The 114,939-nt window shown below is 72.2% G+C and carries 98 protein-coding genes and 2 pseudogenes (2 of these 100 running past the window's edge); 64 read left to right on the plus strand and 36 right to left on the minus strand.

Annotated features, from left to right (window positions below):
• A protein-coding gene (locus ABZ624_RS04065; RefSeq protein WP_360082357.1) for a PucR family transcriptional regulator ligand-binding domain-containing protein crosses the window boundary here: on the minus strand, positions 1-507 show its 5' portion. The gene continues 1,167 nt to the left of window position 1, outside the view; the window shows 507 of its 1,674 coding nt (coding positions 1-507); it begins with the start codon at positions 505-507; its stop codon lies off the left edge, out of view.
• Positions 508-859: 352 nt separating this feature from the next.
• Here ABZ624_RS04065 and ABZ624_RS04070 point away from each other — a divergent pair, with 352 nt between their 5' ends.
• From ABZ624_RS04070 to ABZ624_RS04090, 5 genes are all read left to right on the plus strand, one after another.
• Positions 860-1,753 carry an FAD binding domain-containing protein gene (locus ABZ624_RS04070; protein WP_360082359.1) on the plus strand — a complete coding sequence of 298 codons (894 nt, stop codon included), beginning with the start codon at positions 860-862 and terminating at the stop codon, positions 1,751-1,753.
• On the plus strand, positions 1,753-2,352 hold the full coding sequence (locus ABZ624_RS04075; protein ID WP_360082361.1) for a (2Fe-2S)-binding protein: 600 nt from the start codon (positions 1,753-1,755) through the stop codon (positions 2,350-2,352). The genes ABZ624_RS04070 and ABZ624_RS04075 overlap by 1 nt, the downstream gene beginning before the upstream one ends.
• 1 nt (position 2,353) lies before the next feature.
• Positions 2,354-4,774, plus strand: coding sequence for a xanthine dehydrogenase subunit D (pucD, locus tag ABZ624_RS04080; RefSeq protein ID WP_360082363.1), 2,421 nt, complete (start codon positions 2,354-2,356; stop codon positions 4,772-4,774).
• 211 nt (positions 4,775-4,985) lie between these two features.
• Complete coding sequence (locus ABZ624_RS04085; protein WP_360082365.1) at positions 4,986-6,452, plus strand: NCS2 family permease; 1,467 nt, start codon at positions 4,986-4,988, stop codon at positions 6,450-6,452.
• Between the two features lie 47 nt (positions 6,453-6,499).
• Complete coding sequence (locus ABZ624_RS04090; RefSeq protein ID WP_360082367.1) at positions 6,500-7,651, plus strand: XdhC/CoxI family protein; 1,152 nt, start codon at positions 6,500-6,502, stop codon at positions 7,649-7,651.
• 31 nt (positions 7,652-7,682) lie between these two features.
• Here ABZ624_RS04090 and ABZ624_RS04095 read toward each other — a convergent pair whose 3' ends face one another.
• Positions 7,683-8,123, minus strand: a complete 441-nt coding sequence (locus ABZ624_RS04095; protein ID WP_360082369.1) for an SRPBCC family protein — start codon at positions 8,121-8,123, stop codon at positions 7,683-7,685.
• A gap of 370 nt (positions 8,124-8,493) precedes the next feature.
• On the opposite strand from ABZ624_RS04095, the gene ABZ624_RS04100 reads away from it, so the two are divergent.
• Positions 8,494-9,141: a phosphoribosyltransferase family protein gene (locus ABZ624_RS04100; RefSeq protein WP_360082371.1), complete on the plus strand. Its 648-nt coding sequence runs from the start codon at positions 8,494-8,496 to the stop codon at positions 9,139-9,141.
• Positions 9,142-9,161: 20 nt separating this feature from the next.
• Here the strand turns inward: ABZ624_RS04100 and ABZ624_RS04105 are convergent.
• Positions 9,162-9,433, minus strand: a pseudogene (locus ABZ624_RS04105) (CorA family divalent cation transporter); the annotation flags it as partial.
• A 271-nt stretch (positions 9,434-9,704) separates the two neighbouring features.
• Between ABZ624_RS04105 and ABZ624_RS04110 the strand changes: the two are divergent.
• Positions 9,705-10,571: a LysR family transcriptional regulator gene (locus ABZ624_RS04110; protein ID WP_360082373.1), complete on the plus strand. Its 867-nt coding sequence runs from the start codon at positions 9,705-9,707 to the stop codon at positions 10,569-10,571.
• Between the two features lie 92 nt (positions 10,572-10,663).
• Positions 10,664-10,846 carry a 4-oxalocrotonate tautomerase DmpI gene (dmpI, locus tag ABZ624_RS04115; protein ID WP_351569092.1) on the plus strand — a complete coding sequence of 61 codons (183 nt, stop codon included), beginning with the start codon at positions 10,664-10,666 and terminating at the stop codon, positions 10,844-10,846.
• Between the two features lie 111 nt (positions 10,847-10,957).
• Here dmpI and ABZ624_RS04120 read toward each other — a convergent pair whose 3' ends face one another.
• The 3 genes from ABZ624_RS04120 to ABZ624_RS04130 all read right to left on the minus strand — a co-directional run bounded on the left by ABZ624_RS04120 (position 10,958) and on the right by ABZ624_RS04130 (position 15,904).
• Positions 10,958-11,749, minus strand: a complete 792-nt coding sequence (locus ABZ624_RS04120) for a serine protease (protein WP_360082375.1) — start codon at positions 11,747-11,749, stop codon at positions 10,958-10,960.
• Positions 11,750-11,969: 220 nt separating this feature from the next.
• Entirely contained in the window at positions 11,970-14,921 is a 2,952-nt protein-coding gene (locus tag ABZ624_RS04125; RefSeq protein WP_360082377.1) for an AAA family ATPase, read from the minus strand.
• Positions 14,922-15,073: 152 nt separating this feature from the next.
• Complete coding sequence (locus ABZ624_RS04130; protein ID WP_360082379.1) at positions 15,074-15,904, minus strand: helix-turn-helix transcriptional regulator; 831 nt, start codon at positions 15,902-15,904, stop codon at positions 15,074-15,076.
• A gap of 115 nt (positions 15,905-16,019) precedes the next feature.
• Between ABZ624_RS04130 and ABZ624_RS04135 the strand changes: the two genes are divergently transcribed.
• Together ABZ624_RS04135 and ABZ624_RS04140 are read left to right on the plus strand one after the other, a co-directional pair.
• Positions 16,020-17,693 carry an AMP-binding protein gene (locus ABZ624_RS04135; RefSeq protein WP_360082381.1) on the plus strand — a complete coding sequence of 558 codons (1,674 nt, stop codon included), beginning with the start codon at positions 16,020-16,022 and terminating at the stop codon, positions 17,691-17,693.
• Entirely contained in the window at positions 17,690-19,282 is a 1,593-nt protein-coding gene (locus tag ABZ624_RS04140; protein ID WP_360082383.1) for an AMP-binding protein, read from the plus strand. Before ABZ624_RS04135 ends, ABZ624_RS04140 begins: the two co-directional genes overlap by 4 nt.
• 118 nt (positions 19,283-19,400) lie before the next feature.
• Here ABZ624_RS04140 and ABZ624_RS04145 read toward each other — a convergent pair whose 3' ends face one another.
• Both ABZ624_RS04145 and ABZ624_RS04150 read right to left on the minus strand, forming a co-directional pair.
• Positions 19,401-20,828: an alpha/beta fold hydrolase gene (locus ABZ624_RS04145; protein ID WP_360082385.1), complete on the minus strand. Its 1,428-nt coding sequence runs from the start codon at positions 20,826-20,828 to the stop codon at positions 19,401-19,403.
• 182 nt (positions 20,829-21,010) lie between these two features.
• Positions 21,011-21,955 (minus strand): hypothetical protein, encoded by a 945-nt coding sequence (locus ABZ624_RS04150; RefSeq protein WP_360082387.1) that lies wholly within the window; start codon positions 21,953-21,955, stop codon positions 21,011-21,013.
• 249 nt (positions 21,956-22,204) lie between these two features.
• Here ABZ624_RS04150 and gcl point away from each other — a divergent pair, with 249 nt between their 5' ends.
• Positions 22,205-23,992, plus strand: coding sequence for a glyoxylate carboligase (gene gcl / locus ABZ624_RS04155; protein WP_360082389.1), 1,788 nt, complete (start codon positions 22,205-22,207; stop codon positions 23,990-23,992).
• A 257-nt stretch (positions 23,993-24,249) separates the two neighbouring features.
• Here the strand turns inward: gcl and ABZ624_RS04160 are convergent, their stop codons facing one another.
• The 4 genes from ABZ624_RS04160 to ABZ624_RS04175 all read right to left on the minus strand — a co-directional run bounded on the left by ABZ624_RS04160 (position 24,250) and on the right by ABZ624_RS04175 (position 28,301).
• A complete protein-coding gene (locus tag ABZ624_RS04160) occupies positions 24,250-24,480 on the minus strand; it encodes a hypothetical protein (protein ID WP_360082391.1) in 231 nt (76 codons plus the stop codon).
• 408 nt (positions 24,481-24,888) lie between these two features.
• Positions 24,889-26,367, minus strand: coding sequence for a catalase (locus ABZ624_RS04165; RefSeq protein ID WP_360082393.1), 1,479 nt, complete (start codon positions 26,365-26,367; stop codon positions 24,889-24,891).
• A 160-nt stretch (positions 26,368-26,527) separates the two neighbouring features.
• Positions 26,528-27,418, minus strand: coding sequence for a 2-hydroxy-3-oxopropionate reductase (locus ABZ624_RS04170; protein ID WP_360082395.1), 891 nt, complete (start codon positions 27,416-27,418; stop codon positions 26,528-26,530).
• 43 nt (positions 27,419-27,461) lie between these two features.
• Positions 27,462-28,301 (minus strand): TIM barrel protein, encoded by an 840-nt coding sequence (locus ABZ624_RS04175; RefSeq protein ID WP_360082397.1) that lies wholly within the window; start codon positions 28,299-28,301, stop codon positions 27,462-27,464.
• A 150-nt stretch (positions 28,302-28,451) separates the two neighbouring features.
• Between ABZ624_RS04175 and ABZ624_RS04180 the strand changes: the two genes are divergently transcribed.
• From ABZ624_RS04180 to ABZ624_RS04220, 9 genes and pseudogenes are all read left to right on the plus strand, one after another.
• On the plus strand, positions 28,452-28,715 hold the full coding sequence (locus tag ABZ624_RS04180) for a hypothetical protein (RefSeq protein WP_360082399.1): 264 nt from the start codon (positions 28,452-28,454) through the stop codon (positions 28,713-28,715).
• A gap of 47 nt (positions 28,716-28,762) precedes the next feature.
• Positions 28,763-29,074, plus strand: coding sequence for a helix-turn-helix domain-containing protein (locus ABZ624_RS04185; protein ID WP_360083179.1), 312 nt, complete (start codon positions 28,763-28,765; stop codon positions 29,072-29,074).
• 183 nt (positions 29,075-29,257) lie between these two features.
• Positions 29,258-29,770, plus strand: coding sequence for a 2-oxo-4-hydroxy-4-carboxy-5-ureidoimidazoline decarboxylase (uraD, locus tag ABZ624_RS04190; protein ID WP_360082401.1), 513 nt, complete (start codon positions 29,258-29,260; stop codon positions 29,768-29,770).
• Positions 29,771-29,774: 4 nt separating this feature from the next.
• Positions 29,775-30,179, plus strand: coding sequence for a hydroxyisourate hydrolase (gene uraH / locus ABZ624_RS04195; protein ID WP_360082403.1), 405 nt, complete (start codon positions 29,775-29,777; stop codon positions 30,177-30,179).
• Between the two features lie 3 nt (positions 30,180-30,182).
• The gene (gene pucL, locus ABZ624_RS04200) at positions 30,183-31,106 is read left to right on the plus strand and encodes a factor-independent urate hydroxylase (RefSeq protein WP_360082406.1); all 924 of its coding nucleotides are present in this window, start codon (positions 30,183-30,185) and stop codon (positions 31,104-31,106) included.
• Between the two features lie 134 nt (positions 31,107-31,240).
• Positions 31,241-31,720 (plus strand): annotated as a pseudogene (locus tag ABZ624_RS04205) (solute carrier family 23 protein); the annotation flags it as partial.
• 78 nt (positions 31,721-31,798) lie between these two features.
• Entirely contained in the window at positions 31,799-33,184 is a 1,386-nt protein-coding gene (locus tag ABZ624_RS04210) for an 8-oxoguanine deaminase (RefSeq protein WP_360082408.1), read from the plus strand.
• 480 nt (positions 33,185-33,664) lie between these two features.
• Positions 33,665-35,080, plus strand: coding sequence for a nucleobase:cation symporter-2 family protein (locus ABZ624_RS04215; protein WP_360082410.1), 1,416 nt, complete (start codon positions 33,665-33,667; stop codon positions 35,078-35,080).
• Positions 35,081-35,237: 157 nt separating this feature from the next.
• A complete protein-coding gene (locus ABZ624_RS04220) occupies positions 35,238-35,858 on the plus strand; it encodes a TMEM175 family protein (protein WP_360082412.1) in 621 nt (206 codons plus the stop codon).
• Between the two features lie 125 nt (positions 35,859-35,983).
• Here ABZ624_RS04220 and ABZ624_RS04225 read toward each other — a convergent pair whose 3' ends face one another.
• The 6 genes from ABZ624_RS04225 to ABZ624_RS04250 form a co-directional block, all read right to left on the minus strand.
• On the minus strand, positions 35,984-36,406 hold the full coding sequence (locus ABZ624_RS04225) for an acyl-CoA thioesterase (RefSeq protein ID WP_360082414.1): 423 nt from the start codon (positions 36,404-36,406) through the stop codon (positions 35,984-35,986).
• 52 nt (positions 36,407-36,458) lie between these two features.
• Entirely contained in the window at positions 36,459-37,079 is a 621-nt protein-coding gene (locus tag ABZ624_RS04230; protein WP_360082416.1) for a hypothetical protein, read from the minus strand.
• Between the two features lie 93 nt (positions 37,080-37,172).
• Positions 37,173-37,772 (minus strand): histidine phosphatase family protein, encoded by a 600-nt coding sequence (locus ABZ624_RS04235; protein ID WP_360082418.1) that lies wholly within the window; start codon positions 37,770-37,772, stop codon positions 37,173-37,175.
• A gap of 35 nt (positions 37,773-37,807) precedes the next feature.
• Positions 37,808-38,968 (minus strand): serine hydrolase domain-containing protein, encoded by a 1,161-nt coding sequence (locus ABZ624_RS04240; protein ID WP_360082421.1) that lies wholly within the window; start codon positions 38,966-38,968, stop codon positions 37,808-37,810.
• Between the two features lie 74 nt (positions 38,969-39,042).
• Positions 39,043-40,854, minus strand: a complete 1,812-nt coding sequence (locus ABZ624_RS04245; protein ID WP_360082423.1) for a trypsin-like serine protease — start codon at positions 40,852-40,854, stop codon at positions 39,043-39,045.
• 136 nt (positions 40,855-40,990) lie between these two features.
• Entirely contained in the window at positions 40,991-42,199 is a 1,209-nt protein-coding gene (locus ABZ624_RS04250) for a pyridoxal phosphate-dependent aminotransferase (RefSeq protein ID WP_360082425.1), read from the minus strand.
• 81 nt (positions 42,200-42,280) lie between these two features.
• On the opposite strand from ABZ624_RS04250, the gene ABZ624_RS04255 reads away from it, so the two are divergent.
• Positions 42,281-42,907 (plus strand): winged helix-turn-helix transcriptional regulator, encoded by a 627-nt coding sequence (locus tag ABZ624_RS04255; protein WP_360082427.1) that lies wholly within the window; start codon positions 42,281-42,283, stop codon positions 42,905-42,907.
• 64 nt (positions 42,908-42,971) lie between these two features.
• Here the strand turns inward: ABZ624_RS04255 and ABZ624_RS04260 are convergent, their stop codons facing one another.
• The 3 genes from ABZ624_RS04260 to ABZ624_RS04270 all read right to left on the minus strand — a co-directional run bounded on the left by ABZ624_RS04260 (position 42,972) and on the right by ABZ624_RS04270 (position 46,658).
• A complete protein-coding gene (locus tag ABZ624_RS04260) occupies positions 42,972-43,772 on the minus strand; it encodes a hypothetical protein (RefSeq protein ID WP_360082429.1) in 801 nt (266 codons plus the stop codon).
• Positions 43,772-45,034: a VWA domain-containing protein gene (locus ABZ624_RS04265; protein WP_360082431.1), complete on the minus strand. Its 1,263-nt coding sequence runs from the start codon at positions 45,032-45,034 to the stop codon at positions 43,772-43,774. The genes ABZ624_RS04260 and ABZ624_RS04265 overlap by 1 nt, the downstream gene beginning before the upstream one ends.
• A gap of 106 nt (positions 45,035-45,140) precedes the next feature.
• Positions 45,141-46,658, minus strand: a complete 1,518-nt coding sequence (locus ABZ624_RS04270) for an IucA/IucC family siderophore biosynthesis protein (RefSeq protein ID WP_360082433.1) — start codon at positions 46,656-46,658, stop codon at positions 45,141-45,143.
• Positions 46,659-46,752: 94 nt separating this feature from the next.
• On the opposite strand from ABZ624_RS04270, the gene ABZ624_RS04275 reads away from it, so the two are divergent.
• On the plus strand, positions 46,753-48,237 hold the full coding sequence (locus ABZ624_RS04275; protein WP_360082435.1) for an IucA/IucC family protein: 1,485 nt from the start codon (positions 46,753-46,755) through the stop codon (positions 48,235-48,237).
• A 13-nt stretch (positions 48,238-48,250) separates the two neighbouring features.
• Here ABZ624_RS04275 and ABZ624_RS04280 read toward each other — a convergent pair whose 3' ends face one another.
• Complete coding sequence (locus tag ABZ624_RS04280) at positions 48,251-49,045, minus strand: CAP domain-containing protein (RefSeq protein ID WP_360082437.1); 795 nt, start codon at positions 49,043-49,045, stop codon at positions 48,251-48,253.
• A 375-nt stretch (positions 49,046-49,420) separates the two neighbouring features.
• Here ABZ624_RS04280 and ABZ624_RS04285 point away from each other — a divergent pair, with 375 nt between their 5' ends.
• Positions 49,421-50,335 carry a HipA family kinase gene (locus ABZ624_RS04285; protein WP_360082439.1) on the plus strand — a complete coding sequence of 305 codons (915 nt, stop codon included), beginning with the start codon at positions 49,421-49,423 and terminating at the stop codon, positions 50,333-50,335.
• A 48-nt stretch (positions 50,336-50,383) separates the two neighbouring features.
• Here the strand turns inward: ABZ624_RS04285 and aceB are convergent, their stop codons facing one another.
• Entirely contained in the window at positions 50,384-52,009 is a 1,626-nt protein-coding gene (aceB, locus tag ABZ624_RS04290) for a malate synthase A (protein ID WP_360082441.1), read from the minus strand.
• Positions 52,010-52,193: 184 nt separating this feature from the next.
• Complete coding sequence (locus ABZ624_RS04295; protein ID WP_360082443.1) at positions 52,194-52,796, minus strand: nucleotidyltransferase family protein; 603 nt, start codon at positions 52,794-52,796, stop codon at positions 52,194-52,196.
• Between the two features lie 130 nt (positions 52,797-52,926).
• Between ABZ624_RS04295 and ABZ624_RS04300 the strand changes: the two genes are divergently transcribed.
• Complete coding sequence (locus tag ABZ624_RS04300; RefSeq protein WP_360082446.1) at positions 52,927-53,241, plus strand: DUF5955 family protein; 315 nt, start codon at positions 52,927-52,929, stop codon at positions 53,239-53,241.
• Between the two features lie 96 nt (positions 53,242-53,337).
• Here the strand turns inward: ABZ624_RS04300 and ABZ624_RS04305 are convergent, their stop codons facing one another.
• Positions 53,338-54,132, minus strand: coding sequence for an IclR family transcriptional regulator (locus ABZ624_RS04305; protein ID WP_360082448.1), 795 nt, complete (start codon positions 54,130-54,132; stop codon positions 53,338-53,340).
• A gap of 273 nt (positions 54,133-54,405) precedes the next feature.
• Between ABZ624_RS04305 and allB the strand changes: the two genes are divergently transcribed.
• The 9 genes from allB (at position 54,406) to ABZ624_RS04350 (ending at position 63,511) form a co-directional block, all read left to right on the plus strand.
• On the plus strand, positions 54,406-55,743 hold the full coding sequence (allB, locus tag ABZ624_RS04310) for an allantoinase AllB (RefSeq protein ID WP_360082450.1): 1,338 nt from the start codon (positions 54,406-54,408) through the stop codon (positions 55,741-55,743).
• Positions 55,744-55,795: 52 nt separating this feature from the next.
• Complete coding sequence (gene alc / locus ABZ624_RS04315) at positions 55,796-56,926, plus strand: allantoicase (protein WP_360082452.1); 1,131 nt, start codon at positions 55,796-55,798, stop codon at positions 56,924-56,926.
• 124 nt (positions 56,927-57,050) lie between these two features.
• Entirely contained in the window at positions 57,051-57,866 is an 816-nt protein-coding gene (locus tag ABZ624_RS04320) for an AIM24 family protein (protein ID WP_360082454.1), read from the plus strand.
• Between the two features lie 74 nt (positions 57,867-57,940).
• Positions 57,941-58,567, plus strand: coding sequence for a dihydrofolate reductase family protein (locus ABZ624_RS04325; RefSeq protein WP_360082456.1), 627 nt, complete (start codon positions 57,941-57,943; stop codon positions 58,565-58,567).
• 92 nt (positions 58,568-58,659) lie between these two features.
• Positions 58,660-59,568, plus strand: a complete 909-nt coding sequence (locus tag ABZ624_RS04330) for a DMT family transporter (protein WP_360082458.1) — start codon at positions 58,660-58,662, stop codon at positions 59,566-59,568.
• An 85-nt stretch (positions 59,569-59,653) separates the two neighbouring features.
• Complete coding sequence (locus ABZ624_RS04335) at positions 59,654-60,067, plus strand: ribonuclease domain-containing protein (RefSeq protein WP_360082460.1); 414 nt, start codon at positions 59,654-59,656, stop codon at positions 60,065-60,067.
• A gap of 206 nt (positions 60,068-60,273) precedes the next feature.
• Positions 60,274-61,521 carry a histidine kinase gene (locus ABZ624_RS04340; RefSeq protein ID WP_360083181.1) on the plus strand — a complete coding sequence of 416 codons (1,248 nt, stop codon included), beginning with the start codon at positions 60,274-60,276 and terminating at the stop codon, positions 61,519-61,521.
• A 61-nt stretch (positions 61,522-61,582) separates the two neighbouring features.
• The gene (locus ABZ624_RS04345) at positions 61,583-62,254 is read left to right on the plus strand and encodes a response regulator transcription factor (RefSeq protein WP_360082463.1); all 672 of its coding nucleotides are present in this window, start codon (positions 61,583-61,585) and stop codon (positions 62,252-62,254) included.
• 72 nt (positions 62,255-62,326) lie between these two features.
• On the plus strand, positions 62,327-63,511 hold the full coding sequence (locus ABZ624_RS04350; protein ID WP_360082465.1) for a cytochrome P450: 1,185 nt from the start codon (positions 62,327-62,329) through the stop codon (positions 63,509-63,511).
• Positions 63,512-63,847: 336 nt separating this feature from the next.
• Here ABZ624_RS04350 and ABZ624_RS04355 read toward each other — a convergent pair whose 3' ends face one another.
• Positions 63,848-64,870 (minus strand): Gfo/Idh/MocA family oxidoreductase, encoded by a 1,023-nt coding sequence (locus tag ABZ624_RS04355; protein ID WP_360082468.1) that lies wholly within the window; start codon positions 64,868-64,870, stop codon positions 63,848-63,850.
• 130 nt (positions 64,871-65,000) lie between these two features.
• Between ABZ624_RS04355 and ABZ624_RS04360 the strand changes: the two genes are divergently transcribed.
• From ABZ624_RS04360 to ABZ624_RS04400, 9 genes are all read left to right on the plus strand, one after another.
• Entirely contained in the window at positions 65,001-65,738 is a 738-nt protein-coding gene (locus tag ABZ624_RS04360; protein ID WP_360083183.1) for a GntR family transcriptional regulator, read from the plus strand.
• Between the two features lie 165 nt (positions 65,739-65,903).
• Positions 65,904-66,908, plus strand: coding sequence for a sugar ABC transporter substrate-binding protein (locus ABZ624_RS04365; RefSeq protein ID WP_360082470.1), 1,005 nt, complete (start codon positions 65,904-65,906; stop codon positions 66,906-66,908).
• The gene (locus ABZ624_RS04370; protein ID WP_360082472.1) at positions 66,905-67,933 is read left to right on the plus strand and encodes an ABC transporter permease; all 1,029 of its coding nucleotides are present in this window, start codon (positions 66,905-66,907) and stop codon (positions 67,931-67,933) included. Before ABZ624_RS04365 ends, ABZ624_RS04370 begins: the two co-directional genes overlap by 4 nt.
• Positions 67,930-68,700 carry an ATP-binding cassette domain-containing protein gene (locus tag ABZ624_RS04375; protein WP_360082474.1) on the plus strand — a complete coding sequence of 257 codons (771 nt, stop codon included), beginning with the start codon at positions 67,930-67,932 and terminating at the stop codon, positions 68,698-68,700. Before ABZ624_RS04370 ends, ABZ624_RS04375 begins: the two co-directional genes overlap by 4 nt.
• Before the next feature lie 118 nt (positions 68,701-68,818).
• Positions 68,819-69,964: an ROK family glucokinase gene (locus tag ABZ624_RS04380; RefSeq protein WP_360082476.1), complete on the plus strand. Its 1,146-nt coding sequence runs from the start codon at positions 68,819-68,821 to the stop codon at positions 69,962-69,964.
• Entirely contained in the window at positions 69,961-70,542 is a 582-nt protein-coding gene (locus ABZ624_RS04385) for a sugar kinase (protein ID WP_360082478.1), read from the plus strand. Before ABZ624_RS04380 ends, ABZ624_RS04385 begins: the two co-directional genes overlap by 4 nt.
• Positions 70,543-70,651: 109 nt before the next feature.
• The gene (locus ABZ624_RS04390; protein WP_360083185.1) at positions 70,652-73,513 is read left to right on the plus strand and encodes an SNF2-related protein; all 2,862 of its coding nucleotides are present in this window, start codon (positions 70,652-70,654) and stop codon (positions 73,511-73,513) included.
• A gap of 887 nt (positions 73,514-74,400) precedes the next feature.
• Complete coding sequence (locus tag ABZ624_RS04395) at positions 74,401-76,350, plus strand: SWIM zinc finger family protein (protein ID WP_360083187.1); 1,950 nt, start codon at positions 74,401-74,403, stop codon at positions 76,348-76,350.
• A gap of 346 nt (positions 76,351-76,696) precedes the next feature.
• The gene (locus tag ABZ624_RS04400; protein ID WP_360082480.1) at positions 76,697-77,413 is read left to right on the plus strand and encodes a VC0807 family protein; all 717 of its coding nucleotides are present in this window, start codon (positions 76,697-76,699) and stop codon (positions 77,411-77,413) included.
• Positions 77,414-77,564: 151 nt separating this feature from the next.
• Here ABZ624_RS04400 and ABZ624_RS04405 read toward each other — a convergent pair whose 3' ends face one another.
• Positions 77,565-79,142, minus strand: a complete 1,578-nt coding sequence (locus ABZ624_RS04405) for a Na+/H+ antiporter (RefSeq protein ID WP_360082482.1) — start codon at positions 79,140-79,142, stop codon at positions 77,565-77,567.
• A gap of 406 nt (positions 79,143-79,548) precedes the next feature.
• Between ABZ624_RS04405 and kdpF the strand changes: the two genes are divergently transcribed.
• From kdpF to ABZ624_RS04455, 10 genes are all read left to right on the plus strand, one after another.
• Complete coding sequence (gene kdpF, locus ABZ624_RS04410) at positions 79,549-79,638, plus strand: K(+)-transporting ATPase subunit F (RefSeq protein ID WP_360082484.1); 90 nt, start codon at positions 79,549-79,551, stop codon at positions 79,636-79,638.
• Between the two features lie 32 nt (positions 79,639-79,670).
• The gene (gene kdpA, locus ABZ624_RS04415; protein ID WP_360083189.1) at positions 79,671-81,332 is read left to right on the plus strand and encodes a potassium-transporting ATPase subunit KdpA; all 1,662 of its coding nucleotides are present in this window, start codon (positions 79,671-79,673) and stop codon (positions 81,330-81,332) included.
• Positions 81,332-83,491 carry a potassium-transporting ATPase subunit KdpB gene (kdpB, locus tag ABZ624_RS04420; protein ID WP_360082486.1) on the plus strand — a complete coding sequence of 720 codons (2,160 nt, stop codon included), beginning with the start codon at positions 81,332-81,334 and terminating at the stop codon, positions 83,489-83,491. The genes kdpA and kdpB overlap by 1 nt, the downstream gene beginning before the upstream one ends.
• A gap of 8 nt (positions 83,492-83,499) precedes the next feature.
• On the plus strand, positions 83,500-84,132 hold the full coding sequence (locus tag ABZ624_RS04425) for a potassium-transporting ATPase subunit C (protein WP_360082488.1): 633 nt from the start codon (positions 83,500-83,502) through the stop codon (positions 84,130-84,132).
• Positions 84,133-84,175: 43 nt separating this feature from the next.
• Positions 84,176-84,859: a response regulator gene (locus tag ABZ624_RS04430; RefSeq protein WP_360082490.1), complete on the plus strand. Its 684-nt coding sequence runs from the start codon at positions 84,176-84,178 to the stop codon at positions 84,857-84,859.
• Position 84,860: 1 nt separating this feature from the next.
• Positions 84,861-85,010 carry a hypothetical protein gene (locus ABZ624_RS04435; protein WP_360082492.1) on the plus strand — a complete coding sequence of 50 codons (150 nt, stop codon included), beginning with the start codon at positions 84,861-84,863 and terminating at the stop codon, positions 85,008-85,010.
• 97 nt (positions 85,011-85,107) lie between these two features.
• Positions 85,108-86,415, plus strand: a complete 1,308-nt coding sequence (locus ABZ624_RS04440; protein ID WP_360082494.1) for an alpha/beta fold hydrolase — start codon at positions 85,108-85,110, stop codon at positions 86,413-86,415.
• A gap of 52 nt (positions 86,416-86,467) precedes the next feature.
• Positions 86,468-87,103 (plus strand): MBL fold metallo-hydrolase, encoded by a 636-nt coding sequence (locus ABZ624_RS04445; RefSeq protein WP_360082496.1) that lies wholly within the window; start codon positions 86,468-86,470, stop codon positions 87,101-87,103.
• A 35-nt stretch (positions 87,104-87,138) separates the two neighbouring features.
• Entirely contained in the window at positions 87,139-87,918 is a 780-nt protein-coding gene (locus tag ABZ624_RS04450) for an exodeoxyribonuclease III (RefSeq protein WP_360082498.1), read from the plus strand.
• Between the two features lie 15 nt (positions 87,919-87,933).
• Entirely contained in the window at positions 87,934-88,353 is a 420-nt protein-coding gene (locus tag ABZ624_RS04455; protein ID WP_360082500.1) for a DUF6278 family protein, read from the plus strand.
• Positions 88,354-88,577: 224 nt separating this feature from the next.
• On the opposite strand, the gene ABZ624_RS04460 is transcribed toward ABZ624_RS04455, so the two are convergent.
• Together ABZ624_RS04460 and ABZ624_RS04465 are read right to left on the minus strand one after the other, a co-directional pair.
• Complete coding sequence (locus tag ABZ624_RS04460; protein ID WP_360082502.1) at positions 88,578-90,146, minus strand: CocE/NonD family hydrolase; 1,569 nt, start codon at positions 90,144-90,146, stop codon at positions 88,578-88,580.
• A gap of 109 nt (positions 90,147-90,255) precedes the next feature.
• A complete protein-coding gene (locus tag ABZ624_RS04465) occupies positions 90,256-91,005 on the minus strand; it encodes a hypothetical protein (protein ID WP_360082504.1) in 750 nt (249 codons plus the stop codon).
• A gap of 142 nt (positions 91,006-91,147) precedes the next feature.
• On the opposite strand from ABZ624_RS04465, the gene ggt reads away from it, so the two are divergent.
• Positions 91,148-92,950 (plus strand): gamma-glutamyltransferase, encoded by a 1,803-nt coding sequence (gene ggt / locus ABZ624_RS04470; protein ID WP_360082506.1) that lies wholly within the window; start codon positions 91,148-91,150, stop codon positions 92,948-92,950.
• 30 nt (positions 92,951-92,980) lie between these two features.
• On the opposite strand, the gene ABZ624_RS04475 is transcribed toward ggt, so the two are convergent.
• Positions 92,981-95,515 carry an ATP-dependent Clp protease ATP-binding subunit gene (locus ABZ624_RS04475; protein WP_360082508.1) on the minus strand — a complete coding sequence of 845 codons (2,535 nt, stop codon included), beginning with the start codon at positions 95,513-95,515 and terminating at the stop codon, positions 92,981-92,983.
• 201 nt (positions 95,516-95,716) lie between these two features.
• Positions 95,717-96,493, minus strand: coding sequence for a type I methionyl aminopeptidase (gene map, locus ABZ624_RS04480; RefSeq protein ID WP_360082510.1), 777 nt, complete (start codon positions 96,491-96,493; stop codon positions 95,717-95,719).
• Between the two features lie 63 nt (positions 96,494-96,556).
• Between map and ABZ624_RS04485 the strand changes: the two genes are divergently transcribed.
• The 9 genes from ABZ624_RS04485 (at position 96,557) to ABZ624_RS04525 (ending at position 108,195) form a co-directional block, all read left to right on the plus strand.
• A complete protein-coding gene (locus ABZ624_RS04485) occupies positions 96,557-96,808 on the plus strand; it encodes a helix-turn-helix transcriptional regulator (protein WP_360082512.1) in 252 nt (83 codons plus the stop codon).
• A 138-nt stretch (positions 96,809-96,946) separates the two neighbouring features.
• Positions 96,947-99,181, plus strand: coding sequence for a hypothetical protein (locus tag ABZ624_RS04490; RefSeq protein WP_360082514.1), 2,235 nt, complete (start codon positions 96,947-96,949; stop codon positions 99,179-99,181).
• A 207-nt stretch (positions 99,182-99,388) separates the two neighbouring features.
• Positions 99,389-100,231, plus strand: a complete 843-nt coding sequence (locus ABZ624_RS04495; RefSeq protein WP_360082516.1) for a nitrilase-related carbon-nitrogen hydrolase — start codon at positions 99,389-99,391, stop codon at positions 100,229-100,231.
• On the plus strand, positions 100,228-101,511 hold the full coding sequence (locus tag ABZ624_RS04500; RefSeq protein ID WP_360082518.1) for an aspartate aminotransferase family protein: 1,284 nt from the start codon (positions 100,228-100,230) through the stop codon (positions 101,509-101,511). The genes ABZ624_RS04495 and ABZ624_RS04500 overlap by 4 nt, the downstream gene beginning before the upstream one ends.
• Positions 101,512-101,528: 17 nt before the next feature.
• Complete coding sequence (locus ABZ624_RS04505) at positions 101,529-103,148, plus strand: PucR family transcriptional regulator (protein ID WP_360082520.1); 1,620 nt, start codon at positions 101,529-101,531, stop codon at positions 103,146-103,148.
• A 101-nt stretch (positions 103,149-103,249) separates the two neighbouring features.
• Positions 103,250-104,092 carry a nitrilase-related carbon-nitrogen hydrolase gene (locus tag ABZ624_RS04510; RefSeq protein WP_360082522.1) on the plus strand — a complete coding sequence of 281 codons (843 nt, stop codon included), beginning with the start codon at positions 103,250-103,252 and terminating at the stop codon, positions 104,090-104,092.
• Between the two features lie 27 nt (positions 104,093-104,119).
• Positions 104,120-105,523: a dihydropyrimidinase gene (gene hydA, locus ABZ624_RS04515; RefSeq protein ID WP_360082524.1), complete on the plus strand. Its 1,404-nt coding sequence runs from the start codon at positions 104,120-104,122 to the stop codon at positions 105,521-105,523.
• 11 nt (positions 105,524-105,534) lie between these two features.
• The gene (locus ABZ624_RS04520) at positions 105,535-106,554 is read left to right on the plus strand and encodes a TIGR03842 family LLM class F420-dependent oxidoreductase (RefSeq protein WP_360082526.1); all 1,020 of its coding nucleotides are present in this window, start codon (positions 105,535-105,537) and stop codon (positions 106,552-106,554) included.
• A gap of 114 nt (positions 106,555-106,668) precedes the next feature.
• Entirely contained in the window at positions 106,669-108,195 is a 1,527-nt protein-coding gene (locus ABZ624_RS04525; RefSeq protein WP_360082528.1) for an NCS1 family nucleobase:cation symporter-1, read from the plus strand.
• 21 nt (positions 108,196-108,216) lie between these two features.
• Here the strand turns inward: ABZ624_RS04525 and ABZ624_RS04530 are convergent, their stop codons facing one another.
• The 5 genes from ABZ624_RS04530 to ABZ624_RS04550 all read right to left on the minus strand — a co-directional run bounded on the left by ABZ624_RS04530 (position 108,217) and on the right by ABZ624_RS04550 (position 111,879).
• Positions 108,217-108,936 (minus strand): hypothetical protein, encoded by a 720-nt coding sequence (locus ABZ624_RS04530; protein ID WP_360082530.1) that lies wholly within the window; start codon positions 108,934-108,936, stop codon positions 108,217-108,219.
• A gap of 330 nt (positions 108,937-109,266) precedes the next feature.
• The gene (locus ABZ624_RS04535) at positions 109,267-109,683 is read right to left on the minus strand and encodes a hypothetical protein (protein WP_360082532.1); all 417 of its coding nucleotides are present in this window, start codon (positions 109,681-109,683) and stop codon (positions 109,267-109,269) included.
• 97 nt (positions 109,684-109,780) lie between these two features.
• A complete protein-coding gene (locus ABZ624_RS04540; protein ID WP_360082534.1) occupies positions 109,781-111,079 on the minus strand; it encodes a WXG100 family type VII secretion target in 1,299 nt (432 codons plus the stop codon).
• A 6-nt stretch (positions 111,080-111,085) separates the two neighbouring features.
• Entirely contained in the window at positions 111,086-111,376 is a 291-nt protein-coding gene (locus ABZ624_RS04545) for a DUF6317 family protein (protein WP_360082536.1), read from the minus strand.
• Complete coding sequence (locus tag ABZ624_RS04550) at positions 111,373-111,879, minus strand: SAV_915 family protein (RefSeq protein ID WP_360082538.1); 507 nt, start codon at positions 111,877-111,879, stop codon at positions 111,373-111,375. The genes ABZ624_RS04545 and ABZ624_RS04550 overlap by 4 nt, the downstream gene beginning before the upstream one ends.
• Positions 111,880-112,364: 485 nt before the next feature.
• Between ABZ624_RS04550 and ABZ624_RS04555 the strand changes: the two genes are divergently transcribed.
• Positions 112,365-114,182: a gamma-glutamyltransferase gene (locus ABZ624_RS04555; RefSeq protein WP_360082540.1), complete on the plus strand. Its 1,818-nt coding sequence runs from the start codon at positions 112,365-112,367 to the stop codon at positions 114,180-114,182.
• Positions 114,183-114,273: 91 nt separating this feature from the next.
• Positions 114,274-114,939, plus strand: the 5' portion of a protein-coding gene (locus ABZ624_RS04560; protein WP_360082542.1) for an inositol monophosphatase family protein. The gene runs 180 nt beyond the window's last position; 666 of the gene's 846 nt are visible here — the first part of the coding sequence; its start codon is at positions 114,274-114,276; its stop codon lies off the right edge, out of view.

Consider the following 114,939-nt stretch of genomic DNA (forward strand, 5'->3'; position numbering starts at 1 on the left):
GGGGGAGAGCACCCAGGCGCGCAGGTCCAGGTCGGAGCCGAGCAGGTCCAGGACCACGTCCGGGCCGCCGCCCGCCGGGCCCGAGGTCATCATCCGCCGGTGCCGGTCCACGACGGCCGCCAGGTCTCCGGCGCGCTCGCCGGAGACCTGCCGTACGACGTGCTCGGTGATCGTGGCGAAGGCCACCGACTCGTGCACGGCGAACAGCGGCAGCCGGTGCCTGACGCAGGCCAGCACCAGGTCGTCCGGGATGTCGCCCAGCTCCGCCTCGCCGGCCGCGAGCGCCGCCACCCCGGCCTGCGCCAGGATCCGTACGAACGGCTCGGAGTCGTCCGCGTCCCGGCGCCAGGCCAGGCCGGTCAGCACCAGCTCGCCCCCGGACAGGTAGCGGCTCGGGTCGCGCAGGTCGGTGGTCATGACCCCGCGTACCGACCGGTCCAGTTCCCCCTCGCCGCCGAGCAGCCGCAGGCCCAGCGCATCGGTGTCCAGAAGTGCGCGCAGCCGCATCTCGTCGCCGCCGTTCTTTGTCTCGAAACCTACGATGGATCTTTGGAGGGTGACGGGAGACGAGCCCGGCACCGGCCGCACAGGGCGCTCCCCGGGGTCTCCGCGCTGTTTCCCGCGTTTCCCGCGTTTCCCCAGGAAATCGGAGAGGTTACCGATGACCTCCGTTCATACGAATCTACAAGATGCCCGGCGTGGCCAGCCAACTCCTTCATGGTTTCGGTGACTGACCGCGTTGGAGTACGGGGCGGTGTACTGAGTCCACTGCGCGTTAACAGCACATGAACGAGCCGGGACCGCCGCACACGGATTGGCTCAATCTGTACGACCCATGAGACCAAGAAGAGAGCCGGTCATGGACTTCCTTCGCCCCGCCAGCTGGGAGGAGGCGCTCGCCGCGAAGGCCGAGCACTCCACCGCTGTGCCGATTGCGGGTGGCACCGATGTGATGGTCGAGATCAACTTCGACCACCGCCGGCCCGAGTACCTGCTCGACCTCAACCGCATCGGCGACCTCTACGAGTGGGAGGTCGGCGAGGAGACGGTACGGCTCGGTGCCTCCGTTCCGTACACCAGGATCATGGAGAATCTCCGTGCCGAGCTGCCGGGTCTCGCGCTCGCCTCGCACACGGTCGCCTCCCCGCAGATCCGCAACCGCGGCGGCGTCGGCGGCAACCTCGGCACGGCCTCGCCCGCCGGTGACGCCCACCCCGCCCTGCTCGCGGCCGGCGCCCAGGTCGAGGCGGAGTCGGCGGCCCGCGGCACCCGCCTCATCCCGATCGACGAGTTCTACACCGGCGTCAAGCGCAACGCCCTCCAGCCCGACGAGCTGATCCGCGCCGTACACGTGCAGAAGGCCGACGGCCCGCAGCAGTACTCGAAGGTCGGCACCCGCAACGCCATGGTCATCGCCGTGTGCGCCTTCGGCCTCGCCCTGCACCCCGAGACCCGTACGGTCCGCACCGGCATCGGCTCGGCCGCCCCCACCCCGGTGCGGGCCAAGGCCGCCGAGGAGTTCCTGAACGCGGCCCTGGAGGAGGGCGGCTTCTGGGACAACGGAAAGATCATCACCCCGTCGGTCGCCAAGCAGTTCGCCGGCCTGTGCTCGGCCGCCTGCAACCCGATCGACGACGTCCGGGGCACCGCGAGCTACCGCCGCCACGCGGTCGGCGTCATGGCCCGCCGGACGCTCACCTGGACCTGGGAGTCGTACCGCGGCAACCACCGCACCACCGAGGGAGCTGCGTAATGCGCGTCAACTTCACCGTCAACGGACGCCCGCAGGAGGCCGACGACGTCTGGGAGGGCGAGTCCCTGCTGTACGTCCTGCGCGAGCGCCTCGGCCTGCCCGGTTCGAAGAACGCCTGCGAGCAGGGCGAGTGCGGCTCCTGCACCGTGCGCCTGGACGGCGTGCCGGTCTGCTCCTGCCTGGTCGCGGCCGGCCAGGCCGAGGGCCGCGACGTCGTGACCGTCGAGGGCCTGGCGGACTACGCCAAGCAGCGCGAGGAGCACGGCGGCTGCGCCACCGGCGCCTGCGGCACGTCCCTCCAGGACGCCCGGCAGTGGCAGGCCAAGGGCACCGACTCCCAGACCGGCGAGGGCAGCACCTCCCCGCGTGCGACGCTCTCCCCGGTCCAGCAGGCGTTCATCGACGCCGGCGCCGTCCAGTGCGGCTTCTGCACCCCGGGTCTGCTCGTCGCCTCCGACGAACTCCTGGAGCGCAACCCGAACCCGTCCGACGCGGACATCCGCGAGGCGCTGTCGGGCAACCTGTGCCGCTGCACGGGCTACGAGAAGATCATGGACGCGGTCCGCCTGGCGGCCGCCCGTCAGTCCGAGGAGGTCTGACATGCCGTCCCCCACTCTCGGCTCCGCTCGAGCGGGAGGTGCCCCCACCGGCGCCCCTACGAAGATCACGCAGGGTTCCCAGACCAAGGGCGGCATCGGCGAGTCCACGCTCCGCCCGGACGGCACCCTCAAGGTCACCGGCGAGTTCGCGTACTCGTCCGACATGTGGCACGAGGACATGCTGTGGGGCCAGATCCTGCGCTCCACCGTCGCGCACGCCGAGATCGTCTCGATCGACACCTCCGAGGCCCTGGCCACGCCGGGCGTCTACGCCGTCCTGACCTACGACGACCTGCCCACCGAGGTGAAGACCTACGGCCTGGAGATCCAGGACACCCCGGTCCTGGCGCACGGCAAGGTACGCCACCACGGCGAGCCGGTGGCGCTCGTCGCCGCCGACCACCCGGAGACGGCCCGCCGCGCCGCCGCCAAGATCAGGGTCGAGTACCGCGAACTCCCGGTCGTCACCGACGAGAGGTCGGCCCTCGCTCCCGACGCGATCCTCGTCCACGAGGGCCGCGACGACCACCACATCGGCCACGTCCCGCACCCGAACATCGTGCACCGCCAGCCGATCATCCGCGGCGACGTGGAAGAAGCCCGCAAGCGGGCCGACGTGATCGTCGAGGGCGAGTACACCTTCGGCATGCAGGACCAGGCCTTCCTGGGCCCCGAGTCCGGCCTCGCCGTGCCCGAGGAGGACGGCGGCGTCCACCTCTACATCGCCACCCAGTGGCTCCACTCCGACCTGCGCCAGATCGCGCCCGTCCTCGGCCTGCCCGAGGAGAAGGTGCGCATGACGCTGGCCGGCGTCGGCGGCGCGTTCGGCGGCCGCGAGGACCTGTCGATGCAGATCCACGCCTGCCTGCTGGCGCTGCGCACCGGCAAGCCGGTGAAGATCGTCTACAACCGGTTCGAGTCCTTCTTCGGACACGTCCACCGGCACCCGGCGAAGCTCTACTACGAGCACGGGGCCACGCGCGACGGCAAGCTGACGCACATGAAGTGCCGGATCGTCCTGGACGGCGGCGCCTACGCCTCCGCCTCCCCGGCGGTCGTGGGAAACGCTTCCTCCCTGTCGGCCGGCCCGTACGTCATCGACGACGTCGACATCGAGGCCATCGCCCTCTACACCAACAACCCGCCCTGCGGCGCCATGCGCGGCTTCGGCGCGGTCCAGGCGTGCTTCGCCTACGAGGCACAGATGGACAAGCTGGCGAAGCAGCTGGGCATGGACCCGGTGGAGTTCCGGCAGCTCAACGCGATGGAGCAGGGCACCCTCATGCCGACGGGCCAGCCCGTCGACTCGCCCGCCCCCGTCGCCGAGCTCCTGCGCCGCGTCAAGTCGATGCCGCTGCCGCCCGAGCGCCAGTGGGAGTCCAGCGAGGGCGCCGACGTACGGCAGCTGCCCGGCGGTCTGTCCAACACCACGCACGGCGAGGGCGTCGTACGCGGAATCGGTTACGCGGTCGGCATCAAGAACGTCGGCTTCTCCGAGGGCTTCGACGACTACTCCACCGCCAAGGTGCGCATGGAGGTCATCAACGGCGAGCCGGTCGCGACCGTGCACACCGCCATGGCGGAGGTCGGCCAGGGCGGCGTCACCGTCCACGCGCAGATCGCCCGCACCGAGCTGGGCGTCACCCAGGTGACCATCCACCCGGCCGACACGCAGGTCGGCTCGGCCGGCTCCACCTCCGCCTCCCGGCAGACGTACGTCACCGGCGGCGCCGTGAAGAACGCCTGCGAAATCGTCCGCGAGAAGGTCCTGGAGATCGGGCGCCGCAAGTTCGGCACCTACCACCCGGCCTGGGCGACCGCCGAACTCCTGCTGGAGGGCGGCAAGGTCGTCACCGACGGCGGCGAGGTCCTCGGCGACCTGGGGGACGTCCTGGAGGACGAGGCCGTCGAGATCGAGGCGGAGTGGCGGCACCGGCCGACCGAGGCCTTCGACCTGCGCACCGGCCAGGGCAACGGACACGTCCAGTACTCCTTCGCCGCGCACCGCGCCGTCGTCGAGGTCGACACCGAACTCGGCCTGGTCAAGGTCATCGAGCTGGCCTGCGCCCAGGACGTCGGCAAGGCGCTCAACCCGCTCTCCGTCATCGGCCAGATCCAGGGCGGTACGACCCAGGGCCTGGGCGTGGCGGTGATGGAGGAGATCATCGTCGACCCGAAGACCGCCAAGGTCAGGAACCCCTCCTTCACGGACTACCTGATCCCCACGATCCTCGACACGCCGACCATCCCGGTCGACGTGCTCGAACTCGCCGACGACCACGCCCCCTACGGGCTCCGTGGCATCGGCGAGGCCCCGACCCTGTCGTCCACCCCGGCCGTCCTCGCGGCGATCCGGAACGCGACCGGGCTGGAGCTCAACCGCACGCCGGTGCGGCCCGAGCACCTCACGGGGACCGCGTAGCACCGAAAAGCTCTCCGGGCGGCGCAGGGAACGTCACACACTCCGCCGTGCCGCCCGGAGGAACCCCCTTTGAGTTCCGCACCGCTCGCGGTCCTTGAAGTACCAGGAAATTCGTTCGTCTCGGGCCGTCCCCCGGGTCGTCCATTCCCCAAATCCCGTGACCGTCCAAGCGGTTGCACGGGTGCCCCTGTGAACCTTGGGAGATGGCACCATGACCCAGCAGTCAGTGGAGCCCACGACCACCGCCGAAGACGCGGGCGCGGGTTCGCGTCCGTCGGCCGGCAGGTCGTGGCTCGACCGGTACTTCCACATATCCGAAAGAGGATCCACCATCGCGACCGAGGTCCGCGGTGGCGTCACCACCTTCATGGCGATGGCGTACATCCTTCTGCTCAACCCGGTGATCCTCAGCGGCGCGGACAGGTCCGGCGACTCTCTGAGTCAGAAGGCCCTCATCACGGCCACCGCGCTCGGCGCGGCGTTCACCACTCTCCTCATGGGCTGGGTCGGCAAGGTGCCGCTCGCCATGGCCGCCGGACTCTCCGTGTCCGGCGTGCTGGCCGGTCTGGTCATGGGCACCAAGGACCTGACATGGGCCCAGGGCCTGGCGATGTGCGTCGCCTACGGCGTCGTGATCATGCTACTGGTGGTCACGGGACTCCGTGAGATGATCATGAACGCGATCCCGCTGCCGCTCAAGCACGGCATCACGATCGGCATCGGTCTGTTCATCGCGTTCATCGGTCTGGTCAAGGCCGGCTTCGTGCACGCCGGTACGGCGACCCCGGTGACGCTGGGCAACGGGGGTGAGCTCGTCGGCTGGCCCGTCCTGCTCTTCGCCGTTACGTTGCTGCTCATCTTCGCGCTGCAGGCGCGGAACGTTCCGGGTGCCATCCTCATCGGCATCGCCACCGGTACCGTTCTCGCGCTCGTCGTCAACGCGGCCGGCCTCGTCGACGACAAGTCCTGGGCCAACGGTGAAGGTCCCGCGCTGCACGGCAGTGCCGTGTCGATGCCGGACTTCTCGCTCATCGGCAAGGTGTCCTTCAGCGGCCTGGGCGACGTCGGCTACATGACGGTCACCTTCATCGTCTTCACGCTGGTGCTCGCCGGCTTCTTCGACGCGATGGCGACCATCATCGGCATCGGTACCGAGGCCAACCTCGCCGACTCCCAGGGGCGGATGCCCGGCCTGTCCAAGGCGCTGTTCATCGACGGTGCCGGCGGCGCCATCGGCGGCGCGGTGGGCGGATCCGGCCAGACCGTGTTCGTCGAGTCCGCGACCGGCGTCGGAGAGGGCGCCCGTACCGGACTGGCCTCGGTGGTCACCGGCGGGTTCTTCGCCCTCTGCCTCTTCTTCACGCCGATCACGGCGATCGTGCCGCGCGAGGTGGCCTCGGCCGCCCTCGTCACCATCGGCGCGATGATGATGATGAACGCCCGCCACGTGGACTGGGGCGACCGCTCCGTCGCCATCCCGGTCTTCCTGACCGTCGTGATCATGCCGTTCACGTACTCGATCACCCCCGGTGTCGCTGCCGGTGTGATCTCCTACGTCGTCATCAAGATCGCCCAGGGCAAGTGGCGGGAGATCGGCCCCTTCATGTGGGGTCTGACCGCGCTCTTCCTCGTCTACTTCTCCCTGCATCCGATCCGGGCCCTGCTGGGCGTGCACTAGCCGCCCCGCCGACGCCCTTCCCGCGCAACCCGTTAGGAGACCGACAGATGCTGGACATCGCCGAGGAGCTGAACCGGTGGGTCGAGCAGGGCCGTGACTTCGCCGTCGCCACCGTGGTGGCCGTCGGCGGCAGCGCCCCGCGCCAGCCCGGCGCCGCCCTCGCGGTGGATGCCGAGGGCACGGCCGTCGGTTCGGTCTCCGGCGGTTGCGTGGAAGGGGCCGTGTACGAGCTGTGCCGGCAGGCGCTGGAGGACGGCGAGACCGTCCTGGAGCGCTTCGGGTACAGCGACGAGGATGCCTTCGCCGTCGGCCTGACCTGTGGCGGCATCATCGACATCCTCGTCACGCCGGTCCGGGCGGACGGTCCCGCCCGGCCGGTGGTCGCCGCCGCGCTGGCCGCCGCCGCCCGTGGGGAGGCGGCAGCGGTCGCGCGGATCGTGGAGGGACCGGCACAACTGCGGGGCCGGGCCCTCCTCGTGCGCCCCGACGGTTCGTACGACGGCGGCTTCGGCGCCCATCGCGGACTGGACCGCACCGTCGCCGCCGAGGCCGGCGCCTTCCTGGACGCGGGCCGCACCGGCACCCTGGAGATCGGAGAGCAGGGCTCGCGCTGCGGCGCCCCGCTCACGGTCCTGGTCGAGTCCGCCGTCCCGGCACCCCGGATGATCGTGTTCGGCGCGATCGACTTCGCCTCCGCGCTGGTCCGCGTCGGCAAGTTCCTCGGCTACCACGTCACGGTGTGCGACGCCCGCCCGGTGTTCGCCACGCGCACCCGTTTCCCGGAGGCCGACGAGATCGTCGTCGAGTGGCCCCACCGGTACCTGGAGCGCACCGAGACCGACGGCCGTACGGTCCTGTGCGTCCTCACCCACGACGCCAAGTTCGACGTACCCCTGCTGAAGCTGGCCCTGCGCCTGCCGCTCGCCTACGTCGGTGCGATGGGCTCCCGCCGCACCCACCTGGACCGCAACGAGCGGCTGCGCGAGGTCGGCGTCACCGACCTCGAACTCGCCCGTCTGCGTTCCCCCATCGGCCTCGACCTCGGCGCCCGCACGCCGGAGGAGACGGCCCTGTCCATCGCCTCGGAGATCGTGGCGAGCCGGCGGGGAGGCTCGGGTGTGTCGCTGACCGGCGCGCACACGCCGATTCACCGTGACGTGAACCGGGCAGCTGTCGGTCTCATCGGCTCGGTGGCCTGAGCACGGCCGTGCCTCTCCGGGGCGCTGCCGCTCACGCCCGTCGAAGCAGCTGATTGACCGCCCGGCCGAACATCACACGTGCCGTGCGTTCCAGTACGCCGTCGAAGGCACGCGGCAGGAAACGCACACGGAGCTCCTCGCGCCACACCACCCGGCTGCGGCCCCCGGGCCCCGGCAGGACCTCGATCTCCGCCCAGCCCCGCACCACCCGGCCGCGCTTCTCCAGGCGGCACAGGCCGGCCTCGCCGTCGGCGGGCGGGCGCCAGACCGTCACCTCCATGACGTCGTCGACGGCCAGCGGGCCGAGGCCCGAGCGGGCCACGAAGCGGGTGCCCACGCCGGTGGGCTCCGGCGTGAGCACCCGGACCCGGGTCAGCGGGACCGCGTCGGCGTGGCGGGGCCAGACGGTGAGCCGGCGCCACGCCTCGTCGAGCGGAAGCGGGGCCGTGCGGGCGAAGGAGAAGGTCGGCACGGCACGATCGTAGGCAATGGCCGCCAGGCACCTGCGCGTTCGCCCCCGTCTCACCCGGCCGGCCGAGCGGTCGGGGCCGGTACACCGTGCCCGGTTCCGCCTGCTCCGACTGCGCTCCGCTCGCCTCGCGGCAGCCGACGGTCCCGGACTCCGCCGAGCGCGGCCGACGCGAGCACGCCCTTGCGCGCCTGTTCCTGGTTACGTGCTGCGGCGCCGGGATCGTGCCGGCCGGCTGAGGCATGCGTGGGCTCTGCACTCGGTGCGGAGATCTGGCGTGCGCATGCCGTGTGCCCGGCCCCGCACGGAATCCGACCAGGACGCCCGACCAGGAGCACCATGGAAGGAGAGGCTCCGCGGAGGAGGACGAGCCATGCGCTTCCGGGACCGTGCCGAAGCCGGGCGGGAACTCGCCGGACTGCTGAGCGACCTGCGCGAGCAGGGGGCCCTCACCGACCCCCTCGTCCTCGCCCTGCCGCGCGGCGGCATCGCCGTCGCCGAGCCCATCGCCCGCGCGCTCGACGCCCCGCTCGACGTGCTCATCGTGCGCAAGATCGGCGCCCCGCACCACCAGGAGTTCGCCGTCGGGGCGCTCGTCGGCGACGACCCGCCCCTGTTCAACGCCGGGACACTGGACCGGCTCGGCCTGACCGAGGAGTCCATGGCCCCGGTGGTCGAGCGCGAGCGGAAGGAACTGCGCCGCCGTGAGGAGCGTTACCGCGGCGACCGCCCGGCGCCGGACCCGGCGGGCCGCACGGTGATCGTGGTCGACGACGGGCTCGCCACCGGCGCCACCGCCCGCGCGGCCCTGCGCCACGTCCGGCGCCGCCGGCCCGCGCACCTCGTCCTGGCCGTCCCCGTCGGCGCCCCGGACTCCCTGGACCAGCTCGCCGGCGAGGCCGACACGATCCTGTGCCCGCACCGGCCGGCCGCGTTCACCGCCGTCGGGCAGTGGTACGAGGACTTCGAGCAGCTGACGGACGCCGAGGTGCTGGCCGCACTGAGGCTGCGCCGGGCCTGAAAAGACGCTGCGGTCCCTTGCAGCATGCCGACGAGCGGGTGGGTGGCGCGCCGGAACTCGACTGTCTCGCGGGAGAGTTCGAGATACGGCGGGACACCTCGGGGTCGCCGCGGAACACCTCGGTCTCGATCTCGTCGATGTCGTTCTGGACACCGCAGACCACCGGGGCGTAGCCGTCGACGACGGCATCGAGGATCGCGTACAGCACGGCCTCCGGCCCGAGTCCGAGCAGATCGGGGGAGTCCTCCATACGGCGGCGGACCGCCGACAGGTCCGGGGCCGCGCCGTGCCGCGGGGCGGGGTGAGGGCGCGGTGCCAGACGGGTCTGCGCCTGCCGTTCCTGGCGTGTTCTCGCTCGGACATCGCACGCCTCTCCGGCGAGCCCGCGTACGCCCGATCACTCACCGGGTTCCCTGCGTGCAAGCCGGAACCGGCCGTCCCGCAGAGCAGTCGCAGGCGCAGCCTCATACAGCAGGGGCACAGCGGCCGCCAGTGGACCGTCACACCCTCGCGATCCCCGGTCAGCGTAGAGGCCGGTGTCGCCGTCCCTCTACAGTCGGCCCATGGAACTCCGTCAGCTCAGCTATTTCGTCGCCGTCGCCGAGGAGCTGCACTTCGGGCGGGCCGCCGAGCGGCTGCACATCGTGCAGTCGGCGGTCAGTCAGCAGATACAGCGGCTGGAGCGGGAGCTGGGCGCCGAGCTGTTCGACCGCTCGCCGCGCCGGGTGCGGCTGACCGGGGCGGGCGAGCGGCTGCTGCCCGAGGCACGGGCGGTGCTCGCGGCGGCCCGGAAGGCGCGGGCCGCCGTGGCGGCGCCCGCCGGGCTGCGCCTGGGCACCAGCACCGGGCTCGGCGCGCACCTGGACCGGGTGCTGGCCGCGTTCGCCGAGCGGGCGCCCGAGGTGCCGGTGGAGCTGGTCTCCCTGCCGGCCGGCGAACGGTTCGCCCGGGTCGCGGCGGGCCGCCTGGACGCCGCGTTCGTGCGCTCGGCCGAACCCCCGCCCGGGGTACGGGTGGTGCCGCTGTGGTCCGATCCGCTGGTGGCCGCTCTGCCGGCCACGCATCCGCTCGCGGCGCGGGACGAGATCGACCTCGCGGACCTCGCCGGGCTGCCCCTCGCCCTCACCCCGCGCCGGACCAACCCCGCCCTGGTCGACCTGGTCGTCGGCGCCTGCCACACGGCCGGGTTCGAGCCGGTGCCCGGACCGGCCGGCGGCACGCTGCACGACACCCTCGCCACCATCGGCGCCCGCCCCCTGTGGACGGTCGTCTACGCCTCCCACGCCCGCGTGCTGGCCACGCCCCGGGTGGCGTACGTCCCCTTCCGCGCGCCCGGACTGGCCCTGGCCACCGGTCTCGCAGTGTCCGCCACCGCCCCCTCCCGGCACCTGGAGGAACTGCTGCTGGCCTGCGCCGATCACGAGAGCTGATCGCTGCGGTCGCGGACTGCTTCTTGGTCGCGGACCTGCGCCGCGATGGACTGGACCCACCGAACGGGAGCACCACTCAAAGGAGTTCAGTCATGCCGATCGTCACCATCCAGCAGGGTCCCCGCGACGTCGAGCTGAAGCGGGAGCTGGTCAAGCGGGTCACCGACGCCTTCGTCGACGCGTACCGGATCCCGGCGGAGACCGTGCAGGTGTGGATCCACGAGGTCCCGGCGGACAGCTGGGGCGCGGCCGGCAGGCTCACGGCCGACAAGTAGCCCCCGCGTTCCACGGGGTGAACGTGGAGAGGGGGGCGTTGCGGGCCGCTCGTGGTGGCTCGCAACGCCCCCCTGGCATCTGCCCGAGGGGGTGCTCGGGAGATTTCGGGGCTAGGAGTCGACCTGCGCGGTCACCAGGTCCGAGAAGGTGGTCAGCCGGGTGTACACACCCGGGTAACCGGCCTCCGCGCACCCCTCTCCCCAGGAAGTGATCCCTGCCAGGACGCCCCCGATGAGCAGGGGACCGCCGCTGTCGCCCTGGCAGGTGTCTACGCCGCCGGTGCTGTATCCGGCGCACACCATGTCGGACTTCACGTAGTCCGAACCGTAGGAGGAACCGCAGCTGGAGTCGGACACGACCGGGACGGTCGCGGTCCGCAGCTGGTTGGAGGAGCTGCCGTTCTCCGCGGTGGTGCCCCAGCCGAGGATGCGGGCCTGGGTGCCGGCCGCGTACACGCTCGTCTGGGAGGAGGAGACGTACGACGCCGGGTGGTACGGCATCGACGTCGCCAGGGTCAGTACGGCCACGTCGTCGCCCTTGGTGGCGTCGGTGTAGCCCGGGTCGACCCAGATCTTACTGACCTTGCCGACCGTGCCGTCGGTGCCGTTGAGGAAGGTCCGGCCGCCGACCACGCGGACGTTGGCCGCGGACTCGCCGGCCATGCAGTGCGCGGCCGTCACGACCTTTGTGGCGGCCACGAGCGTGCCGCCGCAGAACTGGTTGCCGGACGCGTCGGTGATCTGCATGACGAACGGGTACGCCGTCGTCGTGGTGGTCGTACCGCCGACGACGGGCTGCGGGGCGGCGCTCGCCGTGGGGGAGGCGAGCAGCGCACTCGCCGCGGCGGCGGCGGTGGCCACCAGCGTCGCGGCGGTCCTTCTGGCACGTCTGAGCCCGAACATGAGTCTCCTCAGTGGGGGTTGCACCGGTGGGGGGTCGCACGGGTGGTCGGACACGAGGCGGGGGCACCCCCTGCTCGGGCGAGGCCGAGAGCTGGGGAGGGACCTACCCCGTGTGCCCGGGCGAGCGGCACGCCCCTTACGCTAGGACCCGGAACCCTCGGCTCCCAATGAGGGAACCCCCTAGGGGGTTGGGTGAGGGAAAACCCTCGGTCCGGTTCAGTTAACTAGGGCCGTGCTCGGCGCGCCCGCGAGCCGCCGCCAATCGGACGATGTCCACGCGCGAGCGGATCCCCAGCTTGCGGTAGACCCGGGTCAGGGTCGCCTCCACCGTCTTGACGCTGATGAACAGCCGGGCGGCGATCTCCCGGTTGGTGGCACCCTCCATCACCAGCGCGGCGACCTGACGCTCCATCGCGGCCAGCACCGCCAGCGCGTCCAGGGCGTCCGGCGCGGGAAGGGCCGGTTCCGGCTCGGGGGCGGTGAGGGACTCGTCCACCTGACGCAGCCAGGGCAGCGCCCGGCAGCGGCGGAACATCCGGGTCGCCTCGTCGTACGCCGTCGGGCCGGTGCTCGTCCGGGCCTTGGCAGCGCCGAAGCCCGGGGCGGGAGCCCGGCCGTGCTCGGCGTTCCCGGCCTCCGCGCCGCCCAGGGGCTCCGGCCACAGCCGCGCTCCCTCGGCCGGGCGCCGTCTGCCCCGCAGCCGGGCCAGCGCGAACGCGGCCCGCGCCTCCTCCAGGCCGTATCCCAGCTTGCCCAGCCGGTGCTGAGCGGACGTCAGCTGGGCCACCGCCGCCTCCAGGTCACCCCGCGCGGCCCGCACCAGGGCCTCGGAGCGGTCCAGGACGGCGAGGACGCTCTCCCGGCCGAGCCTGAGGGCGTGCTCACGGCTCGCGTCGATGACGTCCTGCGCCTCGGCCGCCTCACCGGTCCGGACCAGCGCCTCGGCGAGATCCCCCTGCCAGCGCCCGCGCGCCGGGTCGGTGATGCCGAGCCCCAGCTCCAGCGTCCGCACCCGGCGCAGCGAACGGACCGTGCCCGCCGGGTCCCCGGCCACCAACTGGGCGTACCCGAGCGCGCCCAGCGCCCGGGAGAGGTACATCTGGTCGCCGTCCTCCTCGGCGTGCGCCACCGCCTCCCGGGCGAGGGCCAGAGCCCGGTCGACATCGCCGCCGGAGGCCTCCGCGAGCGAGGTGAGCATCGCCGACGCGGTCTCGCCGATCCCCGAGTCCCGGGCCAGGCGCAGGCTCTCGCGGGCCAGCTCCAGGGCGCGACCGCAGTGCCCGGCGCGCAGTTCGGTCTCGGCGAGGCCGCGCAGGAAGTGCACCTCGGACTCCACCGAGCCGCGTCGGCGCACCTCGCGCAGCAGCGCGGTGACCGTCGTCCGGGCCTCGGCCAGCTGGTCGCCCATGACCAGCCAGCGGAACCGGGCGCTGGCCGCCCCGTTGTGGTGCCACGCCACCCTCGGGTCCTGGGGCTCCCGCAGGGCGCGCTGGATGGTCCGGGGGGCCTCCGGGTGGCCCATCAGGGTCTCGGTCTGCGCCTGGAACGCCAGCGAGAGCAGTTCGGTGCGCCGGTCCCCGCCGAGGGCGGCCAGCTCGGCGGCGTGCGCGGCGGCCTCGCGGGCCTCGGTGAAGTCGCCCTCCACGATCAGCGTCCGCCAGGCCAGCTGGTAGTGCACCAGGGCCAGCAGCCGGGGGTCGTCGCCGGCGTCGGCGAGGGCCTGCGGGAAGACCGCGTCGACCTCGGCCATGGTGTGGCCGGCGCTGTCGATGACGATGATCCAGGCGCGGACCCGGTCGGCGGGCACGGTCGCGCGGGCCAGCACCTCACGGGCGATGTCCCGGGCCAGGTCGATCTCGCCCGCGGTGATCGCGTCCTCGGCGGCCTGCAGCCGGCGCTCCTCCTGGCCGGGCGCCCCGTCGGCCGGGGTGTGCCGGGCGGCCAGCAGTCCCAGATGGGCGGCGACCGAGGGGGCGCCGCGGTCCCGGGCGAGGGCGGCGGCCCCGGCGAGCCGGGCGGCGACCTCCGGGTCGGTGCCGGTGGTGGCGAGGGCCAGGTGCCGGGCCCGTTCGATCGGGTCGGATGCGGCCGTGGACAGCGCCGCGTGCGCGGCGCGCCGCTCGTGCGCGGGCGCCTCCGCGTACAGCGCGGCGGATATGAGGGGGTGCGCGAAGCGTACGGCCGGGGCGTCGGGCTCGGTGGCGAGCAGCCCGAGTTCGGCGGCCTGGGCGCACTCGGCCTCGGCGTTCTCCCGGCCGGCCGCGTGCAGCAGCGCCGGGGTGGGCCGGGCGCCGGCGCTGGCCACCAGCAGGGTGCGGCGGGCCTCCACGGAGAGCATGTCCAGGCGGCTGAGCACCAGGGCGCGCAGGCTGGTCGGCACCGGCAGCGGCTCGCCCGGCCGGGGCGGGGTGGGGCTGTCCGCGAGGGCACGGCCGAGTTCCAGGGCGAACAGCGGGTTGCCCCCGCTGGTCCGGTGGATCTCGCGGACGGTGGAACGGGGCAGGCCGCCGTGGCCGCGGTGGTCCAGCAGCTCGGCGATCCGGGTGCGGGAGAGCGGACCGAGCCGGACCGCGAGGGTGCCCGGCGGGCAGGACCTCAGATGCCCGTCGTACTCCCGGCTCTCCTGGCCCTCGGTGCGCACCGCGCACAGCAGCTGCACCGGAGTGCCCTCCAGGCGGCGGGCGGCGAAACCGAGCAGCTCGGCGCTGGCCGGGTCCAGCCACTGCAGGTCGTCGGCGACGACGAGGACACCGCCCCGCGCGGCCAGCGCGCGCAGCGCGGAGAGCACCGCGAGGCGCAGGGCGAGACCGTCGCGCTGCAGGCTGGACTCGCCGCGGCCGGTGAGCGCCGACTCCAGAGCGGTGCGCTGGGCCGCCGGCAGCCGGGGGGAGACGTCGTCGAGGACCAGGCCGAACAGGTCGGCGAGGGCGAGGAAGGGGAGATGGGATTCGGACTCGGTGGCCGAGCAGCGCAACACGGTCCGCGCGGTGGCGCCGTATTCCTCGGCCAATGCCCGCAGGACAGTGGATTTCCCTATTCCGGCGGGACCGTGGAGCAGCACACTGCCGCCCGAGGCGAGTTGGTCGCGGGCGCCGGCGAACAGTTCCTCGCGGCCGATGACCAGGTCGGAGCGGCACCTGGCAGGCTCCTGGAAGTCCCGTCGCACGGTCACCGCTCCCCTCGTGTGTCGTGTCCGGGCCAAATTCTAGGCAACGATCGTCGAAATTCGGACGGAAGCCGTGGTGAGGGAAATAACAAACCGTCAAGCACAAGGAAATTCAAGGCGTCCGCGCTTGAATGGAAAGGTTTCCTCACCGCCTCGCTTCACGGCAGCAGCCCCGCCCTGCGTGCCGCGGTCACCGCCTCCCCTCGGGTGTGCGCGCCCAGCTTCCGCATCGCCGAGCGCAGATAGCCCTTGACCGTCTCCGGGCCGAGGCCCAGCCGCTCGGCCACGGCCGCGTTGGTCGCCCCCGCCGCCACCCAGGACAACACGTCCAGTTCGCGCGGCGCCAGAGTCGTGCCCCCGGCCGGGCGCGGCGCGGTCAGCAGCCCGCACGCGGCCAGCAGTTCCGCCCGCAGCTCCGGGTCGGCGATCCTGGGCGCGAGCGCGCGCAGCGCCGCGTGCGCCTCGCGCACCTGCTCCCAGCCGGCGCCCCGCCCGCCGCCGGCGGGCTCCGGCCGGGCCGCCGCCAGCAGCCCCCGCGCCTCGTCCCGCACCACCAGCGCCTGCTCCACGTCCCGCGCCACCGCCATCGCCGCGCCCAGCGTGCGGTCGCCGAGCGGCCGGGCCGAGCGCAGCGCGCCGTAGAGCACCCCCCGCACCCGGCGCCGTACCACCACCGGCACGGCGACGACCGAGCGGATGCCCTCCGCGGCCACCGGGATGTCGTACTCATGGCTGATCTGCCGGGAACTGGAGTAGTCCGTCACCGCGCACGGCCGAGCCAGCGCCACCGCCTTGCCGCCGAGCCCGTTGCCGGAAGTCACCGCCAGCGAGCGCAGCGCCGTCGTCGTCGTGCCGCTCAGCTCACTGATCCGGATCCGCGACAGGCCGGACTCGACCAGACCGCCGAAGGCAACAGGAAGCCCGGTCGCCCGCCGCAGCCGGGCCAGCGCGCCGCCGATCTCCACCGTCCCCGCCGCGTCTGCCGTCACCTGTCCGCTCCTTCTGGCACCCCCACCCCCGTTCAGGGGTAGTGAGACCTGCATCACGGATTAGACGATGCCAGAGAGCCGCCCGGCAATGGTCCGGCACCGCAAGGAGGACACGATGACGACGGCGACGGAGCTGTTCCGCAGCGCCCGGGACTTTCTGCTGGAGCACCGCGAGGACTACGCCACCGCCTGCGAGGGCTTCGCCTGGCCCCGGCCCCAGCACTTCAACTGGGCACTGGACTGGTTCGACGTGATCGCCGCCGGCAACGAGAAGACCGCACTGCACATCGTCGAGGAGGACGGCGGCGAGACCCGGCTGTCCTTCGCCGAGATGTCCGAGCGGTCGAGCCGGGTCGCCCGGTGGCTGCACGAGCGGGGCGTCGCCGCCGAGGACCGGATCCTCGTCATGCTCGGCAACCAGGCCGAGCTGTGGGAGACCGCGCTGGCCGCGATGAAGCTGCGCGCGGTGGTCATCCCGGCCACCCCGCTGCTCGGCCCGGCCGACCTGCGCGACCGCGTGGACCGGGGCCGGGTGAAACACGTGATCGTGCGGGCCGGGGACACCGCCAAGTTCGCCGACGTGCCCGGCGCCTACACCCGGATCTCGGTCGGCGGCCTGCCCGAGGAGGGCTGGGAACCGTACGAGGACGCCTACGCCGCCCCCGCCGAGTTCCTCCCCGACGGCCCCACCCTGGCCGACGACCCGCTGATGCTCTACTTCACCTCCGGTACGACCGCCCGCCCCAAACTGGTCGAGCACACCCACACCTCGTACCCGATCGGGCACCTGGCGACCATGTACTGGATCGGCCTGAAACCCGGCGACGTCCACCTGAACATCTCCTCGCCGGGCTGGGCCAAGCACGCCTGGTCCAACCTGTTCGCGCCGTGGAACGCCGAGGCGACCGTCTTCCTCTTCAACTACACCCGCTTCGACGCGGCCCGGCTGATGGCCGAGATGGACCGGGCCGGGGTCACCACGTTCTGCGCCCCGCCCACCGTGTGGCGCATGCTCATCCAGGCCGACCTGAGCGGGCTGCGCACCCCGCCCCGCGAGGTCGTCGCCGCCGGCGAGCCGCTCAATCCCGAGGTCATCGAGCGGGTCCGGCGCGCCTGGGGCGTCACCATCCGGGACGGCTTCGGGCAGACCGAGACCGCCGTGCAAGTCTCCAACAGCCCCGGCCAGGTACTGAAGACCGGCTCCATGGGCCGCCCGAGCCCCGGCTACCGCGTGGAACTCCTCGACCCCGTCTCCGGCGCGCCCGGCGCCGCCGAGGGCGAGATCGCCCTCGACCTGTCCGAGCGGCCCGTCGGCCTGATGACCGGCTACCACGGCGACCCCGACCGCACGGCCGAGGCCATGGCGGGCGGCTACTACCGCACCGGGGACATCGGACGCCGAGACGAAGACGGATATGTCTTTTATGTCGGTCGCGCGGACGATGTGTTCAAGGCCAGCGACTACAAGATCAGCCCGTTCGAGCTGGAGAGCGCGCTGCTGGAGCACGAGGCGGTGGCCGAGGCCGCCGTCGTCCCCGCGCCGGACGAACTGCGGCTCGCCGTACCGAAGGCGTACGTCGTCCTCGCCGAGGGCTTCGAGCCCGGTCCCGACACCGCGAAGGCCATCTTCGAGCACTCCCGTCAGGTGCTCGCCCCCTACAAGCGCATCCGCCGGCTGGAGTTCGGCGCACTGCCCAAGACCGTCTCCGGCAAGATCCGCCGGATCGAACTGCGCGAGGCGACGGCCCAGGGCTCGGACGACGAGTACCGCGAGGAGGACTTCCGGTGAGCGCTGAACTGTCGTACACCCACGGAACCGGTCCCACCGCCCTGCTCGGGGACACCATCGGCGCCAACCTGGACCGGGCCGTGGCCGCCTGGCCGGACCGCGAGGCGCTGGTGGACATGGTGTCGGGGCGTCGCTGGACGTACGCCGCGTTCGGCGCCGCGGTCGAGGAGCTGGCCCAGGCGCTGGTCGCGAGCGGCGTCGCCAAGGGCGACCGGGTGGGCATCTGGGCGGTCAACTGCCCGGAGTGGGTCCTGGTCCAGTACGCCACCGCCCGCATCGGCGCGATCATGGTGAACATCAACCCGGCCTACCGCACCCACGAGGTCGAGTACGTCCTGGGCCAGGCCGGAATCTCCCTGCTGTTCGCCTCCCTCAGCCACAAGAGCAGCGACTACCGGGCGATGGTCGAGCAGGTGCGCGGCAGGTGCCCCGAGCTGCGCGAGGTCGTGTACATCGGCGACCCGGGCTGGGAGGCGCTGCTGGCCCGGGGAACCGCTGATGCCCCGTACGAGGAACTGTCCTGCGACGACCCGATCAACATCCAGTACACCTCGGGGACCACCGGTTTCCCGAAGGGTGCCACCCTCTCCCACCACAACATCCTCAACAACGGTTACTTCGTGGGGGAGTTGATCGCCTACAGCGAGCAGGACAGAATCTGCATCCCCGTCCCCTTCTACCACTGTTTCGGCATGGTCATGGGCAACCTCGCCGCCACCTCGCACGGCGCCTGCATGGTGATCCCGGCCCCGTCCTTCGAGCCGAAGGCCACCCTGGAGGCCGTGCAGCAGGAGCGCTGCACGTCCCTGTACGGCGTGCCGACCATGTTCATCGCGGAGCTGAACCTCCCCGACTTCGCGGCATACGACCTCTCCTCGCTGCGCACCGGCATCATGGCGGGCTCGCCGTGCCCGGTGGAGGTGATGAAACGGGTCGTCGCCGAGATGCACATGGCGGAGGTCTCGATCTGCTACGGCATGACCGAGACGTCACCGGTGTCGCTGCAGACGCGCAGGGACGACGACCTGGAGCACCGCACCGGCACCGTCGGCCGCGTCCTGCCGCACCTGGAGGTCAAGGTCGTCGACCCGGCCACCGGAGCCACCCGGCCACGCGGCACGGCAGGCGAGCTGTGCACCCGCGGCTACAGCGTGATGCTCGGCTACTGGAACGAGCCCGAGAAGACCGCCGAGGCCGTCGACGCGGGCCGCTGGATGCACACCGGGGACCTGGCGGTGATGCGCGAAAACGGTTACGTCGAGATCGTCGGCCGGATCAAGGACATGATCATCCGGGGCGGCGAGAACATCTACCCGCGCGAGATCGAGGAGTTCCTCTACGCCCACCCCAGGATCAGGGACGTCCAGGTCGTCGGGGTGCCCCACGAGACATACGGCGAGGAGGTGCTCGCCTGTGTCATCCCGCACGACCCGGCGGACCCGCTCACCCTGGAGGAACTGCGCGCCTTCTGCCAGGGCAGGCTCGCGCACTACAAGATCCCCAGCAGGCTCCAGATCCTCGACTCCTTCCCGATGACGGTGTCCGGGAAGGTGCGCAAGGTCGAACTGCGGGAGAAGTACCAGGTGTGAAACGGCCGCGAGCGAGCATCCGGTAGATGCTCGGGGACGGGTCCCGGAGGAGCGCGCTGTCGGCGGCACACTCGACCGGGACCCGTCGACGGGCCGTGCCCGCCCGTCCGGGCGTGGTTCAGCGCGCCCCGCCGGGCATGCGCAGGGTGGTGAGGTAGCCGACCGCCGCGTCCACCGTGGCGGGGCTGTTGAGCCACGCCGTGTGGCCGTCACCGTCCCAGCGCAGCAGCCTGCCCGTCGGCAGCGCGCGCCGCACCCCGTCGGCGAACGCCGGGGGTGTCGCCACATCGTGCGTGCCGGAGAGCAGGAGCACGGCGGGGAAGTGCGCCGGCACCCGCCACGCGTGCGGCGTCCAGGCGGAACCCACCGGCCAGCCCGCGCAGCCGCTCGCGATGTCCCAGAACTCCGAATAGCCGCGCAGAACGGGGCCGCCGGCGCGCATCGAGGGCACCGCGGCCGGCAGCGCGGCGCCGGGGTCCTCGGGGCCGGGCACGTCCTGGCAGACGATCGAGCGGTACAGACCGTACTCGCCGGTGTGGCCAGGGGTGAGGAAGACCAGCGGCGCCATGTCCCCGTCGGCGTCCGTCCTGCCGAGCGCGGTGGCCAGCGGTGCATACAGAGACGGCGACTGGAGACCGGCGTTCACCGCCTGCGCGATCTCCTCCGCGCGCACCGGCCGGCTGCCGTCCTTGATCCGGCCCTGGTCGGCGCGGCGCAGCAGCGAGGCCAGGAAGCCGGTGACGTCCCGGCCGTGCAGCGCGCTGCGGCCGTCCCGGTCCGACCAGCGGGCGAATCTGTGGACACCGTCCTGCACGGCGGCCGCGTCGGCACGGGCCAGCCCCCGCCAGGACAGCGACCGGTCGACCACACCGTCCAGCACCATCGCGCGCACGCGGGAGGGGAACCGCTCGGCGTAGCTCTGCGCCACCATGGTGCCGTAGGACACCCCGAGGAAGCTGATCTTCGCCTCGCCCAGCGCCGCGCGCACCGTGTCCATGTCCCGGGCGACGCTTGCGGTGTCCAGGTGGGGGAACACGGGGCCGCCCCGCCGGGCGCAGACGGTTCCCATACGCCGGTTGCTGGTGACCAGTGCGGCGGCGGCCGGCCGGTCGGCGGGGAACCTGCTCACCGTATGGTCGACCGGCAGCGGGCAGTTCAGCGGCGGATTGACGCCGGTGCCGCGCGGCTCGACGGCGACGATGTCGAAGCGGTCGCGCAGGGCCTCGGGGAAGTACTGCCGGCGGGCCTGCCTGGAGAGCAGATAGCCGACCTCTCCCTCGCCCGGACCACCGGGATTGAAGAAGAGCGTGCCGAGACGGTGCTCCGGGTCGGCCGCCGGCAGCCGTGCGACGGCGATGCTGGTCCGGGCGGACGCGGCGGGCCGGGACCAGTCGAGCGGTACGGAGACCTGCCCGCAACGCACCGTGTCGGTCCGGGCGGCCCCCTGGCAGCGCTTCCAGTCGATGTGTGGCGCGGTCGGCGCCGACGCGTGCGCGGGGACGCCCAGCACCATCGTGGCCAGTACGGACGCCGCGACCGCGGTCACCCTCCTGCGGGGTAAACGCATACCCTTCCTCTCTTCGGCCGGTGTTCGCCCTGCACGTTAGGCAGCCGGGGGAGACCGGCACATCGACCCGCCGGTGGAGAGAACCCGCTGCCCTCGTCCGACCTGAGGCCGATCCCTTCGCGGTGGCAGGGCGGCCTGGGCAGCGGTCAGCTGGGCAGCGGTCAGCTCTGTCGGCCCCGGGACCGGGGTTCCGCTTCCGGCGCACCCGTGGCGTTCAAGGCGTCGGCGTGGTCGTTCACCGGCTGTGGGACGCCCGCGAGGTCCAGGACGAAGAGGGGGATGCCGAGGGTGTTCGCTCGGACCCGGGCGTCGTCGGTGTAGCCCGCGAGGGAGAAGTACACACAGTCCGCGGACTCCGTCATCGCCGTCAGCCACAGGCACTCCACGTCCCGCGGCGCCGCCGGGCGCACGGTCGGGTCCACCTGGGCGAGGAGTCCGTGGGCGGCGAGCCCGATGCCGTTCGGGGGCCGCTGGTCGGCGCGGCGGATGTCCCGGTATCCGAGCCAGCGCAGATAGAGCGCGGCGACCGTGACGGCGTCGCGCGCGGTACGGATGGCGCGCGGCTGGAAGGCGGGGCGGCTTGGGGAGGCATCAGGACGGCCCACCGGCGACGGCATGCTGCCGTCTGTCGACGGGATGCTGCCGTCCGTTGACGTCATACCGCCGTCTGTCGACGTCATACCGCCGTCTGTCGACGTCATACCGCCATCCGTCGACGGCATACCGTTGTCCGTCGCCAACATACTGCCGTTCGTCGACCGCATGGGGGTGCCCGGCGCCGGTATACGGCTGTCGGTCGACCGCATACCGCCTTTTGTCGACGGCATAGCGCTGTCCGGCGGAGGTGTCTCGGCCACCGGGACGCGCAGGACCGTTCCGCATGAGCAGCCCAGTTCCGGGTGCGGCCACTGACCCGGGCGCCCGCAGGCGGCACACGGCACCGCGATCCACTCGTCGTCCCAGGCGCGGTGTGCCGCGACGACCGGTTCGGCGGCCGGATCCAGCCGTGGGGCGGTGGGGGCGCCGCACGCGCACGGATACACCGGCGCGGTGTAGACGTGCTCGCGCCGGCAGGCCGGGCAGCGCACCGGCACGCTCTCGGGCATGGCCCCCTCCCAGGCGTCGCGTAGGAACCGTCGCGTCGGAACAGCGCACCCATCGTCCCCCTCCTCCGCCCCGCTTGTCCGGCGCTTGCATCTCTCTTGGCTCTCTTGACGACATGGGCGCGCGCTTCTACATTGTTTCCAGATAGTAGAAGTTAAGTTCCGCAATGCGGAATTTCGAAAATCTGGAGACTGTGCTCACCGCGGGGCGCGACGGGAGTACGCATCCGACAGCCGAAGCAGGAGTACTCGATGGCCCGTATGACCGCTGCCCGCGCGGCAGTTGAGATCCTCAAGCGCGAGGGCGTCACCGACGCCTTCGGTGTGCCGGGCGCGGCGATCAACCCGTTCTACAAGGCGCTCAAGGAGGGTGGCGGCATCGCCCACACCCTCGCTCGCCACGTCGAGGGCGCCTCGCACATGGCCGAGGGGTACACCCGCACCAAGCCGGGCAACATCGGTGTCTGCATCGGCACCTCCGGCCCGGCCGGCACCGACATGATCACCGGCCTGTACTCGGCCATCGGTGACTCCATCCCGATCCTGTGCATCACGGGCCAGGCGCCCACGAACGTGATCCACAAGGAGGACTTCCAGGCGGTCGACATCGCCTCGATCGCCAAGCCGGTCACGAAAATGGCGGTCACCGTCCTGGAGGCCGCGCAGGTCCCCGGAGTCTTCCAGCAGGCCTTCCACCTGATGCGCTCCGGCCGTCCCGGCCCGGTCCTGATCGACCTGCCCATCGACGTCCAGCTCACCGAGATCGAGTTCGACGTGGAGACGTACGAACCGCTGCCCGTCTACAAGCCGGCGGCGACCCGCGCCCAGATCGAGAAGGCGATCACCTTTCTTCTGGAGTCGGAGCGCCCGGTCATCGTGGCCGGCGGTGGCATCCTCGGCGCCGACGCCGCCGACCTGCTGGTGGAGTTCGCCGAGCTGACCCAGACCCCGGTCGTCCCGACCCTGATGGGCTGGGGCGCGCTGCCGGACGACCACGAGCTGAACGCCGGCATGGTCGGTGTCCAGACCTCGCACCGGTACGGCAACGCCAACTTCCTGGAGTCGGACTTCGTCCTCGGCATCGGCAACCGCTGGGCCAACCGCCACACCGGCTACAAGCTCGACGTGTACCGCGGCGAGCGGAAGTTCGTCCACGTCGACATCGAGCCCACCCAGATCGGCAAGATCTTCCCGCCGGACTACGGTGTCGTCTCCGACGCCAAGGCCGCGCTGGAGCTGTTCGTGCAGGTGGCGAAGGAGCTGAAGGCGGCGGGCAGGCTGCCCGACCGCGCCGACTGGGTCGCCTCCACCCAGGAGCGCAAGGCCTCCCTCCTGCGCCGTACGCACTTCGACAACGTGCCGATGAAGCCGCAGCGCGTGTACGAGGAGATGAACAAGGCCTTCGGCCCGGACACGCGGTACGTCACGACCATCGGCCTCTCCCAGATCGCCGGCGCGCAGATGCTGCACGTCTACAAGCCGCGCCACTGGATCAACTGCGGCCAGGCGGGCCCGCTCGGCTGGACCATCCCGGCCGCGATCGGCGTCGCCAAGGCCGACCCGGAGTCCCCGGTCGTCGCCCTGTCCGGTGACTACGACTTCCAGTTCCTGATCGAGGAGCTGGCGGTCGCCGCCCAGCACCGGATCCCCTACGTCCACGTGCTGGTGAACAACGCCTACCTGGGCCTGATCCGCCAGGCGCAGATCGGCCTGGACATCAACTTCCAGGTCAACCTGGAGTTTGAGAACATCAACGCGCCCGAGCTGGGCGTCTACGGCGTGGACCACGTGAAGGTCGCCGAGGGCCTGGGCTGCAAGGCGATCCGGGTCACCGAGCCGGACCAGCTGGGGGCGGCCTTCGAGCAGGCGAAGAAGCTGGCCGCCGAGTACCGGGTGCCGGTCGTGGTCGAGGCGATCCTGGAGCGGATCACCAACATCTCGATGAGCCGCACCATGGACATCAGCGACATCTCCGAGTTCGAGGAGCTGGCCACCGAGCCGGGCCACGCCCCGACGTCGATCAAGCCGCTGAAGGTCTGACACCCCCAGGTACGCCAAGGGCGGCCCGTCCTCTCGGACGGGCCGCCCTTTCGCGTCCCCCGTTGTTTCCCCCGTTGTGTCCCCTGTTCTGTCCCCCGTGTGTCCCCCGTCGAGGGGCCCGCCGCCCCCGTGCCGGCGAGCCCCGTGTGCACGTAATCTGCCCTGCCGCGGGGGCGGTTGAAGCCTCCAGCCCTGTCTTCAGAGGTTTATTTGAGGATGGCGTAGCCCGTCTACGACCGCTGCGGTACGCCCGGCCGTTACAGCTCGTGCTCCGACAGCCCGGGCCAGTCGTCGGGTCCGCCGCCCTGCCACTCGATGAGATCGTTCTCCTCGACCTCGATCCGGTCCAGATCGGCCAGCCGCAGGATCTCCACGACATCGTCCAGATGCGAGGCGATCCCCAGGGTCACGTCTCCCTCGGTGACCCGCCGGGACCCGTCCAGGGCCGGGGAGTGGACCACGATGTGCGGGTACTGCGTATTGCCCATGTGTTCAGCGTGCGGCGGACGGGGCGGACCCGCACGCCGGGCCCGGACAGCACGAAGCGCTCCCCCTGGCCGGGGGAGCGCTTCGTGACCGTATGGTGACCGTCCGACGACGCGAGGCTGGGCGCGACAGGACGTTCGCGCCGCCGGACGGAGCATGCGGCCCCTGAAAAGGGGCTGGGTGGGACCGCGGCGGTGTGCGACGGAGCCGGGGCCCCTTCCCTCAGGTCGAGAAGGGGACCCGGTCCTTCACCACCGCACTGGCTCGCACGCCGCCACGGTCCACGCCCTGCCCGCGCCCACCGCCGTACGACCACCCCTCATCCGGGTCGTGCGGCGTGCCGCGCGGGCCGCGTCCGGAGTGCCTGACCTCCCGTCAGACTCCGTACGCTGCTTGCGGGTTACTGGCGATCAGTCCTCGCGCAGGGCGCGGACCGCCTCCTCCACGCGCTTGCCGTACTCGGGGTCGGCGGCGTGGAAGTGGGCCAGGTTCTTCTCGATCACGTCGTCGCGCGAGACCTGCGAGAGGCCGCCGGCGATGTTCGCGATCAGGCGGGACTTCTCCTCCGGGGACATCAGGCGGTACAGCTCGCCGGCCTGGAAGAAGTCGTCGTCCTTGGTGTGCAGGGGGGCCTCGTGAGTACCCGTGTGGCCCGAGACCGCCAGGGGGGCCGACAGGGGGCGGCCGGTCTCCACCGGGCCGTCGTAGGAGTTCGGCTCGTAGTTCTTGGCGCCGCGGCCCTGGCCGTTGACCGCCATGAAGCCGTCGCGGCCGTAGTTCTGGGCACCGCCCGGGACCGCCTTCGGGGCGTTCACGGCGAGCAGGGTGTGGTTGACGCCCAGACGGTAGCGGTGCGCGTCCGCGTAGGCGAACAGGCGGCCCTGGAGCATCTTGTCGGGGGAGGGGCCGATGCCCGGAACGAAGTTGTTCGGGGAGAACGCGGCCTGCTCGACCTCGGCGAAGACGTTGTCCGGGTTGCGGTCCAGCACCAGGCGGCCCACCCGCTGCAGCGGGTAGTCCTTGTGCGGCCACACCTTGGTCAGGTCGAACGGGTTGAAGCGGTAGTCCGCCGCCTCGGCCGCCGGCATGAGCTGGACGTACAGGGTCCAGGACGGGTGCACACCCCGCTCGATGGCCTGCAGCAGGTCCGTCTGGTGGGAGTTCGGGTCCTTGCCCGCGAGCTCGGCGGCCTGCTCGCTGCTCAGCGAGCGGATGCCCTGGTTCGTCTTGAAGTGGTACTTGACGAAGAAGGCCTCGCCCTGGGCGTTGGTCCACTGGTAGGTGTGCGAGCCGTAGCCGTTCATGTGGCGGTACGACGCCGGGATGCCGCGGTCGCCCATCAGCCAGGTCACCTGGTGCGTGGCCTCGGGGGCGTGCGCCCAGAAGTCCCAGACGTTGTCCGGCTCCTGCTTGCCGGTGAACGGGTCGCGCTTCTGCGAGTGGATGAAGTCGGGAAACTTGATCGGGTCCTTGATGAAGAACACCGGGGTGTTGTTGCCGACGAGGTCGTAGTTGCCCTCTTCGGTGTAGAACTTCACCGCGAAGCCGCGCGGGTCGCGGACCGCGTCCGCACCGCCGAGGGAGTCCGCGACCGTGGAGAAGCGCAGGAACACCTCGGTGCGCTTGCCGATCTCGCTCAGGAAGTCGGCGTGGGTGTAGCCGGTGACGTCGTCGGTCACCTCGAAGTGGCCGTACGCGCCGGAGCCACGGGCGTGCACCACGCGCTCCGGGATCCGCTCGCGGTTGAAGCGCGCGAGCTTCTCCAGGAGCTGCTGGTCCTGGAGCAGGAGCGGGCCGCCTACGCCGGCCGAGGCGGAATTCTGGTTGTCTGCGACCGGGGCGCCGGACTCCGTGGTGAGAGTTCGCGCCGTGAGCACGCGCTTCGACATCGTGGACCTTCCGTGCGGGTGTCAGCGGAAACCTGTTTCCGCTTTGTGGAGCCTAAAAGTGGGTGGTCTGAGCGTCAACAGTTTGTTGAAGTCGATTCCGGGCCGCGGCGCCGCCTGGGCGCGACAGGACAGGTGTCAGCGGCGCCGCGGCCCGGAAGTCTCAGAGCTGAGCGCCCGAGAGGCGCTCGACCGCGCGCAGCAGGGCCGAGTGGTCCAGGCCGCCGTCGCCCTGGGCGCGCAGGGAGGCGACCAGCTGGGCGACCACGGCACCGACCGGCAGGGCGGCGCCGACGTTGCGGGCGGCGTCGGTGACGATGCCCATGTCCTTGTGGTGCAGGTCGATGCGGAAGCCCGGCTTGAAGTCGCGGTTCAGGAAGTTGTCCTTCTTGCGCGTCAGCACGGTGGAGCCCGCGAGGCCGCCGTTGAGGACGTCCAGCGCGGCCGTCAGGTCCACGCCCGACTTCTCCAGGAAGACCACGGCCTCGGCGCAGGCCTGGATGTTCACGGCGACGATCAGCTGGTTGGCGGCCTTCACGGTCTGGCCGGAGCCGTGCGGGCCGCACAGCACGATGGTCTTGCCGAGCGCATCGAGGATCGGCTTGGCCTGGTCGAAGTCGGCCTGCTCACCGCCCACCATGATCGACAGTACGGCCTCGATGGCGCCGGCCTCACCGCCGGACACCGGGGCGTCCAGGACGCGGATGCCCTTGTCCTTGGCGGCGGCGGCCAGGTCGACGGAGGTCTGCGGGGTGATCGAGGACATGTCGATCAGCAGGGCGCCCTGCTTCGCGTTCTCCAGGATGCCGTCCGGGCCGTAGGCGATGGCCTCGACCTGCGGGGACGCGGGCACCATGGTGATGACCACGTCGGCGTCGCGCACGGCCTCGGCGATCGAGGAGGCCGCGGTACCGCCGGCGGCGGCCAGGCGGTCCAGCTTGTCCTGCTCCAGGGTGAAGCCGGTGACCTGGTAACCCGCCTTGATCAGGTTCTCGGACATGGGGGAGCCCATGATGCCGAGGCCGATCCAGGCGATCTTGGGGAGGTTGCTCATGATTCGGGGTGCCTCTCTCAACTGCCTTGCAGAGTCAGGGGGTTCAGCGCGCGGCGCGCGCCTCGCGCGGGAGCCAGCCGAAGGCCTCGGCGCTCGGGCGGTCGCCGGCCTTGTACTCCAGGCCCACCCAGCCGTCGTAGCCGGCCTTCTTCAGCTGGTCGAGCAGCTCCTCCAGCGGGAGCGAGCCCGTCCCGGGGGCGCCGCGGCCGGGGTTGTCGGCGATCTGCACATGGCCGGTCTTCGCGGCGTACTGTTCGATGACCGACGGCAGGTCCTCGCCGTTCATGGACAGGTGGTACAGGTCCATCAGGAACTTGGCGTTGCCGAGCCCCGTCGCCTCGTTGACCTTGTCCACGATCTCGATCGCCTTGGGCGCGCTCACGAGCGGGCACTTCGGCGACTCGGGCTGGTTGAGCGCCTCGATCAGGACGGTCCCGCCGATCCGGCCGACGGCCTCGGCCGCGAGGACCAGGTTCTCCAGGGCGAGCGCGTCCTGCTCGGCCGGGTCCACGCCCTCGACGCGGTTGCCGTAGAGGGCGTTGAACGTCGTGCAGCCCAGGGACTGCGCGAAGGCGATGGCCACGTCGATGTTGGCGCGGAACTTCTCCGACTCCTCACCGGGGATCGACAGGGCGCCGCGGTCCGGGCCCGGCAGCTGTCCGGCGTAGAAGTTCAGGCCCGTGAGCTGGACGCCCGCGTCCTCGATCGCCTTCTTCAGGGCGTCGAGCTCGGACTGCTCGGGGGTGGGGGAGTCGACCCAGGGCCACCACAGCTCGACCGCCGTGAAGCCCGCCGCGGCGGCGGCCGCGGGACGCTCCAGGAGCGGGAGTTCCGTGAAGAGGATCGACAGGTTGACGTTGAAGCGCTGGTCTGCGAATCCCATTCGGGCCGCGCTCCCTTCCATAGGGTCGAGATTCCATAATGTGGAAGTTCGTTTCTGCTTAATGGAAGATTGCCGTCGTGTGTCGGCGCTTGTCAAGAGGCGTAGGTCACCGGCCGCCCGAAAGGCCCCGCCGGGCGCTAGGTTGAGCGCGTGCGACTGAGAGTGGAGTTCACGACCGAACCCTTCGACCTGGACGAGGCGCCCGCGCACGCCCTGGCGGCGCGGGAGGTCATCGAGACGGCGGAACTGGACGGCGTCGACGTCGGCCCGTTCGGCAACACGGCCGAGGGGGCCGCGGACCGCGTGCTCACCGCCGTGGACGCGCTGCTGCGCAGGAGCCTGGCGGCCGGTGCCACCCGGATCTCGCTCCAGGTCAACGTGATAGACGACGGGATCGGGGAGGGGGAGAGGTGAGCGCGGACGAGCCCTTCATCACGGCCGTGAAGCCGCTGGTCGACGCCATGGGCGGGCAGATGCTCCCGCCGGACGAGGCCGGCCCCGAGGATGTCGTCCTCGCCTGGGAGGGCGTCGACGTCGTCGCCGTACGCCTGCCCCAGCTCGCCGACTCCCTCGACCACATCCTCGCCGCCATGGAGCGCCGGCAGGGCCGGCCGCTGGCCGACCTGGACCGCAGGGCCAAGCAGGAGATCGTGCGTACGCTGGAAGCCCGGGGTGCCTTCGCCGTGCGGCACGGCGTGGAGACCGTGGCCGGCGCGCTCGGCGTCAGCCGCTTCACGGTCTACAACTACCTCAACCGGGAGAAGGGTGCCTGACCAGGCACTTCGAACGGGAGGAGGGCGCCTGGCCGAGGCGGGGGCGGGGTGGTCGTACCGCCCTCCGGATGAACCGGCTTGTTACGCGGATTTTTCAACAAAGTGTTGACGTGACGTTTCCGGGGGCGTTAGCTATCGGCAGCCCGTTCAGCACGAAGGCCGAATCCGGCCACGGAGGCTCCCGTGACTTCGACTCCCACGCCCCCGGGCCTGGCCCGGTTCAACGACCTGGAGGAACGCGCGGCCCTCGCCGCCCTCCACGAGGCGTGTGCCTCCACCGAGTGGGCCCGGCGACTGTCCGCCGGCCGCCCCTACGCCGGCGCCGACGAGCTCTACGCCGCCAGTGACGCCGCCATGGCCGAGCTGGGCACCGCGGACCTGGAGGAGGCGATGGCCGGGCACCCGCCGATCGGGCGGCCCAAGCCCGGCGACCCGACCTCCGCCCGCGAACAGCGCGGCATGGCCGGCGCGAGCGAGGAGCTCAGGGACGAGATGCTCGAACTGAACCTGGCCTACCAGGAGAAGTTCGGCCATGTGTTCCTGATCTGCGCCACCGGCCGGACCGGCGAGCAGATGCGCGACGCGGTCAAGGAGCGGATCGGGAACTCGCCGGAGCAGGAACGGGAGATCGTCCGCACCGAGCTGGGCAAGATCAACCGCATCCGACTGGCCCGACTCGTCGAAGAGGACGCCTGACACCATGAGCACCAGCACCACCGCCTCCGTGTCCACACACATCCTGGACACCTCGATCGGCCGCCCCGCCGAGGGCGTCGCCATCCAGCTCGCCGCCCGTAGTGGCCGGGGCGCGGACTGGCAGGCGCTCGGCGGCAGCGCGACCGACGCCGACGGCCGGTGCAAGGACCTGCCGGCACTGCCGGAGGGGACCACACACGTACGGCTCGACTTCGCCGTCGAGGCGTATTTCGAAGAACAATCTGCGAACAAGCAAGCCGATGCGCAGCAGGACGCCCCCGCGAATCGGGACAGCGGTGCCGTGTTCTTCCCCGAGGTGGCGATCACCTTCGCCGTGAAACCCGGGGAGCATTACCACGTACCGCTGCTGCTCAACCCGTTCGGCTACTCCGTTTACCGAGGGAGCTAGCTAATGCCGACCATCCTGGGACAGAACCAGTACGGCAAGGCCGAGAACCGAGTCGTAAAGATCACGCGGGACGGCGCCACCCACCACATCAAGGACCTCAACGTCTCCGTCGCGCTGAGCGGCGACATGGAGGAGGTCCACTACTCCGGCTCCAACGCCAACTGCCTGCCGACCGACACCACCAAGAACACGGTGTTCGCGTTCGCCAAGGAGTACGGCATCGAGTCCGCCGAGCAGTTCGGCATCCACCTCGCCCGCCACTTCGTCACCTCGCAGGAGCCGATCCACCGCGCCCGGATCCGGATCGAGGAGTACGCCTGGGAGCGGATCGAGACCTCCGACGCCAACTCCAAGTTCATCGGCGCGGACGAGGTCAAGCACTCCTTCGTCCGCAAGGGCCAGGAGACCCGGGTCACCCAGATCACCTACGACGGTGAGCAGTGGGAGGTCGTCTCCGGCCTGAAGGACCTGGTCGTGATGAACTCGACGAACTCCGAGTTCTGGGGTTACGTCAAGGACAAGTACACGACCCTGCAGGAGGCGTACGACCGGATCCTGGCCACCCAGGTCTCCGGCCGCTGGCGGTTCAACTGGACCGACGACGAGCAGAAGATGCCCAACTGGGAGAAGTCCTACGAGCAGGTCAAGAAGCACATGCTCCAGGCCTTCGCCGAGACCTACTCCCTCTCCCTGCAGCAGACGCTGTACCAGATGGGTGCGCGCGTCATCAACAACCGCAGCGAGATCGACGAGATCCGCTTCTCGCTGCCGAACAAGCACCACTTCCTGGTCGACCTGGAGCCCTTCGGGCTCAAGAACGACAACGAGGTCTACTACGCCGCCGACCGGCCCTACGGCCTGATCGAGGCGACCATCCTCCGGGACGGCTGTGAGCCGAAGATCCCGGTCGACATGACCAACCTCTGACGCGGGACGCGCGTCCCCGGTCCCGCCCGCCCGGGCCGGGGACACGCCACACCGGAGGGAACACCATGGCACAGCCTGCGCAGGGGCCCGCCGAAGCCCCCTGTCCCACCCCGTCGGCGCACAGCGAGGACGCCGTGGCGTCCCTCGGCGAGACCTGCGACCGCCGCGCCGACGCCGGGGCCCTCATGCGCGGCCTGCGCACCGACGGCATCGCCACCCTGCTCGGCCCGGTCATCGGTGGCTTCCCCACCTCCGCCTTCGCACAGAACGTCGGTGTCGTCTCCCTCACCCGGGTGCGCAGCCGCCACGTCGCCGCCGCCGCCGACGGTGCCCTGCTCGTCCTCGGCGCGTTTCCGGTGCTCGGCGCGGTCGTCTCCCTGGTGCCCATGCCGGTCCTCGGCGGCGCGGGTATCGTCCTGGTCGCCGTGGCCCTCGGAGCCGGCATCATCCCGCCGGCCGCACCGGCCTTCTACGCCGGCTTCCCGGCCTGGGCGCAGACCGTGCTCGGCTCCGGGATCAGCGCGGGCGCGCTCGTCGCGGTCCTGCTCAACCTGTTCTTCCATCACCTCGGCACCCGGAGCCGCCAACCGGCCCCGGCACTCAAATCCTCCTAGGGTCCTGCCGTGCCCTCCCCCGTGGACACTCCCCCTCCCCCCGTTCACGGGCCCGCCACTGAAAGACAAGGAAGCACGATGGCACCATCGGCAGCCCAGCGCATCGTCATCGAGAACTGTGCGATCGCGACCGTGGACGCGGGCGACACCGAGTACGCCTCCGGGTACCTCGTCCTCGCCGGCAACCGCATCGAGTCGGTCGGCGCGGGCCAGGCCCCCCGACACCTGGACAACGTGGTGCGCCGGATCGACGCGAGCGGCCATCTGGCCACGCCCGGTCTGGTCAACACCCACCACCACTTCTACCAGTGGATCACCCGGGGTCTGGCCACCGACCACAACCTGTTCAACTGGCTCGTCGCGCTCTACCCCACCTGGGCGCGCATCGACGAGCAGATGACCTACGCGGCCGCGCAGGGGTCCCTCGCGATGATGGCGCGCGGCGGTGTCACCACCGCCATGGACCACCACTACGTCTTCCCGCAGGGCTCCGGCGACCTGTCCGGCTCGATCATCCGGGCCGCCGCCGAGATGGGCGTCCGCTTCACACTGGCCCGCGGCTCGATGGACCGCAGCGAGAAGGACGGCGGGCTGCCGCCGGACTTCGCCGTGGAGACGCTGGAGGGCGCGCTCGCGGCGACCGAGGCGACCGTCAAGGAGCACCACGACGCCTCTTTCGACGCCATGACCCAGGTGGCCGTGGCCCCCTGCTCGCCGTTCTCCGTCTCCACGGAACTGATGCGGGAGGGTGCCCGGTTGGCCCGCCGGCTCGGCGTACGGCTGCACACCCACGGCTCGGAGACCGTGGAGGAGGAGAAGTTCTGCCACGAGCTGTTCGGCATGGGCCCGACCGACTACTTCGAGTCCACGGGCTGGCTCGGTGAGGACGTGTGGATGGCGCACTGCGTCCACATGACCGACTCCGACATCGCCGCGTTCGCCCGCACGAAGACGGGCGTGGCCCACTGCCCGTCGTCCAACGCCCGCCTCGCCGCCGGCATCGCCCGCGTCCCCGACATGCTCAAGGCGGGCGTCCCGGTCGGCCTCGGCGTCGACGGCACCGCCTCCAACGAGTCCGGCGAACTCCACACCGAGCTGCGCAACGCCCTGCTGATCAACCGCCTCGGCGCGCACCGCGAGGCCGCGCTGAACGCCCGCCAGGCGCTGCGGCTCGGCACCCACGGCGGCGCGCAGGTGCTCGGCCGGGCGGAGCAGATCGGTTCGCTGGAGCCGGGCAAGCTGGCCGACGTGGTGCTCTGGAAGATGGACACCCTCGCCCACGCCTCCATCGCCGACCCGGTGACCGCGCTGGTCTTCGGTGCGGCGGCCCCGGTCACGGCGTCCTTCGTCAACGGCCGTCAGATCGTCGACAACGGCCGCCTGGTCGCCGTCGACGAGGACGCCATCGCCCGCAGCACCCGCGAGGAGGCCCAGCGCCTCGCCCGGATCGCCGCCCAGGCCTGATCCCCACCCACCCGGCAACCGGCCGTCCCCGCGGCCGGCCCCGGACAGACTCGTCGGCCACCTCGCACAGGTGGCCCACGGACAAACTTGGCGGTCACCCCGTACAGGTGGTTCGCCGGCAAACTCGGCGGTCACCCCGTACGGGCGGTCCGCCGGAGGTCTCGGCAGGACTGCTCATGCGGCGGGGCTGCCACAAGGCTTGGCGGTCGCCCCTCGCGGGCGGTTCGCCGGAAAGCTCGGCGGTCGCCTCGTACGGGCGGCCGGCCGGGGAGGACTCGGCGGGCCGGCTCATGTGGTCGGCCTGTCGGAAGGCTCCGGTCGGGAGGGACGGCTCCCGACCGGGTCCGTGGACCCGAGCGGGGTCCACGGCAGCCGTTCCGGGGCGCGTGTACACGCACGTGCCCCGGAACGGCACCGCTCGACCCGCTCACAGCGCCCCCACCCCCGTCCCGGTCCCGCACGACCACCCGCACCACCTCCATGAAACCCACGTCGACGACGACGCGTTACCCGCCCGGAGGAGCCGCTGTGGCCGCCCATCCAGTTGACGAGAAACTCCCCGCCCTGAAAATGGCGACCAGCGGCCTGCAGCACGTGGCCGCCATGTACGCGGGAGTTGTCGCACCACCCCTGATCGTCGGCGCGGCCGTAGGCCTGTCCGGCACCGAGCTCACCTTCCTCACCGGAGCCTGTCTGTTCACCGCCGGGCTCGCCACCTTCCTGCAGACCCTCGGCTTCTGGAAGATCGGTGCCCGGCTGCCGTTCGTCAACGGCGTCACCTTCGCCGGCGTCGCCCCCATGACGGCGATCGTCGCCTCCGCCAAGCACAGGTCCGACGCGCTGCCGGTGATCTTCGGCGCGGTCATCGTCGCCGGCCTCCTCGGCTTCCTCGCCGCCCCCTTCTTCAGCAAGGCGATCCGCTTCTTCCCGCCCGTCGTCACCGGCTCGGTCATCACCCTGATCGGCGTCTCGCTGCTCCCCGTCGCGTTCGGCTGGGCCCAGGGCCCCGACCCCAGGGCGAGCGACTACGGTTCGACGACCTACCTCACCATCGCCGGCATCACCCTGGCCATCGTCCTCGTCCTGCGCCGCTTCACCCGCGGTTTCGTCAAGCAGATCGCGGTCCTGCTCGGTCTGATCACCGGCACGCTCATCGCGATACCCTTCGGCGTCACGGACTTCGGCCCCGTCGCCCACGCGGACGTCGTCGGCTTCCCGACCCCGTTCCACTTCGGTGCCCCGCAGTTCCAGATCGCGGCGATCCTGTCGATGTGCGTGGTCATGGTCGTCTCCATGACGGAGTCCACCGCCGACATGCTGGCGCTCGGCGAGGTCGTCGAACGCCCCGCCGACGAGAAGACCATCGCCGCCGGACTGCGCGCCGACACCCTCGGCTCGGCCCTCAGCCCCCTGTTCAACGGCTTCATGTGCAGCGCCTTCGCCCAGAACATCGGCCTCGTCGCCATGACGAAGATCCGCAGCCGCTACGTCGTCGCCGTGGGCGGCGGCTTCCTGGTCCTGATGGGCCTGTGCCCGACGGCCGCCTCGCTCATCGCGGTCGTACCCCGTCCGGTCCTCGGCGGCGCCGGCGTCGTCCTGTTCGGCTCGGTCGCCGCGAGCGGCATCCAGACGCTGGTCCGGGCCGGACTGGAGAAGGACAACAACATCCTGATCGTCGCCGTCTCCCTCGCGGTCGGCATCATCCCGATCACCGCGCCCGGCTTCTACCACGCCTTCCCCGGGACCGCGAAGATCGTCCTGGACTCCGGCATCTCCACCGGCTGCGTCACCGCCGTCCTGCTCAACCTCGTCTTCAACCACATCGGCAAGGGCAAGGACGCCGAGGACGTGACCCATCCCATGGAGGCGGGCCAGGAACTCACGCCCGCGCACTGAGAACCGGCGCGGGGTACGTCCGCCGGCGTACCCCGCGCCGCTCGGGCCCCGGCCGGCCCGGCGGGCCCCTCCGGGCCGTACGGTGTGGCGGGTGACGCGGGGGGTGCGGCGCGTCCGGCACGATGGGGAGGCACCGAGCGCCGACGGGGGAGTACGCATGAACGAGTCCGGCCGTGTCGAGGCCTTCAGCGACGGCGTGTTCGCCATCGCCATCACTCTGCTCGTCCTGGACATCAAGGTGCCGAGGACGGGCGACCACGGCGGCCTGTGGTACGCCATCGGCGCGCAGTGGCCTTCGTACGCCGCCTATGTGGTGAGCTTCCTCGTCATCGGCATCATGTGGGTCAACCACCACCAGCTGTTCAGCTATGTCTCCCGGGTCGACCGGCCGCTGATGTTCCTGAACCTGATGGTGCTGATGGTCGTGGCCGTCGTGCCCTGGCCGACGGCCATGCTCGCCGAGTACCTGCGCGAGGGCACCGCCTCGCACGCGGCGGCCGCCGTCTACAGCCTGGTGATGGTGGCCATGGCCCTCGCCTTCCAGGCCCTGTGGTGGCATCTCACCCGCACGGGTCACCTCTTCGACGCGCGCGTGGACACCGCGGCCGCCCGGGCGACCCGCGCCCGCTTCGCGCTCGGCTCCCTCGGCTATCCCCTGACGGTGGGCCTCGCGTTCGTCTCCGCACCCCTGACCCTGGCCGCCCACGGCCTGCTCGCCCTCTACTACGGTTTCAACCAGGTACCGGTGCCGCTCCGCCGCGACCAGGCCACGCCATGAGCTCCACCACCGTCAGCCGGTCCCGCCGTGCGGGAACTTCCCGGAGCCGGGCGACGCGGACGGGCCAAGACCCACGACCCCCTCCGCACCGCCCGAGCCGCTCGGCGTGCAGGCCCCGTGCGGGGCTACAGGCCGAACAGGCCCGGATCGCAGGCCAGTTCCCTGAAGACCTTGCCCGGGTCGGCCACCAGTCTGCGCTCCGTGAGGTCCAGCAGGCCGGTGACCGCGGTGAGTTCGGCCGCGACCGTGCCGTCCGTCTTGCGGACCTCCTGCCGGATCCGGAAGGTCTTGCCCTCGCCCCACTCGAACGCGCAGGTCACGTCGACCTCGTCACCGGCGAGCAGCTCCCGCAGGTAGCGGATCGTCGTCTCCAGCGACACCGGGCCCACCCCCTGCCCTATGAGCTCCGCCTGGGTCACTCCGGCCGCCTTCAGGAGGGACCAGCGGGCGTGCTCCGCGTAGTTGACGTACACCGCCTGGTTCAGATGGCCCTGCACATCCGTCTCGTAGCCGCGGACGGTCACGCGCACGGAAAACGGTTCGCTCACGGGTTCCCCTTCTCGTGTACGGCACACTGACCCGCCGATCCTCGCACGCCGCTCACACCCGGCGTGGCGAGGCGAGCAGATACCGCACCCTCGTCCGCGGTTCGGTGTACTCGCCGGCCTGCCAGCCCGCGCGTGCCAGCGTGGCCGCGCAGGCCGCCAGGGTCTCCGCGTCCGGCGCGTACACGGCGACCGCCTCCGGCTGCGGGGTCGCGCGGACCCGGTAGCCGTCCGTGTCCCCGCCCGCCGGACGGTGCCCGGCCGCCTCCAGGGCGAGCGCCGCCGCCCGCACCAGATGCGTGCGCTCCCAGCCGCACGGCCGGTCCGCCGCGCCGTCGGGGTTGGTCATGCGGCGCAGCTCCAGCAGCCCCTGCCAGGCGCTGTGCACCTCACGCAGCCGCGCCGGGCCGTCCGCGGGCGGCGCCTCCTCGCCACCGACCCGCGCCGCGAACACGCCCGTGGCCGGCGCAGGCTCCCCCGGCGCCGCGGGCTCCGCCTCCCGTATCCGATGCCCGGCCGGGGTCAGGAAGTGCTCGTGCGGCGGCCTCGGATGCCGGAACGCCAGCCCCCGCCCGACCAGCGCCGCGAGCTGCGCCCCGGTACCGTGCAGCCGTCCGGTCACCGGATCGGCGGCCTCGATCAGACGCCGCTGCGCGGCGGTCGGCGGTCGCGTCACAGCGCGCTCCTTCCGGTGCCGTTCCCTGCCCGGACCGCCCGTCGGACGGCCCCTTGCGCAGCGTACGGTCCCGGTCCGACAACGGGGGCGCCGCTACTCCCGCGGCCGGATGTTCCACCCCGCCACCACCGGCCGCCCGTGCTCCGTTCCCAGGCGGCACAGTGCCCCCGTCGCGAGCTGGAACAGGGCCCCGTGCCGGGGCGGGAGACCGAGGCGGCGGGCGGTCAGGACGCGCAGGAAGTGGCCGTGGGCGATCAGGACGACGCCGCCCTCGGTGGCGGCGAGGGCGGCATCGGCCTCGGCCAGCACCCGGTCGGCGCGCTCGCCGACCTGCTCCGGGGTCTCGCCCGGATGCTCCGGCGGCCCGGGCGCGACCCCGTCCGTGAACAGGAACCAGCCGGGCCGGCTCCGCTGGATCTCCGCGGTGGTCACGCCCTCGTAGCCGCCGTAGTCCCATTCGCGCAGGTCGGCGTCGACCCGGGCGTCATGGAGCCCGATGAGTCCGGCGGTCTCCCGGGCCCGCTGCAGGGGGCTGACGAACGCCGTCCCGATCCGGTGCGAGCGGATCAGCGGCACCAGCCGGCGCGCCTCCTCCCGTCCGTGCTCGGTGAGGGGTACGTCGGTCCAGCCGGTGTGCCGTCCGGACCGCGACCACTCGGTCTCGCCGTGCCGGACGAGAAAGAGGTCACCCACGTCAGCGCCCTTCCCGCTCGCCTGTCAGCACGGTGTCACAGGGATTTCGCCGCGCGCAGGACGGACTGCGCCAGACGGCCGTTCTCCGGGCCGGCCCCCACCCCGGAGGGGAATCCGAACCGGCGCCGGGTGTAGGCGTACGCGAGGCCGTTCGCCGGGTCGGCGAAGGCCAGCGAGCCGGTCGCGCCGCTGTGCCCGAAGGCGCCGGTACCGAGGAACGGCAGCAGTGCGGGCACGTACTCGAAGCCGCGCGCGAAGTGGTCGTCGCCGCCGGTGACCAGGTCCGGCCCGCCCGGGGTGCGCAGGGCGCCGAAATCGGCGGCGGTCGCGGGCGTGAGCAGCGGCGGGCGGCCGTTCACGGAGGAGACGGCGGCCGCGTACATCCCGGCGGCACCGCGCGCGTTGCCCACCCCGCCCGAGGACGTCGGGCCGAGGGCCTTCACCCGGGGGTGGTTGCCGAAGGCCACCAGGTCGGTCGGGGCCGGCCCATGCGCGTTGAAGGCGATGCCCCGGATGCTGTCCGCGGCCGCCGCCCGCTCCTTCAGCAGCGCGGCCTCCTCGGGCGTCGGCACCAGCGGCTGCACGTCCACCCAGCGCTTCTCGGCCGCCGCGGGCAGGCCCAGGTAGTAGTCGAGCCCGTACGGCGCCCGGATCCGCTCCTCGTACAGCTCCTGGACCGACCGGCCGGTCACCCGGCGCACCACCTCGCCGGTGAGGGCGCCGATGACGAAGGCGTGATAGCCCCAGGCGCTGCCCGGCTCCCACAACGGCCGGCGCGCCGCCAGGCGGGCCGCGACGACCCGGTCGTCGGCCAGCTCCTCGACGGTGAACGCCTGTTCGGCGTCGCCGACGAGTCCGGCCCGGTGCTCCAGCAGCTCGCCCAGTGTCAGCCGGTCCTTGCCGTGGACGCCGAACTCCGGCCAGTACGCGGCGACTTCGCGGTCGAGGTCGAGCACCCCGTCCTGCACCAGGAGTGCGACGACGAGGTGCGCGGCTCCCTTGGCGATGGAGTACAGGCTCGTCAGCGAGTCCCCGTCGATGCCGTCGCCGCCCCACAGGTCCACCACGCGCCGCCCGTGCCGGTACACCACGAGCTGGGCGCCCGGATCGTCCCGTTCCCCGGCGAGCACCGCCGCGAACTCCTCGCGTACGCCCTCGAATCCCTCCGCCACCGTGCCGTGCACATCGATCGGCATGCGTCGTTCCCCCTGTTCGGTGATCACCAGCAGAGACCGTCAACGGCCTGTGGCCGCCGGGCATTCCCGGTGGCTCAGGTGCCCGGCAGGACCAGTGTGTTCTCGGTGCCGAGGGACTGGGTGCCGGTGTCGGCGTACAGCGTGGTCTCGCCGTCGGACCAGCGCACGACCAGGTCGTTGCCCGTGTGGTCGGAGGTGAGGTCACCGGTGGTCATGACCTGGGCGTGCGTCCAGGTGCCGTTCGGGCCGCGCAGCCGGGACCGGGTGCCGAGCCCGCCGGCCGAGACACCGGCGTAGCTGTCGAGCGAGCCGTCGGACGAGCGCACGAGCAGGTCGGCGCCGGCCGTGCCCCGGAAGGCGCCACCGCTCAGCAGCGCGGCCTTGGTCCAGGTGCCGTTCGCCGCGAGGAGCTGCTTTCCGGTGCCGAAGGACCCGGCGCGGATTCCGCTGTAGAGGACCAGGCTGCCGTCGGAGCGGCGCGCCAGCACATCGGTCGCGCCCTTGGCCCCGTGGAACTGCCCGGCGGTGAGCTGTACGACGTTCTTCCAGACCGAGTTGGGTTTCGCCATCTGCACCTCGCGGCCCACTCCGGAAGGGCTGAGATCCGGGTACAGGGTGGCCTCGCCGTCCGACCAGCGCACCAGCAGGCCCGGCCGGCCGCCGGTGAAGGTCCCGCCGGTGATGTTCCGGGCGTGCGTCCAGGTGGAGTTGGCCTTCAGCAGCCGCTTCTCGGCACCGAACGCGCCGTTGCCGTCCCCGGTGTACAGGGTGACCCCGCCGTCGGACCAGACGACGAGCAGGTCGCCGAGGTGGTCGCCGGTGTAGTCCGCGGAGGCCATCAGCGCGGCCTTCTGCCAGCGGGCCGCGCCGCCCGGCAGCTGGAGTCCCTGGTACGCGGGCAGACCGGCGGACGGGGCCTGGTTCGCGACGGCGTCGGCGAGCAGGTTCTCGGCGTCGGCGCCGAACGCCGGGGCGTAGCTGATGTAGTCGACGTTCGCGTCGTTGCCGCCGCCGTTGTAGCCGCCGAGGTCGCCGATGACGTGGCCGGTGCCCGCGTCGTCCTGGTAGTCGGTGATCCACGGGCTGCCGGACACGCCGCCGTAGTAGCCGCCGCAGGTCATCGACATCTGCCGGTAGCCGGGGAGTTGTGTGGTCGGCACGGTGCACTTGACGGCGTTTCCGGCGCTGTTGTGCCCGTAGGCGGGGTAGCCGACGACGGTCACGTTCTTGTGCGTGTAGCCGTTCGCGCGGGTGAAGGTCAGCCCGCCGCCGACCGCGTCCTGCAGGCTCTGGCCGCGCTGGTTGGCCGAGACCCTGGCGAACGCGGTGTCCAGGTCCGACGCGGGCCCCTTGGTGGTCGACGATCCCTTGTCGGGCACGTAGCGGGGGTCGGTGAAGACCCGCTGGATGTGGAAGATGCCGTACGGCTGCTGGTCGGCGCTCGCGCCCTTCACGAACCTGGGGACGAAGACGTAGTCGCCCTGCATGCTCAGCGCGCAGTGGGCGGCGGTCAGCACGATGTTCCGTGCCGTGGTGTCGATCACACTGCCCGTGCAGTGCCAGGTGGTGCCGCCCGGCCCGTCGGACCCGAAGAACGTCCCGACGACGCGGGTCCCCTGGAAGGGGGTGCCCTGCGGGCGGCCCGCCGCCGCGGCCCCCGGCCCGGGCCTGTCCGGCCGTGTCCGGTCCGCGTCCAGCGGTGCCGCGTCCGCCATGCGCTGCGCGGTCCAGAAGCGGGCGGCCTGCCGCGCCTCCTGCCCGGCGGGGGGCGCCGGCGACGGGGCGGCCCCGGCCTGCGCGGGCGCGACGCCGCCCCCGAGGGCCGCGCCGCACACCACGGCGACGGTCGTCCGGCGTATGCGCGACGGTCTTCTGGACGAGGACAACGGTGCTCCCCCTGGTCTGCTGCGGGTCTGTCGGAACCGGCCCGGGGGAACGGCGGCGCGGCGCTCATCGGGCGCGACGATCCCCCCGGTTCGTGCGGGGCGATCTTCGCACAGGCGCGCGAATCCGCGAAACGGGCTACTGCCGGTACCCGCCGAGGAACCGCCCGATCCTGCCGATCGCCGCCTCCAGGTCCTCCGCGTGCGGCAGGGTGAGGATGCGGAAGTGGTCGGGGGAGGGCCAGTTGAAGCCGGTGCCCTGGACCACCTGGATCTTCTCGCGCAGCAGCAGGTCGAGGACGAACCTCTCGTCGTCGTGGATCGGGTGCACCTTCGGGTCGATGCGCGGGAACGCGTACAGGGCGCCCTTGGGCTTGACGCAGGACACACCGGGGATCTCGTTGAGTTTCTCCCAGGCCACGTTCCGCTGCTCGTACAACCGGCCGCCGGGCACGGTCAGTTCGCGGATGGACTGACGGCCGCCGAGCGCGGCCTGGATGGCGTACTGGGCGGGCGCGTTGGCGCACAGCCGCATGGAGGCCAGCATGGTCAGGCCCTCCAGATAGTCCTTCGCGTGCTGCCTGGGGCCGGTCACGACCAGCCAGCCGGAGCGGAAGCCCGCCACCCGGTACGTCTTCGACAGGCCGCAGAAGGTGAGGACGACCAGGTCGGGGGCGAGGGCGGCGGCCGAGTGGTGGACCGCGTCGTCGTACAGGATCTGGTCGTAGATCTCGTCGGCGAACACCATCAGGCCGTGCCGGCGGGCCAGGTCGAGGATGCCCTCGACGACCTCCTTCGGGTACACCGCGCCCGTCGGGTTGTTCGGGTTGATGATGACCACGGCCTTCGTCCGGTCCGTGATCTTCGAGGCCATGTCGGCCAGGTCCGGGTTCCAGTCGGCCTGTTCGTCGCACAGGTAGTGGACCGCCTTGCCGCCGGCCAGGGTGGTCGCGGCCGTCCAGAGCGGGAAGTCCGGTGCGGGGACGAGGATCTCGTCACCGTCCTCGACGAGGGCCGTCACGGCCATGGAGACCAGTTCCGAGACGCCGTTGCCCAGGAAGACGTCGTCCACGCCGACGTCGAGGCCGAGGTGCTGGTAGCGCTGGGCGACCGCCCGGCGGGCGGAGAGGACGCCGCGGGAGTCGGTGTAGCCGTGCGCCTGCGGCAGCATCCGGATCATGTCCTGGAGGATCTCCTCGGGCGCCTCGAAACCGAAGGCGGCGGGGTTGCCGGTGTTCAGGCGCAGCACGCTGTGCCCGGCCTCCTCCAGCGCGTTGGCGTGCTCGATCACCGGGCCGCGGATCTCGTAACAGACCTCGCTGAGCTTGTTCGACTGCCGGAACTCCATGCGCCCCTCCGGAAACTCGTGGTGCTTGGTTTTACCAAGTGGCAGCTTGGAAAGTCCAATGACATGTCTAGACTGCGGGTCATGTCACCTCGCCGAAGCTACGACCAGTACTGCTCCGCAGCCCGCGCCCTCGACCTCGTCGGCGACCGCTGGACCCTGCTGATCGTCCGGGAGCTGCTGGCCGGCCCGCGCCGCTACACGGACCTGCACGCGGACCTCCCCGGCGTGAGCACGGACGTACTCGCCTCCCGGCTGAAGGACATGGAGCGCGACGGCCTCACCACCCGCCGCCGGCTGCCCCCGCCGGGAGCGGCCTACGTGTACGAACTCACCGGGCGCGGCCGGGCGTTGCTGCCCGTGCTGCAGGCGCTGGGCAGCTGGGGCGAGGCCGAGCTGGGTGAGCGCCGGCCGACCGACGCGGTTCGCGCCCACTGGTTCGCGCTGCCCCTGCTGCGGGCCCTGGAGGGCGAAGGAGTCGTGGAAGTGCGTCTGGAGCAAGGGGAGTTCCATCTGCGCGTCGGCGCGCAGGAGGGCCCGGTGTACGGCCACGGACCCGCACCCGGCGAGGCCGACGCCCGGCTGGAGCTGGACGCGGCGGCCTGCGAGGCCGTGGCGCGGGGCGAGTGGGACCTGCCGGACGCGGTACGGGCCGGCCGGGTGACCGTGACGGGGGACGGCACCCTCGCCAAGGCGCTGCGGGAGGCCTGACCGTTCGACCGGGGGCCCGGAAAGCGGAAGGCCCGCCGGCAGGCGGGCCTTCCCGTACGCCGGCTCACACGTTCGGCGGCACCCGGGACGGCCGGCCCGACCCCCGGGTCAGCGCGTACCCGCCGATACCGGCGAGAGCCGCGAGCACACCGCCGATCGCGGTCCACACCCACCGGTCGGACCACCAGCCGGAGGACCAGCCGTCGTCGGAACCGAAGCTGGACAGGACCGCCGCCTTGGAACCGTTCCCGTCCGCCGCGGATGTGACGGCGATCCCGGGAACCAGCGGCTTGCCCAGCGAGCCGTCCACCGCCGCCGCGCCGCCGATGTCCTCGGAGTCGGCACGGACGCCGACGCTCACCGGCTTGCCGAGGTCGGCGGAGCCGAGGTCCACGACCGTCAGCCGGACGTAGTACGTGCCCGGCAGCGGATCGCCCGCCCACGGCTCCGACCAGGACCGCACCGTCCGCAGCACACAGGCCAGTTCGACGGAGGGCGCGCCCTGCCCGGCCGTACGGGCCGACGCCCCGTACTGGCAGGCCTGGCGGCGCCGCAGTCCGTCGTACACATCGATCTGCCAGGTCTGCGCCCCGTGCGTGTCAGGCAGCTTCACGCTCGCCGTGACGGTGGGCCGCTGCCCGGTGTCCGCGGGAAACGACCAGTACAGGTAGTCACCCGTCGAACCGGACGCCGTGGCCCGCTGCCCCTGCCGGATCTCCGTCGCCGTACGGAACGAGGTGCCCGCCCGCGTGGGCGCCTTGCCGTCGGCCGAGGCGCCGGGAGACGGAGAGGAGTCGGCCGCGGCCGGTCCGGCCGCGAGCCCGAGCGCCAGCAGCGCCGCACCCATCACACGTGTGATCCGCATCAGTTCGTCCTCCAGACCGCGACCCGCCAGCGCGACAGCCAGCCCCACAGCAGACCCGCCAGGAAGCCGGTCAGCACCAGCGCACCCAGCAGCCACCAGCCGCGGCCGAGCCCGAAGGCGGCCACGTCGTGATGCCCGGACGGCCCGTCCACGACGTCGACCGTCAGCTCCAGCGGCAGACCCGGCGTGGTCCTGACGCCCGCCGCGGCCGAGAAGGAGTCGGTGACCTGCAGGCACACCGTCTCCGCGGGCGCGTTGTCGTCGTCGCTCCCGGGCTTCGGGTAGCGCAGCCCCGTCGAGATCACGTCCGTACGGCCCGTGCCGGCGGCCTCGCCGCGCACGATCTCCCGTCCCCGCACGGTCACCGCCCGCAGCAGCACCCCGTAGTCCGGGTTCACGGCCCGGTCGTCGGCCACGCTCACCGAGGCGCGCAGCTCCTTGCCGGGGGCCACCTCGACCTTGTACCAGCGCTGCTGCCCGAACTCCGCACGGTCCGTGTAGAGCCCGGACTTCAGCGTCGGTGCCTTCTCGCACTGCGCGGCGCCCTCGGTGGCCACCGGCGTCACCACCGGATCGGCCGCCCGGTCCACCAACTGCCCGACCCGGTCGGACAGTTCCTCCTTGTGCCGGACGTCGGTGTAGGTGCCGCCGGTCGCGTCCGCGATGCAGCTGAGCTGGTCGCGGGTCTTGGCGTCCGGCACCAGACCGAGGGTGTCGATGGTCAGCCCGATGCCCTTGGCGGCTATCTCGCGCGCCACCTCGCACGGGTCGAGCGGCTGACAGGTGTCCTCGCCGTCGCTGATCAGGACGATACGGCGGGTGCCCCCGCCGCCGTTCAGGTCGTCCGCCGCCTTCAGCAGCGCGGGCCCGATCGGCGTCCAGCCGGTCGGCTGCAGCGTGGCCACCGCCGTCTTCGCGTCGGTCCGGTTCAGCGGGCCGACCGGGTACAGCTGCGCGGTGTCCTTGCAGCCCTCCTTGCGGTCGTTGCCGCGGTAGTTGGCGCCCAGGGTGCGGATGCCGAGCCGGACCTCCTGCGGCGTCGCGTCCAGCACCTCGTTGAACGCCTGCTTCGCCGCGGCCATCCGGGAGCCGCCGTCGATGTCCCGCGTCCGCATCGAACCGCTGACGTCCAGCACGAGTTCGACCTTCGGGGCGGACGCCTGTGTCTCGTCGGCGACGGCTGAGCCGGGGAACGCGATCCCGGGCGCCAGGGCGGCGAGCAGCGCGCAGACTCCCGCCGCCAGCCGTTGTCTTGTGATCATCGCCGGATCTTATGGAGCGGACGGGCCGGGCTCCAAAACGAGCGGCGCCCGGATCACCGCCCCGCGCCGGACAGGCCCGTTCCGTCCGGTCGTGTCGTCCGACGTCTCAGCTCATCGGGTTCGGCAGCGCCGTCCACTGGTCGCCCGGAGTCTTCGGGGACAGCCGCATCAGGGTCAACGCCTTCGCCGGCAGCGGGCCTTCGCGCAGGGTGCGCAGGTCGGGGGTGTCCGTCAGATCCGGTACGGCGGCGGACAGGGCCGCCCCCAGCGCCGCGCCGGAACCCGCCGTACCGGCCAGCGCGCCCGCCACCAGGGAGCCGAACAGCTTGCGGCGCAGGGCCGTCTCGTCGTCGGTGACCAGGCGGCCGCTGAGCGCGGGCGGGGCGATGCCGTGCCGGGTCAGGCGGGCCGGGCTGATCCGGATGTCGGCCAGGTCGCGGTAGACCAGCCGCCGGGGGGTGCCGTCCGCCGCCAGGATCACCAGCAGGTTCTGGCCGTGCGCCTCCAGGGCCACGCCGAGGCCGAGCAGGCGCAGCCCCACGGTCAGGGTCAGGCGGGTGAACGCGGCCATCCAGTCGGGCGCGTCCGGCAGGCCGGTGGCGGGGAGCGCGGCCACCGGGAGGACCCGTTCGCCCGGGCCCGTGTACACCTCGGGCGACTCGCGCAGCAGCGCGGCCAGGTCGGGGGAGTGCGCCGAGACCGCGCCCAGCGTGCGGGTGAAGTGCAGCAGGCCGTCGGTGCGGGCCGCCAGCTCCTCGCCGAGAGCCGTCAGCGGCGCGGCGGCCCGGACCGAGTACACCGAGATGCTCCGCACGGAGGACGTCAGCCGGGCGCTCAGCGCGGTCTTCACATGCGCGCCGCCCGGCAGCGCGAGGGTGCGCAGGGACAGCAGGGGACGGGCGGGGCGCCAGGGGCCGTACGAGCGCTTCAGGACGTGGTCGGCCTGCCAGGGGTGCACGGGCACCAGCAGCCGTCCGCCGTCGCGCAGTTCCTCCGGCCAGTCACCGCTCACCACGCAGTCCGCCGCCGGCACGGGCACCGTCCCCAGCTCCACCACCGGCCGGTGCTCCGGGCCGTACGCCAGCTGGTCGGCCACCGAGAAACCGGGCCGGGAGCGGCAGCCCGGGTGGTACGGATGCCCGTCGGTCACCCGCTGTTCCCACTCCCAGTCCCTTCCCCGGCCTCCGGCCGGGAGGACCCCCACGGGCCACTCCTCCGGGTGATCCGCGTCGGCCCGCGACAGCGCCAACGAGGCGACACTGTCCGCCAGTTCGGCGGCGAAGGCCGCGCCGTGCGGCACCGCGAGGGCGGTCACCAGTCCGGCCGGATCCGCGTGGCGCTCCCGGTCCAGGCGGACGCCGGTGACGTACGCGCTGGTGCTGTACGGGTCCGCGGGCGGCCCGTACAGCGTCCGGCCGTCGGCGAGCCGCAGCGCCAGGCTGTGCGCGCCGTGCACCCGGCCGGTGATCCACGGCAGCGGCTCGTGGGCCAGCGCCCGCCACAGCCGGGTCAGCACGGCGGCGCGGGCGCCCGGCAACTCAGCCGTGTACCGGGGCAGCAGCGCCGGCCGTACGGCGGCCAGCTCCTCGGCGACCCGGGCCTCGGTGGTGGGGGGACGGTGCACGGTCGGCTCCTCGGTTGCACACTGCACGCAGGACGATTGTCGGGGACGACAGACATACTGGGCGCGACGACCCCCGACGAAACGAACGGATCGCGTGGACCTCACACCCCCCACCGACGCCGTCGGCCGCCGCGCCGACGCCTACGCGGCCGCGCCTGTGCTGAACTGCCTGCTGCGCGAGGTGGCCGAGCCGGACCCCGGTGACCCGCGGGTGCACCGGCTGCCGAGCGGGCGGCTGCTGCGTGTGCGCCCCGGCCGGCGCCCCGCCGAACCCGAGGTGTGCGCGGCCGGGGTCTGGCACCGCGTGGACCACGCCGAACTGGTCAAACTGGTCGCCGAGGAACTGCGCCGGCACACCGGGCTGGCGGGCGGCGACCTGCCCGCCGAGATGGCCGACAGCCGGGACGCGGTCGCCGCGCTGCTCACCGCCCGCGCCCGGGCGACGCCGCCCGCGGACCCCTATCTGCTCTCCGAGCAGTCGCTGATCACCGGCCACCCCTGCCACCCCGCCCCCAAGGCGCGCGGCGGCGGCCCGGTCGCGTCCTGGCTGCCGTACGCCCCCGAGGCGCACGCCCGTTTCCCACTGGTGCTGCTCGGGGTGCGCGAGGACCAGGTGGCCGAGGAGGGTGACACCGGCGCCCTGGACGCGCTCGGCACCGCCCCGCCCGGCTACCGGCTGCTGCCGGCCCACCCCTGGCAACTGGAGCTGGCGGGCCCGGAGCTGGCGGAGGCCTTCGCCGACGGCCGCCTGCTCCGCCTCGGCGAGACCGCCTTCGACACCTGGCCCACGGCGGCGGTCCGCACGGTGTACGAGCCGCGGCGCGATGTGTTCCTGAAGTTCAGCCTGGACGTCCGCATCACCAACGACATCCGCCGGCTGTGGCGCCATGACCTGCGCCGGCTGCGCCGCACCGACAGGGCCGCCGGGCACGCCTTCGCGGCGCTGGGCCCGCCCGCGGCCTGGCTGAGCGACCGTGGCTACCGCACGGCCGCCTTCGCCTTCGAGGAACTGGCCGTCCTCGTCCGGGACGGTCTGCGCGGCCACCTGCTGCCGGGCGCCACCCCGCTGCTCGCCGCCGGTCTCGCCGAGGGCTTCGACGGCAGCCCGCTGGCCGGTGCGGCCGACCCGGCGGCCTGGTGGGAGGCGTATCTGCGGCAGGTCGTCCCGCCCGCCCTGACGGCCTTCGACGCACACGGAGTCGTCCTGGAGGCCCACCTGCAGAACACGCTCGTCGCCGTGGACGCGGCCGGGACCCCCGTCCAGGCGCTGTTCCGCGACGCCGAGGGCGCCAAGCTGCTGCCGGACGTGAGCAGGGCCGCGGGCTGGGAACGGCTGGTCTACTGCCTGGTCGTCAACCACCTCGCCGAGATCGCCGCCGCCCTCGCCGAACACCACCCCGGACTCGACCCCTGGCCGGCCGCCCGCGGCGAACTCGCCCGGCACCGCCTGCCCGAGATCCCCGGCCTGCTCACCGCGCCCACCCTGCCCGGCAAGACCAACCTGCTGCTGCGCTGGACCGGCGCGGACGGCGCGGACGCCCGCTATCTGCCCCTGCCGAACCCGCTGGCGGCCCGCTGATCCCCGGCGCGGCTCACCGGGCCGTGCCGAAGTCCTGGGTCCAGTAGCTGCCCGGCTGTGCGAGACCGACGCCGATCTGCTGGAACGAGCAGTTGAGGATGTTGGCCCGGTGTCCGGGGCTGGACATCCAGCCCGCCATGACCTCGTCCGCGGTGCTGTAGCCGTAGGCGACGTTCTCGCCGTAGGCGCTCCAGGCGTAGCCGGCAGCCGTGATGCGGTCGCCCGGGGCGGATCCGTCGGACCCGGTGTGCGACATGTTCTGGTGGGCCGCCATGTCCGCGCTGTGGGCCTGCGCGGCCCTGGTCAGCGCCGGGTTCAGGGTCAGGTCCTGGCAACCGGCCCGGGCGCGCTCGGCGTTGACGAGCTGCACGATGCGCGCGACGACCCCGGACGCCGTGGCGGTGGCCTTGGGCGTGCTCGGCGTGGCCTTCGGGGTGCTCGGCGCGGCAGGGGCCGTGGGCGCGGCGGCGGTGGCCCTGGGGACGGTGGTGGTCGCGGGCGCGGGGGCCGCGGCCTTCGTCGGGACGCTCGGGTGAGCGGTGGCCCGGGGCGCGGACGGCGCGGTGGACGGCGCAGTGGACGGCGCTGTGCCGGTGTGGTGGCCGTTGCGGTGGTGATGGTGGTGATGCCGGTGGGCGTGCTGCCACTGCAACGAGGCCGCGGTCGGCACGGCGCCCTGGGCCGGGTCGTCCGGGCCGTACGGCCAGTCGGAACAGGCCAGGGCGACGGATGGTACGCCGACGGCGCCGATGGCGACGGCGGCGATGACTATCCGCCGGTAGTACTGCGTCCTGCGGTGCTTGCCCATGCGTGAACCTCACTCGGTGATCGCCGAGCGGTCATTCTCAGGACGGCCTCACAAAGAGCGCAAAGGTCCCTTCCACCCTGCTTCTACTACCCCGCCTCGTAGGCCGGGGCGGGCCTTGCCAGACGGGCGAAGAGATGCCGACTTCGCATGCGCGACGTTTGCTCTCTGCTGTCGTCCTGTCAGAAACGCGCAGGGGACGGGGTATGGGAGGCGTCGCCGGGCGGGTGACGCGCCCTCGCTCGCCGGGCGACTCGAATCCGTGGCAAGACGGACAAGTCCTCTATATCCCCGGGGCGGCACCTACTATCCGGCCTCCTTAGTGGCCGACACTCCTGTGAGGGATGTCACCCGGCGGCCTGCTTTAGGGTGGCTGGTGTGCTGCGCGACGTGACTGCTGTTCGATACGTGACCCCGCTGCGGTCCGGCGGCTCCGTGCCCGGGGTCGTCGAGGCCGACGACGACGGCACGTACGTCGTCAAGTTCACCGGCTCGGCACAGGGGCACAAGGCCCTGGTCGCCGAGGTGATCGTCGGCGAACTCGCCCGCGCGCTCGGCCTGCGCTTCCCCGAGCTGGTCCTCGTCCACTTCGACCCCGCCATCGCCGCCGGCGAACCGCACCAGGAGGTGCGGGAGCTGCACGGCGCGAGCGCGGGGGTGAACCTCGGCATGGACTTTCTGCCGGGCGCCCGGGATTTCACCCCTCAGATCGCGAAGACCTTCCCCGTGGACCCGCTGGAGGCCGGCCGGATCGTCTGGCTGGACGCGCTGACCGTCAACGTGGACCGCACGGTCCACAGCTCCAACCTCATGGTCTGGCCGACGCTCGGCACCGCGCCGCCGCGCCTGTGGCTGATCGACCACGGCGCCGCCCTCGTCTTCCACCACCGCTGGGACACCACGACCCCGGGCAAGCGGTACGACTTCCGCCACCACGCCCTCGGCCACTACGGCCCCGACGTCCGCGCCGCGGACGCCGAACTCGCGCCACGGGTGACCGGGGAACTGCTGCGCGGCATCGTCGCCGAGGTCCCGGACGCCTGGCTGGCCGAGGACGCCGGCTTCGCGACGCCCGACGACGTCCGCGCCGCCTACGTCGACTACCTCCTGGCCCGTGTGCGCCTGTCGCACGAGTGGCTGCCCACCGACTTCCCGGGCCGTGCACAGCTCGCGGCCGAGGAGGCCGCCCGCGCCGAGAAGACGCAGGCGGGCCGCCCGGACTGGCTCAAGCGCGTCCCCGACCTGCACGGCAAGCCGGCGGCGGAACAGGACTGGTCGGCGCACCTGGGCTGAACGCCCAGTGGCCCCGGGGGAGTCCCCGGGGCCACCACCGGGTGATCGTCAGCCCTTGAGCTGCTCGTACGCCGGCAGGGTCAGGAAGTCGGCGTAGTCCTCGTCCAGAGAGACCGTCAGCAGCAGGTCGTGTGCCTCCTGCCAGTGGCCGGCCGCGAAGGCCTCCTCGCCGATCTCCTTGCGGATGGCGTCCAGTTCCTCGGCCGCGACCTTGCGGGCCAGTTCGGGCGTGGCCCTGTCGCCGTTCTCGAACTCGACGCCCGCGTTGATCCACTGCCAGATCTGGGACCGGGAGATCTCGGCGGTGGCCGCGTCCTCCATGAGGTTGAAGATGGCGACCGCGCCGAGTCCGCGCAGCCAGGCCTCGATGTAACGGATGCCGACCTGGACGGCGTTGACCAGACCGGCGTACGTCGGCTTCGCCTCCAGCGAGTCGATCGCGATGAGGTCGGCCGCCTCGACGTGCACGTCCTCGCGCAGCCGGTCCTTCTGGTTCGGCTTGTCGCCGAGGACCCTGTCGAAGGACTCCATGGCGATCGGGACGAGGTCGGGGTGGGCGACCCAGGACCCGTCGAAGCCGTCGTTCGCCTCGCGGTCCTTGTCGGCGCGCACCTTCTCGAAGGCGACCTTGTTGACCTCCGCGTCCCGGCGGGACGGGATGAACGCCGCCATGCCGCCGATGGCGTGCGCACCGCGCTTGTGGCAGGTGCGGACGAGGAGTTCGGTGTACGCGCGCATGAACGGGGCGGTCATCGTGACCGCGTTGCGGTCCGGCAGGACGAACCTGGCGCCGCCGTCACGGAAGTTCTTGACGATGGAGAACAGGTAGTCCCAGCGGCCGGCGTTCAACCCGGAGGCGTGGTCGCGGAGTTCGTAGAGGATCTCCTCCATCTCGTACGCCGCCGTGATCGTCTCGATCAGGACGGTGGCACGGACGGTGCCCTGCGGGATGCCGACGTAGTCCTGCGCGAAGACGAACACGTCGTTCCACAGCCGGGCCTCGAGGTGCGACTCGGTCTTCGGCAGGTAGAAGTACGGGCCCTTGCCGAGGTCCAGCAGCCGCTGGGCGTTGTGGAAGAAGTACAGGCCGAAGTCGACGAAGGCGCCGGGGACGGCACGGCCGTCGGTGTCGGCGAGGTGCCGCTCGTTCAGGTGCCAGCCGCGCGGGCGCATGACGACCGTGGCCAGTTCCTCGTTCGGCCGGAGGGCGTACGACTTCCCGGACCCCGGGTCGGTGAAGTCGATGCCGCGGGTGTAGGCGTCGATCAGGTTGATCTGGCCGAGGACCACGTTCTCCCAGGTGGGCGCGGAGGCGTCCTCGAAGTCGGCGAGCCAGACCCGCGCACCCGAGTTGAGCGCGTTGATGGTCATCTTGCGGTCGGTGGGGCCGGTGATCTCGACGCGCCGGTCGTTCAGCGCGGCCGGTGCCGGGGCGACCTTCCAGGAGTCGTCCGCGCGGATCGCGGCCGTCTCGGGCAGGAAGTCGAGGGTGGAGGTGCGGGCGATCTCGGCGCGGCGCTCGGCCCGGCGGGCGAGGAGTTCGTCACGGCGCGGGGTGAACCGCCGGTGCAGCTCCGCCACGAAGGCGAGCGCCGCGTCCGTGAGGACCTCTTCCTGCCGGGGCAGGGGCTCGGCGTCGACGATGGCCAGCGGGGACGGCGCTGGTGCGGACATGAGCTGTCACTTCCTTCAGCGGTGGCACCGGGTGCCTAGCGGCACGAATAGGGCGAACAGCGCCGACTGTGCGGGCAGGCGCTTCTGAACAGTGGATACTAGTTTTCTCATTGTGGAACTTCAATGGTTTGTTGATGTCGAGATTCTCTGGGTCGAGGCAAGGTGGCGCTCAGTGCCACCCCCTTCACTCAAGGTGGCGCAGGTCGGCTTCGGTGTCGATGTCGTACGGCGCGGCCACGTCCGCGCACTCCACGAGCCGGATGTGCCCGGCGTGCTCCGCGAGGTAGGCGCGGGCCCCTCGATCCCCGGTGGCCGTCGCCGCGATGCCCGGCCAGTGGGCCGCGCCGAAGAGCACCGGATGCCCGCGCGTGCCGTCGTAGGCGGCCGAGACCAGCGACTTCTCGTCCTCGAACGCACCGAGTACCCGCGCCACGGCCGCCGGTCCGATGGCCGGCTGGTCGACGAGGCTCACCAGGGCCGCGTGCGCCCCGGTACCGGCGAGCGAGGCCAGCCCGGCGCGCAGCGAGGAGCCCATGCCCTCGGCCCAGTCGGGGTTGTCCACGAGCACACAGCCGGCCAGATCGGCACGCGCCCGTACCTCGTCGGCACGGGCGCCCAGGACGACGTGCACGCGTGCGCACCCGGCGGCGCGCAGCACCCCGGCCGCGTGCTCGACCAGCGGGCGCCCCCGGTGCTCCAGCAGCGCCTTGGGGCGCCCGCCGAGCCGTCTGCCCCCGCCGGCGGCGAGCAGCAGCCCGGCGACCTCCTCGTGATGCTTGTCCGTCATGCGTCCTGCATACCTGACGCGAGGGGCGACGGCCCGTTTCCCTTGGGCTGAATTTCGGTCCGCGCGGTGGCGCTCCCGGACGCGGTGGCGTTTACTGACCCGCGCACGACGGCGTGTGAGGGGGAGGGCTGTGTTGCGGAGCTTGGGGCAGAGGTCAGTGACCGGCAGGGGCGAGGACCCGAGAGTGGCGGAACTGCGGACCGCGGTGTCCCGGCTGCGCCGCGAACTCGCCGCGCTCCCGTCCGAGTTTCCCGACCGTGCCATAGCCGAGGACGAACTGGCGGCGCTGGCGGCGATGGCCTCCGGCGGTTCACCGGAGATCCCGCGTCTGCGCAGCTCCCTTTTACTGATCGCCGGTGCGATCGGCTCGGTGAGTGCCTTGGCCAGGGGCCTGGGGGAGGTACGGCAGGCGGTGGACATGTTCGGGGGGCCGCCGCAGGCTTGAAGGCGTGCGGCGGTGTGACCTACCCAGGGGCGCGGGGCATGGCGCGATCAGCCACGGTGCACCCGCAGCCGCCCGCGCACGTGCGGCGCAGCCTCCTCAGGCGCCCGAACTGGCCAGAGCCTGGGACAGCTCGAGGGCGATCTGCTGCAACATCGGCACGATCTTGTCGGTGGCCGCTTCCGTCACCCGCCCGGCAGGCCCCGAGATGGAGATCGCCGCAGCCGTCGGAGACTCCGGTACGGACACCGCGAGGCACCGAACCCCTATCTCCTGCTCGTTGTCGTCCACGGCGTACCCCGCCTGCCGCACCTCCTCCAGCGCCGCCAGGAATCCCTCCGGCGTGGTGATGGTCTTCTCGGTGGCCGCGGGCATCCCGGTGCGGGCGAGCAGCGCCCGCACCTCCTCGTCCGGCACCCCGGCCAACAGCGCCTTGCCCACCCCGGTCGAGTGCGGCAGCACCCTGCGCCCCACCTCGGTGAACATCCGCATCGAGTGCTTCGACGGCACCTGCGCCACGTACACGATCTCGTCGCCGTCCAGCAGCGCCATGTTCGCGGTCTCGCCGGTCTCCTCGACCAGCCGCGCGAGGTACGGCCGCGCCCACGTGCCGAGCAGCCGGGACGCCGACTCGCCGAGCCGGATCAGCCGGGGACCGAGCGCGTACCGCCGGTTCGGCTGCTGGCGGACGTATCCGCAGGCGACCAGCGTGCGCATCAGCCGGTGGATGGTCGGCAGCGGCAGCCCGCTGGTCGCGGACAGCTCGCTCAGGCCGACCTCGCCGCCCGCGTCCGCCATCCGCTCCAGCAGATCGAAGGCGCGCTCGAGGGACTGGACGCCGCCTCCGTTGGAGGGCTTGGCGGAGTCGGTGGTGCTGGCGCTGGACGTCGGCACGGCGCGTTCCTTTCGGGGCTGACAGGAGGGCAGAAGCCTACCCGGCGGCCGGTTGACTCCCTGATCGTACGTAGCTACGTTCTGCTTGCTGGAATTCTAATTCCGCTTTGTGGAAACGTCCAGAGTCTGTGCGGCTGCGTGGTGCCCAGAAGTGTGCCCCTTGACGGCGGAGAAGCGGGAGTGAAGACTCCTTCAACAGAACGTTGAAATCCGTTACGTGGGTGTAAATCCCGTTTTCGGCGGCGTAAAACGGCGATACAGAGAGGGGTTCGGGTGTCCGACGCTGAACTGGTCCTGCGCTCGACGCGCGTCATCACTCCGGAGGGGACACGGGCCGCCACGGTCACCGTGGCCGCCGGGAGGATCACGGCCGTCCTGCCGTACGACGCTCAGGTCCGGGCCGGCGCGCGGCTGGAGGACTTCGGCGACCACGTCCTGCTGCCCGGCCTGGTCGACACCCACGTGCACGTCAACGACCCCGGCCGCACCGAGTGGGAGGGCTTCTGGACCGCCACGCGCGCGGCGGCGGCCGGCGGCATCACCACGCTGGTCGACATGCCGCTCAACTCGCTCCCGCCGACCACGACCGTCGAGAACCTGCGGGTCAAGCAGCAGGTGGCCGCCGACAAGGCGCACGTCGACGTCGGCTTCTGGGGCGGCGCCCTGCCGGACAACACCAAGGACCTGCGCCCGCTGCACGACGCCGGTGTCCTCGGCTTCAAGGCGTTCCTGTCCCCGTCCGGCGTGGACGAGTTCCCCCACCTCGACCAGGACCAGCTGGCCCGGACCCTGGCGGAGATCGCCGGCTTCGGCGGCCTGCTGATCGTGCACGCCGAGGACCCGCACCACCTCGCCGCCGCCCCGCAGCACGGCGGCCCCAGGTACGCCGACTTCCTCGCCTCCCGCCCGCGCGACGCCGAGGACACGGCCATCGCGAGCCTCATCGCGCAGGCCCGCCGCCTGGACGCGCGCGTGCACGTCCTGCACCTGTCCTCCAGCGACGCGCTGCCGCTGATCCGGGCCGCCCGCGCCGAGGGCGTGCGGATCACCGTGGAGACCTGCCCGCACTACCTCACCCTGACCGCCGAGGAAGTCCCGGACGGCGCGAGCGAGTTCAAGTGCTGCCCGCCGATCCGCGAGGCCGCCAACCAGGACCTGCTCTGGGAGGCGCTGGCCGACGGCACCATCGACTGTGTCGTCACCGACCACTCGCCCTCCACCGCCGACCTGAAGACCGCCGACTTCGCCACCGCCTGGGGCGGCATCTCCGGCCTCCAGCTCAGCCTGTCCGCCGTGTGGACCGAGGCCCGGCGGCGCGGCCACGGCCTGGAGGACGTCGTGCGCTGGATGTCCACGCGGACCGCGTCCCTCGTGGGCCTGGGACGGAAGGGCGCCATCGAGGCCGGACGTGACGCCGACTTCGCGGTCCTCGCCCCCGACGAGACCTTCACCGTCGACCCGGCCGGTCTCCAGCACCGCAACCGGGTCACCGCGTACGCCGGCAAGACCCTGTACGGCGTCGTGAAGTCCACCTGGCTGCGCGGCGAACGCATCGTCGACGGCGGCGAGTTCACCGAGCCGAAGGGCGCGCTGCTCGCCCGCCCCCAGTAAGCCCCCACCGCACCCCCACCCGGCCGACTCCAGAAAGGACCCCCTGATCACCGTGACGGCGCAGCAACATTCGAGTTGGGCCACCTTCACCGGCGACGCGAACCCCTACGGAGGCGGCGACCCGTACGCGGACTACCGCACCGCCGACTTCCCCTTCACCCAGTACGCCAACCTCGCCGACCGGCAGCTCGGCGCCGGTGTCATCGCCGCCAACGACGAGTTCTTCGCCCAGCGGGAGAACCTGCTGGTGCCCGAGGCGGCCGAGTTCGACCCCGAGCACTTCGGGCACAAGGGCAAGATCATGGACGGCTGGGAGACCCGCCGCCGGCGCGGCGCCTCCGCCGAGCACCCGTGGCCGACCGCCGAGGACCACGACTGGGCGCTGGTCCGGCTCGGCGCGCCCGGGGTGATCCGCGGGATCGTCGTCGACACCGCCCACTTCCGCGGCAACTACCCGCAGGCGGTCTCCATCGAGGCCGCGTCCGTACCCGGTGCGCCGTCCCCTCAGGAGCTGCTGGGCGACGACGTGAAGTGGACGACGATCGTCCCGCGCACGGCGGTCGGCGGCCACGCGGCGAACGGTTTCTCCGTGTCGGTGGAGCAGCGCTTCACGCATCTGCGCGTCAACCAGCACCCCGACGGCGGCATCGCCCGCCTGCGCGTGTACGGCGAGGTCGTACCCGATCCCGAGTGGCTGGCGGTCCTCGGCACCTTCGACGTGGTCGCGCTGGAGAACGGCGGCCGGGTCGAGGACGCCTCCAACCTCTTCTACTCCCCCGCCACCAACACCATCCAGCCGGGCCGCTCGCGCAAGATGGACGACGGCTGGGAGACCCGCCGCCGCCGTGACCGGGGCAACGACTGGATCCGCTACCAGCTGGCCGCCCAGTCGCAGATCCGCGCGATCGAGATCGACACGGCCTACCTGAAGGGCAACAGCGCCGGCTGGGCGTCGGTGTCCGTGAAGGACGGTGAGAACGGCGACTGGACGGAGATCCTGCCGCGCACCCGCCTGCAGCCCGACACCAACCACCGCTTCGTGCTCCCGGAGCCGGCCGTCGGCACGCACGCGCGCGTGGACATCTTCCCCGACGGCGGCATCTCCCGCCTGCGCCTGTACGGCTCCCTGACCGAGCAGGGCGCGGCCGGCCTCGCCGCCCGGCACCAGGAACTGGGCGGCTGACCCACCCCGTACCCGCGCGGGGCGCCCCCGGCCTGGACAGCACCGGGGCGCCCCGCGTGTCACCCACAAGGACCCGTTTCCGGTCACCTGGAACTTACGGGTCCGCCTCCCGCGTTCTTCCCGCGTGACCCTTCAGCAAGAGATCGTCGGCAATGCCATGCAGATGGCGGTCGTCAACCTGCAGCCCGGCCAGACCGTGTACTGCGAGGCCGGGAAGTTCCTGTTCAAGACGACGAACGTGACCATGGAGACGCGCCTGTCCGGCCCGTCCGGAAACGGCGGGCAGCAGGGCCAGGGCGGCGGGGGCGGTATGGGCGGCCTGCTGCGCCAGGCCATGGGCACCGCCATGCAGGTGGGCCAGCGCATGCTCGCGGGCGAGTCCCTGGCGTTCCAGTACTTCACCTCCCAGGGCGGCGAGGGCACGGTCGGTTTCGCCGGCGTGCTCCCGGGCGAGATGCGGGCCCTGGAACTCGACGGCACGCGCGCGTGGTTCGCCGAGAAGGACGCCTTCGTGGCCGCCGAGTCCACCGTCGACTTCGGTATCGCCTTCGCCGGCGCCCGCACCGGCATGAGCGGCGGCGAGGGCTTCATCCTGGAGAAGTTCACCGGGTACGGCACGGTGATCATCGCCGGCGCGGGCAACTTCATCGACCTCAACCCAGCGGACTTCGGCGGCCGTATCGAGGTGGACACCGGCTGCGTGGTCGCCTTCGAGGAGGGCATCCAGTACGGCGTCCAGCGCGTCGGCGGCCTCAACCGCCAGGGGATCATGAACGCCGTGTTCGGCGGCGAGGGCCTGTCCCTGGCCACCCTGGAGGGCAACGGCCGGGTGATCCTGCAGTCCCTCACCATCGAGTCCCTCGCCAACGCCCTGAAGAAGGCCCAGGGCGGCGACAAGCAGGGCCCGACAGGCGGCCTGTTCTCCACCCACGCCGGCTGAACCGATGAGTTGCGGATGCCTGCGGGGTCTGAGCTGATGACACAGACCCCGCACCCGGAAAGAAGGCACCCGCCATGGGCAAGCTCGTCTCCACCATCTTCGTCACCCTCGACGGCGTCTACCAGGCGCCCGGCGGCCCCCAGGAGGACACCCGGGGCGGCTTCGAGCACGGCGGCTGGAGCTTCACGTACGGAGACGACGACTTCGGCCGGTTCGTCACCGAGGTCTTCGGGCGCGCGGGCGCATTCCTGCTCGGCCGCCGCACGTACGAGATCTTCGCCTCGTTCTGGCCGAAGGTGACCGATCCCGCCGACCCGATCGCCGCCAAGCTGAACGCCCTGCCGAAGTACGTCGCCTCGTCCACCCTCACCGACCCCGGCTGGTCCGGCACCACCGTGATCGGCGGCGACCTCGCCAAGGAGGTCACCGCCCTCAAGGAGCGCACCGACGGCGAGCTCCAGGTGCACGGCAGCGGTGCCCTGGTCCGCTCCCTGCTCGACCTCGGACTCCTCGACACCCTCCATCTGCTCACCTTCCCGGTGGTGCTCGGCACCGGCCTCCGCCTGTTCGCCGAGGGCGCCGTACCGACCGCCTTCACGCACACCGCCGGACGCGTCACCTCCGCCGGTGTCTCCATCCAGTCCTACGACCTGGCCGGAAGGCCGCGGTACGGCTCCTACGAGCTCCCGGAAAACTCCTAGTCCCAAGATCGCCCCCGCCGGTACGGTGATCGCGCCCCGTGCGAGCCGCCGACGTCTGCGCACCCCCTCCGGAGACCGGGAGTGCCGCACCCATGTCGTCGATCGCCGTACCGGGAGCCGCCGCGCCCCGCCGCGCCTGGCACACCGACCTGCCGCTGCTGCTCGTCGCGGTCTGCTGGGGCGCCAGCTATCTCGCGGCCAAGGACATCACCACCGCCCGTTCGGTGCTCGCCGTCCTGGTGCTGCGCTTCGCGCTCGCCCTGCCCGTCCTGGCCGTCGCCGCCCGCCGCGCCCTGCGCGCCCTGACCGCGGCCCAGTGGCGCGGGGCGGCCCTGCTGGGAGTGATCCTCAGCGGGATCTTCCTGCTGGAGACCTACGGGGTGGTGCACACCTCGGCGACCAACGCGGGGCTCATCATCAGCCTCACCATGGTCTTCACGCCGCTCGCCGAGGCCGCCGCCACCCGTACCCGGCCGGCCCCCGGCTTCCTCGGCGCGGCGCTGCTCTCCGTGCTCGGCGTCGTACTGCTCACCCAGGGCGGCGGCTTCACCCGGCCGGGCACCGGCGACCTGCTGATGCTGCTCGCCGCGCTGGCCCGCACGCTGCATGTGCTCGCCCTGTCCCGGACCAGGGCCGTCCAGGGCGCCGACGCGCTGCCGCTCACCACGGTCCAGCTCGGCGCGTCCGTCGCCGTGTTCGCCCTCCTGTGCGCCGTCTCCGGGGGCCCTGCGCCCTGGACGGCCGCGGGGGACTTCGGTCCGCGGGACTGGGCGGGGCTGCTGTTCCTGTCGGTGCTGTGCACGGTCTTCGCCTTCTTCGTGCAGATGTGGGCGGTCCGCCGTACCTCCCCGTCCCGGGTGGGACTGCTGCTCGGCACGGAGCCGCTGTGGGCCGCCGCCGCGGGTATCGCCCTCGGCGGGGAACGGCTCGGGGCGCCGGGGCTCGCGGGAGGCGCGCTGGTGCTTGTGGGGACCGTGTGGGGACGCCGGGCGGCAGGTTAACTTCGCGAAAACTCATCGGACTTGACGGGAAAACCTTCAACTTTGTCGTTGACATGCCAACGTCTACGCGCGTCATCATGAGGGCATGAGATTCCCCCCACGCGCCACTCGTGTCGGCGCCGCAGCCGCACTCCTGTCCGCCCTCCTCGTGGGCGGCACCGTCTCCGCCACCACGGCGAACGCCGCCCCCACGACGGCCGTCGCAACCGCGTCGGTCGGCAGCATCTGCTACGGCGACCTGCCCTCGCAGGCCCACGACACCCTGAACCTGATCGACCAGGGCGGGCCCTTCCCGTACTCGCAGGACGGCACCGTCTTCACCAACAAGGAAGGTGTCCTGCCCAGCCAGAGGTCCGGCTACTACCACGAGTACACGGTGATCACCCCTGGCGCCCCCACGCGCGGTGCCCGGCGCATCGTCACCGGTGAGGAGTCCCAGGAGGACTACTACACCTCCGACCACTACGCCACGTTCGACCTGATCGACTTCGGCTGCTGAGCCGAGTTCACAGCTCCCCTCGCCCCGCGGCCTGCCCCCACGGCCACGGGGCGAGCTTCGTGGCGCCGCACGACTGCTCCCCCCGGTGTCACGCCGCCGAAAGTCCACAAGCGTGCGACTTTGGTCGCTGATCGGGTGTACGCCACGGCCCCGGCGGCCGATCCTGCGTAGATTTGCCGACCGTGAGCAAGGACGAGCCGATACGGATGACGCAGGGGTTCGCGGGCCGCCGCTGGCTGTTCCCCTCGGCCCTGGTGCACGAGCTGGACCTGGACGCCCGCGCTTCCGGCCGGCGGCCGCGGCGCACCGCGCGTGACTGGGTCGTCGACACCTCCTGTTTCCTGCTGGCCGCCGTCATCGGTCTGGCGGCGGCGCGGTCCGTGTCCGACGAACCCGGTCTGCCGCACTCCCTCGCCGTCCTCGACCAGACGCTCGGCGCCGTGGCCTGCGCGGCGGTCTGGCTGCGGCGCCGGTGGCCGGCCGGGCTCGCCGCCGCGATGGTCCCGGTCGGCCTGCTGTCGGACACCTCGGGCGGTGTGGCGATGGTCGCCCTGTTCACGCTCGCCGTGCACCGCCCCTTCCGCTACGTGGCCTGGATCGGCGGCGTCGACCTCGCGCTGGTCCCGCTCTTCTACTGGCTGCGGCCCGACCCCGACCTGTCCTACGCCGGAACCGTCGTGTTCACCACGCTGCTCACGGTGTCGATCACCGGCTGGGGCATGTTCGTCCGCTCCAAACGCATGCTGATGCTGAGCCTCAGAGACCGGGCCCACCGGGCGGAGACCGAGGCACGGCTGCGGGCCGAGCAGGCCCAGCGCCTGGCCCGCGAGGCCATCGCCCGCGAGATGCACGACGTCCTCGCCCACCGGCTCACCCTGCTCAGCGTGCACGCGGGCGCCCTGGAGTTCCGGCCGGACGCACCGCCCGAGGAGATCACCCGGGCCGCCGGGGTGATCCGGGAGAGCGCGCACGAGGCGCTGCAGGATCTGCGGGAGATCATCGGCGTGCTGCGGGCCGGCGAGTCCGAGGAGACGGCCGGCGAGCGGCGTCCGACGCTGGCCGCGCTGGACGCCCTCGTCGCCGAGTGCCGCGAGGCGGGCATGAAGGTCACCCTGGACCACCGCGTCGCCGACCCGGCCGCCGTCCCCGCCTCCGTCGGCCGCACCGCCTACCGCATCGCCCAGGAGGCCCTGACCAACGCCCGCAAACACGCCCCCGGCGCCGAGGTCACCCTGAGCCTCACCGGCACCCCCGGGGACTGTCTCACCCTCGCGATCACCAACCCGCCGCCCACCACCGAGCCCGCCCCCGTTCCCGGCTCCGGCCAGGGCCTGATCGGCCTCACCGAACGCGCTAGCCTGACCGGCGGCCGGCTGGAGCACGGCACCACGGCCGACGGGGGGTTCGCGGTACGGGCCTGGCTGCCGTGGGCCCGGACCGGACCGGCGGACTGACGATCCCGTCGTCCGCCGGCGGGGCCCCGCGCGCCGCCCGCACCGTGATTACGTAAGGCTCATGACACCGATCAGACTCCTCCTCGTCGACGACGACCCGCTCGTACGCGCCGGACTGGCGCTGATGATCGGCGGGGCCGAGGACATCGAGATCGTCGGGGAGGCCGCGGACGGCGCCCGGGCCGAGGAACTCGTCGCGCGCACCCGGCCGGACGTCGTCCTCATGGACCTGCGGATGCCCTCGGTGGACGGGCTCACCGCGACCGAGCGGCTGCGCGCACGGGCCGACGCCCCGCAGGTCGTGGTGCTCACCACCTTCCACGCCGACGAGCAGGTGCTGCACGCCCTGCGCGCGGGCGCCGCCGGATTCGTCCTGAAGGACACCCCGCCCGCCGAGATCGTCGACGCCGTGCGCAGGGTCGCGGCCGGCGACCCCGTCCTGTCGCCCGCCGTCACCCGGCAGTTGATGCGGCACGCGGCCGGTGGCGCCGCCGACGCACGCCAGGCACGCGCGCGTGACCGGCTCGCCGCCCTCAACGACCGCGAACGCGAGGTCGCCGTCGCCGTCGGCCGCGGCCTCGCCAACGCGGCGATCGCCACCGAACTGTTCATGAGCGTGGCCACCGTCAAGACGCACGTCTCCCGCATCCTCGCCAAGGTCGGCCTCGACAACCGCGTGCAGATCGCGCTGCTCGCCTACGACGCCGGACTCCTAGAGGAGGACGGGCACTAAGCCCGCGCGCCGCGCGTTGTGCCTGTACCGGGGGGCGCCCGGAGAGCCTCGGGGGAGTCCGGAAGGGGAGCGATGGACAGGCAACACGTGATCGACCTGGGGGAGTTGGGGGACGCCTTTCGCGCGGATCCTCATCCGGTGTACGCCCGGCTGCGCGAGCAGGGCCCCGTCCACCGCGTCCGGCTGCCGGACTGGCAGGACCCGGCCTGGCTGGTCGTCGGGTACGAGGAGGCGCGTGCAGCCCTCGCCGACAACCGGCTGGCCAAGGACGTCAGCAAGATCGGCGTGACCGTCATGGAGCAGGAGATGATCGGCGAGCACCTGCTGGCCACCGATCCGCCCCAGCACACCCGCCTGCGCGCGCTCGTCACGCGCGCGTTCACGATGCGCCGGGTGGAGCAGCTGCGCCCGCGCATCCAGCAGATCACCGACGAACTGCTGGACGAGATGCTCCCGGCCGGCCGTGCCGACCTCATCGCCTCCTTCGCCTACCCGCTGCCCATCACCGTCATCTGCGAACTCCTCGGCGTCCCGGACATGGACCGCGAGGAGTTCCGCAAGACGTCCACGGAGGTGGTCGCGCCGACCAATGAGCAGACGGCATACGACGCGGTCGTCAGCCTCGGCGCCTACCTCACCGAGCTGATCGAGGACAAGCGCCGCTCCGGCGCCACCGACGACCTGCTCAGCGATCTGATCCGCACCACCGCCGAGGACGGCGACCGGCTCTCCGCACAGGAACTGCGCGGCATGGCCTTCCTGCTGCTGATCGCCGGGCATGAGACCACGGTCAACCTCATCGGCAACGGCGTCCTGGCCCTGCTGACCCACCCCGCCCAACTCGCCGCCCTGCGCGCCGACATGAGCCTCCTGGACGGCGCCGTCGAGGAGATGCTGCGCTACGACGGCCCGGTGCAGAGCACCACCTACCGGTTCGCCGCCGAGCCCCTGGAGATCGCCGGTGCGGCCATCGAGCAGGGCGCCCATGTGGTGATCAGCCTCACCGCCGCCCAGCGCGACGGCGAGCGCTACGACGATCCGCACCGGTTCGACATCCGCCGCGACACCCGAGGCCACCTCGCCTTCGGCCACGGCATCCACCACTGCCTCGGCGCACCCCTGGCCCGCCTGGAGGGCAGCACGGCCATCGGCACCCTGCTGCGCCGCGCCCCCGGCCTCGCCCTGGACGGCGACCCGGGCGAATGGCTCCCGGGCCTGCTGATGAGAGGCGTACGCAACCTGCCGGTGCGCTGGTAACCACCGCACGCCGCACGCCCCGCCGGAGTCGGCGAGGCCCTCGGCGCCACTCGGGCCGGCGGGGCGAACCGCACCCCCACGGCCGGCGAGGCAGGGCGGCCGGCGGCAGCCGGGCCGGGCCACACCAGCGGCCCAGCCCGAAGAATCCCCCGGCGCCGCCCCGCCGGGGAGGCGGCCCGTGCCACGGGCGCTCGGCCGACGGCGGCGCCGCGTTGCCGTCGCCTGGGGCGGCGTGGTCGTCCGCGTTACGCCGACGACCGGTGGCATGGCCCGGTGCGGTCGTCCGAGTCGGGCGGTCGTCGCGGTGCCGTCGCCCGGCCCGTGGCCGTGTCGTGGTCAGCCGTCGGACGGGCGTGGGCGGTTCGGGATGTCGGTGAGGGGCACCGGGCGCCGCTCCCGTCGGGAGACCTCGCAGGCCTCGGCGATCCGCAGCGCCTGCAGGGCCTCGTGGCCGTCGCACGGATTGGGGCGCTCGCCGCGGATCACGTCCACGAAGGCGTTCAGCTCCGCCTCGTACGCGGGCCCGAACCGTTCCAGGAAGCCGGTCCACGGCTTGTCCGCGGGCGGCGGTCCGGTCGGTTCGGTGGACGCGAGCGGCGTACGGTCGTCCAGGCCCACCACCACCGTGTCCCGTTCCCCGGCCAGCTCCATGCGCACGTCGTAGCCCGCGCCGTTCAGCCGGGTCGCCGTCGCCGTGGCGAGCGTGCCGTCGTCCAGGGTGAGCAGTACCGCGCCCGTACCGACGTCCCCGGCCTCGCGGAACAGCGGGAGGCCGCCGTCCGAGCCGGTGGCGTACACCTCGGCCGCCTCGCGGCCCGTCACCCAGCGCAGCACGTCGAAGTCGTGGATCAGCGTGTCCCGGAACAGCCCGCCGGACAGCGGCAGCCACTCGGCCGGGGGAGGGGACTGGTCGCAGGTCATCGCGCGCACGGTGTGCAGCCGGCCGAGCCGTCCCGCGCGCACGGCCTCCCGGGCGCCGGCGTATCCCGCGTCGAAGCGCCGCTGGAACCCCATCTGCAGAATCGTTCCGGCCGTCTCCACCTCGGCGAGCGCCTGCAGCGTGCCCGGCAGGTCGAGTGCGATCGGCTTCTCGCAGAAGACCGGCAGGCCCGAGCGGGCCGCCCGGCCGATCAGTTCGGCATGGGCCGGTGTCGCCGTGGTGATCACCACCGCGTCCACCCCCCACGTGAAGATCTCGTCCACACCCGGCGCCGCCGTCTCGCCCAGCCGGTGCGCCAGCGCCTGCGCCCGCGCCGGATCCGCGTCCGTCAGGATGAGCGATCCGATCTCGCGGTGGCGGCTGAGCGTTCTCGCGTGAAGGGTGCCGATGCGGCCCGTACCGATGACCCCGATGCGCATGGAAACAAAGTGAGGGCGGACCCCGCACCCTGTCAATGCATATGTCCGGACAATCGGACTACACAACTTCCCGTCAACCGATCACAGGGCTACGCTCGGGCTCGTGCCGAAACCAGATGTGGACCCGACCGTGTCGCTCGACCTCCGTGTGGACCGTAGCTCCCCGGTGCCGCTGTACTTCCAGCTCTCCCAGCAGCTGGAGGCCGCCATCGAGCACGGCAGCCTCACCCCGGGCAGCCTGCTGGGCAACGAGATCGAGCTGGCCGCACGGCTCGGCCTGTCCCGGCCGACCGTCCGCCAGGCCATCCAGTCCCTCGTCGACAAGGGACTCCTCGTGCGCCGCCGCGGCGTCGGTACCCAGGTGGTGCACAGCCAGGTCAAGCGCCCGCTGGAGCTGAGCAGCCTCTACGACGACCTGGAGGCGGCCGGCCAGCGCCCCACGACCAAGGTCCTGGTCAACACCGTCCTGCCGGCCTCCGCCGCCGTCGCCGCCGCGCTCGGCGTCCCCGAGGGCAGCGACGTGCACCGCATCGAGCGGCTGCGCCTCGCGCACGCCGAGCCGATGGCGTACCTGGTCAACCACCTCCCGCCCGGCCTGCTCGACCTGGACACCGGCCAGCTGGAGGCCACCGGCCTGTACCGGCTGATGCGCTCCGCCGGTATCACCCTGCACAGCGCCCGCCAGTCCATCGGCGCCCGCGCGGCCACGGCCGCCGAGGCCGAGCGGCTCGCCGAGACCGAGGGCGCCCCGCTGCTCACCATGCAGCGCACCACCTTCGACGACACCGGCCGCGCGGTCGAGTTCGGCGATCACACCTACCGACCGACGCGCTACTCCTTCGAGTTCCAGCTGCTCGTCCGGCCCTGACGCACCCACCGGTTCGTCGCAATGTCCGGACAATCGCACGGGGTGGGTGCTCCCTGCCGCGTCACGAGTGTTCCCTGTGTTTGATACTGGAGCGTTTGGGGCTGCCGGGGCGTCCGGCAGTCCCTCTCGTCCGTCGGAGCAGGAACACAGAAGGGGCACTGCCGCGTGGCACGGTTTCGGACCTGGGCAGTCATCGCGCTGACAGGGGCACTTTCGCTGTCCCTGGGGGCGTGCAGCAGTACCGGGGGCAAGCGGGCCGAGGACGCCCGCAAGGCCGCCGCGGCCCAGGGGAGGGCGGCGGTGAACACCCCGCGCTGGACCTTCGCGATGATCACCCACTCGGGAGACGGCGACACCTTCTGGGACATCGTGCAGAGCGGCGCCAAGCAGGCCGCCGTCAAGGACAACATCAACTTCCTCTACTCGCACGACGACGAGGCCCAGCAGCAGGCGCAGCTGGTGGACGCGGCGGTCGACAAGAAGGTCGACGGCATCATCGTCACCCTCGCCAAGCCGGACGCCATGAAGGCCGCCGTGGCCCGCGCCGAGAAGGCCGGCATCCCGGTCATCACCGTGAACTCCGGCTCCGCCGAGTCCAAGGCCTTCGGCGCCCTCACCCACATCGGCCAGGACGAGACGATCGCCGGCGAGGCCGTCGGCGACGAGCTCAACAAGCGCGGGAAGAAGAAGGCCCTGTGCGTGCTGCACGAGCAGGGCAACGTCGGGCACGAGCAGCGCTGCGACGGCGTCGCCAGGACCTTCCACGGCGCCCTGCAGAAGCTCTACGTCAACGGCACCAACATGCCCGACGTCCAGTCCGCCATCGAGGCCAAGCTGCAGGCCGACGGCTCCATCGACTCCGTCGTCACCCTCGGCGCGCCCTACGCGGACACCGCCGTGAAGGCCAGGTCCGACGCCGGCAGCAAGGCCGAGATCGACACCTTCGACCTCAACGCCAAGGTCGCGGCCTCGCTGAAGGACGGCACCCTCGGCTTCGCCGTGGACCAGCAGCCGTACCTCCAGGGCTACGAGGCGGTCGACCTGCTGTGGGCCTACAAGTACAACGGCGACGTGCTCGGCGGCGGCAAGCCGGTCCTGACCGGCCCGCAGATCATCACCAGGGCCCAGGCGTCCGCGCTGGCCGCGTACACCGAGCGGGGCACCCGATGAGCACCCCCGTTGATGAAAGGATTCTTCAGACCTCGCCGCTGAGAAGGCTGCTCGCACGGCCCGAACTGGGCTCGGTCGTCGGCGCACTCGCCGTCTTCGTCTTCTTCGCCCTCGCCGCCGACGGCTTCCTGCGCGCCGCCAGCCTCAGCACGGTCCTGTACGCCTCCTCGACCATCGGCATCATGGCCGTACCCGTGGCCCTGCTGATGATCGGCGGCGAGTTCGACCTGTCGGCCGGCGTCCTGGTGACGTCGTCGGCGCTGATCTCGTCCATGTCCAGCTACCAGATGACGGCGAACACCTGGGTCGGCGTCGGCGTGTCCCTCCTCGTGACGCTGGCCGTCGGCGCCTTCAACGGCTTCCTGCTCACCCGCACGAAACTGCCCAGCTTCATCGTCACACTGGGCACGTTCCTGATGCTGACCGGCATGAACCTCGGCTTCACCAAGCTGATCGACGGCACGGTCTCCACCAAGACCATCGCCGACATGGAGGGCTTCCCGAGCGCCCACGCCGTCTTCGCCTCGACCCTCACCCTCGGCGGCGTCGACTTCAAGGTCACCATCCTGTGGTGGCTGGGCCTGGTCGCCCTCGCCTCCTGGATCCTGCTGCGCACCCGCGCCGGCAACTGGATCTTCGCCGTCGGCGGCAACGAGGACGCGGCGCGCGCGGTCGGCGTCCCGGTCGCCAAGACCAAGATCGCCCTCTATATGGGCGTCGCGTTCGGCGCCTGGATCTCCGGCCAGCACCTGCTCTTCTCCTTCGACGCCGTCCAGTCCGGCGAGGGCGTCGGCAACGAGCTGATCTACATCATCGCGGCCGTCATCGGCGGCTGCCTGATCACCGGCGGCTACGGCAGCGCGATCGGCTCCGCCGTCGGCGCCCTCCTGTTCGGCATGACCAGCAAGGGCATCGTCTTCGCCGAGTGGAACCCCGACTGGTTCAAGTTCTTCCTCGGAGCGATGCTGCTCCTCGCGACCCTGCTCAACGCCTGGGTCCGCAAGCGCGCGGAGGCGAGCAAGTGACACTGGTGGAGCTGACCGACGTCAGCAAGCGCTACGGCACCGTCCGCGCCCTGGAAGGCGTCTCCCTGGAGGTCCACGCGGGCGAGATCACCTGCGTCCTGGGCGACAACGGCGCGGGCAAGTCGACCCTGATCAAGATGATCGCGGGCCTGCACCGCCACGACGGCGGCACGCTGCGCATCGAGGGCGAGGAGACCCACTTCGCCTCCCCGCGCGAGGCCCTGGACCGGGGCATCGCCACGGTCTACCAGGACCTGGCCGTCGTCCCGCTGATGCCGGTCTGGCGCAACTTCTTCCTGGGCTCCGAGCCCCGCAAGGGCGTCGGCCCCTTCAAGCGCCTGGACACCGGCCTCATGCGCCGCACCACCCGCGAGGCACTGCACCGCATGGGCATCGACCTCCGCGACGTCGACCAGCCCATCGGCACCCTCTCCGGCGGCGAACGCCAGTGCGTGGCGATCGCCCGCGCGGTCCACTTCGGCGCGAAGGTCCTGGTCCTGGACGAGCCGACGGCGGCACTGGGCGTGAAGCAGTCCGGTGTGGTGCTGAAATATGTGGCCGCGGCACGTGACGAGGGCCTGGGTGTCGTTCTCATCACCCACAACCCGCACCATGCGTACCTGGTGGGCGACCGCTTCGTCCTCCTGCGGCGAGGCACCATGGTGGGCAATTACACACGGGACGAGATCACGCTGGACGAGCTGACCCAGCAGATGGCGGGAGGATCGGACCTGGACGCTCTACGCCATGAACTGCAGCGTGGTTGAAGGGTCGCGGGGAACCGCGCGGCCAACCGGAACGGACCCGCACCCGGCCACGACCGGGCACTCCCAGCCACCTGCCCCGCGCAGCACTCAGCGTGAGGGTGCGGCACAATCGAGCCCGATGAGCACCTACCGCGACCTCACCGCCCCCATCGGCTCCCGCCGAGCTCCCGTCCTGCGAACAGTGGGCACCAGGGAACGCCGGTCACACCTGACCGCCCCCCGTGTCCCCACGGTCGGCATCGACATCGGCGGCACCAAGGTCATGGCGGGCGTCGTGGACGCCGACGGCAACATCCTGGAGAAGCTCCGCGCGGAGACCCCGGACAAGTCCAAGAGCCCCAAGGTCGTCGAGGACACCATCGTCGAACTGGTCCTGGACCTGTCCGACCGGCACGACGTGCACGCGGTCGGCATCGGCGCGGCCGGCTGGGTCGACGCCGACCGCAACCGTGTGCTGTTCGCCCCCCACCTGTCCTGGCGCAACGAACCGCTGCGCGACCGCCTGAGCGGCCGCCTGTCCGTGCCGGTCCTCGTGGACAACGACGCCAACACCGCCGCCTGGGCGGAGTGGCGCTTCGGCGCGGGGCGCGGTGAGGACCACCTCGTCATGATCACGCTCGGCACCGGCATCGGCGGCGCCATCCTGGAGGACGGCCAGGTCAAGCGCGGCAAGTTCGGCGTCGCCGGCGAGTTCGGCCATATGCAGGTCGTCCCCGGCGGCCACCGCTGCCCGTGCGGCAACCGCGGCTGCTGGGAGCAGTACAGCTCGGGCAACGCGCTGGTCCGCGAGGCGAAGGAGCTGGCGGCGGCCGACTCCCCGGTGGCCTACGGCATCATCGAGCACGTCAAGGGCAACGTCGACGACATCACCGGCCCGATGATCACCGAGCTGGCCCGCGAGGGCGACGCCATGTGCATCGAGCTGCTCCAGGACATCGGCCAGTGGCTCGGCGTCGGCATCGCCAACCTCGCCGCCGCCCTCGACCCCTCCTGTTTCGTCATCGGAGGTGGCGTCTCGGCCGCCGACGACCTGCTCATCGGCCCGGCCCGGGACGCCTTCAAGCGCCATCTCACCGGCCGCGGCTACCGCCCCGAGGCCCGCCTCGTCCGCGCCCAGCTCGGCCCCGAGGCCGGCATGGTGGGCGCCGCCGACCTGGCCCGGCTGGTCGCCCGCCGGTTCCGCCGGGCCAAGCGCCGCCGGGTGGAGCGGTACGAGCGCTACGAGCGGTACACCCAGGCCCGCCGCACCCGGGACACCGCATGAGCGCGTCGCTGCCCCGCCAGGCCGCCCCGCCGGACCGGCCGCATCGCACCGCCGAGACACCCCGGCACAAGGTCCGGCGCCGCGTGCTCACCCTGCTGATCATCGGCCTGCTGATCGGCATGCCGGCGCGCTACCTGGTGATCGCCGCCAACCTGAGCCGCGACAGCGGCAAGGACAAGGAGGCGAAGTACTCGGCGACCGGCCTGACCCCGGGCTGGCCGTCGAAGGTGCAGATCCGCCTCTACCAGGTGCCCGTCCCACGTCCGGCCGACGACATCGCCTCCTACGAGACGAACAACTGGAAGACCAGCCGGCTCTACGTGCAGTTCCGCACCAACGACGCCGGCCTGGACAGCTTCCTGCAGACCATGGGCGCACGCCGGGAGCAGCTGAAGAAGGGCGACATCGCCATCGGCACCCGCGACCAGAAGGTCAGCGGCTGGCACTTCACCGGACCCGGCCGCTGGTGGGGACTGACCCACGAGCAGAAGAACCCGGCGCCGACCCAGGACGTGATCGTGAACCTGGCCGACCCGAAGAACCCGATGGTCTACGTCGTCTCCCGCACGGTGCCGTGAGCAGCGGCCCCGGCCGGTCTCCGGGGCCGGTTGTCAGACCCCGCCCGTAGAGTCGAAGACGTCTGATCCGACACACGGGCGGGAGGTGGCAGGACGTATGGCAGAGCGGATGAACGGCGGCACGGCCGCGGTGGCCGAGCGCACGGGAGGCTCCGGCCCGGCCGGGAACCCGGCCCCGGTGCGCCTCGCCTCCGTCTACCTGCCCGCGCCCCTCCCGCGCGAGGGCCGCATCGCCTTCTGGGACCCCGACGGCGGCCCCGTCGAGGGCGACACCGCCGAGCTCACGGTCGTACGACGCCATGGTGCCGGGGTGCGCCGCCGGCAGGTGCCGGCGCTGACCCTGCCGCTGACCGAGGCCCTGCCGCTGCTGGTCCGGGCCCGCCGCGACCCGGCCGCCCATCCGGCCACGGCCTGCTGGGGCGCCGCGGCGCTGCACGCGCTGCGGCTGGTCGCGCGCGGCCGCCTGCTGCCGGGCCTGACCCCGGGCGGGCACGACGCCTGGCGGGCCGGACCGCTGGGGCCCGACGACATCGCCCACGCCCGCGCGATCGCCGCGGCCCTTCCCCCCGAGGGCCACGCGGTGCCCCTCCCGGACCCGGGGCCGCTGCGGCTGCCCGAGCCGGAGGCCCTGGTCCGCCACTTCCTGGACGCGGTCGCCGACACCCTGCCCCGCACCCCGGCCGCCCCGTTCACCTGCGGCCGGCCCTTCGCCGCCCAGGAGCCGGTGGCGCTGCCGCAGGCCCATGAGTGGGCGGCCGAGGTCGCCGCCGGCATGGACGCGGGCGTGCGGATCTCGCTCCGCCTGGACCTGTCGGCGTACGACGTCTTCGACGCCGCCCCGGCACCGGACGAGGGCACCCCGCGGGCCACCGGCCCGAGGAACGCCGGCGCCGCCGTCGTGCAGGTACACAGCCTCGCCGACCCCACCCTGGTGGCCGACGCGACGGCCCTGTGGTCGGGGGAGGCCGACACGGCGTTCGGGCCCCGCGCGCGGGTGGACGCCGCCCTCGCCGTGCGGCGCGCGGCACGGGTGTGGCCGCCCCTGGACCGGCTCGCTCACCAGGACGTGCCCGACGTCCTCGCCCTCTCGGAGGACGAGCTCGGCGAACTGCTCGGCGTCGCGGCCACCCGGCTGGCCGCCGCCGGAGTCGCCGTGCACTGGCCGCGGGACCTCGCCCGCGACCTCACGGCCACCGCCGTGGTCCGCCCGGCGCCCGGCTCGGCCACCGACGGCACCGGCTTCTTCGAGAGCGAGGACCTGCTCCGGTTCCGCTGGCAGCTGGCGCTCGGCGGGGACCCGCTCAGCGACGCCGAGATGGACACCCTCGCCGAGGCCCACCGCCCGGTCGTACGGCTGCGGGACCGCTGGGCGCTGGTCGACCCGGCCCTCGTCCGCAAGGCCCGCAAACGCGAACTGGGCCTGCTCGACCCGGTCGACGCGCTGTCCGTCGCGCTCACCGGCACCGCCGACGTCGACGGCGAGACCGTCGAGGCCGTGCCGGTCGGCGCGCTGGCCGCCCTCCGCGACCGGCTCACCGCGGGCCTGCGCCCCGCCGACCCGCCCGCGGGCCTCGCCGCCACCCTCCGCGACTACCAACTGCGCGGCCTGGCCTGGCTGGACCTCATGACCTCCCTCGGCCTGGGCGGCTGCCTCGCCGACGACATGGGCCTCGGCAAGACCGTCACCCTCATCGCCCTGCACCTGAAGCGCGCCCGCCCCGAACCGACCCTCGTCGTCTGCCCGGCCTCCCTGCTCGGCAACTGGCAGCGGGAGATCACCCGGTTCGCGCCCGGCGTGCCCGTCCGCCGCTTCCACGGCCCCGATCGCACCCTGGACGGCCTGGCCGGCGGCTTCGTCCTCACCACGTACGGCACCATGCGCTCCACCGCGGCCCGCCTGGCCGACCAGCCCTGGGGGATGGTCGTCGCCGACGAGGCCCAGCACGTGAAGAACCCCTACTCGGCCACCGCCAAGGCACTGCGCACCATCCCCGCCCCCGCGCGCGTGGCGCTGACCGGTACCCCGGTGGAGAACAACCTCTCCGAACTGTGGGCCCTGCTCGACTGGACCACCCCCGGGCTCCTCGGCCCCCTGAAGTCCTTCCGCGCCCGGCACGCGCGAGCGGTGGAGAACGGCGAGGAGGACGCGGTGGAGCGCCTGGCCCGCCTGGTACGGCCGTTCCTCCTGCGCCGAAAGAAGTCCGACCCCGGCATCGTCCCCGAACTGCCGCCCAAGACCGAGACGGACCACCCGGTGCCGCTCACCCGCGAACAGGCCGCGCTGTACGAGGCGGTGGTGCGCGAGTCGATGCTGGCCATCGAGACGGCCGAGGGTATCGCCCGCCGGGGTCTGGTCCTGAAGCTGCTGGGCGCGCTGAAGCAGATCTGCGACCACCCGGCGCTGTACCTGAAGGAGGAGACACACCCCGACCGTCTCGTGGCCCGCTCCGGCAAACTCGCCCTGCTGGACGAACTGTTGGACACCGTCCTCGCCGAGGACGGCTCGGCGCTCGTCTTCACCCAGTACGTCGGCATGGCCCGCCTCATCACCGCCCACCTGTCCGCCCGGGCGATCCCGGTCGACCTCCTGCACGGCGGCACACCGGTCCCGGAGCGCGAGCGCATGGTCGACCGCTTCCAGGACGGCGAGACCCCGGTCCTCGTCCTGTCCCTGAAGGCGGCGGGCACCGGCCTGAACCTCACCCGCGCGGGCCATGTCGTCCACTTCGACCGCTGGTGGAACCCGGCCGTCGAGGAACAGGCCACCGACCGCGCGTACCGGATCGGCCAGACCCAGCCCGTCCAGGTCCACCGCCTGGTCACCGAGGGCACGGTCGAGGACCGCATCGCCGAGATGCTCGCCGCCAAGCGTGCCCTGGCCGATGCCATCCTCGGCTCCGGCGAGGCGGCCCTCACCGAACTGACCGACCGCGAGCTGTCCGACCTCGTCTCCCTGCGGAGGGCCGCATGACAGCCCCCGCCCCCCGCCCCGGCGACGCCGCCCGCCGCGCCCTGCGGGCAGCCCGGGAACGGGCCGAGGCCGAGCGCTCGGAGCAGGCCGGGGGCGCGGCACCGGAGGGAACGGACGCGCCGCCGCCGGCGGCGGTTCAGGACGTGCCGGGCGTGACCGCGGGCTCGGATCACGCCGGTCCGGGCACGTCCGACCGGCAGGGCCGCCCCGGACCGGGCGCCCCGAAGGGGCCGGCCCAGGCCGGACCCCGTGCACCGCAGGGGCCGGTTCAGCGCGGCTCGGGTGCGGAGAGGGGGCTCGAGGAGCGGGTCGAGCTGGTGGGGAGGGTGGCTGAGAGGTTGGTTCAGCGCGGGCCGGGCGCGGTGGAGGGGTCGGCGGAGCCGGTGGAGAGGGGGCTCGACGACACGGCTGGGCGAGGGGAGAGGACGCCCGAGAGGTCGGTTCAGGGCGCGTCGGAGGTGTTCGGCGGGTCGGTTCGGGGCGGCGGGGAGGCGTCGGAGCCGGAGGGGGCTGTGGGGCTAGCGGCGGGTGTTTCTGAGGGGGCTGTGGGGCTAGCGGCGGGTGTTTCTGAGGGGGCTGTGGGGCTAGCGGCGGCTGTTTCTGAGGGGGCTGTGGAGCGAGCGGCGGGTGTTTGCGAGGGGGCTGTGGAGCGAGCGGCGGGTGTTTGCGAGGGGGCTGTGGAGCGAGCGGCGGGTGTTTCCGAGGGGGCCGTAGAGCGAGCGGCGGGCCTCTCCGAGGGGGCCGTGGAGCGAGCGGCGGGTGTCTGCGAGGCAACCGTCTCCGGCGCGGCGGGGACGACGGATGCGCCGGCCGAAGCGGCACCGGGACGGCCGTCGACCACCGGCCCGAGGCCCGGCGACGCGGCGCGCGCGGCGCTCCGGGCCGCGGTGTCCGCGCGGCGGAGCGAGCGCGAAGCTCCGACGGCTGCTGCCCCGCCACCGAACCGGGGTGACGACACGGTACAGCCGGCCTCCGCTTCCCCCGTCGCCGCTTCGGCGCCGGCCGGCGCGAGGATCCCCGGTCAGGACGGCTTCCCGGACCATGTCGGGACCGTGTCGCGGGCCCGCTCCGAGAACCCTGCGGGCGGCCGTCCCGCCGACGCCGCCAGGGAAGCGCTGCGCGCGGCCCGGCGGGAGGCGCCGCGTGCGGAGGAGCCGCGTGGTCGACACCAGGCGCCCGCCACGGGAAATCCCGGCTCGCCGGCGCCGCGCACCGGTTCGATGTCCGGTTCGGACGCCGCCTCCGGGGCCGCCCGGCTCAGGACCGCCCAGGACATACGGCACTACCTGGCGAACGCCTTCCGGATGCCGACCTGGTCGGACACTCCAGAAGACGACACAGGCACCATCGGAACCGGCGACACCGGCGACACCACCGAGACCACCGCGGGCGCCGAGCCGTGCCCCGTGTCCGTCTCGACCACGTCCCCGCACACACCGCTCACCGACTCCGCCGAGCCGCGCCCCACGCCAGCCGTCCGCGCCGGGCATCCCGCGCCCACCGAGCCGGCCACCCCGCACACGTCCCCCGAGACAGTCACCCCCGCATCCCCCCACGTGCCGCCCACCATGGCCACCCCCCACCGCGACACCGAACTGCGGCGTACGTTCGCGGCGTTGGCCTCCCGTGAGGCCGGGAAGGAAGAGGTGCCGTTCGCGGCGACCTGGTGGGGCAACGCCTGGGTGGAGGCGCTGGAGCAGGGTGCGCTGGATCCCAGGCGGTTGGCGCGCGGACGCGGGTACGCGGACCAGGGCCACGTGGACGCGATCACCGTCACCCCGGGGCACGTGCTGGCGTACGTGCGCGGGAGCCGCCCCCGGCCGTACCGGGTCCAGGTGCGGGTCCGCACGCTGGAGGACGAGGACTGGGCGCGGTTCCTGGACGCGGCCGCCGACCTGCCGGGGCACATCGCCGCACTGCTCGACAAGGAGCTGCCGCACGCGCTCGCCGACTGCGGGGTCCCCCTGCTGCCCGGTCCCGGAGACCTCGTCCCGCGCTGCAGCTGCCCCGACTCCGGGCATCCCTGCAAGCACGCGGCGGCGCTCTGCTACCAGACGGCACGGCTGCTCGACGCCGACCCGTTCGTGCTGCTCCTGCTGCGCGGCCGGGGCGAGAAGAACCTGCTCGACGCGCTGTCCCGGCGCAGCGCCGCCCGTGCGGCCCGCGCCGCCCAGGAGCGCCGGCCGCAGTCCCTGCCCGGCGTACGGGCCACCGACGCCCTGGCCCCGCGCGCACTCCCGCCGCTGCCACCGCCGTTGCCGGCACCCCCGCACCCCGAGCAGCCACCGGTGTATCCGGCGGCACCCGGCGGTCCGGACCCCTTCGCGCTGGACCAGCTGGCGACCGACGCCGCCGCCCGCGCCCATGCGCTGCTCGGCACCGGACGCGACCCGGTGGGCGAGCTGACGCTGTGGCAGGACGCGGTGCGCCTGGCCGCAGCCCGTCCCGGTTCCGGCCTCACCGCCACCACCCGCACCCTGTACGCCGAGCTCGCCACGGCCGCGGAGCGCACCCCGGCCGACCTCGCCCGTGCCGTCGCCGCCTGGCGCCAGGGCGGGCTCGCGGGGCTGGCCGTCCTGGAGGAGCCGTGGGATCCGCCGGCCGGCCGCTTCGACCGGGCCCGCCCGTTGCTGCTCGCCGCCGACCTGCCGGCGTTCCGCCCTTGGCGCAACCGCCTCACGCACCCGCGCGGCCATGTCCAGCTCCGCCTGGGCCGCGACGGCCTGTGGTACGCCTACGAGTCGGAGCCCGGCCACGACGACTGGTGGCCCCGCGGCACCCCGGACCTCGACCCCGTGGGCGCGCTGACGGGCCTCGGCACCCCGGACGCCACCTGACCGGGGGCCGCATCATGCGCGCGATGCACGACGGGGAGCACCACTTCGGGAGGAGCACCGACCACGCGGGCGGCCCCGGCCCGGCAGATGTGGCCGCTGTACGCGGCGCGCATCACCGCTCATATCGCCCCCGCCGACCTCCCACGCGCACCGGCGACGCCGCTGGGCCCGTGGCGCCGGCGCTTGCCAAAACGGATCTTGTTCGTGAATGATCACGCCCGGCGGGGCGTGCTCAGCCGTCGATGTGCCTCTGGCCCGTCTCACCGCCGTACACCCGCCTCAGCGCAAGGCGACCGCTTTCATCAGCAGGAAATTCCAGGGGGGAACCATGTCTGCTCAGGATGCCATGAGCACGTCAAGACCGGAGACGTGTGCGGCGCAGGGGGAGGAGCGCCCGCTGCCGCCCGCCCGCTCCCGGGGCAGTGCCATGGGCGGCTGGTTCCTCACCATCGCACTGAACGCGGCGGCGCCGATTCTCACGTACAACGCCCTGCGGGATCAGGGGTGGAGCGAGTTCGCCGCGCTGCTGGTGAGCGGTGTCTGGCCGATGCTCGACAGCGCCGTGCACCTGGCGTGGCGGCGCCGCCTCGACGAGTTCGCCGTCGTGACCCTGGTGTTCCTGGTCATCACGGCTGTCGTCTCACTCGTCGGCGCCCACTCGACCCGGGTCCTGCTGCTCAAGGACTCGGCCATCACCGGGCTCTTCGGCCTGCTGTGCCTGGCGACGCTGCTGGCGCCGCGACCGCTCATGTTCTACTTCGGCCGCAAGTTCGCCACCGACGGCAGCGCCGCGAGCACCGCCTGGTGGAACGGCCTCTGGCAGTTCGAAGGCTTTCGCACGACCGTGCGGACGATGACGACGGTCTGGGGCGTGGCCTACTGCACCGAGGCGGTGGCCCGCGTCGCGCTGGCCTCCGTGCTGAGCACCGGCACCATGGTGACCCTCAGCCCGGTCCTGATCTACGGCGTTCTCGGCAGCCTCATCCTGTGGACGACGCTGTACGGCAAGCGGGCAGGGCGCAGAGGCGAGGAGCGCACCGCCGCGGCCGCCGCCCAGGGGTAGGGCGCGGACCGAGCCGTGAGGTCCAGCCCCGGCGAACCGGCCGGCCACGCCGTCGGCCGGTCCCGCGCCATCGGCGCCCGCCTGCGCCGGCGCGGCATCCGGCCACACCGTTGACGGCGTCCACCGCCCGCACGCAAGCCCTGGGCCCTGTCTAGGCATCCGTCAGCCGGGCCTCCTCCAGGTCCAGCGCGCGCTGCAGTCTGCGGCGGGTGGTGTCGCTGATGGCGTGGGCGTCGTAGAGCCGCTGGAGTTCCCCCGTCTCGACGGCGATCAGGTCGCGCCGCAGCTGGCGGTAGACCAGGTCGGCGGACTCGGTGGCCGTGCCCTCGGTGCCGTCGCTCTCGGCGAGGCGGTCGCGGGCGTCGTCGAGTCGGGCGGTCAGGCCGCGGCGGAGCCGGTCCAGGACGACGTCGGGTACGACCTCCAGCTCCGCGAGCTCCTCCAGGCGGGCGAGGCCGGCGTGGGCGAGATGGGCGCGGGCTCGGGCCTCCTCACGTGCGGTGTGGGCGGGCTCCAGGGCGATGCCGGAGGCCCGCACGACCGGGGCAAGGGTGAAGCCCTGCCCGACCAGGGTGACGACGACGACCGAGGTGGTCAGCACCAGTACCAGCGGGCGGTCGGCGAGCGGGGTGCCGTTCCGGGCGACCTCGGGGATGGACAGGGCGGCGGCCAGCGGCATCACCCCGCGGGTGCCGGCCCAGGTGAGGACCATCGGCAGCCGCCAGTTCATACGGCTGACGCCGCCCCTGCGCTGCACCACCGCGGACAGCGGCGCCAGCCACAGCAGGCGTACCGCGACGAGCGTGGCGGCGACCGCGAGGGCGTACAGCGGCCAGGACCGGTCGCCGTGGGCCAGGGCCCGCACCTGCGCGGGCAGCGCCAGCCCTATGAGGCTGAACACCACGCTTTCCAGCAGGAACACCACCGTGCCGTACACGGCGTGCAGCTGGAGCCGGATGCGGGCGTTGGTGAGCCGGTCGCCGCGGCCGCCCAGGATCACCCCGGCGACCACGCACGAGGTGATGCCGGAGGTGTGCGCGGCCTCCGCCAGCAGATAGGAGGCGTACGGGGTGACCAGCGCGATCACCGTCTCCAGTACCGGGTCCTCGGTACGGCGCCGGATCAGGGTGATCACTCCGGCCACCGCCGCCCCGATCACCGTGCCGCCGCCGGCCAGCAGCAGGAACTGACCGCCCGCCGCACCCCAGTTCGCCGCCGTCGCCGCGACCGCGATACCGGCCGCCACCCGGACCAGCACCAGCGAGGTCGCGTCGTTGAACAGGCTCTCCGCCTGCACCAGGACCTGGACCCGGGGCGGCAGGGCGAGCCGGCGGCCTAGCGCGGTGACCGCGACCGGGTCGGTGCTGGCCAGCACGGCCCCGAGGACGAAGGCCATCTGCCAGGACAGGGGGGTCACGAACGCCGCCACCGCCCCTACGGCGGCAGCCGAGGCCAGGACCAGACCGATCGCGAGGATACCGACCGGTTTCCACACCGCCCGCAGCTCCCGCCACGGCATGTCCTCGGCGCTCGCGTACAGCAGGGGCGGCAGCACCACGAGCCCGATGATCTGCGGGCTGATCTGGATCTGCGGGGTGCCCGGCAGCAGCGCCACGGCCAGACCGGCGACCACCAGCAGGGAGGGAGCGGGAATGCGCCACCGGCGCGCGAAGGTGGCGACCACCGTGGCGAGGACCACGAGGGCGAGAACCGTACCGACGCTGCGCATGCCGTCCCCCTGGGATTGCGGAAGCCACCCTGGCCTCCGGCCGACCAGACTTCCCGGCACACCTGCCCTCACCCTATAGGGCCGGGCCACGTCAAGACAGTGTCAAGGTCGTCCGATCGCCGCCGATGTGCGGGAGACGGCCGCCACCGAGCCGGGCACGCGGGTCACCGTGCTGATCCCCGGGCCCGAGCCCGAACGTCCCGTAAGAGCCCCGTCAAAGCCGTACGGACCGCCGTAAGAGAGCCGTCAACGACGACCGGATCCGGCCACAGGGGCGGTTTCCTCGAACCGTCCGTTTCCACCGCACCTCACTCCAGGAGTTCACGATGGCCGATCTGGCCTTCGTCGTCACCGTGCTCGCGGGTTTCGCGCTGGTGGCCCTCGTCGCCAAGGGGGTGACGAAGCTGTGACCGCCGAGCACATCACCGGCCTGGTCGTGGCCGTCTCCCTGCTGGGCTATCTCGTCCTCGCCCTGATCTTCCCGGAGAGGTTCTGACCGTGACATCAGCTGCCTTCGCAGCGGGCGACATGGGTCCCGTACTCGCCGGCCTGCTCCAACTGCTGGCCCTGACGGGCGCACTGGCGCTCGCCCACGTCCCCTTCGGCACCTACATGGCCCGCGTCTACTCCTCGAAGAAGCACCTGCGGGCCGAGAAGTGGATCTACAAGGGCATCGGTGCCGACCCCGACGCGGAGATGACCTGGCCCGCCTATCTGCGCGGTGTCCTCGCCTTCTCCGCCGCCGGCGTCCTCTTCCTCTACCTGCTCCAGCGGCTCCAGGGCGCGCTGCCCGGCTCGCTCGGCTTCTCCTCGGTCGACCCGGCGCAGTCCTTCAACACGGCCGTGTCCTTCGTGACCAACACCAACTGGCAGTCGTACGCCGGTGAGCAGACCATCGGGCACGTCGTCCAGGTCGCCGGCCTGGCCGTGCAGAACTTCGTCTCCGCCGCTGTGGGTATCGCCGTCGCGGTCGCTCTCGTCCGTGGTTTCGCGCGCTCACGCACCGGTGAACTGGGCAACTTCTGGCGGGACTTGGTCCGGGGCACGCTGCGGATCCTGATGCCGGGTGCCGCGATCGCCGCGGTGATCCTGGTCGCCTGCGGAGCGGTCCAGAACTTCTCCGGCATCCACGAGGTCGGTCGGTTCCTGGGCGGTTCGCAGCAGTGGAACGGCGGCGCGGTCGCCTCGACGGAGGCCGTCAAGGAGTTCGGCACCAACGGCGGTGGCATCTTCAACGCCAACTCCGCCCACCCCTTCGAGAACCCGACCCCGTTCACCAACCTCCTCGAGATCTTCCTGATGCTGGTGATCCCGTTCTCGCTGACCCGCACCTTCGGAGTGATGGTCGGCTCGGTGAAGCAGGGGTACGCGATCCTCGCCACGATGTTGACGATCTGGCTGGGCTTCACCGCGCTGATGATGTGGACCGAGTTCGCGCACCACGGGCCGGCGCTGCAGATCGCGGGCGGGGCGATGGAGGGCAAGGAGGTCCGCTTCGGCATCGGCGGCTCCTCGGTCTTCGCGACCTCCGCGACCCTCACCTCGACCGGTGCGGTGAACTCCTTCCACTCCTCCTTCACCGGCCTCGGCGGCGGTATCGCCATGCTCGGCATGATGCTGGGCGAGATCGCGCCCGGCGGTGCCGGCTCAGGTCTGTACGGCATGCTGATCATGGCGGTCATCGCGGTGTTCATCGCCGGTCTGATGGTGGGCCGTACGCCCGAGTACCTGGGCAAGAAGATCGGTGGCCGCGAGATGAAGCTCGCCGCCTGCTACCTCCTGATCACCCCGGCGCTGGTGCTGGTCTTCACCGCGGCCTCGACGGCCCTGCCGACCCCGCCGCACTCGATGCTCAACTCCGGCGCGCACGGGTTCTCCGAGGTGCTGTACGCCTTCACCTCGGCGTCGAACAACAACGGCTCCGCCTTCGCGGGCCTGAACGCGAACACCGACTGGTTCAACACCATGACCGGACTCGCGATGCTGCTCGGCCGCTTCCTGCCGATGGTGTTCGTCCTGGCCCTGGCCGGTTCGCTCGCCGGGCAGACGCCGGTCCCGGTCACCGCGGGCACCCTGCGCACCGAGAAGCCGCTGTTCACCGGCCTGCTGGTCGGCGCGATCCTGATCGTCACCGGTCTCACGTACTTCCCGGCGCTGGCGCTGGGGCCGCTCGCGGAAGGGCTGGCGTGATGACCACCCGAACGGAAGCCCACGAGGACTCCATGACCACCCCCACCCTTGCGCCCCACCAGGACGCGCCCACCGGGCACAAGCGCACCGGGCACAAGCACACCGGGCACAAGCCCGCCGAGGGCCGCGTCGGAGCGGGCCTCTTCGACCCCAAGGCGCTGGTGAAGTCCCTGCCGGACGCCTTCCGCAAGCTCGACCCGCGGGTGATGGTCACGTCGCCCGTGATGTTCGTGGTGTGGATCGGCTCCGCGCTGACCACCGTCTTCTCCGTCAAGGACCCGGGCGACTGGTTCGGCTGGACGATCAGCGCCTGGCTGTGGCTGACCGTCATCTTCGCCAACCTGGCCGAGGCGGTCGCCGAGGGCCGGGGCAAGGCGCAGGCCGACACCCTGCGCAGGGCCAAGACCGACACCGTCGCGCGCCGGCTGCTCCAGGACGGCTCCGAGGAGCGGGTCCCCGGCACCGCGCTGACCATCGGTGACCTGGTGGTCTGCGAGGCCGGCGATGCGATCCCCGGTGACGGTGACGTCGTCGAGGGCGTCGCCTCGGTGGACGAGTCGGCGATCACGGGTGAGTCGGCGCCGGTCATCCGCGAGTCCGGCGGCGACCGGTGCGCCGTCACGGGCGGGACGAAGGTGCTGTCCGACCGGATCGTCATCAAGATCACGACGAAGCCGGGCGAGACCTTCATCGACCGCATGATCAACCTGGTCGAGGGCGCGGCACGGCAGAAGACGCCCAACGAGATCGCCCTGAACATCCTGCTGGCGTCGCTGACGATCGTCTTCCTGCTCGCGGTGGCCACCCTGCCGCCGTTCGCGGACTACGCCGGCACCCATCTGACCATGGTCGTGCTGGTCGCCCTGCTGGTCTGCCTGATCCCGACCACCATCGGCGCGCTGCTGTCCGCGATCGGCATCGCGGGCATGGACCGCCTCGTCCAGCGCAATGTGCTGGCGATGTCCGGACGCGCGGTCGAGGCCGCCGGTGACGTCTCCACACTGCTGCTGGACAAGACCGGCACCATCACGCTCGGCAACCGCCGGGCCGCCGAGTTCGTGCCGGTGAAGGGCACCGCCGAGGCCGAGGTCGCCGACGCGGCCCAGCTGTCCTCGCTGGCCGACGAGACGCCCGAGGGCCGCTCGATCGTCGTGCTGGCGAAGGAGAGGTACGGGCTGCGCGAACGGCACCAGGGCGAGCTGGCCGGCGCCGAGTGGACCGAGTTCACCGCCCAGACCCGGATGTCGGGTGTGGACGTCGACGGCAGGAAGATCCGCAAGGGCGCCACCGCCTCGGTCATCGCCTGGGTGGAGGAGCAGGGCGGCGAAGTCGCCCGGGACGCCCCGGAGTCGGCCGACCGGATCTCCGAGGCCGGCGGCACCCCGCTGCTGGTCGCCGTCCAGGACGACAGGGGCGCCCGGGTGCTGGGTGTCATCCACCTCAAGGACGTCGTCAAGGAGGGCATGCGGGAGCGGTTCGAGGAGCTGCGCCGCATGGGCATCAAGACGGTCATGATCACGGGTGACAACCCGCTGACCGCGAAGGCGATCGCCGAGGAGGCAGGCGTCGACGACTTCCTCGCCGAGGCCACCCCCGAGGACAAGATGGCCCTCATCAAACGGGAGCAGGCGGGCGGCAAGCTGGTCGCGATGACCGGTGACGGCACCAACGACGCCCCGGCCCTCGCCCAGGCGGACGTCGGCGTCGCGATGAACACCGGTACGTCGGCCGCCAAGGAGGCCGGCAACATGGTCGACCTCGACTCCAACCCGACCAAGCTGATCGAGATCGTCGAGATCGGCAAGCAACTCCTCATCACCCGGGGCGCGTTGACGACGTTCTCCATCGCCAACGATGTCGCGAAGTACTTCGCGATCATCCCGGCGCTGTTCGCGGCGGTCCACCCGGGCCTGGACAAGCTGAACATCATGCACCTGTCCTCGCCGGACTCCGCGATCCTGTCGGCCGTCGTCTTCAACGCACTGATCATCGTCGCGCTGGTGCCGCTGTCCCTGAAGGGCGTGCGCTACCGGCCGATGAGCGCCGACAAGATGCTCCGCCGCAACCTCGGGATCTACGGCATCGGCGGCCTGATCGCACCCTTCGTCGGCATCAAGACCATCGACCTGCTCATCTCTCTGATTCCCGGGATCGGGTGAAGTCCACCATGAACAACTCCCTTGTGAACACCGCCCGGTTGCTGGGCGCGGGCTTCAGGGCACTGCTGGTGCTGACCGTGCTCACCGGCGTCGTCTATCCGCTGGCCGTCACAGGTGTCGCCCAGGCCCTCTTCGCCGACAAGGCGAACGGCTCCGAGATCAGGGCGGACGGCAGGGTCGTCGGCTCGTCCCTGATCGGCCAACAGGGTTACGGTCCCGGGTACTTCCAGCCCCGCCCGGCCGACGGCCTCGGTACGAACAGCATCAACACGCGGTACAAGCTGATCGTGTCCGGCGCCACCAACCTGTCCGCCGACAACAAGAAGCTCGTCGACTCCGTCGAGCGGGCGAAGGCCAGGGTGGTCGAGGACAACTCCGTGCCCGGCTACACGGTCGAGCCGTCCCAGGTTCCCGCCGACGCCGTCACCTCCTCCGGCTCCGGCCTGGACCCGGACATCTCCCCGGCCTACGCCGAACTCCAGGTCCACCGGGTCGCCGCGCGGAACAACCTGCCGCTCGCGCAGGTGGAGAAGCTGGTCAAAGACCACATCACCGGCCGCACCCTCGGCTTCATGGGCGAACCCCGCGTGAACGTCCTGGAGCTCAACACCGCGCTCAATGACCTTGTGGCGCACACGTGACCGCCTTGTGCGCCCGCAGGGATGACAGGAGAGGCACACACCCATGACCAGGGTGCTCGTGGTGGAGGACGACCCGCAGCTCGTGCGGGCCCTCGTCATCACCTTGCAGGCACGCCACTACGGCGTGGACGCCGCCACCGACGGTGCCACGGCCCTCCGGCTCGCCGCCGCCCGCCGGCCCGACGTGGTCCTGCTCGACCTCGGGCTGCCCGACATGGACGGCATCCACGTCATCAAGGCGCTGCGCGGCTGGACCCGGGCACCGGTCATGGTCCTGTCCGCGCGGCAGGCGTCCGACGAGAAGGTGGCCGCGCTCGACGCCGGCGCCGACGACTACGTCACCAAGCCGTTCAGCATGGACGAACTGCTGGCCCGGCTGCGGGCCGCCGTCCGCCGTACCGAGGACACACCCCTCGTGCCCGAGACGACGCTGGTCGAGACGGCGGACTTCAGCATCGACCTGCTCGCCAGGAAGGCCGTACGGAACGGGCGGGACGTACGGCTGACCCCGACCGAGTGGCATCTGCTGGAGATCCTGGTGACCCACCCCGGCCGGCTGATCACGCAGAAGCACCTCCTGCAGGAGGTGTGGGGTGTCTCGCAGAGCAACAAGACCAACTACCTGCGCGTGTACATGGCGCAGTTGCGCCGCAAGCTGGAGCCGGACCCCTCCCGCCCCCGCCATCTGATCACCGAGCCCGGCATGGGCTACCGCTTCGAAGGATGACATGACACGCGGCAAGCTCCGGATCCACCTCGGCGCGGCACCCGGCGTCGGCACGACCTACGCGATGCTGTCGGAGGCGCACCGCCCCACCGACGGCACCCGAACGAGGCCACCCGGAACAGCCGGACGTGCCGGCGGCGGCCTCCGCTGAGCCCTCTGACCAGGCACGTCAGCGTCCTGTCCGCCCCGGACGCCGTGCGGGGCCGGGTTCTTGCGGGGGCGCCCCCGCTGTCCACTCCGCTCGTGAGATGTGCGAGCGTGAACGGGTGAGCACGACGACGACTGAACTTCTGGAACACGGCTTCGACGGACCGGACGGCGCCCCGGTCCTGGTCCTGGGACCGTCCCTCGGCACGACCCGCCACATGTGGGACCGACAGGTGCCGGAGCTGACCAAGCAGTGGCGGGTCCTGCGGTTCGACCTGCCCGGCCACGGCGGGGCCCCCGCCCACCCGGCCGGTTCCGTCGCCGAGCTGGCCGCCCGGCTGCTGGCCACGCTGGACTCGCTCGGTGTGCAGCGGTTCGGCTACGCGGGCTGCGCGCTGGGCGGCGCGATCGGCATCGAGCTGGCCCTGCGCCACCCCGAGCGGCTCGCCTCCCTGGTGCTGGTCGCGGCCTCGCCCCGGTTCGGGACCCCCGACGAGTTCCGGCAGCGCGGGGTGGTCGTAAGGACGAACGGGCTGGACCCGGTCGCCCGGACCGCGCCCGACCGCTGGTTCACCGGCGGGTTCGCCGCGGCGCAGCCCGCGATCACCGAGTGGGCGGTGCAGATGGTCCGCACCACCGACCCGGGCTGCTACATCGCCGCCTGCGAGGCGCTCGCCGTGTTCGACGTACGGGCCGAACTGGGCCGGGTCGGCGTGCCGACGCTCGTGCTCGTCGGCGCCGACGACCAGGTCACCGGGCCCGCCGAGGCCCGCACCCTGGTCGCCGGCATCCCGGACGCCCGGCTCGCGGTCGTCCCCGGCGCCTCCCACCTGGTCCCGGTCGAGCAGCCGGCGGCCGTCACCGACCTGCTGGTGCACCACTTCTCCACCGCCTGGCAGCAGCCCTACGAGACCGGCCAGACGATCCTGCCGGCACCGTCGGCCGCCCCGGTCCCGGCGGTGGCGCCCGCGGCCGCGCCGGTCGCCGAGATCGCCCCGGCCGCCGTACCGGCCCAGCCGGCCGCGCGGCCCGACCGGTACGGGACCGGGCTCAAGATCCGCCGGGAGGTGCTGGGCGACGCGCACGTGGACCGGGCGCTGGCCGAGGCCGACGCGTTCTGCGGGGACTTCGAGGACTTCGTCACCCGCTACGCCTGGGGCGAGATCTGGGACCGGCCCGGCCTGGACCGCCGTACCCGCAGCTGCGTCACGCTGTCCGCGCTGGTCGCCGGCGGGCATCTGGAGGAGCTGGCCGCCCACACCCGGGCGGCCCTGCGCAACGGGCTCACCCCGGACGAGATAAGGGAAGTGCTGCTGCAGACGGCCGTGTACTGCGGGGTGCCGGCCGCGGCCGGCGCGTTCCGGGTGGCCCGGCAGGTCATCCGGGAGGAGACCACGCCCGCCGAGTGAGCCGCGTGCCGCCGGACCCGGCCGGCCGCCGGGTTCGGCAGGATGGTGAGCCATGAAGCTCACGAAGAAGTCCCACGCCTGCGTCCGCCTCGTGAAGGACGGGCGGACGCTCGTCATCGATCCGGGCGGCTTCAGCGAGGAGGACGCGGCGCTCGGCGCGGACGCGATCCTGGTCACGCACGAACACCCGGACCACTTCGACGAGTTCCGGCTGCGTGCCGCCATGGAGAACAACCCGGCCGCCGCGATCTGGACGCTGAGGTCCGTCGCGGACCGGATCTCGGCGGCCTTCCCGGGCCGGGTGCACACCGTCGGCCACGGCGACACCTTCACCGCGGCCGGCTTCGACGTGCAGGTCCACGGCGAGCTGCACGCGGTGATCCACCCGGACATCCCGCGCATCACCAACGTCGGCTACCTGATCGACGGCGGCAGGGTCTTCCACCCCGGCGACGCCCTCACCGTCCCCGGCCGGCCGGTGGAGACGCTGATGCTCCCGGTGATGGCCCCGTGGAACAAGATCTCCGAGGTCATCGACTACGTCCGCGAGGTGCGGCCGCAGCGCGCCTACGACGTCCACGACGCGCTGCTCACCGATCTCGCCCGCCCGATCTACGACCGCCAGATCGGCGCCCTCGGCGGCACGGACCACCAGCGGCTGGCGCCGGGAGCCTCCACCGAGATCTGAGTCCGTTGTCACAGGCTCCGGGTAGGTTGTGAGGCATGCGCATCGCTACCTGGAACGTGAACTCGATCACCGCCCGCCTTCCGAGGCTGCTGGCCTGGCTGGAGAGCAGCGGCACCGACGTGCTCTGCCTGCAGGAGGCCAAGGTCGCCGAGGACCAGTTCCCGTCCGACCAGCTGCGCGAGCTGGGCTACGAGTCGGCGGTCCACGCCACCGGCCGGTGGAACGGCGTGGCGGTGCTCTCCCGCGTCGGCATAGAGGACGTGGTCAAGGGCCTGCCCGGTGACCCCGGCTTCGACGGCGTCACCGAGCCGCGCGCCATCTCGGCGACCTGCGGCCCGGTCCGCGTCTGGTCGGTGTACGTCCCCAACGGCCGCGAGGTGGAGCACCCGCACTACGCGTACAAGCTCCAGTGGTTCGAGGCCCTCAAGGCGGCCGTGTACGGCGACGCGCAGGGCAGCCGCCCCTTCGCGGTCATGGGTGACTACAACGTGGCGCCGACCGACGACGACGTCTACGACGTGTCCGCCTTCGAGGGCTCCACGCATGTCACCCCCGCCGAGCGCGCCGCCCTGGCATCCCTGCGCGAGGCGGGCCTGGACGACGTGGTGCCCCGCCCGCTGAAGTACGACCACCCGTTCACGTACTGGGACTACCGCCAGCTCTGCTTCCCGAAGAACCGCGGCATGCGCATCGACCTGGTGTACGGCAACGAACCGTTCGCCACGGCCGTCAAGGACGCCTACGTCGACCGCGAGGAGCGCAAGGGCAAGGGCGCCTCCGATCACGCTCCGGTGGTGGTCGACCTCGACGTCTGATGCCAGGCTGGGTCCATGGACCTTCCGTTCCTGGGCCACCGGCACAAGAAGAACGGTGACGCGGCACCGCCTGCCGACCCGGAGGCGGTCGCCGAGCTGCTCTCCGAGTGCGAACTGCTCCGCGCGCAGGCCGACCGGGCGGGTGTCCGCCTCGACGACACCCCGGCCTCCCTGGAGGCCCTGGACCAGCTCGTGCCGCGCTGGCGCGACGACGCCGAGGTCCTGCCCCGGCTGGGCCACGACGCGGGGCTGTACCTGGGCACGGTCGTGGTGCGCACCGTGTCCGGCGCCGCCTGGCGGATCCGCCCCGACGGCGAGGCGGTCGTACGGCTGCCCTCCGGCCGTGAGGTCGAGGTCGTGGGCGCCGGGCAGGACTGGGCGGCCAGCGGCGTCCCCGAACTCTCCCAGGTGTACGCGGAGATCGCCGAGACGTGAGCCCCCGGCCCCCCGCCGCGGCATGAGCCTCGGTCAGGTACTGCCATGCCGGGAGGCCCGACGTCTCCGACCTCGACTACGATGTGCGGTTCATCCCTGTGGCGATGGTGATCTTGCCGATCCGCACGGGGATGCGCTGCTGCCGGGTGGGGGGCCTCCCATGACCCCGAGCCCCTGTGGGGACGGCAGTTCACGGGCCAGGCTCGTCCGGCGGCAGCCGGAGATCACTGCTCGCGCACGGGGACGGACACGTACGACGGGTCGTCCGAGGGCGAGGAGAAGGTCAGCTGCGCGCCGGACGGGTTGTGCTCGCTGTACAGCGGGTCGACCGTGTCGACCACCAGCGCCAGGCGGTGCCCGGCGGGCACGTCGTAGGCCGTGGAGAACAGGTCCAGGTCGACGTCGAACGGCTCGCCGGGCGTCCGTCCGTGCCAGGTGTACGGCGCGTTCGTCACCAGCTTGCCGATACCGAGCGGCCCCACGTCGTACAGGTAGGCGATGAGCGTGCCGCTCTCCGCCGTCGGGGTCAGCGTGGTGTGCAGCTCGGCCGTGCCCCGTACCCGCTGGGCGCCGGCGTACCGCTCCGACTGCCACACGGCCGCCCAGCGGCGCGGCAGCAGCGGTATCGAGGCCATCGGAGGCAGTTGGGCGACCTGGTCGAGGATGCTGGAGAGGAAGACGATCCCGCCGTCCGCGCCGGAGTCGACGTTCGCGTGGATGGTGCTGGAGCCGGGCAGCGCGAACTTCCGCCGTGTGGCCTCGACCGACTTCCAGTCCGGGTAGCCCTCGTATCCCCCCGCGCTACGGGACTTCAGCTGGACCGGCTGCTCACGGTCGATGCCGTTGTCGGCCCCCTTGAGGTAGTGGTCGAACCAACGCCCGGTGTCCGTCCACACGTCGTTGGGCAGTCCGAACAGGCCGGGCAGCTCGGCGGTCGCGTGGTCGCCGGGCCGCAGCTCCAGCCGTTTGGGCCCGGTCAGCTTCTCGTAGAAGCCGGCGTACTGGTTCACCGGGAAGACCGTGTCGCCCCAGGCGTTGGCGAGCATCAACGCCGCGCCGTTCTTGTTCAGCTGGTCGACGTAGGTCGCGGCGGACCGCTTCCGCCCCCAGTCGATCATCTCCTGTTCCTTGGACAGGTTCGAGGAGTACAGGTTGTCGAAGATCTCCCGCAGTTCCGGGCTCTCGCGGCCGGTGAGGGTGGCCGTGCCGTCCAGCACGGCCGCCGCCTGCACATGCTGGGTGCGGCCCGAGTAGATGGAGTCGATCAGGTCCGCCCACCCGCTGAGCGCGGCCACGGCCTTGATGCGCTTGTCGTGCGCGGCGGCGAGCAGGCTGATCCCGGCGCCGTACGACACCCCCGCCATGCCCACGTGGCCCGGGTCGGCCGGGGTGTTCGCGAGGGCCCAGTCGATGACCTTGGAGGCGTCCGCTACGTCCGGCGGACCGGCCACTTCTATCTGACCGCCGGACTGCCAGAATCCGCGCACGTTGTAGGTGAGCACCACATAGCCGGCGTCGGCGAGTTTCTGTGCCTGGGCGAGGTACTCGACCTGCGGGAAGGACCAGCTCGTGGGCAGCACGAGAAGCGGGTAGCGGCGCGAGCCGTCGGCGCCGGCGGGCGTGACGACGTTTCCCTTGAGTACGGTGCCGCCGTCGCCCGTGATGTCCACGAAGCGGACGGACGGGACGGTGGCCTGGGCGGCGGGCGCCAGGCCGACGACGGTACCGGCGATCAGCGCCGCCGAGACGGCTGTGGCGGCGGTGGAGCGCAGCGCGGTGCGGCCGTGTCCCATGGGTTACTCCTTCACTCGTCAACAGTGCAAAGTGACCCGACGGTAACCGGGATTCCTTACCGCAAGTAACCCGTCGGTAAGTTACGTGCCAGTAAAGATTGTTGGGGCATTACTCACCGCCGGCGACGCCGGCCGGTTCCGGGAGCGGCGTCCGCGCCGCCCGCGTCACGTCCGCCACCAGCTCCACCACATCGGGGCCGTACGCCTGGGAGTTGACCACCTTCAGCAGCAGGACGAAGGAGCCGGTGCCGTACTTGCGCCCCAACCGCTCGTGATGGCGCGCGAGATAGCGGGTCGCCGCCTGGTTGGTGATCGCGCGCTGCCCGCAGAAGAGGAACACCGGCCGGGCGTCGCGCTGCCCGTCCACGGTGAGCCGGGCCAGCAGGACGTACTCGGTGACGCCGGGATCCACGCGGTAGTCCTCCCCGCCGATCCGGAAGGCGCCTGTCTCGGGCCCGGCCTGGGCGTCGATGTTCACCGAGACGCCCGGCAGCAGGGAGGAGAGGTGCGCCGCCATCCGGCGGTTCGAGGCGGGACCGCCGAGGCAGAACTCCGTGCGCTCGCCGAAGCCCTGTTGGGTGGCGTCGTGCGCGACCACCTGGGCCAGCGCGTTGCAGTCCTTGATGAGGGCGGAGAGTTCCAGCAGGGCGAACACGTCGTGCCGCATCACCGACAGCTCCGGCCCGCCCGCGTTGCGGTTGACCACCAGCAGAGACTCGGAGTGGTCCGGCAGCCCGAAGAACGCCTGACGGCGCCGCAGTTTGCGCCGCCACAGATACGTGCGGGCGAGCCAGCCCAGCGAGGCCGAGAGCCCGGTCGCCACCAGGCCCAGGACGATGTTGCGCACGTCGTCGTTCATGGCCGCGCATGGTAGCGGGACCGGGCGACGGCTACGTACCTGTGTTCGACGCGTGACGGTCGTGTGGCAGAGCGCCGAGGCGTACTGTCGGTACTGGACCGATCTGGTTACGCTGCGCGGACTGTCCCGACGGGAGGTACGCATGGCTCGCCCAGGTATGCGGAAACTGGCGGTTCTGGCGGTCTCGGCCGCCATGGTGTCGGTGGGGGCGGCGGCACCGCCCGCCCCGGCGACGAGCCATACGGCCGGCAAGGTTCCCGTGGCCGTCGGCTACGGCGGCGCCGTGGCCAGCGTCGACGCGGACGCGTCCGCCGCCGGCATCGAGGTCCTCAGACGCGGCGGCAACGCGGTCGACGCCGCCGTCGCCACCGCCGCCGCGCTCGGCGTCACCGAGCCCTACTCGGCGGGCGTCGGCGGAGGCGGCTACTTCGTCTACTACGACGCCAGGACCCGCACCGTGCACACCGTCGACGGCCGTGAGACGGCGCCGCTCAGCGCCGACTCCGACCTGTTCGTGGAGAACGGCAAGCCGCTCGCGTTCGCCGACGCCGTCAGCAGCGGCCTGAGCGTCGGTACCCCGGGCACGCCCGCCACCTGGCAGAAGGCGCTGGACGAGTGGGGCAGCGAAAAGCTCGGCACCGTCCTGAAACCGGCCGAGCGGATCGCCCGCAACGGCTTCACCGTGGACGACACCTTCCGCTCGCAGACCGCGTCCAACGAGACCCGGTTCCGCTACTTCCCCGACACCGCGAAGCTGTTCCTGCCGGACGGAAGGCTCCCCGTCGTCGGCTCCACCCTGAAGAACCCCGAACTCGCCCGCACCTATGAGGAACTGGGCCGCGAGGGGGCCGAGGCGGTCTACCGCGGGGACATCGGCGACGACATCGTCAAGACGGTCGAACACCCGCCCGTGGACCCCGCCTCCGGCTGGAACGCCCGCCCCGGCAAGCTCGCCGAGAAGGACCTCGCCGTCTACCGCGCCAAGCTCCAGGCCCCCACCAGGACGTCGTACCGCGGTCTGGACGTGTACTCCATCGCGCCCTCCTCCTCAGGCGGTACGACGGTCGGTGAAGCTCTCAACATCCTGGAGAACACCGGCCTTTCCAAGGCGAGCGAGGTGCAGTACCTGCACCACTTCATCGAGGCGAGCCGGATCGCCTTCGCCGACCGCGGGCGCTGGGTCGGCGACCCGGCCTTCGAGGACGTACCGACGCGGCAGCTTCTGTCGCAGCAGTACGCCGACTCGCGCGCCTGCCTGATCAAGGACGACGCGGTCCTCACCAGCCCGCTGGCCCCCGGCGACCCGCGCCACCCCGCGGCCTGCGGCAAGGGCGGCACGGCGGCCCCGACGACCTACGAGGGCCAGAACACCACGCATCTGACCGTGGCCGACAGGTGGGGCAACGTCGTCTCCTACACGCTCACCATCGAGCAGACCGGCGGCAGCGGCATCACCGTGCCCGGCCGGGGCTTCCTGCTCAACAACGAGCTGACCGACTTCTCCTTCACCCCGGCCGACCCGGCCGTGCACGACCCGAACCTGCCCGGTCCCGGCAAGCGGCCCCGCTCGTCGATCTCCCCGACGATCGTCCTGGACCGGCTGGGCAGGCCCGTGGTGGCGCTCGGTTCACCCGGTGGCGCGACCATCATCACCACGGTGCTGCAGACGCTCACCGGGTTCCTGGACCGGCACCTGCCGCTGGCCGACGCGATCGCCGCACCCCGCGCCAGCCAGCGCAACGCCGCCCAGACCGAACTGGAACCGGCCCTGTACAACAGCGACGTGAGGAAACAACTGGAGGCCCTCGGGCACAGCTTCAAGCTCAACCCCGAGATCGGCGCGGCCACCGGCGTGCAACGGCTGCCGGACGGCAGGTGGCTGGCCGCCGCCGAGAAGGTACGGCGCGGCGGCGGCTCGGCGATGGTGGTGGATCCGGCGCCCTAGGCCGACAGGGTCAAGGATCCCCCGCAGGACTCACAACTCGGGTGCGGGCGGCCGCGCTTCCTCGGCGCGGAAGTCCAGCCGGCCGTCCCGCGCGTCCACCGTCACCCGGCTGCCCTCGGAGATCGTGCCGTTCAGCAGCAGCCGGGACAGCTGGTTGTCCACCTCCCGCTGGATGGTGCGGCGCAGCGGGCGGGCGCCGTACTCCGGCTGGTAACCGCGCTCGGCGAGCCAGTCGACGGCCGCGGGCGTGAACTCGACCCCGACGCCCTGCCCGTCCAGCAGCCGCCGGGTGCCCTCCAGCAACAGGCCGGTGATCTGCCGCAGTTGCTCGCCGGTCAGCTGCTTGAAGATCACGATCTCGTCGATGCGGTTGAGGAATTCCGGCCGGAAGTGCTCGCGCAGCGGGCGCAGGACCTGCTCGCGCCGCGCCTCCTCGTCCGCGTCCGCACCGCCCGGCCCGAACCCGACCCCGGCACCGCGCCGGGTGATCGCCTCGGAGCCGAGGTTGCTGGTCATCACGATGACCGTGTTGGTGAAGTCCACCGTCCGGCCCTGGGAGTCGGTCAGCCGGCCGTCGTCCAGGACCTGGAGCAGGATGTTGAAGACGTCCGGGTGGGCCTTCTCCACCTCGTCGAGCAGGAGCAGCGAGTACGGGTGCCGGCGCACCACCTCGGTGAGCTGCCCGGCCTCCTCGTGCCCGACGTAACCGGGCGGGGCGCCGATCAGCCGGGAGACGGTGTGCCGCTCCTGGTACTCGCTCATGTCGAGGCGGACCATGCGGTCCTCGCTGCCGAACAGCGCCTCGGCGAGCGCCCGGGCCAGCTCGGTCTTGCCGACGCCGGTGGGGCCGAGGAAGAGGAAGCTGCCGATCGGCCGGTGGGGGCTCGCGAGCCCCGCGCGGGAGCGCAGCACGGCCTCCGCGACCACGCCGACGGCCTCCTCCTGGCCGACGACCCGCTGGTGCAGGTGCTCCTCCAGGCCGAGCAGCCGTTCCTTCTCCTCCTGGGTGAGGCGGCTGACCGGGATGCCGGTCTGCCGGGACACGACCTCGGCGATGGCCTCCGCCGTCACCTCCAGGTCCAGCCCCTCGTCGGCCTTCTCGTCGCCGCTGGCCTCCGCGATCCGCTGCTTCAGCTCGCCGATCCGGTCGCGCAGCTCCTTGGCCTTGTCGTAGTCCTCGTCGGCGACCGCCTGGTCCTTGTCCCGGACCAGCTGCTCGACCTCGCGCTCCATCGCCCGTACGTCCGTGCCCTTGGTCCGCGCGCCGAGCCGTACCCGGGCGCCCGCCTGGTCGATCAGGTCGATGGCCTTGTCCGGCAGCCGCCGGTCGGTGAGATACCGGTCGGACAGCTCCACGGCGGCGACCAGCGCCTCGTCGCTGTAGCGGACCTGGTGGTGGGCCTCGTACCGGTCGCGCAGCCCGCGCAGGATCTCGACGGTGTCCTCGACCGTCGGCTCGGGCACCAGGATCGGCTGGAACCGGCGGGCCAGCGCCGCGTCCTTCTCGATCCGGCGGAACTCCTCCAGCGTGGTCGCGCCCACGATGTGCAGCTCGCCGCGGGCGAGGGCGGGCTTGAGGATGTTTCCGGCGTCCATCGCGCCGCCCTCGCCGCCGGTGCCGGCGCCGACGACGGTGTGCAGCTCGTCGATGAACACGATCAGCCGGTCGGAGTGGGCACGGATCTCCTCCACGATGGTGTTCAGGCGCTCCTCGAAGTCACCCCGGTAGCGGGTGCCGGCCACGACCCCGGTGAGGTCCAGCGCGACGACCCGGCGGCCCGCCAGGACGTCCGGCACGTCCCCGTCGGTGATGCGCTGGGCGAGCCCCTCCACGATGGCCGTCTTGCCGACCCCCGCGTCCCCGATGAGGACGGGGTTGTTCTTGCCGCGCCGCGACAGCACCTCGATGGTCTGCTCGATCTCGGTGTCCCGGCCGATGACGGGGTCGATCCGGCCCTGCCGGGCCAGGTCGGTCAGATCGCGCCCGTACTTGTCCAGCGTCGGCGTGCCGGTGGCGCGCGGCCGCTCCGGGCGGGTCGGGGTGCTCTCCGGGGCCTCGGCCGGCATGGAGCCGGCCGAGAACCGTGCCGCGTGCAGGATGTGGCCGGCCGCCGAGTCCGGGTTGGCGGCCAGCGCGCTCAGCACGTGCTCCGGGCCGATGTATCCGGCGCCGCTCGCCCGCGCCAGGTCGTGCGCGTCCAGCAGGGCGCGCTTGACGGCCGGGGTGAGCGACAGCGAGGTCGGCGGCGGCACCTCGCCGGGCGGGTGCTGCGCCGGGCCGGCCCGGTCGTCGATCTCCGTGGCGAGCGAGTCCGGGTCGGCGCCCGCCCGGCTCAGCAGGCTCCGGGTGGGCTCGGCCGCCACCGCCGCGCGCAGCAGGTGCTGGGTGTCCAGATCCCGGCTGCCGTGCTCGGCGGCGTACAGGGCGGCCCCTCTGACCAGCTCACGGGCCGGCTGGCTGAGCAGGCGGCCGATGTCGATGTGACGTTTCGCTCCGCTGGGGGCGCCGCCGAAGAAGCGGGCCAGGAATTCGCCGAAGGGGTCAGGAGGGTAGCCGTTGGTCATGGCGTTGCGCTTCCTTCGCTGACGACTGGCTGCGCCGGGTAACCGGGTGGGGGCCGTTCATGCCCACGATGACACGAACCGGTGGGGTGGGCATGTTCGCCTACCCGGGAGGGGCGCGCTGTCCGTCTGGCGGCTGCGGGAGCGGTGTGGTCGTTCGCGCCCCCGCTGCGGAGCCGCACATCGATACGGCCCCGCGCCCCTTCAGGGCGTTTCCCGTGCCGTCAGGATCCTGGGACCGGCGTCCGTGACGGCCACGGTGTGCTCCACATGGGCCGCGCGGGAGCCGTCGGAGGTGCACAGGGTCCAGCCGTCGGGTGCCTCGTAGTAGCTGTCCGTGCCGCCCGCGATGAGCATGGGCTCGATGGCGAGGACCATGCCGGGGCGGAGCGGGAGGCCGCGGCCGGGGCGGCCCTCGTTGGGGACCTCGGGGTCCTCGTGCATACGGCGGCCCACGCCGTGGCCGCCGAAGCCCTGCGGGATGCCGTAGCCGGCCGTACGGCAGACCCGGCCGACGGCGTGGGCGATGTCGCCGATGCGGTTGCCGACGACGGCCGCCTCGATGCCCGCCGTCAGGGCGCGCTCCGCCGTCTCGATCAGGCGGAGGTCCGCCGGCCGCGGGCGGCCCACGGTGAGGCTGAGCGCGGAGTCGCCGGCCCAGCCGTCCAGCTGCGCGCCGCAGTCCACGGAGAGCAGGTCGCCGTCGCGGAGCCGGTACCGGGTGGGGATGCCGTGCACGATCGCGTCGTTCACGGAGGCGCAGATCACGGCCGGGAAAGGGGTCGCGGCGAACGAGGGGCGGTAGCCGAGGAACGGGGAGGACGCCCCGGCCTCGCGCAGCACCTCCCGCGCCACCTCGTCCAGTTCCAGCAGTGAGACGCCGACGGCCGCGGCCTGCCGTACGGCCGTCAGGGCCCGTGCGACGACCTGGCCCGCCGCGTGCATCGCGTCGATCGACGTGTCCGTCTTCAGTTCCACCATGCCAATTACTATACCGGTATTTTAATGGGGTGCGATGACAGGGGCCGGTATTAGAATGGGTGCATGGTGCGCACCCCTCTCACTCCCGAAGAGCGTGAACGCGGCGAGCGGCTCGGGCAGTTGCTGCGTGAGTCGCGCGGCGGCCGGAGCATGGCCGAGGTCGCCGCGCAGGCGGGCGTGTCCCCCGAGACGCTCCGCAAGATCGAGACGGGCCGGGCGCCGACCCCCGCGTTCTTCACCGTCGCCGCGCTCGCCCGGGCCCTCGGCCTGTCGATGGACGAGCTGGCGGCGCGGTGCGTGCTCGTGGCCGCGTGAGACGCCCGCTCCGCGCAACGGCCCCGAGGCCGCGATGAGGGGTCCGCGCACTGCCGGAAAACTCTGCGTAGCAGTGCCGTAACACAACTGGTGTTGCCTGCCCGATGGACATGCCGGCGGTCGGGCGGGAGCTGAGCGATGGCGGTGGATCGACTCACCGGTGGGGTGCGGGAGTTCGCGAGCTACCTGGACGGCCTGCTGGCCCGCCTGGACCGGGGCGGGGGGTGGAGCGGGGTCTTCTGGCAGCGCGACCCCGACGGCATGCGGGCCTGCCTGGACGGCAGCGAGGTGCCGCCGTGGGACGTGGTGGAGGCGCTGCTGGAAGACCTCGCCGCGGCGTACGGCCCCGCCGCCGCGGTGGCCGAGCGGGAGCGCGCCCGAGCCCTGCACCGGGCCGCTCTGACGGCGTACGACGCCCACCCGGGCGCGCGCGACACCTTGCTCGACCGGCTCGACGTCATGCTCCGCGAACAGCGCTACGCCGCCGAGCGCCAGACCGAACTGACCCGCCTGCTGTCCGCCCCGGCCTCCCCCGACGAGGCCGACTCCCTGCGCTTCGACCTCGCCTGGGCCCAGGACGACCACGCCCGCGCCACCGCGAGGTGCGCGGAACTCCGGGGCCGCCTGGCGGAGGTGGACCGACGGGGAGTGGGGCACGCACAGGGGGTGCGGCACGCACAGGGGGTGCGGCGCACGCCCGACTCCGGCCCGCCAGGGACCGAGGACACGCACCGGGGCGCCCCGGCGACACAGGGCCCGGCCCCCGAGACGCCCGCGCGCATTCCGGAGACCGACGGCGATGCGGTCTGGCGTGGTCGGGGGGCTGAGGGGGATGCGGTTTGGCGCGGTCAGGGGGCCGACGGGGATGCCGTCTGGCGTGGTCGGGGGGCTGAGGGGGATGCGGTCTGGCGTGGTCAGGGGGCTGAGGGGGATGCGGTTTGGCGTGGTCGGGGGGCTGAGGGGGATGCGGTTTGGCGCGATCGGGGGGCTGAGGGGGATGCGGTTTGGCGTGGTCAGGGGGCTGAGGGGGATGCCGCCTGGCGCGGTCGGGAGGCCGACGGGGATGCCGCCTGGCGCCCGCCCGAGTCCGCTTCCGCCGAGCACCCCGCCCGCTCGACGGCCGGCTCGGAGCCCAGGCCCGCCGGCCCGGTCGCCGACATGGCTGGTCGCGGGGCCGCGTCCGCGTTCGGCGAGGACCCCCGCCGCACCGGCTCCGCCACAAGCCCTCCCACCCCGCCTCAGCCCTCCTCGCTCACGGATGCCGTCGCGTCGGCGCCGCAGTCCGGCGGCCCGGTGGGTGCTCCCCGTGCGGCTGTGTCCGCGCCTGGCTCCGCCGTGAGGCCGACCGCCCCCGCTCAGCCGTCCCCGCCCGCCGATGCCGCAGCCGCTGCCCCGATGCGGACCTCGTATGCCGCCGCGACCACCGCCGGCGCGGACTCCGGCTCCGCCGGTCGCACCGCGGCCCCTCCCGCCTCGCTCCAGCCTTCCCCGCTGCAGCCTTCCCCGCTCCAGCCCTCCCCGCCCCCCGGCGGATCCGTTCGGGGGCCGTACGTCGCCGTGTCCGCTCCGGTCTCGCAAGCGCCCGTGCCGCCGCCCGCGGTCACCGGAGCGTCCGCCCCGGAGGCAGCCCCTCCGCCCGCCCCCGCAAAGCCCCGCAAACGCAGGCGCGGCAGTGCCCGGTTCGCCGGGGCGGTGGACGACGGGGACGCTCCCGGAGTGGTGCCGCAGGTGCCGGTGCCCGTCATGCCGGAGACGCCTGTGCGCCGGGTGCCGCGAGGGGCCCGGTTCGCCGGGGGCGCGGAGGGCGTCGAGGCCGAGGGCGCCGGCGGGGAGGTGGCGGACGTCGAGGCGGGGGCAGCCGTTGCCGGAATCGTGGAGCGGCTGGCGCGGTTGCGGGCCGAGGGGCGCAGCGGGGAGGCGCATGTGCTGTTGACGGAGGCCGCGCAGGGGCCCGCCGGCCGGTTCCCGGCGCTCGCGGACGCGCTGGCCCGGACCGGACTCGGCGCCGACTGGGCGACGTTGCTGTGGGAGGCCGCCTCGCTCCCCGCGGAGCGGCTGGTCACCGTCGCCGGCGCGCTGACCGCCGCCGGACGGGACGCCGACGGGCGGCAGCTGCTGCGGCAGGGCGTCGCCCGCCCGCCGGAGCAGATCGGCGCGGCCGTGCTGCGGCTGGCGGAGGAGGGGTGCCGGCGGGAGGCGGAGGCCTTGCTGGACGCGTGCGTGCGGGTCCGTACCGCCGCGGAAGCCGCCCGCAGCGCCGCACCCGATCCACGCCGGCTCGTACCGCTGCTGCTCCGCGCCGCGCAGGCCGTCTCCGACGAGCGGCACTGGGACCTCGTGCACGCGCTGCGGGTGGCCGGACACATGACGTGACCGAACGTACGTCACTTTGCCCCGTTATGCTCCCTTACACCCCTACGAGCAGTCCCTTCGCTCACCCACAGGGGTGTGAAACGTGATCGACTCCGCGGGTTGACGATGATGGTCTTGGCAAGGGCCTCCGGCCAGGCTTACTTTCGTCCCTCTACCGCCTGCTCTACGGGCGTAGAGACTTTGACGGACCCGTCGAAGGAGCAGCTCATGGCCAACGTCGTACGAGCCGCACTGGTCCAGGCCACCTGGACCGGCGACACCGAGTCCATGGTGGCGAAACACGAGGAGCACGCCCGCGAGGCGGCCCGTCGGGGCGCCAAGGTCATCGGGTTCCAGGAAGTCTTCAACTCGCCCTACTTCTGCCAGGTCCAGGAGCCCGAGCACTACCGCTGGGCCGAGCCGGTGCCCGACGGGCCGACGGTACGGCGGATGCAGGACCTCGCAAGGGAGACCGGCATGGTTGTCGTCGTGCCCGTCTTCGAGGTCGAGCAGTCCGGCTTCTACTACAACACCGCCGCCGTGATCGACGCCGACGGCACCTACCTCGGCAAGTACCGCAAGCACCACATCCCGCAGGTCAAGGGCTTCTGGGAGAAGTACTACTTCAAGCCCGGCAATCTCGGCTGGCCCGTCTTCGACACCGCCGTCGGCAAGGTCGGCGTCTACATCTGCTACGACCGGCACTTCCCGGAGGGATGGCGGCAACTGGGCCTCAACGGAGCCCAGTTGGTCTACAACCCGTCGGCCACCCACCGCGGGCTGTCCGCCCACCTGTGGCAGCTGGAGCAGCCCGCCGCCGCCGTCGCCAACGAGTACTTCGTCGCCGCCATCAACCGGGTCGGCAAGGAGGAGTACGGCGACAACGACTTCTACGGGACCAGTTACTTCGTCGATCCCCGCGGGCAGTTCGTCGGCGAGGCCGCGAGCGACAAGTCCGAGGAACTCCTCGTCCGTGACCTCGATTTCGACCTCATCGAGGAAGTGCGGCAGCAGTGGGCCTTCTACCGCGACCGCCGCCCCGACGCCTACGAAGGACTGGTGCAGCCGTGAACGACCTCTACTCCCGCCACCGCCAGGTCCTGCCCGACTGGCTCGCCCTCTACTACGACGAGCCGCTCGAGATCACCCATGGCGAGGGCCGCCACGTCTGGGACTCCGCCGGCAACATGTACCTGGACTTCTTCGGCGGCATCCTGACGACGATGACCGCGCACGCGCTGCCCGAGGTGACCAAGGCGGTCGGCGAGCAGGCCGGGCGGATCATCCACTCCTCGACGCTGTACCTGAACCGGCCGATGGTCGACCTGGCCGAGCGCATCGCCCAGCTCAGCGGCATCCCGGACGCCCGGGTCTTCTTCACCACCTCCGGCACCGAGGCCAACGACACCGCCCTGCTGCTCGCCACCACCCACCGGCGCAGCAACACGGTCCTGGCGATGCGCAACAGCTACCACGGCCGCTCCTTCAGCACGGTCGGCATCACCGGCAACCGCGGCTGGTCGCCGACCTCGCTGTCCCCGCTGCAGACCCTGTACGTCCACGGCGGGGTGCGCACCCGCGGCCCGTTCGCCGAGCTGGACGACCGGGCGTTCATCGACGCGTGCGTCGCCGACCTGAAGGACATCCTCGGGCACACCCGGCCGCCCGCCGCGCTGATCGCCGAACCGATCCAGGGCGTCGGCGGCTTCACCTCCCCGCCCGACGGGCTGTACGCCGCGTTCCGCGAGGTCCTGAAGGAGCAGGGCGTGCTGTGGATCGCGGACGAGGTGCAGACCGGCTGGGGCCGCACCGGCGAGCACTTCTGGGGCTGGCAGGCGCATGCCCAGAGCGGCCCGCCGGACATCGTCACCTTCGCCAAGGGCATCGGCAACGGCATGTCCATCGGCGGGGTGATCGCCCGCGCCGAGATCATGAACTGCCTGGACGCCAACAGCATCTCCACCTTCGGCGGCACCCAGCTCACCATGGCCGCCGGACTGGCGAACCTGACGTACCTGCTGGAGCACGACCTGCAGGGCAACGCCCGCCGCGTCGGCGGCCTGCTCATCGAGCGGCTGCGCGCCGTCGCCGCCCAGCTGCCCGGCGTGCGCGAGGTGCGCGGGCGCGGCCTGATGATCGGTGTCGAGCTGGTCGGGCCGGGCACGGACGAGGCCGACCCGCAGGCGGCCGCCGCCGTACTGGAGGCGGCGCGCGAGGGCGGTCTGCTCATCGGCAAGGGCGGCGGCCACAACACCAGCGCCCTGCGCATCGCCCCGCCGCTGTCGCTCACCGTCGCGGAGGCCGAGGAGGGCGCGGCGATCCTGGAACGGGCGCTCAGGAGTACGTACTAGAGAACGGCGGTACGGCCATGACCACCACCTCCCCGACCCGGTACGCCTGGGAACCCGCCCTCTCCGTCCGCCAGGTGCTCACCCTGGAGCGGGTGCTCGCCGGGGAGCCCGAGGTGGTGGCCGGGGCCGGGCAGCTCGACCGGCCGGTGCGCTGGGTGCATGTCGCCGAGGCCGCCGACGTCGGTGTGATGCTCAGCGGCGGCGAGATGGTGCTCACCACCGGTGTGCTCCTGGCCGGAGACGAGGCCGGACAGGCGGAGTACATCCGGTCGTTGCACCGGGCGGAGGCCGCCGCCGTCGTGCTCGGCCTCGGGCGGGCCTTCCCGGCGCCGCCCGAGGTGATGCGCCGGGCCGCCGAGCGGTGCGGACTGCCGATGGTCGTCCTGCACCGGCCCTTCCCCTTCGCGGAGCTGACCGAGGAGGTCCAGTCCCGGCTGGTACGGCGCAAGTTCGCCGCCGTCAGCCTCTCGGAGGCCGTACGGACCGAACTCACCGCCCTGATCACGGCCGGTGCCCCCCTGCAGCGGCTGCTCGACGGGGTCGCCCGGCACAGCGGCTGCCCGGTCGTGGTCACCAACCTCGCCCACCGCGTCCTCGCCACGGCGGGGGAGCGGTCCGCGGTGGACGATGTGCTGCGCGACTGGGAGCGGATCGCCCGGCAGGCCGGCACCGGCGCGGGCGGCGGCTGGATCAGCGCCGAGCTCGGCGGACGCGGGGAGCGCTGGGGCCGGCTGCTGCTGTGCGGCTACCGGGGCGAGGCGGCCACCGGGCGGCTGCTCGCCGACCGGGCCGCCGAGGCGCTGGTCCTGCACCGCATGCTCGGCGGCGGCTCCGCGCACTCCTGGGAGGAGGAGTCCGCACAGAGCCTGCTGACCGACCTGGTCTCCGGTGTCGTACCGTCCTGCCGGCTGCTGCCCCGGGCCCGCGCGGCCGGCCTGCCGGTCAACCGGCGCACCTTCGTCCCGCTCGTCGTCCTGGACCGCACGGCGGCCGAACTCGACCGAGTGCTGCGCCTGCTGGGCCTGTCCGGGCTGGTCGCCGAACTCGCCGACGGCGTGGCCGCGGTGCTGCTCAGCCTCGCCCGCGACCAGGACGCGGACATCCTCACCGCCCACTTCGCGGCCCGGCTGCGCGCGCGGGCGCCGGCCGTGGTCGCCGCCGCCGGCCCCCGTACCGCCTGGGACGAGGTGCCCGCCGGACTGCGGGAGGCCCGGCATGTCGCCGACGCCGTCGCCGGCTCCCGTGCCGCCCTCGACCTCCCGCCCGTCGTCCGCCTCAAGGACGTCCACCTGCGCGGACTGATCCGGCTGCTGCGCGACGACCCACAGGTGCAGTCCTTCGCCGAGCGGGAACTGGACGGGCTGCTGGGCGAGAGTGAGCCCGAGCTGCTGAACGTCCTGCGGACCTATCTCGCGACCGGCCGCAACAAGTCCCGCACCGCTCAGCTCCACCATGTCTCCCGGCCCGCCCTCTACCGCCGCCTGGAGGCCATACAGGCCCGCCTCGGCGTCGACCTGGACGACTTCGAACAGGCGGCCTCCGTCCACATCGCGCTCCTCGCGCACGATGCGCAACAGCGGGGAAACATGCGACCACCTGGGAAAACGGCGGTGAAACATGGGATCGCGAACGCGTGACACGGTGGCACGCCACACGTCCGCAGACGTGACACGCTGCCACTCAAACGGTCCTCGCGGGCTTTCTAGGCTCACGGCACACCGAGCTACCGGAGGTCCCGATGAGCCGAGTGATCCGTGCCGCCCTGTTCCAGACCGCGTGGACCGGCGACAAGGAATCCATGATCCAGGTCCACGAGCAGGCGGCCCGCGACGCGGCCGCCCAGGGCGCCCGAGTCCTGTGCTTCCAGGAGCTGTTCTACGGCCCCTACTTCTGCCAGGTCCAGGACAAGGCCTTCTACGAGTACGCCGAGCGGATCCCGGACGGCCCGACCGTCCGGCGCTTCCAGGCACTCGCCCGCGAACTGGGCATCGTCCTCGTACTGCCGATGTACGAGGAGGAGCAGCCGGGCGTGCTGTACAACACCGCGGCCGTGATCGACGCGGACGGCTCCTACCTCGGCAAGTACCGCAAGACCCACATCCCCCAAGTGCGGGGATTCTGGGAGAAGTTCTACTTCCGCCCGGGCAACAGCGGCTGGCCCGTCTTCGACACGGCCGTCGGCAGGATCGGCGTGTACATCTGCTACGACCGCCACTTCCCGGAGGGCTGGCGGGCGCTGGGCCTCGCCGGCGCCGAGATCGTCTTCAACCCCTCGGCCACCTCCCGCGGCCTGTCCCGCTACCTCTGGCAGCTGGAACAGCCGGCGGCGGCCGTGGCCAACGAGTACTTCGTCGGCGCCATCAACCGGGTCGGCGTGGAGGACCTGGGCGACAACGACTTCTACGGCACGACCTACTTCGTGGACCCCGAGGCCCAGTTCGTCGGCGAGGTCGCGAGCGACAAGGAGACCGAACTCGTCGTCCGCGACCTGGACCTGGCCAAGCTCCGCGAGGTCCGCGACCGCTGGCAGTTCTACCGGGACCGGGCGCCGGGGGCGTACGAGCCGCTGACGGCACCCTGACCGGAACCGAGTGACTGAGGGAGCAGCATGAGCAGCCGTACCGTCATCCGTGGTGGTCTCGTCATCACCGCGTCGGACGAGATCCACGCCGACGTCCTGGTCGAGGACGGCCGCGTCGCCGCCCTCGCCGCCTCCGGCACCCCCGCCGCCCGGGCGTTCACCGCCGAGAAGGTCATCGACGCCACCGGGAAGTACGTCATCCCGGGCGGCGTCGACGCCCACACCCACATGGAGCTGCCGTTCGGCGGGACCTCCGCCTCCGACACCTTCGAGACCGGGACCCGGGCCGCCGCCTGGGGCGGTACGACGACGATCGTCGACTTCGCGGTGCAGAGCGTCGGCCACACCCTGCGCGAGGGCCTGGACACCTGGCACGCCAAGGCCGAGGGCACCTGCGCGATCGACTACGCCTTCCACATGATCGTCTCCGATGTGAACCAGGAGACGCTCAAGGAGATGGACCTGCTGATCGAGGAGGGAGTGACCAGCTTCAAGCAGTTCATGGCGTATCCGGGCGTCTTCTACTCCGACGACGGCCAGATCCTGCGCGCCATGCAGCGCTCCGCCGAGAACGGCGGCCTGATCATGATGCACGCCGAGAACGGCATCGCCATCGACGTCCTGGTCGAGCAGGCACTCGCCCGGGGCGAGACCGACCCGCGCTACCACGGCGAGGTCCGCAAGGCCCTGCTGGAGGCCGAGGCCACCCACCGCGCCATCCGGCTCGCGCAGGTCGCCGGCGCCCCGCTGTACGTCGTGCACGTCTCCGCGACGGAGGCGGTGGCAGAGCTGGCGCGGGCCCGCGACGAGGGCCTGAACGTCTTCGGCGAGACCTGCCCGCAGTACCTGTTCCTGTCCACCGACAACCTCGCCGAACCGGACTTCGAGGGCGCGAAGTACGTGTGCTCGACGCCCCTGCGCCCGCGCGAACACCAGGCCAGGCTGTGGCAGGGCCTCAGGACGAACGACCTGCAGGTGGTCTCCACCGACCACTGCCCCTTCTGCTTCGCCGGCCAGAAGGAACTGGGCCGCGGCGACTTCTCCAGGATCCCCAACGGCCTGCCCGGCGTGGAGAACCGGATGGACCTCCTCCACCAGGCCGTCGTCGACGGGCACATCTCCCGCCGCCGCTGGATCGAGATCGCCTGCGCCACCCCGGCCCGCATGTTCGGCCTGTACCCGAAGAAGGGCACCATCGCGCCGGGCGCCGACGCCGACATCGTCATCTACGACCCGCACGCCGAGCAGGTCATGTCGGCGACGACGCACCACATGAACGTCGACTACTCGGCCTACGAGGGCAAGCGCGTCACCGGCCGGGTCGAGACCGTGCTCTCGCGCGGCGAGACGGTCATCACCGAGCGGGAGTACACCGGACACGCCGGCCACGGCGTCTTCACCCCGCGCTCCACCTGTCAGTACCTCACCTAGGAGTGGCGCCCATGGACTTCGGACTCGTCCTGCAGACCGACCCGCCGGCCTCCCGCGTCGTCAGCCTGATGAAACGGGCCGAGCGCAACGGGTTCACGTACGGCTGGACGTTCGACTCCGCCGTGCTCTGGCAGGAGCCGTTCGTCATCTACAGCCAGATCCTCGCGAACACGACGAAGCTGAAGGTCGGCCCGATGGTCACCAACCCGGGCACCCGCACCTGGGAGGTCACCGCCTCCACCTTCGCCACCCTCAACGACATGTTCGGCAACCGCACCGTCTGCGGCATCGGCCGCGGCGACTCCGCGATGCGGGTGGCGGGCCGCAAACCCAACACCCTGGCGCGGATCAGTGAGGCCATGAAGGTCATCCGCGCCCTCGGCCGGGGCGCGGAGGCCGACCTCGGCGGCACGGTGATCAGGTTCCCGTGGATCAAGCCGGGCGCCGAACTCCCCGTCTGGATGGCCGCGTACGGTCCGAAGGCGCTGAAGATGACCGGCGAGGAGGCCGACGGTTTCATCCTCCAGCTGTCCGACCTCTACCTGACCGAGTACATGGTGAAGGCCGTCAAGGACGCGGCCGTCGCCGCCGGCCGCGACCCGTCCGAGGTCACCATCTGCGTGGCCGCCCCCGCGTACGTCACCGAGGACGACTCGCCCGAAGCCCTCGCCCACGCCCGCGACCAGTGCCGCTGGTTCGGCGGCATGGTCGGCAACCACGTCGCCGACCTGGTCGCCAAGTACGGCGAGCACTCCTCCCAGGTCCCCGAGGAACTCACCGACTACATCAAGGCACGGCAGGGCTACGACTACGCCCACCACGGGCGCAGCGACAACCCCGACACCCAGTTCGTGCCGGACCAGATCGTCGACCGGTTCTGCGTCATCGGACCGGCCGAGAAGCACATCGAGAAACTGACCGCGCTCCGCGCGCTGGGCGTCGACCAGTTCGCGGTGTACGACATGCACGACGCGCAGGAGGCCACCATCGACGCCTACGGCACCGAGGTCATCCCGGCGCTCAACTCCTGACCGTCACCCACTGGTCGGAGTCCCCCACCTCCTGGTCACCCCTCCCCGCCTCCCCGGGGAGGGGCTGGTGCCCGCACGGCCTCTCCCGTCCCACCTCGTTCGATTGGCCTGCCCATGACCGACACCGCTCCCACGGCCATACCGCCGTCCGCCCAAGTCACCCTCCCCGACGGCCGCGTGACGATCGCCCCCGGCGCGCCGCAGCCCAGCGGCCCCTACGCCAACGCGGATCTGCTGCCGGTCCCGGTCGAGAAGCGCACCTGGACCACGTACAACTTCTCCGCGCTCTGGGTCGGCATGGCCCACAACACGGCCTCCTGGACGCTGGCGTCCGGCCTGATCGCCGTCGGCATGGACTGGAAGCAGGCGGTGTTCACCATCGCCCTCGCCAACCTGATCGTGCTGGTGCCGATGCTGCTGACCGGTCACGCCGGCCCCAAGTACGGCATCCCCTTCCCGGTCTTCGCCCGCGCCTCCTTCGGCGTGCGCGGCGCCAACCTGCCCGCGGTCGTACGCGCGTTGGTGGCGTGCGGCTGGTTCGGCATCCAGACCTGGATCGGCGGCGAGGCCATCTACTTCCTCGCCGGGAAGCTGATCGGCGACAGCTGGTCGAACGCGGCGCACATCGGCGGGTACGCCTGGACCATGTGGCTGTCGTTCGCGCTGTTCTGGATGGTCCAGGTGGCGATCATCCACCGGGGCATGGAGACCATCCGCCGCTTCGAGAACTGGGCGGCGCCCTTCGTGCTCGTCGGCGCGTTCGTGATGCTGGGATGGATGAGCAGCAAGGCGGGAGGTTTCGGCCCGCTCTTCGACCAGCCGTCGAAGCTCGGCTGGGGCGGGAGCTTCTGGAAGCTCTTCTGGCCCTCCCTGATGGGCATGATCGGCTTCTGGTCGACCCTGTCGCTGAACATCCCGGACTTCACCCGCTACGGCAGGAGCCAGAAGGCCCAGACCTGGGGCCAGGCGCTGGGCCTGCCGACCACGATGACCCTGTTCGCGTTCCTGTCCGTCCTGGTCACCTCCGGTTCGCAGGCGGTCTACGGCACACCGGTCTGGGACCCGGTCCAGCTGGCGGCGAAGACGGACAACGTGGTGGGCCTGCTCTACGCCCTGGTCACGGTGCTGGTGGCCACCCTCTCGGTGAACATCGCGGCCAACCTGGTCTCGCCGGCCTTCGACTTCTCCAACGTGGCGCCGAGAAAGGTGAGTTTCCGCACCGGAGCGCTCATCACGGCCGTCCTCGCGGTCCTCATCTTCCCCTGGAAGCTGTACTCCGACCCGCAGGGCTACATCTTCACCTGGCTGGGCCTGGTCGGCGGCCTGCTCGGCACGGTCGCGGGCATCCTCGTCGCCGACTACTGGCTCCTGCGCCGCACCCGCTTGGACCTCGCCGACCTCTACCGCACGGGCGGCCGTTACTGGTACACGGCCGGCTGGAACTGGCGGGCGGTCGTCGCCTTCCTGGCGGGCGGCGTCCTCGCGATCGGCGGCGCCGACCTCAAGCCCCTGACCGACGGCCGTCCCATCCCGGCCCTGGCCTCCCTGGCCGACTACGGCTGGGCGGTGGGCCTCGGCACGTCCCTGGTCCTCTACCTGGCCCTCACCCTGCTGACGCCCCGCAGCCGGACCACGGCCTAGCGGATCCCCGGGGGCGGGTGCTCACCCGGACGGCGACTGCCCGCCCCCGAGCGCGCCGACCGCGGCCCGCGCCGCCTGGATGGCCCCCTTGTTGATCTCGTCCGTCCCGGGAGCCGTCTTCGTCTCGAAGTCGCTGCCGTTGTAGGTGACGATCACCAGGGCGTTGGACACCCGGACCATCACCACGCCCTCGCGGGTCTGCTGCTTGTCCTGCGTGGTCAGATTCACCACCGAGTAGGCGCTGTCCCCGAGCCCCGGCACGGTCCCGCCGCCGCTCTTCTCGCCCACCCGCTGCTGGTACTCCTGCTGCGCCTCCTGCTCCGACGCGCTGATCTCGAACGACACGTCGAGCCAGCGGTAGTCGTAGCCCTGCAGCGCGTTCCAGGAACAGGTGCGGCGCAGCTTGGTGTCCGTCGACGGGATCTCCTTGCCCGCCGTCTTCGCCCCCGGCACCAGGGACTTGACGGTCGCCGCGGGCACGCTGGTGCAGGGGGAGGGCGCGGTGGAGTACGCCTTCGCGGTCGCGCCGGCCGCCGGGTCGGAGGAACTGGAGGACCCCGAGGAACTGGAGGAGCCCGGGGAGCCCGAGGCGGACTGGGTGGACGTCTGCTGGGCCGCGCCGTGCCCGGCGGCCGCCGGCGGCGCGGCGGGTCCGGACGTCAGCGCCCAGCCGGCACAGGCGAGGACGGCGACCGGCGAGATCCGCGCGGTGAGGGCGAGCGGCAGAGGAAGAGAACGCACGGCGCACTTCTCGTGGGGGAGGGGTACGGAAGGGGTCCGCAGGGTGGACGGGGACGACAGTGTCACACGAGTCCCTGTGGGGCGGAAGCGAAAACTCGTAGCGTGCCCGCGCGGTCACGACAGCTCATTCACGACGTCCCGGGATGCCCGTTATGTGCCTCCAGCCGGCGGCGGGCGCCCAGTTCGCCGGCACCAAGCCGCGCCCGGTCACGGACAGTCCTGCAGCACGTGACGTGTGAGCGCTCATGGCTGCTCGGCTCTCCGCGGGGCTGGGTGGATGGAGCAAGCCCGCGCGGTGATCCCGGCGCTGCTTCGACATCCCGTTCGCTGTCATGTTCCGGTGGAGTGCGCCTCGAGCCAGCGGCGGGCGCCGACTTCGCTGGGATACTCACGGACGGCGATCGCGGCGGCGAACCAGCCGAGGCACCACGCGGCGAACGCCGGCATGACAGGAGCAGCGAACAGCATGAGCCCGCGACCCACGGCGATCAGGCCTGGAATGCGCCCGTTACGGTCGCGTCTGGCCTGGCGGATCTGCCCGGGAGTGGGGGGATTCAGAAGTGCCTCTCGGTGGCCCCTGCGCTGCGACACCCAGCCCCACACCAAGGTCACGACGGACGCGGCCACCTGGGTGCCGTCCCACACGCGGCGCACGGTGGACGGCAGAACGTCGCGGAACCCCGCGTAGAAGGACAGCGACACGAAACACACGATGGCGGCGGCGATGAGCATGTTGACGGCCGCCAAGACGCGGCGGAGCCAGTAGCGCGTGCCGCGTTCGTACCAGGTGGTGCCGAGGCCCGGAAGTTTGGGGATGCCAACAGGAGCTCCTCCGGCCGGTGCTTCAGAAGATGCTCGTGACACCATGCCAGACGTCCTTCATCAGGCGCTTCCCGTCATCGACGGTCTCCGTGGCGACATGCTTGGTCCCGGTCAGCACGCCACCGACCACCCCGTGGTCGTGAATGTCCTCGCTCCAGTGCTCGTGGAAGGTGTGGTCGAGGACGGAGGTCGCGAGGATCACCGAGCCGACCCCGACCGCGGCGACAGCGCCCGCGGTCAGATCGATGGGAGCGGTGGCCACGATGCCTGCCGTGATGGCCGCTCCTGCGGCCAGGCCGCCGAGGTTCGCGCCTTCGTCGACAGCGACCGAGTGCTGCCAGGACCAGCCCTTGTCGTGGTCGTCGGAAGCCTCCAGGACGCCGCAGGCGCCGGCTGCCACGACGTCCACGACAGGCAACTCCTTGAGGACGTCCGGCAGCGCCTCCAGCCCCTTGCCCAGGCGCAGCGCGTCCGCCGCGTCCACCAGTTTGACGTTCAGGGCTCGGTCGTAGGGCAACGCGGTGCTGCCGCGGTCGGCGCGGGCGATGTCCTGCTCCAGTGAGTCCACCTTGGTGACCGCGTCGCGGTAGTCACTCTTGGCCGGAAGGTCGGCGGGCATCTTCCGCCCCTGCTGCTGGAACACCTTCCGCTCGGCGCGCAGTTGCTTCTTGGCGGCCTGCGCCTCGGCCTTGGCCGCGTCGATGTGCCTGCGGGCCTCGATACCCCCGGCCCGGGCATCCTCGGCGTCGTACGCGTACAGCCCGCGCAGCGCGTCGTACAGGGTGACCTTGTCCCCCGGGGACACCGAGCCGTCCTTCGACGTCACCTTGTCGTACAGCCCCTGCAACTGCTTCGCCGCCACCAGCCGTGCGTGCTGGGCGGTGTGCAGGATCTCGTTGCGCGCCGTGGTGTAGTCGTTCATCGCGGAGATGGTCTTCTGGTCCTGCGCGCTCGGCGGATTCGCCGTCATGACCGGCAGCGGCGCGCCCTTGGCGTCCGTGGCCACACCCTTGCGGGCCGCGATGTGCTGCGCGTTCTGCAGGGACGTCTCACATGTGGACAGCGCGTCGGCCAGCGTCTGGAGGATCTCACCCGTCGCGTGCACCAGCTCCGCGAAGCCGCCGGCGGCCAGCGCGTCCTCGCTCCACTTGGCGCGGAAGCTCTCGGCCGCCTCGCCCTTCCAGCCGGCGTCGCCGACCAGTTTGTCGACGACGCTGCTCAGCGGCTTGACCACGTCGTCGAGCTTGTCCTTGGCGTTCTTGTACGTCTCGGCCATCGTGCGCAGTCCGCCGATGTCGCCGCCGACCCAGCTGTCAGCCATCGTCCGTCACCCCATCAGGTCTTCGAAGGCGCCGTGGACGTCCACGTCGTGCCGGTGGAAGGAGTCCCGCGCGTAGGCGACCTTGTCCCCGTGGTCGTCCAGCCGGTCCGCCATGCCGATGTGCAGGGCGACGATGAGGTCCGCGACCTCCTTGATGGCCGAGTCCAGCCCGGCGTCGCCCCCGCTGACCACCGGCGGCGCCACGTCGGGGTGCAGCTTGCGGTAGTCGCCGGCCTGCTCGTGGAAGGTCTTCGCCATGGCGGCGAGGTCGTCGTAGACCACCTTGAAGTCGCTCACCGGCGCACCTCCCGCGCGTAGGCGGCCAGGTCGTCCGCCGTCCAGTTGGGTGCTCCGGGCGTGACCCGTGGATCGAGCACGACGGTGACGCCCTGCTCGCGCACGCCCTCCGCCAGGGGGCCGAGTGACGCGGCCACCCACGGCTGCGCCTCGCCCAGCGCGTCCACCAGTTTCCTCGGCGTGGTGAAGGCGAAGGCCACGGTGCCGTGAACGGGATGCCGGAACAGCTCGAAGACGACGAACGGCACGCGTGCGGGGCGGCCGTCCCGGCCTGTCCCCGCTACGGACCGCGGATGCGCCGGTACGCACACAGGCGTGTGGTACGCGGGCACGCCCGGCTTGGGGCCGGGCCGGTCGTCCGCGGCGGATCGGGGCGGCGGGGCTGCGTGCACCAGGTCCAGCAGCGTCGAACGGTGCGGCTCGGAAGCCCGCTGTGACGTCTCGTGTCCTGGCGGATCAGTCTCCAGGAAATCGTGCAGCCGTGACCGTATCGGCGCCCCCACCGCCTTCACCTCTTCCCCGTGGTTTCGCGTGGCCGTTGGGCTCGACCACGTTAGCCAGCGGTCAATGGAGCAAATCCGGCTATGTCGGGGAGTCTGAGCAGGTGTACACGGAACCCATACGACCGTTTGATCCGGGGTAGGGCAGCCCTTGACCCGTTGATGAACCGCTGCGACGGCGGCGATGACGCCCGCACTGCCGACCGCGCCGGTCAGGTATCCCGCGGCCCGGGCCGGCCCGGCCCGGTCGGCGGCCCCGGGCCCGGGAGATTACGGCCCACCGCGACGGCGGCGAAGGCCCGAGCCCGCCGCCGCGGCGCCCGCGGACTCCGTCGCCCTGCTCGCGCCAGGACCAGGGCATGGTCGACGTCTCCATCGCCATCGCCGACGCCACCGGCGGCACCGATGAACGAGTATGGCCTCCAGGTCCGTTCCCGCCGCTCGACGCGCCACCACTCACACCGAGGTCAGAGATGACGAGGTCAGAGATGAACTTCACGACTCGCCCCACTCTTCAAGGGACCCACGGCATGGTGTCCTCCACTCACTGGCTGGCCTCCCAGTCGGCGATGGCGGTGCTGGAGAGCGGCGGGAACGCCTTTGACGCCGCCGTCGCCGGGGCGTTCGTGCTGCACGTGGTGGAGCCGCACCTGAACGGGCCCGCAGGGGAAGCGCCGATCCTGCTCGCCCCGGCGGGCGGCGCGGTGCGGGTGCTGTGCGGGCAGGGTGTCGCCCCGGCCGGTGCCACCGTCGCCCACTACCGGGGGCTCGGGCTGGACCTCGTACCCGGCACCGGGCCGCTCGCGGCCGCCGTGCCCGGCGCCTTCGACGCCTGGCTGCTGCTCCTGCGCGACCACGGCACGAAGTCCCTGGACGACGTCCTGCGGTACGCCATCGGATACGCCGAGCACGGGCACGCGCCCGTGGAGCAGGCCGGCGCCACAGTGGAGACCGTACGGGAGCTGTTCGAGACCGAGTGGACCTCGTCGGCCGAGGTGTATCTGCCCGGCGGCCGGGCGCCCCGCCCCGGTGAGCTGTTCCGCAACCCCGCGCTCGCCGCCACCTGGAAGCGACTGCTGGCCGAGACCGCGGGCGCAGGTGACCGGGAGGCCGCGATCGACGCCGCGCGCGAGGTGTGGCGCTGCGGCTTCATCGCCGAGGCCCTGGTACGGCAGTCCCGGCGGCCCACGCTGGACACCAGCGGGCTGCGGCACACCGGCACGCTCACCGAGGCCGACCTCGCCGGCTGGTCCGCGACCTACGAGACCCCGGTGACCTACGACTGGAACGGCTGGACCGTGTGCAAGGCCGGCCCCTGGAGCCAGGGCCCCGCGCTCCTGCAGCAACTCGCCCTGCTTCCGCCGGAGCTGCCCCCGTACGGTTCCGCCGAGTACGTCCATCTGCTGATCGAGGGCTGCAAGCTCGCCATGGCCGACCGGGAGGCCTGGTACGGGGACGCCGCCGAGGTGCCGCTCGCGGAGCTGCTCTCGGACGACTACAACACCGGCCGGCGAGCCCTGGTCGACGCCAAGGCCTCCTGGGAACTGCGGCCCGGCAGCCCCGGCGGACGCACCCCGCGGCTGCCGGCGCAGGCCTACGCGCGCGTGGAGACCGACAACCTCGGCGTCGACCCGATGGGCGCGGGCGAGCCGACGGTCGCGGAGATCCCCGGCGAGCCGCACGTGGCCGTCGACGGCACGACCCGCGGCGACACCTGCCACCTGGACGTCGTCGACCGCTGGGGCAACATGGTCGCGGCCACGCCCAGCGGCGGCTGGCTGCAGTCCAACCCGGTCGTGCCCGAGCTGGGCTTCCCGCTCGGCACCCGCCTGCAGATGACCTGGCTGGAGGAGGGCCTGCCGAACTCGCTCACCCCGGGACGCCGCCCGCGCACCACCCTCACCCCGTCCCTCGCGCTGCGCGACGGGGTGCCGGTCCTGGCCTTCGGCACGCCCGGCGGCGACCAGCAGGACCAGTGGCAGCTGCACTTCTTCCTCGCCGCCGCCCTGCGCGCCCCGGTCCGCGGCGTCCTCGACCTCCAGGGCGCGATCGACGCCCCGAACTGGCACAACGACAGCTTCCCCAGCTCCTTCCACCCACGCGGCCGACGCCCCGGCAGCGTCACCGTGGAGTCCCGCATGGACCCTGACGTCATCGAGGAACTACGGAGGCGCGGCCACGACGTCACCGTCGGCCCCGCCTGGTCCGAGGGACGCCTGTGCGCGGTGGCCCGGGATCCGGAGACCGGCGTGCTGTCGGCGGCGGCCAACCCGCGCGGGATGCAGGGGTACGCCGTCGGACGCTGACCGGTCATCCGGCGCCCGTTCTTCATCCCGATTCCACCCGGTATGCACCCCGCGGGCGGGGATTGTCAGTGGGACGTGCTCTCATGGACGCATGATCGAAGACACGGAAACCATCGACGAGTTTCTCATCCGCTGTTCGGCCGACGTGGAGGAGGCCGTCCGCAAGGCGGCCGCGGCCGAGATCCTGCCCCGCTTCCGCCGCCTCGCCGAGCACGAGGTGGACCAGAAGAGCGGCCCCCACGACCTGGTGACGGACGCCGACCGGCTCGCCGAGCTGCGGCTCACCGAGGACCTCGGCGCCCTGCTGCCGGGCTCGGTCGTGGTCGGCGAGGAGGCGGTGCACGCCGACCCGGCGACCTATGCGGCGCTGCAGGGCGACGCACCGGTCTGGATCGTCGACCCGGTCGACGGCACCCGCCAGTTCGTGCACGGCGACGACGGGTTCTGCACCCTGGTCGCGCTCGCCCACCGGGGCGTCGTCCTCGCCTCCTGGACCTACGCCGCGGCGCGCGACCAGCTCGCCACCGCGGTCCGCGGCCGGGGCGCCCACCTCGACGGCGAGCGGCTGTTCGCGGGCCGGCCCGAGTCCGGCCGCGACCTCGTCGTCGCCGCCTCCCACCCGGACTACACCACCGACGAGCAGAAGCGCGCCCTGCACGCCCTGTGGACCGACGGCCTCGCCCCCCGCCCCTGCGGTTCGGCGGGCCTGGAGTATCTCGCCGTCGCCCGGGGCGAGTTGGACGCCGTCGCGTTCTCC

The organism is Streptomyces sp. NPDC007205 (assembly GCF_040634095.1).
In the GTDB taxonomy this organism is placed as follows: Bacteria; Actinomycetota; Actinomycetes; order Streptomycetales; family Streptomycetaceae; genus Streptomyces.

Coding starts and splice junctions, on each gene's coding strand:
- map (WP_360082510.1), bottom strand. CDS start 96,493: ATGGTGGAACTGAAGACGGACACGTCGATCGACGCGATGCACGCGGCG.
- kdpA (WP_360083189.1), top strand. CDS start 79,671: ATGGGTCCCGTACTCGCCGGCCTGCTCCAACTGCTGGCCCTGACGGGC.
- ABZ624_RS04070 (WP_360082359.1), top strand. CDS start 860: ATGGACTTCCTTCGCCCCGCCAGCTGGGAGGAGGCGCTCGCCGCGAAG.
- ABZ624_RS04555 (WP_360082540.1), top strand. CDS start 112,365: ATGAACTTCACGACTCGCCCCACTCTTCAAGGGACCCACGGCATGGTG.
- ABZ624_RS04405 (WP_360082482.1), bottom strand. CDS start 79,142: ATGCGCAGCGTCGGTACGGTTCTCGCCCTCGTGGTCCTCGCCACGGTG.
- dmpI (WP_351569092.1), top strand. CDS start 10,664: ATGCCGATCGTCACCATCCAGCAGGGTCCCCGCGACGTCGAGCTGAAG.
- ABZ624_RS04425 (WP_360082488.1), top strand. CDS start 83,500: ATGAACAACTCCCTTGTGAACACCGCCCGGTTGCTGGGCGCGGGCTTC.
- ggt (WP_360082506.1), top strand. CDS start 91,148: ATGGCTCGCCCAGGTATGCGGAAACTGGCGGTTCTGGCGGTCTCGGCC.
- gcl (WP_360082389.1), top strand. CDS start 22,205: ATGGCCCGTATGACCGCTGCCCGCGCGGCAGTTGAGATCCTCAAGCGC.
- ABZ624_RS04280 (WP_360082437.1), bottom strand. CDS start 49,045: ATGGGCAAGCACCGCAGGACGCAGTACTACCGGCGGATAGTCATCGCC.
- ABZ624_RS04460 (WP_360082502.1), bottom strand. CDS start 90,146: ATGGGACACGGCCGCACCGCGCTGCGCTCCACCGCCGCCACAGCCGTC.
- ABZ624_RS04075 (WP_360082361.1), top strand. CDS start 1,753: ATGCGCGTCAACTTCACCGTCAACGGACGCCCGCAGGAGGCCGACGAC.
- ABZ624_RS04240 (WP_360082421.1), bottom strand. CDS start 38,968: ATGCCGATCGATGTGCACGGCACGGTGGCGGAGGGATTCGAGGGCGTA.
- ABZ624_RS04475 (WP_360082508.1), bottom strand. CDS start 95,515: ATGACCAACGGCTACCCTCCTGACCCCTTCGGCGAATTCCTGGCCCGC.
- ABZ624_RS04400 (WP_360082480.1), top strand. CDS start 76,697: ATGAGCACGTCAAGACCGGAGACGTGTGCGGCGCAGGGGGAGGAGCGC.
- ABZ624_RS04100 (WP_360082371.1), top strand. CDS start 8,494: ATGCGCTTCCGGGACCGTGCCGAAGCCGGGCGGGAACTCGCCGGACTG.
- pucD (WP_360082363.1), top strand. CDS start 2,354: ATGCCGTCCCCCACTCTCGGCTCCGCTCGAGCGGGAGGTGCCCCCACC.
- ABZ624_RS04185 (WP_360083179.1), top strand. CDS start 28,763: ATGGGCGGGCAGATGCTCCCGCCGGACGAGGCCGGCCCCGAGGATGTC.
- ABZ624_RS04175 (WP_360082397.1), bottom strand. CDS start 28,301: ATGGGATTCGCAGACCAGCGCTTCAACGTCAACCTGTCGATCCTCTTC.
- ABZ624_RS04490 (WP_360082514.1), top strand. CDS start 96,947: ATGGCGGTGGATCGACTCACCGGTGGGGTGCGGGAGTTCGCGAGCTAC.
- aceB (WP_360082441.1), bottom strand. CDS start 52,009: ATGTCCGCACCAGCGCCGTCCCCGCTGGCCATCGTCGACGCCGAGCCC.
- ABZ624_RS04390 (WP_360083185.1), top strand. CDS start 70,652: ATGAACGGCGGCACGGCCGCGGTGGCCGAGCGCACGGGAGGCTCCGGC.
- ABZ624_RS04265 (WP_360082431.1), bottom strand. CDS start 45,034: ATGATCACAAGACAACGGCTGGCGGCGGGAGTCTGCGCGCTGCTCGCC.
- ABZ624_RS04160 (WP_360082391.1), bottom strand. CDS start 24,480: ATGGGCAATACGCAGTACCCGCACATCGTGGTCCACTCCCCGGCCCTG.
- ABZ624_RS04435 (WP_360082492.1), top strand. CDS start 84,861: ATGACACGCGGCAAGCTCCGGATCCACCTCGGCGCGGCACCCGGCGTC.
- ABZ624_RS04505 (WP_360082520.1), top strand. CDS start 101,529: ATGACCACCACCTCCCCGACCCGGTACGCCTGGGAACCCGCCCTCTCC.
- ABZ624_RS04345 (WP_360082463.1), top strand. CDS start 61,583: ATGACACCGATCAGACTCCTCCTCGTCGACGACGACCCGCTCGTACGC.
- ABZ624_RS04380 (WP_360082476.1), top strand. CDS start 68,819: ATGAGCACCTACCGCGACCTCACCGCCCCCATCGGCTCCCGCCGAGCT.
- kdpB (WP_360082486.1), top strand. CDS start 81,332: ATGACCACCCGAACGGAAGCCCACGAGGACTCCATGACCACCCCCACC.
- ABZ624_RS04150 (WP_360082387.1), bottom strand. CDS start 21,955: ATGCCCGAGAGCGTGCCGGTGCGCTGCCCGGCCTGCCGGCGCGAGCAC.
- ABZ624_RS04215 (WP_360082410.1), top strand. CDS start 33,665: ATGAAACCCACGTCGACGACGACGCGTTACCCGCCCGGAGGAGCCGCT.
- ABZ624_RS04120 (WP_360082375.1), bottom strand. CDS start 11,749: ATGTTCGGGCTCAGACGTGCCAGAAGGACCGCCGCGACGCTGGTGGCC.
- ABZ624_RS04220 (WP_360082412.1), top strand. CDS start 35,238: ATGAACGAGTCCGGCCGTGTCGAGGCCTTCAGCGACGGCGTGTTCGCC.
- ABZ624_RS04340 (WP_360083181.1), top strand. CDS start 60,274: ATGACGCAGGGGTTCGCGGGCCGCCGCTGGCTGTTCCCCTCGGCCCTG.
- ABZ624_RS04495 (WP_360082516.1), top strand. CDS start 99,389: ATGGCCAACGTCGTACGAGCCGCACTGGTCCAGGCCACCTGGACCGGC.
- ABZ624_RS04250 (WP_360082425.1), bottom strand. CDS start 42,199: ATGGAGTTCCGGCAGTCGAACAAGCTCAGCGAGGTCTGTTACGAGATC.
- ABZ624_RS04335 (WP_360082460.1), top strand. CDS start 59,654: ATGAGATTCCCCCCACGCGCCACTCGTGTCGGCGCCGCAGCCGCACTC.
- ABZ624_RS04090 (WP_360082367.1), top strand. CDS start 6,500: ATGCTGGACATCGCCGAGGAGCTGAACCGGTGGGTCGAGCAGGGCCGT.
- ABZ624_RS04170 (WP_360082395.1), bottom strand. CDS start 27,418: ATGAGCAACCTCCCCAAGATCGCCTGGATCGGCCTCGGCATCATGGGC.
- ABZ624_RS04385 (WP_360082478.1), top strand. CDS start 69,961: ATGAGCGCGTCGCTGCCCCGCCAGGCCGCCCCGCCGGACCGGCCGCAT.
- ABZ624_RS04295 (WP_360082443.1), bottom strand. CDS start 52,796: ATGACGGACAAGCATCACGAGGAGGTCGCCGGGCTGCTGCTCGCCGCC.
- ABZ624_RS04540 (WP_360082534.1), bottom strand. CDS start 111,079: ATGGCTGACAGCTGGGTCGGCGGCGACATCGGCGGACTGCGCACGATG.
- ABZ624_RS04325 (WP_360082456.1), top strand. CDS start 57,941: ATGGGCAAGCTCGTCTCCACCATCTTCGTCACCCTCGACGGCGTCTAC.
- ABZ624_RS04330 (WP_360082458.1), top strand. CDS start 58,660: ATGTCGTCGATCGCCGTACCGGGAGCCGCCGCGCCCCGCCGCGCCTGG.
- ABZ624_RS04450 (WP_360082498.1), top strand. CDS start 87,139: ATGCGCATCGCTACCTGGAACGTGAACTCGATCACCGCCCGCCTTCCG.
- ABZ624_RS04255 (WP_360082427.1), top strand. CDS start 42,281: ATGTCACCTCGCCGAAGCTACGACCAGTACTGCTCCGCAGCCCGCGCC.
- ABZ624_RS04350 (WP_360082465.1), top strand. CDS start 62,327: ATGGACAGGCAACACGTGATCGACCTGGGGGAGTTGGGGGACGCCTTT.
- hydA (WP_360082524.1), top strand. CDS start 104,120: ATGAGCAGCCGTACCGTCATCCGTGGTGGTCTCGTCATCACCGCGTCG.
- ABZ624_RS04520 (WP_360082526.1), top strand. CDS start 105,535: ATGGACTTCGGACTCGTCCTGCAGACCGACCCGCCGGCCTCCCGCGTC.
- ABZ624_RS04110 (WP_360082373.1), top strand. CDS start 9,705: ATGGAACTCCGTCAGCTCAGCTATTTCGTCGCCGTCGCCGAGGAGCTG.
- ABZ624_RS04485 (WP_360082512.1), top strand. CDS start 96,557: ATGGTGCGCACCCCTCTCACTCCCGAAGAGCGTGAACGCGGCGAGCGG.
- ABZ624_RS04355 (WP_360082468.1), bottom strand. CDS start 64,870: ATGCGCATCGGGGTCATCGGTACGGGCCGCATCGGCACCCTTCACGCG.
- ABZ624_RS04440 (WP_360082494.1), top strand. CDS start 85,108: ATGTGCGAGCGTGAACGGGTGAGCACGACGACGACTGAACTTCTGGAA.
- ABZ624_RS04135 (WP_360082381.1), top strand. CDS start 16,020: ATGACGACGGCGACGGAGCTGTTCCGCAGCGCCCGGGACTTTCTGCTG.
- ABZ624_RS04430 (WP_360082490.1), top strand. CDS start 84,176: ATGACCAGGGTGCTCGTGGTGGAGGACGACCCGCAGCTCGTGCGGGCC.
- ABZ624_RS04525 (WP_360082528.1), top strand. CDS start 106,669: ATGACCGACACCGCTCCCACGGCCATACCGCCGTCCGCCCAAGTCACC.
- ABZ624_RS04370 (WP_360082472.1), top strand. CDS start 66,905: ATGAGCACCCCCGTTGATGAAAGGATTCTTCAGACCTCGCCGCTGAGA.
- ABZ624_RS04445 (WP_360082496.1), top strand. CDS start 86,468: ATGAAGCTCACGAAGAAGTCCCACGCCTGCGTCCGCCTCGTGAAGGAC.
- ABZ624_RS04165 (WP_360082393.1), bottom strand. CDS start 26,367: ATGTCGAAGCGCGTGCTCACGGCGCGAACTCTCACCACGGAGTCCGGC.
- ABZ624_RS04210 (WP_360082408.1), top strand. CDS start 31,799: ATGGCACCATCGGCAGCCCAGCGCATCGTCATCGAGAACTGTGCGATC.
- pucL (WP_360082406.1), top strand. CDS start 30,183: ATGCCGACCATCCTGGGACAGAACCAGTACGGCAAGGCCGAGAACCGA.
- ABZ624_RS04085 (WP_360082365.1), top strand. CDS start 4,986: ATGACCCAGCAGTCAGTGGAGCCCACGACCACCGCCGAAGACGCGGGC.
- uraH (WP_360082403.1), top strand. CDS start 29,775: ATGAGCACCAGCACCACCGCCTCCGTGTCCACACACATCCTGGACACC.
- ABZ624_RS04455 (WP_360082500.1), top strand. CDS start 87,934: ATGGACCTTCCGTTCCTGGGCCACCGGCACAAGAAGAACGGTGACGCG.
- ABZ624_RS04260 (WP_360082429.1), bottom strand. CDS start 43,772: ATGCGGATCACACGTGTGATGGGTGCGGCGCTGCTGGCGCTCGGGCTC.
- ABZ624_RS04465 (WP_360082504.1), bottom strand. CDS start 91,005: ATGAACGACGACGTGCGCAACATCGTCCTGGGCCTGGTGGCGACCGGG.
- ABZ624_RS04510 (WP_360082522.1), top strand. CDS start 103,250: ATGAGCCGAGTGATCCGTGCCGCCCTGTTCCAGACCGCGTGGACCGGC.